Genomic DNA, 115,343 nt, shown 5'->3' on the forward strand with positions numbered 1-115,343 from the left:
GCGCATTTGTATAATGCATCGACCTCGGCATTTTGCCAGGCTTTTTCTTGTTCTTCTCGACCGTATTTAGAGCCTTTTTCCATGGCTCGACCACGACGACTGTTTTTGGTTTTTCGACCTTCTTGATATTGTGCTGCTTTTTTAAAGCTGCGTTTAGTGGCTTCCTTATACACTTTCGCGCAGCGGATCGCATCGCCACATCTGATCATATAGACCGTAGCTTCTTTGCCACTCATGAGTTGGCTTATCACTTCATCGACGAGACCATCGTCAACCAGTGGTTGTAATCGTATAGGCGTTTTCATAGCGTCGTTATACCTTACTTGCGCGCTGGATGATATATCTAAGGAAATAATTTTTACTTGCAGATGGATCACTGATTAAATGAGGCATATATTACTGAATTTGTCGTTTGTATACTCTTGTCTAATGAATCAAAATCCTGTAGCAACCCACCTAAATATAGCTGATGTTATACATTTCCCCCGAGTGAGTCCCATCGGCTGAGCTCGGAGTTATCATCAATATTAACCACTGAATATGCTATATTAGCAGGCATTATGAACACTAGTGGTTTCATTGACGTAAATGATGCCAAATAGAGTATGTCTTCAGTGATGCTTGAGGAAGAGATAATGGTTAAATTCTGACTCAAATAAGCGTTATATTCAGTAAGGCTTCAGTTTTTATTCAGTTAGTATTGAGTGATAGCGAGGATAATACTTGAAGATTTGATCGTTATTGAATTTGAAACCATTGTATCGACAACAGCTTTTACCACTCAGTATTACGGAGCCAACTAACACAAGCTTGATTCAATCATTGGCATGGAAGTCATCATGCAAGCCTAATTCTTTTTACATTTAATAGAGTTTTTATGAAACGGACCTTACTTTTAGCACTATTTATTTTTTCTAACGCCGCCAACGCAGTTGAACCTCTTTTTGAAACCCCCAAAGACATGCAACCCACATGGATTGATAATATTTTGTCTGTGTTTGGTGCCGATGGTGAGTTTGATGACACTAAAGCCATTGATATGAGCTATTTGCCTACGGCTTATTACACCCCAGAGAAGAAGTTTGGTGTAGGGCTATTAATGGTAGGGTTATATAAAACCGATAATGCATCGAGTGAAGAGCAGCCCTCATCATTAGTATTGAACTCGTTTGCATCTATGAATCAATCCTATGGCGTTACAGTCGAGAACATGACGTTTTTAAATCAAGGTAAGCAGCGATTGCTGCTTGATTTAGAGCTGCACAATGAAGCTGCAGTGTATTATGGTGTTGGGATTGAACAAGGCGATCAAGATCTTAATCATCACGAATTCAAAGAACAACTGTATAGTTTTAAACCGCGCTGGATGACCGAAGTCGCCGATAACTATTTTATTGGCGTAGGTGCTGATTTTATTTATACCACAGCAGACAGTCTAGAATTAGTTGCCACCCAAGCCCCTGTTGATGCAAATAGCCTTTTGCCAGATAATTTTAGCTCAGGTGTTGTGATCACCAGTATTTATGACTCAAGAGATTATCGTTTGAATGCGACAAAAGGTTGGTTGTTTCAGCTGGATGCTGGATTATATCAAAATGACCAATTCGATTCGTTTTCTACCTATAATATTGAATTAGCTAATTATATCGATTTAGGGTCAACACCTGGATTAATCGCTTGGCAAGTTCAAGGTCACCTTACTAGTGGTGACGTGCCGTGGAATCTTTTACCTGACCTTGGCGGTTCAGATGCGATGCGCGGTTACATTAGAGGCCGATATCGCGATGAGCAAATGATGATGGGACAGGTTGAATATCGATTACCAATATTTCAGCGCTATGGCATGGTATTTTGGGGCTCAGTCGGCAGTGTTGCGCCTAAAGTCAGTGAGTTAACGGATACTCTATTAACCGCCTACGGCACTGGATTCCGCTTTAAAATTAAAGACAATATTAATTTACGTTTTGACGTTGGGGTGGGTGAGAATGACACTAACTTCTACTTAAATGTAAATGAAGTTTTTTAAGTCGATATTTCCTAAGGTCTTATTATTGCTTATAAGGCCTTCATGCGATTCCTATTTTTAAAGGAAAAGAAAACCGAAATGCTTTTTCTAGTAACATCAATGGCACCAATAAGACCGATACTGACAAGGTATTGTCATATTAATGTATCAACCACAGCTTGTTTAGCGGCAACGAGAGTACTGATGATTCTCGGTTTTTCAAGTGGATTGCTGCACAGTAGCAGTGCCATGGCCGCTGAGGTTGAGCAAGAGTGTCAGCGAAACTTTAGTTACTCTATTTTTCTCAGTGGTCTGCACATGGGCAACATGACCCGCACCGAGAACTGGCAGGGTAAATCAGCCGTTATTACCTCAACAAGTAAAGCCAGTATTTTAGGTATTGGCACTCAATACCAGCAGCGCACTGAGTTATCCTGGTCAAATACCACTCATGAATGGCTAACGCATAAGTTTCATCAACAAGTGACCGGCTTTCGTGCCCGAGACATGCAAGTCACTCTAGAAAATCACGGTCTGGGCTCTCGTGTTGATGTTGATGGTGAAGTCAGCCATTACCAATCAAATAGCATACCGCTCAGAGATGTTGATACCTTAGCCATTCAAATTCGTGAGTATTTACTCAACGGGCGACAGCAATTTGCGCTGATAAGACAAGCCTCTGATGCGGTTGAATCCTATCAGTACTATGTTAAAGACTCACTCACCTCTAACATCGCACCCTGGGGAGAATTACAACTTATACCCGTTGAGCAAACTGGGGCGGAAGAGGTGACTTACTATTTTGCGCCGAGCATAGATTATCAACTGGTAAAAGCACATTACCATGGGATTATTTTACAAGGGAATATTGAGTTAGACAGTTACGAGTCATCTTGCGACGCTTTGAGCAATAGTTAATCGCTAACGTAAAGAGGTGATAAGCGATGTCCTCTGAATAGCTTGTTGTCACCGATAACAAGCTTAAATGCCGCTCATTGATCCCTTCATGCTCCATATTATGGCGATTCAGTTTCAGTTATCAGTGTTAGTCATAGGGTTAAGCTGACGTTAGGTATATCAGTCGCGCTACAATCCGCTTTTTTCCTGCCCTATTTAACATCACTCCTTCAGGTTTTTGTTGTCCAATGCTTATCCCGAGTTCAGGTTAAATAGACAGTGTTACTGCTAAAAATAACCAAGTTGATGAAGAGACATATGTGCTTAAGAGGATAGTGTTAGCGGCGTTAAAACATACCGCGATCTGCTGTTATGGAGATAACTGAGGTTAAGATTATATTAGCATTAGTGCTGGAAGGTTTAGATTCAGTTGGGTAAACAAATACCATTCATTTTCGCCCTGAATATCAGCGATTAGGTTAAACCTCAATAGTTAAATCCCAACAGTTAAGCCGTAATCCTAACCCTTGTATGTAAAGTTCAATACCGCCGCGGCAATCCATTTACTGCAAGATATTTGCTGAAGTCGCTTAACTGAACAGATCAACTGAAATACAAGAAACCGTACAGAATAATTTATCGATTAACCTTCGTGGGCTAATTTGGGGGTTATCTGTAACTGCTGGGTTAATGCTGTTGTCTGTTTATGGCTACTATTTTCCGCCGCATATTGACGTTTAGCCACAATTTGTACGCCTTCAGTGGATAATTTGAGGTTTAAATCGCTTTCAGGCACACAGCAGCAGGGCAGACATTCGTTAGACTTAAGCTCTGCCAGAGGTTTGGAGAGGTAGCTGACTTCTCCAGATATGATTGTGGTTTTACAGGCACCGCAAAAACCGTTTCGGCACTCTGAAAATACTTTTACTTTTTTCGCTTCAAGCGCTTCTAGTAAGCTTGAGTGTTGGCCGTCAAATAAAATAACCGGCTGTCCTTTCAAGCTTACAATAGGCGCTTTTTTGAAAAATGTTTTATAGGTCAAAATCTAAAAACTCATCGCCATCAACAGAAGAATCAATTTGTCCTACAAGGTATGAAGACACTTCAACTTCTTGTGGGGCAACCTGTACTGCATCACTTTCTAACCAGTTTTTCATCCACGGAAGAGGATTTGACGATTCTTCGTATGGCTGCGGTAAATGTACCGATTTCATCCGCTGATTAGTAATAAATTCAACATACTGGCACAAAATCTGCTCGTTAAGACCAATCATTGATCCATCTTTAAATAAATACTTGGCCCATGCTTTTTCTTGTTCTGCCGCTTTGACAAATAAGTCGTAGGCTTCTTGCTTACATTCAGCTGCAATCTCAGCCATTTCAGGATCGTCTTTGCCGCCTTGCATTAAGCTTAATATGTGTTGCGTACCGTTAAGGTGCAAGGCTTCATCACGGGCAATCAGGCGAATGATTTTAGCATTACCTTCCATGACGCGACGCTCAGCAAAAGCAAATGAACATGCAAAACTGACATAGAAACGAATCGCTTCTAAAGCATTAACCGACATCATGCACAAATATAATGACTTTTTCAGTATGCGTGAGTTAACGGTAATTTCTTTGCCGTCGATCACATGAGTGCCTTCACCTAACAGGTTATTTATCTGGGTAAGGTGAATTAAATCATCATAATAAGCCGCAATATCACCGGCACGCTTTAAAATTTCATCATTTTGCACAATATCGTCAAACACCACAGAAGGATTGTTAACAATATTACGAATAATATGAGTGTACGAACGCGAGTGAATCGTTTCAGAAAATGACCAAGTTTCAATCCAGGTTTCTAATTCAGGTAGCGATACTAACGGTAAAAACGCTACGTTAGGTGAACGCCCTTGAATAGAGTCGAGCAAGGTTTGGTATTTAAGGTTTGACAGAAAAATATGTTTTTCATGGTCAGGTAAATCACCGAAATCAATTTTGTCGCGACTGACATCAACTTCTTCTGGGCGCCAGAAGAAACTTAATTGCTTTTCAATCAGTTTTTCAAAAATTTCATATTTTTGCTGATCGTAGCGTGCCACATTCACGGATTGACCGAAAAACATAGGTTCTTTGGTCGAATCGTTAGGTATTTGACAAAATGTTGAGTAAGCCATTATTTAGGTGTCCTGAAAACGCATTTTACAAAAGCGGGGAAGACCCCCGCTAAATATACATAAAGTGAAGATTAAATTTTACACGCACCGCCACCGCAGCCATCGTCTTCTTCTTCGACAGCAATAATGTCGTCAAATTGATCAGAAGCACCGTCGCGAGTGTTATGATAATACAATGTTTTAATCCCTAGCTTGTAGACACTTAACAGGTCTTTAAGCAAGGTTTGCATTGGTACACGACCGCCTTCAAAACGGCTTGGGTCATAATTGGTATTGGCTGAAATCGCTTGATCGATAAACTTCTGCATTAAACCAACAAGCTGGATATAACCATCATTGTTTGGCATATTCCACAGCAGTTCATACTTGTCTTTAAGCAACTCAAAGTCTGGTACTACTTGCTTTAACTGCCCGTCTTTACTGGCCTTAACGCTGATCAATCCACGTGGAGGCTCAATACCATTAGTCGCATTTGAAATTTGCGATGAAGTCTCAGAAGGCATTAATGCAGACAAGGTCGAATTACGTAAGCCGTACTGCTTAATATCGCTACGTAAACCTTCCCAATCCATGTGCAATGGTTCGTCACAAATTTTATCTAAATCGCGCTTATAGGTGTCGATAGGTAAAATACCTTTCGAATAAGTTGTCTCGTGGAATAACGGACATGCACCTTGCTCTTTAGCTAAGTTCATTGACGCTTTGAGTAAATAGAACTGAATTGCTTCAAAGGTTTTATGAGTCAGGTTATTTGCTGAACCGTCAGAGTACTTTTTACCATTTTTAGCCAAATAGTTGGCAAAGTTAATCACACCAATACCTAAAGTACGGCGATTCATTGAGCTGGTTTGCGCGGCTTTGATTGGGTAATCTTGATAATCAAGTAAGTTATCTAATGCACGCACAGCTAAATCTGCTAAAGGCTCAAGTTCAGATAAATCCTTAATCGCACCTAAGTTAAGCGCTGATAAAGTACATAAGGCGATTTCACCGTCTGGATCGTCAATGTTAGTTAACGGTTTAGTCGGCAAGGCAATTTCTAAACATAAGTTAGATTGCTTAATCGGTGCTACTTTAGAGTCAAATGGACTGTGCGTATTGCAATGGTCGACGTTTTGAATATAGATACGGCCAGTAGAGGCACGTTCTTGCATCATCAGTGAAAACAATTCAACTGCTTTGATCTGCTTTTTACGTATGCTGCTGTCTTGCTCATACTGCAGGTATAAACGTTCAAATTCGACTTGGTCTTCAAAGAAAGCATCGTAAAGGCCAGGCACGTCAGATGGACTAAATAAGCTAATGTAGTCGCCTTTGATTAAACGTTGGTACATTAATTTGTTTAGCTGCACGCCGTAATCAAGATGACGCACACGGTTGTCTTCAACACCACGGTTATTTTTCAGTACTAGCAGTGATTCAACTTCTAGATGCCATAACGGGTAGAACAGTGTTGCTGCACCACCACGGACTCCGCCTTGGGAACAAGACTTAACCGCCGTTTGGAAATACTTGTAAAACGGTAAACAGCCGGTGTGGAATGCTTCACCGCCACGAATAGGGCTACCTAAAGCACGAATACGGCCTGCATTAATACCAATACCAGCACGTTGGCTCACGTATTTAACAATAGACGATGCCGTAGCATTGATTGAGTCTAGGCTGTCATCACACTCGATGAGTACACATGAGCTGAATTGACGTGTCGGTGTACGAACACCCGCCATGATTGGCGTTGGAAGTGAAATCTTAAATAAAGATGTCGCGTCATAGAAGTCTTTAATGTACTTCAAACGGATTTCTTTTGGATAACGAGCAAACAAACACGCTGCGACTAAGATGTATAAAAACTGTGCGCTTTCATATACTTCGTGAGTCACACGGTTTTGAACCAAGTATTTACCCTCTAGCTGCTTGACTGCGGCGTAAGAGAAATTCATGTCACGCCAGTGATCAATATAGCCATCAAGGATGTCTAATTCTTCACGGCTGTAATCCGCCATGATGTGCATGTCATATTTACCAATTTCAACTAACTTGGTGACATGATCGAATAGCTTAGGCGGTTCAAATTGGCCAAACGCTTTTTTACGTAAATGGAATACCGCTAAGCGGGCTGCCACAAATTGGTAATCAGGTGACTCAGGAGAGATCAAGTCAGCCGCGGCCTTAATGATCGTTTCATGAATGGCTTCAGTTGGAATGCCATCAAAAAACTGCAGATGAGATCGAAGTTCTACTTCAGATACTGAGACGTTTTTTAATCCCTTGGCTGCCCAAGTGATCACGCGATGAATTTTATCTAAATCGATCGATTCACGTTCGCCACTGCGTTTAGTGACTGTCATATTGCTATTCATTGAAGAGAGGCCTTGGTTCTATATCTAATCATGTGATCTGTTGTTGGATGCAGTGCTGCTGGGTTCGATCTGAACCCGTTACAAAACAATTCCATGTTAAAACAATCAACTTGAAGGTACTCACAACATGGCAGTAAACCACCAATACGTTCAGTTAACATCTATCTCCTTGTTATGCTGTGGAGTAGAGTTTTGATTGTCGGCCACACACAAGATATGGTGTTATTTAAAATCTAAGATACAAGATAGTGAGGTTTGAGTTTTTTTGCAAGCCACAATTATATTAACTTCTTGTGGATAACTTGAGGATAAACGGCAGGGTTAGTGACAGCTAACCCTAGAGCCCAAATTTATAACGTGTTTTTTATAAATGATATTTTTTCAACCATCAAATAAGAAAGTTTTGATCGCTAAAATAAACAGCGATCGAAAATTTACCCTCAATTTTAGATTGATCTTTTAGGGCTTTTGATCGGTAAGTGATTGTGAGCATAATCTTTAGCCAATGATGCATTCAGAGGTGTATTTTCGATGAATCGATCTCAAAAAGACGACGGAGTAAAAAAGTGTTTTAATGCTGCACCATGTTCAAATTGGCATGTTGCTGGCCATGTATTCGGTGTGTCGCTGGGTGATAAATAGCCCCATAAGGCAATGCCACCTATCATACTTGCGTTGCGAGCGGCGACTAAATCACGCTCAGCATCGCCTAGGTATAAAATACTTTGAGGTGCGATGGCTATTTGTTGAGCGGCTAATAACATCGGCGCAGTATGAGGTTTAGCGTGACAGGTACTATCGCCGCTGATCATGGTTTTCAGTTTGTCGGTTAAGCCCAGCTTTTGTATTAATGGCCGAGCAAATCGAGCAGGTTTATTGGTGACGACACCGTAGGGAATGGTTTGGGAATCTAATAGGGTTAAGAGTTCGGGTAAATCGTCGAACAAACGGCTGTGATCGCCATTAATGCGTGCATAATGGCGCAGTAGTGCTTGTTGAATATCAAGTTGGACGTGTTCATCTGCCTGTGGTATGGCGGTCTTGACCAAATATAAACTGCCATGTGAAGCCGCATGGCGCATGGTTTCAAGCGTTTGAACCTTAAAACCGGCTTCGTCTAAACTCAAATTTAATGCTTGGACTAAATCAGGTGCGGTGTCGGCTAAGGTGCCGTCTAAATCGAACAGTACCCCTTTAATGTCGTGCATATGCAAGAGTTAGCTCCTCACAGAGAAATGGCAGTAAATCCACGCAGCCTTTAATAGCGTTATCGGTATAACATAACGCTATTAGGCTTCATTTATGTTTTTCACTGTTGCAACAGTGAAAAACATAGGCTGGCTAGTCTATTTTTTGTGTGGCTATCATATAGTTAACATCGACACTCTTGGTGTACTTAAATACACCTGATAGAGGATTGTAGGTAATACCTAATGCATCTCTGCACAATAAATCGGTGTTATCGACTAATGCCATCAGTTCAGATGGGCGAATAAATTTACTGTGATCGTGGGTGCCAATTGGAAGCATTTTTAATAGATATTCAGCGCCGATTATGGTTTTAAGGTATGACATCATATTGCGGTTAATCGTCGAGATAAACACAAAACCATTGGGTTTTACCATGTCACAACATGCTTGAATTACCGATTGTGGATCCGGTACATGCTCAAGCATTTCCATACAGGTTACTACATCGTATTGCTCGCGGTGCGTATCGCGGTGTGCTTCGGCGGTAGTTTTAAGATAGTTAACCGCTACCCCAGAATCTAATGCATGCAGTTTTGCCACTTCAAGTGGTTCAGTTCCCATGTCAATACCATCAACGTGTGCACCCAGGCGAGCCATACTTTCTGACAAAATGCCACCGCCACAGCCGACATCAAGCACTTTCTTATCGAAAATACCGCCAGCGGTTTGATCAATGTAGTTTAAACGCAGTGGATTAAGTAAGTGCAATGGCTTGAACTCGCCATTGAGATCCCACCATGTTTGTGCCATGGCTTCAAATTTTGCGATCTCTTGCGGATCAACATTGGGTGTCGATTGTTCAGCGTGTGACATAACTTAACCTAAGTGTCTAATAAAGTATGAAGGCTATTATAACGATAACCTTTGTGAATAGTAGTCAACAATGGCTTGGCTTGTTCACACTTGCTCATAAAACATCCACTTAAGCCAGCTTAATTGTAAAATTGTGCTCTTAACTGCTTAAAGCATCAGCAAATTGGCTTTGATTATGACTTATTTATCAACCTATATTCATGTGCCAATAATATAAATTCGCTGAATATATTAGCTTTTTTATCATTTTTAAGAGTCATAGAGCATTTGACAGGTCTTTGTTCTGGCGACATTAATTATCTGTGTTAGAATGCCAAATCACGTTTTTAAGCTAGATAATAATATGGAAGTTTTATTGTCAGCTCACTTTAGAGGAACGCGCAGTTTATGACTGATCTGGCATCATCTATTTCGCCAATTAACATCGAAGACGAACTTAAGAATTCTTACCTTGATTATGCCATGAGCGTAATTGTAGGTCGTGCATTGCCTGACGTTCGTGATGGGTTAAAACCTGTTCACCGTCGGGTTTTGTTCGCAATGAGCGAATTAAAAAACGATTGGAACAAACCATATAAAAAATCCGCTCGTGTCGTTGGTGACGTAATTGGTAAGTATCACCCACATGGTGACACAGCTGTATACGATACTATTGTACGTATGGCGCAACCATTCTCGCTACGTTACACCTTAGTTGATGGACAAGGAAACTTTGGTTCTGTCGACGGTGACTCTGCAGCTGCGATGCGTTATACCGAAATCCGCATGCAAAAGTTGGCGCATTCATTATTAGCCGACCTTGAAAAAGAAACTGTGGATTTTGTGCCTAACTACGATGGCACTGAGATGATCCCTGCGGTGTTACCAACACGCGTACCGAACCTATTAATTAACGGTTCATCGGGTATTGCGGTTGGTATGGCCACCAATATTCCACCACACAATTTAACTGAAGTGGTCAAAGGCTGTTTGGCGTTAATCGAAGACCCAAGCTTATCGATTGAACAGTTAATGGAATACATTCCAGGTCCAGATTTTCCAACGGCAGCATCGATTAATGGCCGCAAAGGTATTATTGATGCGTACAACACCGGCCGCGGTCGCGCGATCATGCGTTCTAAAGCGGAAATCGAAACGGAAGAGAATGGTCGTGAACGTATTATTGTTCATGAAATTCCATATCAAGTTAACAAGGCGCGTTTGATTGAAAAAATCGCTGAACTTGTTAAAGATAAAAAATTAGAAGGTATCAGTGGCCTACGCGACGAGTCTGATAAAGACGGTATGCGTATTGTTATTGAAATCAAACGCGGTGAAGTGGGTGAGGTTGTATTAAACAACTTATATGCTCAAACACAAATGCAGTGTTCTTTTGGTATTAACATGGTGGCATTGACCAATGGTCAGCCTAAATTGTTTAACCTTAAAGAAATGCTTGAGTGTTTTATTCTTCACCGTCGTGAAGTAGTTACCCGTCGTACAGTATTTGAATTACGCAAAGCCCGCGAACGCGCCCACATCCTTGAAGCACTTGCTATTGCACTGGCTAACATCGATCCGATCATTGCACTGATTAAAGCCTCGCCTACACCGGCTGAAGCTAAAGCTAAATTAGTCGCACAAGGTTGGGAGTTAGGCCATGTACAAGGCATGCTTGAAAAAGCGGGTGACGATGCAGCTCGTCCAGAATGGTTAGAGCCAGAGTATGGTATTCGCGATGGTCAGTACTATTTAACTGAGCAACAAGCACAAGCTATTCTCGAGTTACGTTTACACCGTTTAACCGGTCTTGAGCACGATAAAATTTTAGCTGAGTATGAAGAGCTATTAGTACTTATCGCAGGCCTGTTATTCATTCTTCGTAATCCATCACGCTTGATGGAAGTGATTAAAGAAGAGCTAGAAGAAATTCTTGAGCAATACGGTGATGAGCGTCGTACGATTATCAACGCTAACGAAATTGATATGAGTCTTGAAGACTTAATCAATGAAGAAGACGTTGTAGTAACCTTGTCTCACTTAGGTTATGCAAAATACCAAGTATTGTCCGACTACCAAGCGCAGCGTCGTGGTGGTAAAGGCAAAGCGGCAACTAAAGTAAAAGATGAAGACTTTGTTGAGAAGTTATTGGTGGCGAACACCCATGACACCATCTTATGTTTCTCTGACTTTGGTAAAATGTATTGGTTAAAAGTGTATCAATTACCTTTGGCCAGTCGTACTGCCCGTGGTCGTCCAATTGTTAACTTATTACCACTTTCTGACGGTGAGCACATTACTGCCATTCTACCGGTACGTGAGTATGCTGATGATAAGTTTATCATTATGGCTACAGCACACGGTACCGTTAAGAAAACAGCATTAACGGCGTACAGTAACCCTCGTGCAAACGGCATTATTGCTGTGAACCTAAAAGACGGCGACCAATTAATTGGCGTTGATATTACTGAAGGTAGTGACGACATTATGTTGTTCTCTAACGAAGGTAAAGTGGTTCGCTTTAATGAGAAAGCGCGTGATTCTGAAACCGGTGAAGTGAAGATTGATGCTGAAACTGGCGAAGAAGTGATTGCATTGCGCCCTATGGGCCGTACTGCAACGGGTGTTCGTGGCATTAAGCTTGATGCTGGCCAAAAAGTGGTGTCGTTAATTGTGCCTAAAGGTGACGGCGCTATCTTAACCGTAACCGAAAATGGTTATGGTAAGCGTACTGAGCTGAGTGAATACCCAGCGAAGAGCCGTGGCACTAAAGGTGTGGTATCGATTAAAGTCAGTGAGCGTAATGGTGAAGTTGTTGGTGCCGTTCAAGTAGGTACTTTTGACGAAATTATGCTGATCAGTAATAAAGGCACCTTAGTGCGTACTCCTGCAGAAGGTGTATCTATTATTGGTCGTAACACTCAAGGTGTGACGATCATTCGTACCGCAGAAGACGAGAAAGTCGTTGGTTTGCAGCGTATTGAAGAGATTCAAACCGAAGAGTTGTTAGACGCAGAAGGCAATGTTATTCCACCTGCGGACATTATCGAAGGTGACGCTATTGACCTTGATGCGGCTGAGTCTACTGAGTCTGACGTAGAGAGTGACGGACAAAGTGATGTAGAGAGCGACGAACAGGACTAACCTGAACGTTTACTTTGTAACATCAATAACGAGCGCCTTATGGCGCTCGTTTTATTTTACGGAAAATAATTCATCAAAATAGGCTGATAAAAGTCTATTCAATTGATGCTAAAGTCCTTAGTATTAATAGTCTTATGTGTGTATTAAAAACTGATTCAAGGAGTTGTCTGTGAGCGCGATTTATAATTTCTGTGCGGGTCCTGCTATGTTACCTCAAGCTGTAATGCAAAAAGCACAACAGGAATTAATCGATTGGAATGGCCTTGGCGTCTCCGTGATGGAAATCAGTCATCGCAGTAAAGAGTTTATTGCCCTGACCGAACAAGCAGAAGTCACACTGCGTAAGTTAATGAACATACCTAAAAACTATCATGTGTTGTTTATGCATGGTGGCGGCCGGGCGCAATTTTCTAACGTAGTCAATAATTTCTTGGGTGATAATGGTCGGGCGCTGTATTTGGTCAGCGGTCAATGGTCATCTTCTGCGGTAACAGAAGCGCAGAAGCTAGCCGGTGAGCACAGTATCGACAGCATTAATATTGTTGAGCAAGTCAATGGCCTTAATCAGGTGACATTACCTGACTTACATGCAATCGATAAAGACTATCGTTATGTACATTATTGCTCAAACGAAACCGTTGACGGTATTGAAATTTTTGAAGAGTTTACTTGTCCGTGGCCGATAGTTGCTGACTTGTCATCCACTATCATGTCGCATGAAATTGATGTCAGTAAATACGGACTTATTTATGCCGGCGCGCAAAAGAATATCGGCCCATCGGGGTTGTCGATTGTTATTGTGCGTGACGATATGCTCAAATTACCAAGTTTACCGCAGTCTTCAATAATGGATTATCGTGTCGCGGTTGAATACGGTTCAATGTTTAACACCCCTCCAACGTTTGCCTGGTATTTAGCTTCTGAAGTATTTGCTTGGTTGCAGGCTAATGGCGGCGTGAGTGCCATGGCAGAGATAAACCAGCAAAAAGCGAAGTTACTGTATGAGTGTATCGACAATAATCCATTTTATAAAAATGGTGTTGCGCCACAAAATCGTTCACGTATGAACGTTACTTTTCAATTAGTGAACGATGCTTTAGACAGTGAGTTTTTAGCCCAAGCAGAGCAGGCCGGTTTAGTCGCGTTAAAAGGGCACCGTATTGTTGGTGGTATGCGTGCCAGTATTTATAACGCCATGCCGTTAGCGGGTGTGCAAGCGTTAGTTGATTTTATGAATAACTTTGCTGTAAAGCACAGTTAATTCGAACCGCTTATTTATCGTAAGTTCGGCTTAATAATGAAAAAAGCGAATGCCAAACAGCATTCGCTTTTTTTATGTCATCGATATAGGTGTATTTCAACGCTTCATTGCTGATCAAACAAACCTTGATAGCAAACATCATCGACGAAGTTTAGGTTCTTGAATGCCATATCATCATGAAGTAAAAATAGCCGGTTTTATCGAGTCGATAACGCTCATCCTTACACCCAAAAACGCTCATACTTAATCCCATATCGAGCAATACATGAATGGCATATTCAGACAATTTAAAATCTTGAGTAAATTGAATTAGCTTAATACCTTCGTTTCCGGTGTCATCAACTTTTGCGAGTAAGCCAAATTGACTTAAGTAACGGGCTACTTAAAAGCTTATTGGTGCCAAGGCTATTGTTTGTGCTTCAAACTGGGCATCAAATGCAGACATTTTTTGGGAATTGGTAAAAAAACATTAACAGCATTAACTCGAGGCAGGAGGTGATATGCCTTTAATCGTAGCCAGATCATGCTAGTAAGGGGTTGAGCGACTTCTCGTTTTTTTGATAAAGTTATAACAATATATGCTGAAGGATAACACTCGTTTTTTGGATTATTATTTCCGGCAATCACCTCTTTATGTTTACTGTTGCGTTAGCACGCGTTGAGCCGGCCGTGGAGAATTTGGCATTGAATAGCGTATTTACTATCAATGCTTGCTGACTTTCTATCGCGCCGTTCGCCTGAGTTTTTAGATATCACTCTGCCTCAATGAATAATTCGAGCGGGGCTGAGCCCGCTCGAATTATCTTATTTAACTCAGTAAACCAAATAGAATGGCCGTCATAGACAATAAACCAGTAATAACGACGAATATGTTGCTTACTCGACCACGGTAGGCTTTTAATGCTGGTACCTTGTGTATCGCATACATTGGCATGAGATACAGAATTGCTGCAATCACCGGGCCGCCAAGTGCTTCAATCATACCCAAAATACTTGGATTGATAATCGCTACGCCCCAAATAGTGAAAAACATAAATCCTAAAATACATTTGTCTAATGTTTTGCTATTGGCTGGCTTGCTGCTATTAGGCAGTTGCTTAGTGATAATGCCTTTCAAACCCTCAGTGGCACCCATATAGTGACCGAAGAAAGATGAAATAATAGCGATGAAAGCAATCACAGGAGCAAAATAGCTGATAAAGCCACTTTCGTGCACGTTGGCAAGATAAGACAAGATTGGCAGGTTATCAGCCTTTGCTTCTAACAACTGCGCCGGTGTTAACGACAGCACGCAAGAGAACACGAATAACATTACAAATCCCACTAGCATAATGGCTGTATTGCGTAGGATCGCGTCCGCCTTTTTCGAGGCATTGACACCGTGTTGTTTTTTTAGTGACACCGAAAACTGAGAGATAGCAGGTGAATGGTTAAAGGCAAACACCAATACTGGTATGGTTAACCAAACAGTGCCCAAGAAATTAGTGGGTGAAGGCACATCCATCAGTGCATCAAACTTCCAGTCTGGTATGAGATACAATGACATGAAGGCGAGGATCGCAACTAATGGATAGACTAAAAGTCGTGTCACCGAGAGCATAAATTTTTCACCCGCGACCATCACAGACATCATGCATAAGATTAGTGATCCTGAAAGTAACCAGCGCGGAATACCACTGATTTTATCAACAACTTGCACGCCTGCTTCAGTCAGCATAGGCGTTCCATCCAGCATGGATCTTGGTACGTCGGTAAACATGCCTAATTGATTAATAATAAAACTATCAACAGTATTGGTTATTCCCACACCGTAGATTAACACTATTGGGAAAATGGCTAAAAAATATAGCCAGGTTATGGCTTTACCTGCGCCAATACCAAAATGTTCTTCTACTACTTGGGTGATGTCACTACCAGGAATGGCTGAAGAACACAGGAAACGCGATAAACCACGATGAGCAAAATAGGTCATCGGGCCTATTATCACTGCCATAAACACGAGTGGCCAAAATCCGCCCATTCCGGCATTGATTGGTAAAAATAAAATACCTGCCCCGACGGCTGTGCCAAACAGGCTTAACATCCAGGTCGTATCTTGGCGCGACCACCTCGTACTTGAAACAACGGTCGACTCGGGGATATCTTGTACACTTACGGCTTCATTTTGCATAACTGACTTACCTTTAAGGTAGATTAATCTTAACTCGGGGTCATAAACGGATATCGAACAGTCCTTTGTTTCGCTAACTGTGCTGCATTGACTTGCAATAGATCCGCTATTGTCTGAGCCAGTAATAAAAGACTGTGTCGTGTTAGTAAACCAAATGACAAGTTCAATATGAAATAGGCTGACTCTTGTTATTGGCCTTACATTTCCCGAGTTGATGTTAGGTTAAATTCAGCGCCAGACTATATCTTTTTTCGAGGAATTAAATAGTTACCAAGTCGAAATGTTAATAAGGTTCATGAATTGGGAGCTGTATCCCGATGATGGTAAATCAAACATCACAAGCATTTTCAATTTATCTACAACCCTCATGTATAGATTTAACAGTGCAGTTACTAATCTTGCCGCAGCAAGCACTCATCACTCATTGATGGTATCGCGGGATGGCACTGTTGAGATTCAAAAATAAACACTAGTAATATGGCTTGCAGGAGAAAATGATAAAAGATGGGAGCAGATGCTATCAAACCAGTCGATGCTTATGGGTAAATATATTTAGGCTGGTTTAACAGGCTTAAAAAAGGTCGCAATATGCGACCTTTTTGATGAGGTAATGTGGCTTCAACGCACCTTGATGACAATAGGGTTTAGTTACAATACTGCTGCGATAGATTTAGCTAAATAATCCACATTAGTTTCACTGATACCGGCAATACTGATGCGGCTTGAACCTACCATGTAAACGCTGTATTGCTGTTTAAGTATGGCTACCTGCTCAGGATTAACCCCCAAGAATGAAAACATGCCTTTTTGACGAGCGATAAAACTAAAGTCGCGATCAACGCCATTGGCTTTAAGCTTGTCGACTAAAATGGCACGATTACCATTAATGCGATCACGCATGACCTTTAGTTCGTCCAACCATTGCTGCTTCAGGGCTGGGGTGCCTAAAATGGTTTCAACAATCGCCGCACCATGTGCTGGCGGCATAGAATAAAGACAGCGTACTACATATAACAATACCGATTGGGTAATATCTGCAGTGGCGCTGTTCTTAGCCACAATGGAGCAAGCGCCAATACGTTCGCGATACAAACCAAAGTTTTTCGAGCAAGAACTGCATAAAATCATGCTTTCAACGGCCGCAGCCATTTGGCGTACGCCGTAAGCATCTTCATCTACGCCGTCACCAAAACCTTGATAAGCCATATCAATTAATGGCGTAAAGCCTTGCTTAACAGTAACCTTAACCACTTCATCCCATTGCTCTGTGGTTAAATCCATGCCGCTTGGGTTATGACAACAAGCATGTAAAAGCACCACGTCATCTTTTCCAATGCTATTTAAGGTTGCCAGCATTTGATCAAATTTAAGGGTTTTGCTGTCGTAGTCATAGTACGGATAGGTTTTAACTGTAATGCCAGCCGCTTCAAATAATCCCGTATGATTTGCCCACGTTGGGTCGCTTACCCATAACACGGCGTTAGGATTACAACGTTTAATAAAGTCAGCTGCAACGCGCAGAGAACCGGTTCCGCCAGGCGTTGACACTGTTCGAACGCGGTTAGCGAGTAATGCGCTGTGACTGGCACCAAACGCTAATTCACCCATAAGTTGATTGAATGATGCTGAGCCTGTTGGGCCTATGTACACTTTGGTTGTTTCTGTGTCTAAACGAATTTTTTCAGCCGCTTTTACACAATCTAGAATAGGTGTATGACCAAGAGGATCTTTATATACGCCAACACCTAAATCGACTTTATTTGGGTGATTATCTTCGCGGTATTGAGTCAATAGGCCTAAAATGGGATCGGCAGGCAACGCGGTTAATGAATTGAACATGAATAGACCTTCTTATTTTAAATTTACAGGCATTAGGGCGAAATAAGCTAACAAGATACATATTATGGTCTTTAGCATAACGTGATTTACATCAATAAAGAACTGCTAAATATACTGTGATGGGATATTAGAAAAGCGTAATTAGTGAATTTTGGCAACAATGGCTGACAACTGAAACAAGCATTATTATGCTCGCAATGACCTCCTCAATACCGACTTAATAGTAAATAAATTCAACTTGAGTATAAAAGTCACCTAAAACACAAAATAACGGTTGAATCCTTGCTGACAATCAGTAACGTAGGGCTACGAAGAATTATTTAGTAAATTATTAGTAAACTGTACCGAAACATTGCCAGTGACATGTATTTGTAAAATGTGCACCGCTCCATATTACATTAACAATGTCACGTTTATTTCTCCGGCTAAGCCTTTTACTCATATATCGGTCTATCGACGTTTAATGAGTGCAACACTAAGAAGAGTATTAATGAAACAATTGCGTCTAGACCACATTACCCGCATGAATGGCGAAATTAACATTCCTGGCTCCAAGAGCATTTCTAACCGCGCGTTATTATTGGCAACTTTAGCACAGGGTAAAACCACTCTGACTAACTTGCTCGACTCTGATGACATTCGTTATATGTTGGCATCATTAAAGCAGTTAGGTGTGCATTACCAATTGTCTGACAATAATACTGTTTGTGAACTGACCGGTTTAGGGGGCGCAATTTCATCTGTAAATGCACAGAGTTTATTTCTTGGTAATGCTGGTACAGCAATGCGTCCATTATGTGCCGCACTGACATTAGGTCATGGCGAATTTACCTTAACCGGTGAGCCTCGTATGGAGGAGCGTCCAATTGGCGATTTGGTCGATGCGCTGCGTCAATTAGGCGCTGATGTCACCTATCTGAAAAATGATGGTTTCCCACCATTAACGATTAAGGCAACAGGCTTAAATGGCGGTGATGTTGACATTGCCGGTGATTTATCAAGTCAATTTTTAACCGCATTACTCATGGTCGCGCCACTGACCAAAGACAGCGTCAACATTAATATTAAGGGTGAGCTTGTTTCTAAACCTTATATTGATATCACCATTGCACTAATGAAGCAGTTTGGTGTCGAAGTGCTCAATCATCAATATCAACGTTTCGAAATTAAGGCCGGTCAGCAATATGTCTCACCAGGTAAAGTACTGGTAGAAGGTGATGCTTCATCGGCATCTTACTTCCTCGCTGCTGGCGCTATCCAAGGCGGTGAAGTGAAGGTCACTGGTGTTGGCCGCTTAAGTATTCAAGGCGATGTTAAGTTTGCTGATGCATTAGCCCAAATGGGTGCCGATATAGAGTGGGGCGATGATTTTATTATTGCTAGAAAATCCACTCTTAGCGCCATTGAAATGGACATGAACCACATACCTGATGCCGCCATGACCATAGCCACTGCGGCTTTATTTGCCACAGGCACCACAAAACTGACTAATATTTATAACTGGCGCATTAAAGAAACCGATCGTTTAGCGGCGATGGCGACTGAATTACGTAAAGTGGGTGCGATTGTTGATGAAGGTTATGATTACATTACTATCACGCCGCCAGCGATATTAAATACCGCAGCGATTGATACCTATAACGATCATCGGATGGCCATGTGCTTTTCAATGATGGCTTTTGCTGACAGCGGTATCACCATTAACGATCCAGACTGCACATCTAAGACATTTCCAGATTATTTTGCGCAATTTGCTCGTCTAGCAAAATAATCCACCTAACCAGATTGTCACTTGCTCTTTTATGTTGTCTTGCAATATAAAAGAGCGATCTTGGTTTTAATAACCGAAAATTCATCAGTAATTAACATTTTTTTGTTATACAATGCGCGCGCTTATTTTGATGAACCCTTTATCTTTTTCAGGGACGATAGATTATTTTCGGAGGAAACTATGTCAGAACGATCTCCAGTGATCACAGTAGATGGCCCTAGCGGTGCAGGGAAAGGCACAATATGCCAATTATTGGCACAACATTTAGGATGGCATTTATTAGATAGCGGGGCGATTTATCGTGTTTTAGCCTTAGCCGCTATTCATCATGACGTTGAGCTAGAAAACGAAGAAGCACTTACCTTATTAGCTGCTCACCTTGATGTCCAATTTTTAACTGGCACCGACATTGATGCCATTAAAGTGATTCTTGAAGGTGAAGACGTTACCACGACCATTCGTACTCAAGAATGCTCTAATGCAGCCTCTAAAGTCGCGGCGCTCCCACGGGTACGTGAGGCATTATTGCGTCGTCAACGGGCTTTTAGTGCCGCGCCAGGTCTGGTTGCTGATGGACGTGACATGGGCACCGTAGTTTTTTCAAAAGCCCCGGTAAAAATATTTTTAACAGCGTCTGCCGAAGAACGAGCGCAAAGACGCTATAATCAGTTGCAGGACAAGGGCTTCGATGTTAAAATCGACCGCCTTTTAGCTGAAATTATTGAACGAGACGACCGTGATATCAATCGCGCCGCTTCGCCGCTGGTCCCAGCTGAAGATGCACTTGTCATTGATACAAGCGGCATAGGCATTGAAGATGTATTGAAGCAAGTGCTTGAGTACGTTAGACAAAAAATTACTGTTGCGTAACCGAATTGTCGATTACTGTGCAGTAGGTATTCGTGTTAAGGATGACACGAATAATATTACTAGACTCCACATCTAGGATGGATGGTGGTTTATTTAATGAAAGTAACCTAAAACATGACTGAATCTTTTGCTGATCTATTTGAACAATCCCTTCAAACCCTAGAGTTCCGTCCAGGTTCTATCGTTCGTGGTACAGTTGTTGCCATCGAAAACGGTATGGTACTTGTTGACGCAGGCCTTAAGTCTGAAAGCCCAATCAATGCTGACGAATTCAAAAACGCACAAGGCGTTTTAGAAATCCAAGTAGGTGATGAAGTTGACGTAGCCCTTGACTCTGTTGAAGATGGCTTCGGTGAGACTCAATTGTCTCGCGAAAAAGCTAAGCGTCATGAAGCTTGGATCGTTCTAGAAAAAGCGTACGAAGATGCTGAAACTGTAATCGGTATCATCAATGGTAAAGTTAAAGGTGGTTTCACTGTTGAATTAAACGGTATCCGTGCCTTCTTACCAGGTTCTCTAGTTGACGTGCGCCCAGTTCGCGACACCGCTCACTTAGAGTTCAAAGAATTAGAATTCAAAGTTATCAAGCTTGACCAGAAGCGTAACAACGTTGTTGTTTCTCGTCGTGCTGTTATCGAATCTGAAAGCAGTGCAGAACGTGATACTCTTCTTGAGAATCTACAAGAAGGCCAAGCTGTTAAAGGTATCGTTAAAAACCTTACTGACTACGGTGCATTCGTAGACTTAGGTGGTGTTGACGGTCTTTTACATATCACTGATATGGCTTGGAAACGCGTTAAGCACCCATCTGAAATCGTTAATGTTGGTGACGAAATCAACGTTAAAGTACTTAAGTATGACCGTGAGCGTACTCGCGTATCACTAGGTCTTAAGCAACTTGGCGAAGATCCATGGTTAGAAATCAGCAAGCGCTACCCAGAAAGCACTAAGCTAACTGGTCGCGTAACAAACTTAACTGACTACGGTTGCTTCGTCGAAATCGAAGAAGGCGTTGAAGGTTTAGTACACGTTTCTGAAATGGATTGGACTAACAAGAACATTCACCCATCTAAAGTTGTTAACTTAGGTGATGAAGTTGAAGTGTTAGTACTAGACATCGATGAAGAGCGTCGTCGTATTTCTCTAGGCCTGAAACAGTGTAAAGTTAACCCATGGGATGACTTCGCAACTCGTTACAACAAAGGCGACAAAGTATCTGGTAAGATCAAGTCAATCACTGACTTCGGTATCTTTATCGGTCTTGACGGTGGAATCGATGGTCTTGTTCACTTATCTGACATTTCTTGGAACGGTACTGGCGAAGACGCAGTTTCTGAATACAAGAAAGGCGATGAAATCCACGCTGTAGTGCTTTCAGTAGACCCAGAGCGTGAGCGCATCAGTTTAGGTGTTAAGCAAACTGAAGACGATCCATTCAACGCATACTTAGCTGACAAGAAGAAAGGCACCGTAGTTCACGGTACTGTTTCTGCTGTTGACGCAAAAGGTGTTACAGTTGAACTAGCAGAAACTGTTGAAGGTTACATTCGTGTAGCTGATATTTCAGCAGACCGCATCGAAGATGCATCTACTGTATACTCAGTAGGTGATGCTATCGAAGCTAAGTTCATGGGCGTAGATCGTAAGAACCGTTCTATCAGCTTATCTATCAAAGCGAAAGATGAAGCTGAACAGAAAGAAGCGATCGCTACTTTGAACAAGCAAGACGAAGTTGTAATGAGCAGCGCAATGGCTGAAGCATTCAAAGCAGCTCGTAAGTAATCGAAAATCGTCTGTTGTATGGGGACGTGGTCCCCATTAGGCGACTGTGTTTGGCTTGATAATATGGGATAGCTAAGATGACAAAATCTGAACTTATCGAAAAACTCGCCACTAGGCAGTCGCAACTGTCGGCGAAAGAAGTGGAAAGTGCAATCAAAGAGATGTTGGAGCAAATGGCAACAACATTAGAAAGCGGTGATCGTATAGAAATCCGTGGATTTGGTAGTTTTTCACTTCACTATCGTGCGCCACGTACTGGCCGTAACCCAAAAACTGGTACCTCAGTTGATTTGGAAGGCAAGTATGTTCCACACTTTAAGCCGGGTAAAGAACTGCGCGAACGTGTCGATGCTGTTAATCCTTGATTAACGCTTTAATAAAAAGCCTCCTCTTGGAGGCTTTTTTGTATCTAATGGCAGTCAGTGCTGGTCAGCCCAGTAAATTTCTTGGATAATCATTATATTGATGCACCTTCATGGAGAATAGCGTGAGATCATTTATTGTCGTTGTACTAGTTGGGCTATTGTTTGTTTTAGCATTATTATTTGGTGCTAAAAATGAGCAAGTTGTCACCTTAAGCTACTTTATTGCTGAAGGGCAATATCGATTACCTATTGTGCTTGCCGTGGTATTTTTCAGCGGGTTTATTATCAGCTGGATATTTGCAAGTTACCATATCGTCAAGCTAAAGCTGGCGTTGCGTAAAAGCAATAAAGCCCTTAAAAAGCTCACTGCTGCAGATGCAACAAGTGTTGCTGTAATGCCTAAGGATCAAGCTGTCTAGTATGCTAGAAATCTTGTTCTTGTTATTACCTATCGCTGCCGGTTATGGATGGTATATGGGACGACGCAGTATTCGTCATAGCGATAGCCAGCAGAGTAAAAAATTAAGCCGAGATTATTTTACTGGGCTTAACTTTTTACTGTCTAACGAGTCTGATAAAGCGGTTGATTTATTCATCAGCATGCTAGATGTCGATGACGAAACCATCGACACTCATTTATCGTTAGGTTCGTTATTCCGTAAAAGAGGTGAAGTGGATCGTTCCATTCGTATCCATCAAAACTTGATTGCCAGACCGAGCTTAACCAATGAGCAGCGCGATATTGCGATGATGGAGTTAGGTAAAGATTATATGGCTGCTGGGTTTTATGACCGCGCCGAAGAAATTTTTATTAACTTGGTCAGCCAAGATGATCACAGTGAAGAAGCCGAAACTCAGCTGTTATTAATCTATCAAGTGACTAAAGAATGGCAAAGTGCCATCGATATCACTAAGCGTCTTCCTCGTAAACGTCAGCAAGTGCTTAAGCGCACCACAGCCCATTTTTATTGCCAGCTAGCTGATGAAGCTCATAATGAAACAGATAAAATCAAAAAGCTGCAACAAGCCATTAAGCAAGATGCTCAATGTGGTCGAGCTTGGTTAACTCTCGCCAAGATTTATCTTGATGCTGGCCAAGTTGACTTATGTAAGCACGCGTTACAAGAGCTGAAAGTGGCTGATATTGATTTATTTGCCGATGGCGTTTCAATAGCAAAACAAGTTTATCGCGACACACAAGATCCTAATGGTTTTCACGAACTACTCGCCAAAGCCATTGCCGATGGCGCCGGAGCAAGTGTAGTGGTGGCGTTAGCTGAGCACAAAATAAGCCTAGATCAACATCAAAGTGCTGAAACCATGATGCTGGATAATTTATATCGTCATCCAACTATGAAAGGTTTTCAGCATTTAATGAAGTTACACATTCAACAAGCTGAAGATGGTCAAGCTAAGCAAAGTTTATCTATGCTTGAGCAACTTGTTGAACAACAAATTAAATTCCGCCCAAGTTATCGCTGTACTGCTTGTGGTTTTCCTTCTCACGGTTTGTATTGGCATTGTCCATCATGCAAACAATGGGGCAGTATCAAGCGGATAAAAGGCCTAGATGGTGAATAACGTGGCCATCGTAAAATACCAACCCTATAATTAATGCAGTAACACCATATTACCGCTGGAGTTCCAATGACTGAGAAATCAATTGTAGTCGCCCTCGACTATGACAATAAACATGACGCATTGACCTTTATTGATAAACTCGACCCAGAGATATGTCGGTTAAAAATTGGCAAAGAAATGTTTACCTTATTTGGGCCTGAGTTAGTTAATGATATTCACAGCCGAAACTTTGATTTATTCCTTGATTTGAAATTTCATGATATTCCCAACACAGTTGCCAAAGCCGTTGCCGCTGCTGCTGATTTAGGCGTGTGGATGACTAATGTGCATGCCAGTGGTGGACTTGCTATGATGCAGGCCGCTAAAAAAGCACTAATACCATTTGGTAAAGAAGCACCACTACTGATTGCGGTTACCGTATTAACCTCAATGTCAGATGAAGACTTAGCCTTACTGGGTATCAATGTGCCAGCATTTGAACATGTACTGCGCTTAGCTAAGCTGACTCATCAAGCTGGTTTAGACGGGGTGGTATGCTCAGCTCAAGAAGCTAAATTACTAAAATCATCATTTGGCCAAGACTTTACCTTAGTGACCCCTGGGATAAGACCGGCTGGCAGTGATGCCGGTGATCAACATCGGGTGATGACGCCTCCACAAGCCATTGCTGCTGGGTCTGATTATTTGGTGATCGGTCGCCCAATCACTCAAGCTGCCGATCCCTTAGCGGCGCTCAAGGCTATTTATCAATCGCTACATGTTTGATGTAAAGGCATTATTGAAACAGAGATATTATCTAGCAATGATGCCAGCAAAGTACACTTATCAACATCAAGCAATCACACAGAAATAAAGGATGACTATGTCTGATAATACAAGGTTTGATTACACGGCTAAAAATGTTGTCGTGGTGGGTGGTACCTCTGGCATTAATCTTCAAGTTGCGATTCAATTTGCAAAAGCTGGCGCCAATGTTACCGTTGCCAGTCGCAGTGTTGATAAGGTCAATGCCGCCGTTGAATTACTCAATCAAGCTAATCCAAATGCTATTCATTTAGGGGTGAGTTTTGATGTGCGCGACAACGATGCGTTAACCCTTGGGTTTGATAAAATTGCTTCCACTTATGGGCACATTGATGTGTTGATCAGTGGTGCTGCAGGTAATTTCCCTGCCAGTGCGGCAAAATTGTCTCCTAATGGTTTTAAATCGGTTATCGATATTGATTTAATTGGCAGCTTTCAAGTATTGAAACATGCTTATCCATTGTTATCTCGTCCAAATGGCAGCATTATTCAAATTTCTGCGCCACAAGCTTATATCGCCATGCCATTGCAAGTGCATGTTTGCGCCGCTAAAGCCGGTGTCGATATGCTCACTCGCACATTAGCGTTAGAGTGGGGCGTTGAAGGCATTAGAATTAACTCTATTGTGCCAGGGCCTATAGCCGATACTGAAGGCTTTAACCGTTTAGCCCCCACTGATGAGTTACAGCAACGGGTGGCAAATAGCGTGCCGTTGAAACGTAATGGCCAGGGTCAGGACATTGCTAACGCTGCCTTATTCCTCGCATCAGATATGGCATCATATATTACCGGCGTAGTATTACCCGTTGATGGCGGTTGGTCATTAGGTGGCGCCAGTATTGCAATGACCGAATTAGGTGACATAGCTGCGAAGCACGGTTTATAAAAATCGATAAAATTAAAGGTATATAACATGGCCAATGCATTACAAGATCAATTGCTTAAAGCAGGTCTTGCCAGTAAACAAAAAGTGCGCGACGTTAAAACCCAAAAGCGTCGTGATAAAAAATCAAAGGTAGATGACGGCAGTTCAGCGCTCAAGCAACAGATTGCTGAGCAAAAATTAGCGCAAGCCAAAAAAGATAAAGCCTTAAATGAGCAGCGCTTTGCCGCAGCAACTGAAAAAGGACAAGTCCGTGGCTTAATCAGCGAGTTTGCTAAATTTGCCATTACCGTTTCTAGAGATGCAGAGCTGAAATTCAACTACACCTTAGAAAACAAAATTTATTCGGTTTACATCACCGACAAAATTCAAGCTGATTTATTAAATGGCACCTTAGGTATCATCCGTCATGAAGATAAAAGCTACATAGTGCCGCATAAGCTTGCTGAACGAGTGAAGTTACTTGTGCCGCAGTGGTGTGGTTATTTGTGGGATAAAGCGGCTAAAGATTCTGTGGCGCAGGTAAGCGGCGCTGATGATCCATATGCCGACTACGCAATTCCAGACGATTTAATGTGGTAATTATTAATCATTAACAAAAAACGCCTCTAAATAGAGGCGTTTTTTGTGTGGTATTTACTAGTCTGCATTAGCCTGCTTGGCCGTTAATGCTATGACTTGCTGACAATAAGCAAGGTGATGGCGGATAGTGTCTAAGTATTGTGATGCTTGATAATCAATTAGGTACCAATAACTGGCTTGGCTGTCTGGGTATTGATTATAAAACAACGACTCAGCCAAGATTAAGTCGCTTTGATTGGCGTAGGTTAACCATTGCACACTAGGTAAGTTACTTAATGCGGCGAGTAACGCATATTGCACCTCAAGATTATCTGGTGTATCCGAGCTGACTTGCAGGGCTAAGCGTTGCGCCACCTTAAATTGTGGGTCGGTATTGTCTGGACTTAATAGCTTATTTTGCCGGCGACGGACCGCATCACTCAGTAATACTTCAAATGGATTAATATCAACGGGTTCGTTATCCTGCGGCAAAAGGGGAGATGCATCATCGAGAAATAACGCTGGCCACTGAATATTATGGCTGGTGAGCTGTAATCCTAAGGCGATACGACGTTCGCCTAACCAATTATGCACCATGCAGGGTAAATACTCATTCGCCGGCATGTCATCAGGTCTGGCTAAAGAGGGTAATAAAGACATCCGCTGTACATTGACCTGTTGTGCCATTAGGGACATTAATAAAATAGTCACCAGTCCTGATGATGGCCAACAGGTTAACTGCACCTCGAGAGTTTCGCCTACTTCGGTAAGCAGTGACACTAATTGATCGTTATCCGGGCTATTACTGACCACAAAAGCATAATGTGAGCCAGCATAAGGCCCATTACAAATATTAATCACTTTATCGGCTTCATGTTGAGTGCCATTAAAGATGAAAGTATGTCCAATTTGAGCGGGTTGCCAATCACCACTTGCATTACCAATAACTGTTACTTGCTGAAAGTATTCAGATAAAATCGGTGATGAGGCCTGCGAGTCATTGCGAGTATGCATAAAGTGTCACTTGCTATTATCTAATGCTAAGGTCTGTTTATTGTGGTGAACAATGTGCTTTAAACACACCATAGTTGTTAATCAAATAAGTTGCTCACCCAATCAGCGTTCGACCAATTGTAACTCATTGAAACCCTATTGGGTTGAGAAACCTAAACAATCAACATAAAGGCAAGTGAGAAGCCAACATTCGTCAAAATATGGTTAGATAATTGCTAAAAAGCTTTTCCTTTTGTGACGCTTTAGTATAAATTAAAACAACTGTTTTAATTATTCGTTTAAGAGACTCTTATGAACCCATACCAAGCACCGTTAAAGGACATGCAATTCTTGTTGGCACAGGTATTTGATGCAAAAGCGACATGGGAACAGCTTCCTGCGATGGCAGATGTTGTTGACCTTGATACTGCATTCGCCATTCTAGAGGAAGCCAATAAGATCAGCCGTGATCTGCTTCACCCTTTAAATCGCAACGGTGACGAGCAAGGTGTGGTTCATAAAGGTAACGACATTATTACCCCTGATGGTTTTAAAGAAGTGTATCAGCAGTTTTCTGATGGCGGTTGGGTGGGATTATGCGGCGAGGCGGATTTTGGTGGCATGGGTATGCCCAAAATGCTCGGTGTACTGGTAGATGAAATGGGCTATAGCGCATGTAACTCATTTACGCTTTACAGTTCACTGACCGCAGGTGCTGCCTTGTGTATTAATGCTCATGCAAACGACGAGTTAAAACAAACCTATTTACCTAATTTGTATACTGGCCAATGGGCTGGTGCCATGGACATGACCGAGCCTCATGCTGGTTCTGATCTACGTGGTATTCGCACTAAAGCAGAACCACTTGATGATGGCAGCTACGCCATTACGGGTAACAAGATTTTTATTACTGGCGGCGATCAAGATTTAACTGAAAACGTTATCCACTTAGTATTAGCTAAACTACCCGGTTCAAAAGGTATTTCATTATTTTTAGTGCCTAAAATTCGCGTTAACAGCGACGGTAGCTTAGGCGAACCTAATGGTGTAACGGTAGGTTCTATTGAACACAAGATGGGGCTGAAAGCATCCGCGACGTGTGTGATGAACTACGATAATGCTAAAGGCTTTTTAATCGGTGAGCCGGATCGTGGTTTAGTGTGTATGTTTACCATGATGAACTATGAGCGTTTAGCCATTGGCTTACAAGGTTTAGGTAACGCGCAAGCGGCTTATCAAATGGCCAGTGAATATGCTAAAGATCGTTTACAAGGTATCGCTGCAGCGGGTTCTGCCACGGGTGCAACATCTGATCCGATTATTGTTCATGGCGACGTGCGTCGTATGCTATTAACGATTCGCGCAATGACCGAAGCGGGTAGAGCATTGTCGGTATATACCGGTAAGCAGCTAGATTTAGCAAAATATGCTAGTGGAGATGTACAAGTAAAGGCGGCCAGATATGTAGGTTTACTGACCCCAGTATCAAAAGCCTTTTTAACTGACCGCGGTTTAGATGCCACCATCATGGGCCAGCAAGTCTTTGGTGGTCATGGTTATATCCGTGAAACAGGTATTGAGCAGTTTGTGCGTGATACCCGTATTGCACAAATATACGAAGGCACTAACGGTATTCAGGCTATCGACTTTTTAGGCCGTAAAATTACCGGTGATGACGTTGCCACCTTGACTGAATTTGTCGCTGAAGTGAATGCGAGTCTTATTGAGTTAACTCAGGCAAATGGCGATCATAAAGCGATGGTAAGCCGAGTATTTGATGAGTTGCTGACAACCGCTAACTACATTAATGCTAACAAGAAAACTCAACCAGCATTAGTAAACTCTTGTGCGGTCGACTTTTTAGATGCCTTTGGTTACGCAGTATACGGTTACTTCTGGTTATTAATGGCCGATAAAGCATCAAGCCACGAAGATCAAAGCTTTGCGGCGCAAAAACAATTTGTGGCAGATTTCTACATGGATAAGCTACTATCAAAATCTCAATATCATTTATCACAAGTTAATCAAGGTGATAAATCGATTATGGCCATGCCAGCTGACATGTTCTAAGCCTAGTTATCGCTGAACTGAGTCCATTATGCGCTGCTGATAAGTTGCTGCCACACAATAAGCCTTCCTCTGGAAGGCTTTTTTATTGCAGCTATACACTCACTAACTTGAGTTCAGGTTAACTCTGTTAAGGCAATCAGTTTGTTCTTGCTTAGCAATTCAGAGCCTAAACTGGCGTTACCTATCGCTTAACCACGAGTCGCTTGATTACTTACTTCGCTTCCAATAGATAAAGGCCACAATAGCCACAAGTACGATGGCTGGAGTGAGTTGAGTGAAATGATGAAAAAGTCCTACCCCTCCATGTCCCTCATGTGCCATGGCAATAGATGGAATGGTGGCAAGAATAAAGGCAAGAGATAAATATTTCATGGTGGAGTCCTTCTGTTGGGTTTACTTTTGTTATCATCGTTTTGATTGAGTTAACGCGTCGTTCAATAATCTGTTAATTGTTATCTGTGTCAATGCTAGGTGTCGAGCACCAACTGCATCAGCATCATGTCTTCACCATCGATCACTAGAGTGTTATTGCCGCCACACTCAGGGCATATCACAGTGCGCTCATTGACTTCTGATTGCGTTTGGCAGTCGCGGCATTGCAACACTAACGGTTGAATATTCATTATCAATTTAGCGTTATGGCATACCGTTTCAAGCTTGAAGGTGTCAAATGCTTGGGATAATAAAGCGGGTTCGACGCCACTTAAAATACCAATCTTAAGCACCACTTGCTCTATGCCTGTGGCTTGATGCTCCAAAGCTAAGGCTTCGCACTGCTCCATTAACGCCATCACAATCGAGTATTCGTGCATTAGCAAATCCTTGGCAGCAATTCACCTTGTGGTAAATCTAAGTAGCGACTGCTGCCCCAAGGGGTTTGCAGCACCACTTTACCAGGATGCCCGTCAGTCACCTGGCCAATTATCGCCGCATGCTCACAATGACCATAACGCTGCATGACTTCAATTGCGCCTTCGGCTACATCCATTGGTAAGGCCATAATAAAGGTGCCTTCATTGGCTAAATCAAAAGGTTCAAAGCCAAATAATTCACATAAACCTTTGACTTCATCACAAATAGGAATACTGGCTTCGTCAACGTTAATGCCAATTTGCGACGCTTTAGCCCACTCGTTTAATACAGCGGATAAGCCGCCCCGAGTGGCGTCGCGCATAGCATGAATGTTAATGTTGGCCACAAGTAACTGCTCAATAATAGGCCATAAAGTATCGCAATCACTGTGCAATTCAGACTCAAGCGTTAAGCCATCGCGAGCCATTAAAATGGCCGCGCCGTGGCAGCCAATATCCCGAGAGACAATAATCGCATCTCCGACTTGTAAGTTACGCGCTGAAATATCAGGACGTAAAATACGCCCTACGCCAGACGTGTTTATAAACAAGCCATCTGCACAGCCTTTAGGCACCACTTTAGTATCACCGCAGACAATTCGAGCGCCAGATTTACGTAACTCAGTCGCCATGCTGTTAACAATGGTTTTTAAGTCATCAAGAGGAAATCCCTCTTCAATAATAAAGCTGCAGCTCAAATATTCAGGTTGCGCGGCCATCATAGCTAAATCATTTACTGTGCCAGCAATCGCTAACTTGCCGATATCGCCACCAGCAAAAAACAACGGTGAAACCGTGAATGAATCGGTAGTAAAGGCAATATGACCACACATGTTCAATGTGGCCGCATCTTCTTGCGCGGTCAAAATGGGATTATCAAAGGCTTTAAAAAACAGCTCATGGATCAATTGGTCCATCTCTTTACCGCCACCACCGTGGCTAAGCTGAATGGTTTTTTTAGTCGGCATGACTCACTTCTCCATAGCGATAATAAGCATTACAGGCGCCTTCAGAGCTCACCATACAGCTGCCAAGCGGGCTTTGTGGCGTACAACCTCGACCAAACACTTTACAGTCTTTAGGATTGGCCAAACCACGCAAAATATCGCCACACATGCAGGCTTTATGATCATCAATTTCCTCTGTGGGCAATATCTTGGCATAAATACGTTCAGCATCACGGTGATGATATTCAGGCCGCAGCGTCAGCGCAGAGTTAGCAATCGGCCCAAGTCCACGCCAACGGAAGCTGTCGCGAACCATAAAATATTTGTCGACCAGTTGCTGTGCGGCAATATTGCCCTCGTAGCTCACTGAGCGGCTGTATTGGTTATCAAGTTCCGCTTTGCCTGCTACTTTTTGACGCACAATGCGCAAAATAGATTCCATAACATCCACAGGTTCAAAGCCAGACACCACAACCGGTGTCTTGTATTTATCCACAGTAGATTGATAAATTTGGGCGCCGCTAATCACACTCACGTGTGCTGGTCCAATAAAGGCATTAACTTGACAGCGGCTATCAGACATCACAGCATCAATGGCTGGTGGCACTAGCACATGGTTAATATGAAACAATAAATTGTCGATCTTTAGCGCTTCAGCTTGCGCTAATAATGCCGCTGTCATTGGCGTTGATGTTTCAAAACCAATGGCGAAAAAAATCACCGTTTTATCGGGATTATCACGGGCAATCGCTAGGGTATCTAATGGATCGTATATTGGCCGAATGTCACAGCCTTTTGAGCGAAACAGCGCCAAACTGCCCACTGAACCGGGAACTCTGATCATATCGCCCAAGGTGACTAATATGGTATCGGCTTGGGAGGCAAGGGCGGCCGCATGGTCAATGCGTTCTTTGGGCATAACGCAGACCGGACAACCAGGACCATGAATAAAGTGAATGTTGGCGGGTAATAATTGTAATAAGCCGTATTTCATAATGGTGTGCGTATGACCACCGCACACTTCCATGATGTTTATTTGCTCGTTGGTTTTAGCTGCTTGTTGCGCAATTAATTGCGCCAAATGACGAATCGTCAGCGGATCTCGAAATCCTTGATAAAAGTCATTGAGGGTCATCATTGCGCTGACTCCAATTGCATCGCGGTGACTATTTGACGATACAAATCGAGGCTTTCTTGGGCATCTTTATGGTCAATTTTATTCATCACAAAACCAATGTGAATCAAGACAAAGTCACCGATGGCGAGCGGATCACTGATTAAATGACAACTCACGCGGCGTTTTACGCCAAGCGTATCAACCGTTACTGTTTCATCATTATGAATTTCAACAACTTTTGATGGTATTGATAAACACATAATTAATATTCCTGATGCTTATCAAACCAGCTCGCCAATGCTTTCATTGAATCAGAATTTTTCACTGATACCACTAATAATTCAACGTTGGGATTTAATTTACTTAACTGTGCTTTAGCCTCATCGATACTAAAATCAAAGTGAGGCAGCAGATCAGATTTAGTAATAACGACCAAATCGGCACGGCGAAACATCACTGGATACTTCTCAATTTTATCGTCACCTTCAGGCACTGATAACAACACAATATTTTTATGGGTGCCGACATCATAACTGGCTGGGCACACTAGATTGCCGACGTTCTCAACGAAACAAATCTCTACATCATCTAAATTAATGTGATGCAGTGCGCCGTGAACCATAAAAGCGTCGAGATGACAGGCTGAGCCGGTTTGAATTTGATAGGCATTGATGCCTTTGGCTATTAAGCGGTCGGCATCGCGTGAGGTTTCAAGATCGCCTTCAATTACCGCATAACGAGCATCGAGATATTCATGTAAACACTCTAACAGACTGGTTTTACCGCTACCGGGACTGCTCATTAAGTTAAATGCGCTTACCTGATGAGCGGCAAAATGATCACGATTATGTTGTGCTTCTACGTCATTTTTATCCAATATCTTATGGATAACCGCTAACGTCTTTTTGTCGTTAAGCTGAGGATTACTATGAAGAGTATGGTCATGAGTCATTGAGCAACCGCAATCTTTACACATATGATGTTCCCTAACCTTATTGTTATGATTATCAATAAGTGTCGGTTAATTGGTTGCTGCATTCTTTGATGCACATCAGATTTTGTAATAAAGACTGTGAACAAAAGTGCTATTGAGTAAATTATGTGATCAATAGCGCAATTATTAGCAGTTAAGCATTATCTAATTCACGGTAAGTCGATTGCAGAGGCAGGATAAAAAACCTCTAGCATTTAATACTAAGCCATGTGATGAATGGCATACCACAATTGTCCCAATGCAATACCACCGTCAATTAGCAGTTAAGCATTATCTAATTCACGGTAAGTCGATTGCAGAGGCAGGGTAAAAAACCTCTAGCATTTAATACTAAGCCATGTGATGAATGGCATACCACAATTGTCCCAATGCAATACCACCGTCATTGATAGGGATATGACCACTGGGTAAAAAGCGCCTGCCACCTTGATGACAATCATCAAGACATTGGCTAAGTAAGAGTTTATTTTGAAATACACCACCACAAAACACCTGTGGTAGCTGCGGATACTGTTGAGCGACTTGGTTAACTTGCTGGCTAATGGCATGAATAAAATGCCAACATATTTGCTGTTTAATTGAAGAGCTCTGTGAGTGAGTGAGCAAATGATTGATTAACTGAGCGATAAAGTCACTGCTGTGCCATTGCACTGGCTCAATTGCTTTATCCGCCTGATTACCCGTGCAGCTTAACCTGTTGAGTGTTACCGGTAAGCCCTCAATACCGACATTGTTAAGATAGTCATTTGCAGCGGCTTCAATCATCATACCGGCTTGGCCTTCATATTGTGAGCTGCCAATAAAGTCTAATGCCACCGCCAGTGCATCAAATAAGCGTCCAACAGAGCGACATTCAATACAATGGCTATTGTTACGCCATAACTGATACAAATTCATTACCTTATGTCGGCCTAAATTTTGTATCGCAGCAATGGGAAGTGTGAGCACATGTTGCAGTGACATCTGCTCAAATAATAATGCCAGTAAAATTCTCACTGGCTGCTTAATCGCTTGTTCACCGCCAATAAGCTTAAAGGAACTAAAGTGTGCCAAAGTGGTAAAACCGTGTATATCTGCCAGCATCACTTCGCTGCCCCATAGTACGCTGTCATCGCCTAAGCCGGTTCCGTCAAAGCTAAATCCTACAACTTGATCAGTATGTTGATGCATTGCCATCACCGACAGTACATGGGCGAAATGATGTTGTACGCCAATACAATGAGATGGCGGCAGTTGATGCTCACATTGATACTTCACCGCCCATTGAGTCGGTGCATATTGTGGATGATTATCATGCACAATATGGCTCGGGCTAAAATCATATAGGCGCCTGAACGTTGCTAAACTTTGGTTGAAATATTGCTGTGCTTCTAGATTGAATAAATCACCAATGTGTGGCGAAACAATCAGATTATCGTCAAAGCCAAATGCAACGGTGTTTTTCTGTTGCCCACCAACCGCTAATACGCTGTGTTGACTATTGGATAGCATGGGAGAGTGAAGGTTGATGGTCAGTGGCGCATAGCCACGGGCCAATCGAATCACTTGCACCTGCTCGTCGATCACTTGCACCACACTGTCATCACAGGCATTAATAATCGGCCTGTTATGGTCAAGTATCCCATCAATAACATGGGCTAGATGTTTTTCGATATCAGTCTTATTCGTGATAATCGGCTCGCCGCTGCGATTGGCACTGGTCGCCACAATGGGCTTGTTTAAACGCTGCATTAATAAATGGTGTAATGGGGTGTAGGGCAAAAAGATCCCAAGGCGATCAATACCTGGTGCTAGCAATGAGCTAAGTGCGATAGCGTTATTATGTTTACTTGCAGCATCATTGTTATCACTCTTTGCACGAGTATGACGTTTATTCATCAAGATGATGGGTTTCTCAGGGCTGGTTAATGCTTGCCATTCTGCTGGCGTGCCACTAACGCACTGTTGAGCTTGAGCTAAGTTGGTGACCATAATCGCCAAAGGTTTTGCTGGGCGCTGTTTACGTTGGCGCAGTGCTGCCACAGCGTCATTATTAGTGGCATCGCAGACTAAATGGAATCCGCCTAAGCCTTTAATGGCCACAATGCCGCCACGGTTAATCATTTCAACGGCTTGCTCTAATGCGATTAACATCGACGAGTCATAGAGAAATTCGGCGTTTGCATTGATGGTACTAAAGGTTAATTGTGGACCACAGTGGGGACAACTCACTGGCTGAGCATGATAGCGTCGATTGAGTGGATCGGTATAAGCCGCGCGGCAGCGATCGCACATCACAAAATCTGCCATCGCAGTGTTGCATCTGTCATAGGGGAGTGAATCAATAATGCTATAACGCGGGCCGCAATTTGTGCAATTGGTAAACGGGTACTGATAGTGACGGTTATGAGGATCGTTAATGTCATCGAGACAATCTAGGCAAATACTCATGTCGGCTGAAATAGCGACGTTGGCATGTTCGCCGTCTAGAATGTGGCTATCGATAATACTAAATCCGTCAAATTGACTTAATTGGCGGTGATTTATGACTTCAATGGCATCAATTCGCGCTAATGGCGGAGGTGATTGAGTCAAACTATCCATAAACTGCTCAATCAGTTGGTTACTGCCTTGCAAAATAATTGTCACCCCAAGATGATTATTGAGCACACTGCCCACTAAATTCAATTGGTGTGCCAGCCGAAACACAAAGGGACGAAATCCAACTCCTTGTACAATACCTTTAACAATAACGGTAACTTGTCGTAATGGCTTCATAAAAACTCAATCTCAAACGAGGATAAGCAAAAACTGATATACCTAAAGATACCCTTTATCCGCGGCGTTGTTTGAGATATAGACCACCTATTGCGATATTAACGCCATCAAAATCCAATAACGGATTAACCACTAGGGGAAAGTTTTTACCAATGCGTATTTGCACTCGTTCAGTTAACACCGGATTGGCAAAGTCACTGCCAGCAATCACTAATTGTTTTATGCCAATATTTTGATCTAAATGCTCTATCCAATGACTTAAATAATCTGCAAACGAATCATGAAATGCAAAGGCTAATTTGGCTAAGTTAGTTTCACCCGCTAGCTTGAAACTCATTAATGTGCCTAACGTTTTACACCAATTGAGACCTCGATGCGCGGCTCCCTTGGTGAGCGGAAAGTCAATTCGCGGAGCGTTGTTACCCTGATGCGCCATTGCCAGGGCGATAAATTTATCGGCAAGTTCAGTGACCGTGACTCGCTGAGCGGTCTCAACCGAATAACCGCCAATAATAAGCGTGGCAACTGCCATTAATTGTGACAATGCGCCATCATCTGCTTGAATGTGCAGATCCAACAGTTGGTTATACTCAGCAGGAAATAACTGCTTAAACTTATCCAACAGACTTTTTTGTGGCGACTCAGATAAGCGATGACAAATCTCATAACCAGATAAAGGCAGTTTGGGGATTTCAAAAAACAACTCAGGCTGACTTTGGCTGTCTAGGGTGACGATTTGGCTGGCATTATGTTGGCTGAAATATAGTACCGCAGCATGTTTTACAAATTGCGCTTTACGAATTTTTTTGGTCAGGTCACAACGTAATAGTGCGGCATTTAATGCACATAAACTGGTCGTTATTGAGGTGCTGACATCACTTGAATCGTCAGTTATGACATTCTCTAACACTGTCGCTGGTGGCTCAGCAGGGCTGACTTGCCAGTCTATGCTGGTGTTTGTGGTGTGAGCACGAAACGCAAAATGACCATCTTGATAGTTATTTTCATCATGTAAACAGGTGATAGTAGAGGGCAACGGCATAGTGCCATTACTCAGGCTGGTAATGGGCAACCACTGATGATTAATCATCGCTAAACGCAATGGCGCTTTCAGTACGCCATCGTGGCTGGTTTGTTGATCGCTATTCTTGCTCACGTATAACCAATGAATGCCTTTTTGGCGCAGCACTTCGGTGAGGATCACCAACAAACGGTTTTCAGCGAATTGGATCTCATACAAGGGCGCCAATAAGCTGGGATGATCGCTACTTGCTCGAACGCAAATTAACGGTTTTTCGATACTCGATAAAGCCAATACTTGGCTGTCATTGACGATAAAATGGCTATTCAGTGAATTGGGGTTACAAATTAATATGTGTGGTCTTTGGTATTGATTCGCTTGGCGTGTTTCAGTCTGCGTTGGTGTTTTGGCTTGCTCATCTGTTAATGAGGTGGGTGGCGTTAACCACAAGGTTAACCCGAGAATAGGTAAGGGCAGTGATTTATGGCTAATTAAGCGGTTGGCCATTAACACAATGTCGGCCTGAGTTAACGATTTTTCATCACGACTGAGTTTCTCATGCCCCATGCAGTGTTCACAGTGCAGGTTTATATTACCAAAAGAGGGCTGCTGATTATCGCCAAACAGTGGTTGGCAATGTTGGCAAAAATACAAAGGTAACCCTGAAGATTTGGCTGAGATCGCCAAAGGTTTTCGCTGGCCACTGTGCTGCTCAATACGTTCAATATGAGTGTTGAGTAACCAAACCGACAGTAAAAAATCACTGGCAATATCGTCTGCTAACGCTTCAAGTTGAGCTTGTGTGGCAAAGGCTTCAATAAAATAACGTGTGGTACTTGTTTGCGGGTCAGATTCTGCACCAATACTAATATTAAGTTCAGTCCGGTCCAGATATTGATTACACAAGTGCTCATATAATGGCACATGCCTCTGGCATACAAAGTCAAATCGAATGTTATGCATCGACATAGCAACCTCGCTTATAAGCGTCAGGAATCACCTGATCAATGGTTATATTATCCACAATTTCCAGGCTAAATCCTAAGCTGGCCAAATGGGTTAATAGTGTGTGTTCCATCACAGGAATGGCGGCATGTAAATCTGGCGTCAATCCTAATGTCATTGGTTCAATTACCGTTGGGGTAACGCCGAGAACAAATGTGAGCGGTCTGTCACCGACAATGTCCATCATGTTGAGTGTTTGCAGCATTTCTACTTCGTGGGCACTGCCTTGCCAATCAATTTCAGCAGGGGCGTGGTCAAAATCAAAAAAATACACTTCGCCAGGCTTCACACCAACACTGTTAACCGTATCAACCACTATTAAATGGTCATAACGACTGATCATTGGAATTAGCCCTTGGGCGAGGGTGCCACCATCGACAATATCCATACTGTCAGTTAGATGGCTAATTTGATATTTGTCTTTGATATAATTGACAAAATGCACGCCGACTCCTTCGTCGGCGTACAATACATTGCCTATACCTAACAGCAATATTTTTTTCACTATTATTGATTCATCCTATTTACGCACTTTGTGATAGTCGTAACCAGATACAATGGAATCGACTGAATTATGTTTAAAGCGAATACCAGACCACACCGCCATATACACATGGATCACCACAAAAATAATGAAGGCCCATGTTAGGTAATGATGATAAGTTCGCAGCGGTGCTAATCCGCCACAAAGACCAGTTATCCATGCTGATACATCACCTAGCATTCCGCCAACACCTAAGTGATACACATTGGCGTAAAGCACTAAGCCAGTGATGCACATAATCAAGGCCACAAACGAAATGGCCACATAAGTCATAAACTGTAATGGTCCGTAAACCCCAGCTTTGTCTAAACTGCCCATCCAAAAATAGGATTTTATTTGCGTTATCCAGCTTTTTACACTCAACACATCTTTAAACGAACGTCGTTCGATGCTATTGCGACTAAAGAAAAACAAGTAAAAACGCACTAAGGTGATGCTGGTTAACAAAAATCCAAAAATGATATGCGCAAAGCGGATCCAACCTTGCACCAAGACATCTGTGCTAGCCGGTGCCACTAAAAATGGCCAGGCGATATAAAATCCGCTGATCACTAATACTAAAATAGACAAGGCACGTAACCAGTGAAATATTCGAATCGCTGGAGTAAATATCAACTGCCGGTCGTGGGTTGCAATATGTTGCATACTTTTTCCCTCCTAGTCCATTACCTCTGATTAAAACCCATTTGGATCAATTTTAAATTGACCTAGAGTCTGTTTCTTGTAATCCATCACGTGAACTGAACACGCCATACAAGGATCAAAGGAATGAATGATGCGAATGACTTCTAAAGGCTTAGTTGGGTCTTCAAGTTTCAAACCAATCAAGGATGCTTCATAAGGGCCCATTTTTCCATTAGCATCTACAGGGCCAGCATTCCAGGTAGTGGGGACCACTGCTTGGTAGTTTTCAACTTTAGCATTTTTAATGCGGATCCAATGACTTAACATACCGCGAGGTGCTTCAATCATCGCAAAGCCCTCATAAACGCGGTCTGGATCAATTTCAGGCTTCACATAAGTTGATTCATCTGACTGCATATTGACCAGCAAGGCATCAAAGGTTTGTAAACTCGCTTGACCGACTAATACCGTTTGCAGCATACGTGCAGCTGTTCTACCTAAGGTGGTAAATAGCGCCTCAAGAGGTAAGCCGGTACGGGCTAACAAGCCGTTTACCGCATCGACAACAACCTGATTTCCGCGGGCATAGTTAACCAGTAAACAGGCTAATGGACCCACTTCTAACGGCTCATCTTGATAGCGTGGTGATTTAACCCAAGAGTATTTACCGTCGCCATTAATGGTTGGCAATTTGCCGTAGACAGTATCGCGCTCAATAAAGCCAGTGTAATCAGGAATTGTGGTGCCTACATATGGATGTTGCGGCCCATCAGCTTGATACCAAGCATGGGTGACGTCTTCCTTAATTAAGCTAGGGTCGATATCTGACACATTGGCTAAATCACCGTTTAAAATCACCCCTTGTTGGAATAAATACTCGCCATCGGAGGTAATAAAGTCTTCACCGCATAAGAAGCTGCTAACATTTACCCCGCCAAGTACACTGGGTTCAGAGCCAAATGCTTCTGCTGCCATCACAATATCGGCTTGATAAGCTCGCTCAATAAAATCTTGTACGATAGCGTGTTTTTGTTTCCATTCTTGTAAACGGGCAGGGCTTAACATGTCACGCACTGAGGTTACGCCGCCCACAACAATCGACTGTGGATGTGGCGATTTACCACCAAATATCGCTAACATTTCAGCGGCAACACGTTGCACTTCAAGGGCTTTTAAATAATGCGATAACGCAATGAGGTTTTGTTCAGGGCTAAAGCGATAAGTACTATTCCCCCAATAAGCATTGGCAAATGGCCCGAGTTTTCCGGTTTCAACCAAGCCTTTTACGCGGGCTTGTACGGCTTTTAATTCACCTTCACCGGCAGCAATGGGCGTATCAGAGTATTTCATCGCCACTTTAGCGGCTAAGGCTGGGTCGGCGCTCAATGCCGATACCACATCCACCCAATCTAACCCGTGTAGATGATAAAAATGCACAATATGATCATGCATATATAATGAGGACTGCATTAAGCTACGCAGGTATTTAGCATTGAGAGGGATGGTAACACCAAGGGCATTTTCAACCGCCTCAGTACCGCAACGATAGTGCGAATAAGTACATACGCCACAAATACGTTGCACAATTAAGCCCACATCCATTGGAGTTCGGCCTTTTAAAATCACCTCAATGCCGCGCCATAAGGTCGACGAAGACCAAGCTTTAGTAATGACATTATTGTCATCCACTTCAACTTCGACACGTAAATGGCCTTCGATGCGGGTGATAGGGTCGATAACGACACGTTTACTCATGATTATTCCTCCAAAGGCTTAGCAAATACGCTTGCTACTGCATGGGCGCCAATACCGACAACGGTTGCGCCTAAAATGACTGCACCTATGGTGTCAGCTGTAGCATCAACGCCGTGTAACAGTTGGCGTCCGAGTGGTTTTTCAAAATCGGCCATGTCATCCCAGAAATTAGGCTCAGAGCACCCCATACAGCCGTGACCGGCTAACACAGGCCAACTCGTGTGATGGTTAAAACGCTCCGTTGGGCAGTTGTTGTAGGTGTAAGGACCTTTACAACCGACTTTATAAAGGCAGTAACCTGCTTTTGCGCCTTCATCACCAAATTCTTCAACAAACTCGCCGGCATCAAAGCGACCACGACGTTCACAATTATCATGTACCCGTGCGCCATAGGCCCATTTAGGACGATTAAACATATCCAGGGCTGGCAACTTACCGAACATAATGAAATACATTATTGTGCCAACAATGTTCTTTTCACTCGGAGGGCAACCGCCTAAGTTAATCACCGGCTTATCGACCACTTCATAAACCCCTTTTGCCCCTGTCGGATTTGGCGCTGCGGCTTGTACACCACCAAAGGCGGCACAGGTGCCAACAGAGACAATTGCCGCAGCATTTTCAGCCGCTTCTTTGACAATGTGCAGACCCGTATGGCCTTTACAGCCGACAGTTAAAAAGGTGCCATTGTTAGCCGTCGGCACAGCGCCTTCAACCGCAAGTAAATAGCGACCTTTGTAGGTTTCAAGGGCATTTTCTAAGTTTTCTTCAGCTTGCCAACCAGAGGCCGCCATCAGCGTCTCATGATATTCAAGTGAGATATGATCGAAAATTAACGTGTCAAGGTTGGGGGAGTCAGTGCGAATTAATGACTCGGAGCAACCAGTACATTCGGCTAGGTGTAACCAAATGAGAGGGACTCGGTCGGCTAATTCAGCTGCTTCAGCGACCAAGTTACTAAAGGGTAGGGGCAAGGCAAACATTGCAGAGACCGATGCGGTCCACTTAATGAAGTCTCGACGAGATATCCCAAGGTTAGCCATTTTTTCTTGTAATGAGACAGGCTGACGTTGGGCAAATTGGCGTAAATAATCAAGGCGATCTTGACCCTGTTTATAAAGGGCTGCATGTGTGTCCATGTTGATACCTTCTGCTTAAGTTAGCTCAGTTGCTAATAATGAGTTGCAATCTATCGGTATCAATTTTAGAACTCGGCTAAAAATCCTCTTTGATGTAAATCAACTTGTAAGAAATTTCCTTATCAAAAATAAGCTTGTAGCTTCTAATTTATGAGGTTGATCAAGTTAACAAAACTCAATTTGGACAAATTGTCTCAGATCATATTTTAGCTCAGGACGTGATCGCGCAGTGAACGGCCCTGATTCAGTTGAGATAGTATGGCGTGACTGATTCATTTTGCTTATAAAGCAAAATGAATCAGTGAAAATGAAAAAAATTTTGCGGCCATTATCAGCTAGATGGGGATAACGGGTGAGGCTTGATGCTTATTTTGAATAGCAATAAGCTGATATAAAATAACTGACTACTGCCAGAGTAAACTGCCAGAGTATGATGTATTTAAGATTACCCATCAGTTTGGGTAAGCTCTGCTCATCGGCTTATGTTCGCCGCGCTAGACTTGAGTTAGTCCTGTGCTTTGAGCAAAATCAAGCAAGGCTATTGGCATAAGCTAACAGTATTATCGACGTCATCGAATGCGAGATCTAAATCAACCAGACTCTCACAGGCGGCATCAAGATGCCCTTGTAGATATTGATGCTTTATCCCATCAGCAATAAAATGAATCTTACTATGATGTTGTTCAAATAGTTGAATATATTGCGATTCAAATAACTGCCCTTGCTTTTCTCGACGGATCCAGTTGCCGCATTGACATGTCTGATCATCAAGAATGGGCCAAGGAATTCCTTCATCTGCAGAGGATAAAATCTTTTTGGCAAATTTCTCTCTCCACTGTGCAGTGATCAGTTTAAATATATCTAGGCTAGTTTGTTTGTTACTGTGATTTTGATTACCACCAATACGCCAACTTTTATTTGGAATATAGTTGCTTAGCCATGGTAAAAAATCTTTTGCAGGCATAGGTTTGGCTATTCCATAGCCTTGAGCTTGCTCACAGCCCATGAGTAACAGCAGTAGACCATGATTGGTTGTTTCAACGCCTTCGGCAATAACATTGCGGTCAAATGATTTCGTTAATGCAATGACTCCCTCAATGATGGAGTAGTCACTTGGGTCATCGAGTATGTCTCGCACAAAACTCTGATCTATCTTAATCGTATTCACCGGTAAACTTCTTAAATGAGTTAACGATGAATACCCGGTACCAAAATCATCCAGTGCAAAACTCACCCCCAGCCGGTTTTGGCATTCCTCAATAATATGATTAATGGTATTGATGTCGCCAAAAGCAGAACTTTCTAATATCTCTAGTTGCAAATATTGAGCATTATTATTGGGATACTGGCTTAAACTATCTTCAAGATGAGCAACAAACGTTGGCGTACGCAGATGATTTGACGAAATATTAACGCTAATTTCAAGTTTAATACCTTGTTTTTGCCAATCATCAAGTTGTTGTAAAGCCTGATTGATAACCCACTCGCCGATGTCGATTTCTAATACCGTACCATCGATAAATGGTAAGAAATCTCCCGGTGAAGTGAGCCCTTTCTGTGGGTGGTTCCAACGTATTAAAGCTTCTACGCCAAATACATGTCCACTGACCATATTCACTTTCGGCTGATAATAGAGCTGAAATTCATGGTTAGCAAATGCCTGTTGAATTTCTTCGAGGTGATGATTTTTTTGGATAATAAGCTGGTCAGAATCGGCACTGTATAATCGAGAACGATTTTTACCGGTTAATTTCGATTGGTACATAGCGTGATCAGCGTGACGCAATAAAGTATCTATATCACCATTATCAGCAGGATATAAGGTCAGCCCACTAGAGACGGTAATACGATGTTGTATATCATCAATGATATAAGGTTCTGCTAACGCTTTATGGATTCGGTCTATGGTTACTTCATATTGTGAAGCAGACTTAATATCATTGAGTAATATGGCAAATTCATCGCCGCCTTGCCGTGATACGGTATCTTCTTCTCTAATACAGGCACTAATGCGGTTTGCGACTTCAATTAATAAGCGATCTCCAACATCATGACCATAGTTATCATTTACGGGTTTAAAATCATCTAAATCTAGGAAACACACCGCAAGTTGATGTCCTGTGCGCATACTATGAGCAATGGATTGTTGAAAACGATCTACAAATAACGCGCGATTAGGCAGTTTCGTCAGAACATCATAGTGAGCCATTAAATTCAGTTGGTCTTGTTGTAGCTTACTGTTGGTGATATCAGAAAACATCCCAACATAATGAGTCACTTCATTTTGGCTATTGGTTAATGATGAAATAGTGAGTAATTCTGCATAGAGTTGCCCTTGCTTTGTCCTGTTCCATACTTCTCCTTGCCAGTATCCATTTTCTGAAACTGTGTGCCACATCAGTGCATAAAATTGCGGACTTTGTTTACCCGAACTCAATATGTTTGGTGTATTACCAATAATATCTCCTCGGCTATAACCGGTTATTTGGGTGAATGCTGGGTTAATATCAAGTATCTGTTGTTTGGCGTCGGTAATCATGATGCCTTCATGGGTATCACTAAACACTCTAGAGAATAATTGCAGTCTTTCTTGCGCTTTTTCTCGCTCTGCAAGTAACCTTGATTGTTTGATGGCACTGAAACTTGACGCGGAAATGATATCGGTGAGTTTGGTATAAAATCGCATTCCATGGGCGACCTCATCACGGGTAAAGCGCGGCACTTTATCGAGAGCGGCAAGGTACGCCTGTTCATCAAAACCATATTGGTGTGCTTGTTGGCGAAATATCTCAACGTCAGGGATTTTATCCTGATAAAAGAACTGACCAATGAACACATTGCCGAGATGCTTGCCACCAATAACAATAGGGGCAACCATTTCGTACATATTGTTTTTGCAGTTGTATTCCTTAAATGTATTGTGCTCCACATTGTGTGTGAGCACTGCATCGCTCTCTATACAATTTTTTCGTGTTTGAGGATGGCAGCGATGAAATTGGGTACAGATATCTTGCCAACCTACGCTGACGAGAATATTTCCTTCGATATCAAGTACGGCACCTAACATGCCGGTTAAATCATAAAAATCATCCATCAGAGATTGCAGCGCCTCTGCATCAATGATATCCGATAGCGATAAGGCACCAATATCTGCATCAGGTTCTAATATTGCTTTGAGCTTGTTTTGGATGGTTGCTTCACTTTTGCGTAAGGTATCTTCAGCTTTTTTGCGCTCAGTAATATCTTGGATAAAACCGGCTATCTTTTGCACTTCACCTGCGCTATTTGTGATCAATTGTCCTCGACATTCTATCCAGCGCTCTTCACCATCCTTGGGTCTAATGATCCGATATTCAACATGGTGTTCTCGGCCAGTCAAGAAGCATTCTTTAACTGATGCCATGAAAGTGTCAATGTCACTTTTATTCATCACGTTACAAAGGGTTTGCGGATCTGCTTTGGCGTTTTCAACCAGTCCAAATAACGCACACATTTGATCAGACCAAACGGCGGTTTTCTGGTCAGGCAGTAATTCCCAATAGCCAATTTTGGCATAAACTTGCGCTTCTTTTAGCCTGGTCTCACTTTGCTTAAGTTGTTCCAATGATTTCTTATAGTTAGTGACATCTCTGGCTACACCTAAAATACCCACTAAGTGACCATGATTGTCTTTCATCGGTGTTTTTATGGTTTCGACCTGTTCAACGTGACCGTCACTGGCAAATGTCAGCGATTCTTCATTGACGGTGGATTCACCGGCGTGTAGAGCTTTGGCATCATTGTGGCGAAAAAAAGTAGCAAGCTCATGGCTGACAAAATCAAAGTCAGTCTTACCGATGATTTCATGTTCCTTGGCGCCATACATTTCTTCAAATTTGGTGTTACAGGCTAAATAACTTCCTTGGGTATCTTTCAACCAAATCATATCAGGCACAGTGTTTAATAAAGCTTTTATCATTGCCTGACTCGATTCAAGCTCAGAAAATAATGTCCGCTCTTCGGTAATATCCCTGAACACAAGTACCACACCACTGATATCACCAGCAGGATTGCGCATTGGCGCAGCAGAGTCGGCAATGTGATATTCAGATCCATCTTTAGCGATAAGCTTAGTGTGATTATCCAGGCCGACGATTGAGCCAGTATCGAGGACTCTTTTTACCGGGTTATTGACCGATTCAAGTGTGTAAGCATCAACAATATTAAACACTTTTGTGAGCGGTTGTCCTAATGCCTGAAGAGATGTCCAGCCAGTAAGTTGAATTGCCACAGGGTTTATATAGGTCACCGTGCCATGGGTATCGGTAACTATTACTGCATCACCGATAGAGCTTAAGGTAATTCGCAGTCTTTCTTCTTGTTTAAATAACGTCAGCAGGTGTTTGTTTATTCTTGTGTTGTAACGCAACAACAAACTCACAATAACAATCCCTACCATCAAGATAAGAGCCGCAAGCAATAGTTGCATGAGTTTAAAGGTGTGTAGATCGTCATTGATAACTTGTTGCAGGGCGGTTTCCACATGATCAACCGCAAGGTTAAACGCGATAAAGGCTTGGTCAAATTGTTGGTCAATATCAGAACCAATAGCGGATGTGGATTGTGCATCCCAACGTTGTTGGGCCATGTGGCGAAATTTTTGCAGGTCGACTATGGTTTGGTCAATTTGCTGGCGTAAATCAGGATTATCAAGAGGCATGATGACGGTGTCGCCATTCTTACCGCCATCAAGCATGACATGCGCATACCATAGTGATTTATCAAAATGCGCCCATACAGTGTCAATATCGATGCTGCTATCACCACTAATCGCCTCTTCAAACCACAAGTGTCCTGTTGTCGCCTCAAGCTTAATTTTGATAGCGGCATCGATCAGCGGGGAGTAACGAAACGCGATATCACGACCGGAGTTGAAGGAGTAATAAACGATTGCCATGATGAGCAAAGTTAGGGGAACAGAGAAAAGTAGTATTCTACGAGAGCCAGCTTCCATAAGATGCATCCATGTCTGACATAATAAAAGCATATAATTAGCTAATTTAACAACAATGTAACTTTATGTAAAATATCATTGATTGAGCTTAATACTAATTTAACTCCTTGTCGCTAAACAAGCACCCTATATATGCGCCAACTGACAAAAATGCCTAGAGTAGAAAGATATTAAATTAATGCCCAAGCTTGTGATCATTAGCGATTTCATTAATGCGTTGATAACTATTTTGTAAATATGGCGTTTGCGACTCAACACAGTAGAGATATTTTTTCACGGATGATTTTCTGAAGGCTGAATACTTTCAAGTGACATCAACAATTAAAGCTGTCTAATCCTATTCTCAATGCAGAGTTATCTGCTCACTAACCTGAAATAGGGATGATATATGAGAATATGATGATAAAGATCATCACCTTAGACGTTAACCACAAACAAACTCATGATTGGTGTTACTCATAAGGCGAATGGACGCATTAATAGCGGGTCTATGACAGTTAATTCAACGCTATTAGCAACAAAAAGCACTGTTTGAGAGGTGTTTGTTATCCAATGTATAGGTTAATTACCTTGTTTTATGTTGGTATTCCCCATAAAGTACTGGGCTGAATAATATTGGTTCAGCATGATGAATACAAAATTGATATAGGTTGTAGGTTTGGTAGATAAAATAGCATTAGCAGTCGATTTTCTTCTCGAGCACAAATTATTGTTAACAGTGTTGATAATAATCCTCATCTCAGTGATTAAACGCTTTATCATTTCAAGTATACGTGGCGATGTGGCATTTCTTTCTGATGTGCAACGCAAATGGATGTCGCGTACTAAAAATGGCACATTTATCTTAATATTGGTGGTGTTATTTGTACTTTGGCAGACCGAAGTCAGCAAATTTGCATTGTCAGTAACAGCCATCGCAATTGCTTTAGTCATCGCCTCAAAAGAGATTATTCTGTGTTTTACCGGCTCGATACAACGCGCGAGTTCACGTTCATTTGTGATTGGTGATTGGATTGAAGTGGGTAAGATATACGGTGAAGTAATAGAACATAACTTAATGGCCACAGTGATCCAAGAGATTGATCTGGACCAAGGCCAATACCATTACACAGGTAAAACCGCCACACTGCCAAATAGTATGTTTTTTACCTATGCGGTTAAAAACCTTAATTTTATGAAACGTTACGTTTATCATAATATTACTATTACTCTGGTGCAGTTTGTTAACCTGTATCCGCTGTTTCCTGGACTCACTCGTCAAATAGAACAGCACTGTGAAGATTTTATTGAAGTGGCCAAGCGCTACAATAGCGTGATAGAAAAACACGCCGGTGTCGATTTACCGGGCAGTGAACCACACATTCATATTACCAGCGGCATAAATGGTGAGCAGAATGTACATATCATGATTTTTTGCCCCACTGAACGCGCGATACATTTAGAGCAGCTCATAAGAGAAGACTTTATGATTGCTTTTCAAGAACACTTTGGCTAATTCAGTTAACACTCTGTGGCGGTAATGATTCACACCGCAGAGCATGACGAGTCTCAGTGTCATACTGAGGCGAGTCATGCTACTTCATTAAGCTTTAATGCGGCTAACTCTTATGTAAGCAGTGTTCTTCACGACCACATTAATATTACGCGTCAATCCGGGGTATTCGCCTGCTGTTACAGACCATTATCGGTTAGATGTTGCTATGCGTTTACACTAACACTTGGCGGGTATTGGCAATATAGTGATGGATCTGGGCTTCTACTTTTGAGTCAATCATCTTTTCAGGACCACGACCTTCAGGGCAAGGCATACGCGGTGTCGTGCCAAATACTCGGCATATCAAAGGGCGTTCCTCATACACTTCACAGCCATTAGGGCCTAAATATACGCAGTTCCACTCATTTAGCGCGGCTTCATGTTCTGCGGCCGTTTTGACTGGCAGGCGCGACATTTCTTCAGACGAGGTCGTTACTGGGCCACAGCAATCGTGACAACCCGGCACACATTTAAATGAAGGAATACGTTCGCGGAGAAGATCGACTATCTCTATGTTACTGTTCATTAATGACTCATTGGTTTGCGATTACCCATCATTATAGTCTCATCGCCAATGAACTAAAAGCGGCAAGGTGTTTAAGTGGCTAGACTGGTAAATGTATTTGTTGTTGGTATTCGAATCTTTGCCGATAACAGGTGAGGCAAAGCGCAGCCCGATGAACATAAACCGAGCGCGCCCGCCTTTAATCAAAACTACTTTTTAGAAAATTTGATATAAATAAACAGTGACAGCAGAATCACTCCGCCACCGATAAGCTTTTGTACCTCAACCACTTCATTAAGAAAGCTAATAGACAAGATTAATGTCCAAATGGGCTCTAAAATCATGATCAATGAGGCCGTTTCTAGTTTAACGTTAAACTGGCCAAGGGTTTGTAACAAGTAGCGCACGCTGGTGGCAATCACAGTGGACACAGCAAACCAAAAGAACAGCTGGCCATTGAGTTCAAAATGCTCAGGTGACACCAGCGCCATAATCACACTACCAGCAACCCCCACCATGAATAATTGAACGCAGATGGATGTTAATGGCTTTATATTGGTCAGAACTCGCTTGTTAAGTACAAAATGTAATGACAGTAAGGCAGACGATAATAAGAAAAACCATTGACTGTTATCCACCTCCCAGCCCGTTGTGATGGTCAATAACATAATACCAATGCAGGCTATAGGCAGCGTTATCCAAAACATGCGGTTGGGTCTAACTTTGAATAATAGCCAAGAAATAAATGGCGCAATAATCATTGCTAAACTCATGATAAATGCGCCCTCAGACAGGGTATCTGAAATGGTAATCGCATGTACCCATACTTCAATCGATGCCGCTAATACAAGGCCAACGCCACACAGAGCGGCAATCTGTTTGCCTCGCAGGGCTAAAATCTGCTGATAGCAAAATGGCAATAAAATCAGACTGGCGATTAAAAAGCGAGCTGCAATAAACACCTCACCAGGCATGTGTAAAATAACAAGTTTAGAGGCTATCCAGCCTACACCAGCAAGCATAGTGGCCAGTAATAAGAATAGCTTGCCGCGTAAAGCGTCTGTTTTCATCGATGATATTTCCAGCATAGGGAGGGAAAGGGGCCAAGAGTTTGGCACCGCTCAATGATACAGGATTACGCAAAGACATAGGTAAATGAATTGGTTGAAATGGGCATAAAACGCTTATAAACGTCAGTCAAAACCTTAAGTTAGCCCGCTTAGATGTGTAGTCTTTTTTGTGGCTATCTCGAGTCGGTAATGGTTAAGCAAAATCGGCCTAAGGATGATGATTTAACCCCTTAAGCTGAGGTTTAAATACCTGCACCATCATGTAAACTTTGCTTGTGGGAATGTTTAGCTTTACTTTCATAGCGGGATATTTCATCAAAATCAACTTGCGGTAGGCTCTCAAAGCCAGGTTTTGCAAACAAATAGCCCTGCATCAGGTCAATACCAGAATCGCGCAACCAGAGCATTTCTTCGATGGTTTCTACGCCTTCGGCTAACGAGGTAATGTTAAGCTCAGCAAACAAGTTGACACAATTTTTAATAATAGCTTGTCGGGTACTATCCTGGTCGATATTACGAATAAGCTTCATATCAAATTTGATGATGTTGGTTTGAAAATCAGCCAATAATCCCAAACCGGCATAGCCAGAACCAAAATCGTCTAGTGCGGTGATAAATCCTGATTTCTTATAATACTCAACAATACCCTTAACAAATTCTGTATCGCTGATGTTCTCATTTTCAGTAAATTCAAACATGATTCTATTGGTTGGAAAACCATACTCTTTCGCGGCTTCTAAGGTGGTTCGAATACAGCGCTCAGGTTTATAAATGGCATTGGGAAGAAAGTTGATACTAAGCATGGAGTCTAGTTTGAGCTTAGCAGCCAGTGCGATGGCTTTCACTCGGCAAAGCTGGTCAAATAAATAACGATTATCATCATTGACTTGCTCGATAACGGAAAAAGCAGATTCATTTTGTAAACCGCGAACTAATGCTTCATAGCCAAATATAGTATTGGTTTTACAGTTAATAATTGGCTGAAAAGCCATGGTGAAATCAAAATCAAGGCTGCTTTTATCAAAACATTTATTACAAGAAAATCTGTCATAAATTATCGGCTTTGTTTCCATTATCGCAACCTCACTAAATATAACGCCCGCTTAAGCTATGCAGTAACGCAACCTAGGTTTTGCTTGACGTCGTACTGATTAAAGTACAAATGCAGCAGGTTACAAATTAACTTAAAGTGTTCGTTGAATTAAGCCGCTATGCGGCAAGAAGAAGATAAACACATCTTCATTGTGTCGTAGTCAATATTGTAACTATCGACTTAATTAATATTGTCTAACTGTGCCTATTAATACCAAAGTATCATAACGATATTAACGATACAGTCATCAAAACAACATCTTACCAACTTAAACCGGTAAGGCAAGCCAGCAGTAAATATCGCTGGATATTATTTTGTATTTAAGTGTAACCGGTTAAATTAGCCTCAATATCACGGTCAAAAAACATAATACGCCCACTATTATCGATCTAAAAACAGCCTCAAACTTATCCTAGACCATATTAAGCGGTAAATTGATTAATCGCACCCGCCCACAAAGCCAACAGCCTTGATAATACGGGTTCAATAATAAGCAAACATTAGGCAAAAAGTACGCTGAGTAGCCACACATTCAAGCTGCCAGATATTAGAATGGCAGTTGCTCACCGTTAAAATTGTAAAACTCACCCGTGTTAGCAATCGATAACTGGTTAATCACCTTTATAATCCCCAATGCAGAATCGTTAACTTTAACCCGTGCAGCGCTGCCGCCCATGTCAGTTTGAACCCAGCCAGGATGAACCGATACCACAGCAACATTATCATCAACAAGTTCTTGAGATAAATTCACCGCGAGCATATTGGCAGCGGCTTTAGACATTCGGTAACCATACCAATCAACGCCTTGTGGTTCTGTTAATGATCCTTTGGACGATGAGATAATAGCGATTTTACATAAACGTGTTTTGTTCAATAGGGATAATAAACAATGGATTAAAAATAATGGCCCGAGCGCATTCACTTTAAAGCACATTTCAGCATCAGCATAATCGATAGCATGAATACTGTGATTATCGCGATCCAAATAGCCCGCATTATTAATGATTAAATCAATACTAATATTTTGCTGGCAAAGATTATTGGCTAAACGGTGAATGGTATCTGGGCATGTGATATCCATTGATTCAATCAATAATTTATCAGCAAACTGCGCCTGTAACGACATTAGCTCAGTCGTTGTGGCATCATCGCGACAGGTCGCAATAACCCGACAGCCGTTAATAAGGTATTGCTCAGTTAAGGCCAAACCAATGCCTCTATTTGCACCTGTAATTAATACCACTTGGTTATTCATTTAACACCTCAAAATATATCCTTATACGCAGCACTGCTGATAAATATGCTATATAAGTTATTGATTAATATCATTCTAAATTATAGCGGTTTGGACGTTGCAGCAATGCTTAATGTATTGAGCGCGGCGGCTATTTTATTCATAACCTTATCGCAGCCTGTAATGTTATGACGCTGCTTAAGGTACTGCGGATTGTTATACGACAGCCAAACCTTATTATCGGCGTCTTCACTGATCAATGCCTTTTGGGGCAAGTCAATTGCCGCCAGTTGGTTACACTGCATTAATTGAGTGCCAATGTTCGGGTTGCCAAACACAATCACTTCAGTTGGTCTTAGCGTTAAATTAACCCCTGCCGCATTTTTCTGATGATCTATTCTGGCAAAAACCGTAAACCCTTTATCTTTTATGATCGACTCAAACCTATCAGCAGTTTCTTTGGCCGAGTAATGGCTTTCAACAGTAATGAGGTTTTCTAGCGCCAGGGCATGAGTTGAGGCTATCAAGGTGATAAGGGCTAAGGAAATATTTTTAATCATAAAGTTACCTATTAGTTATGTTTGATCACTCGTGAGATGGCAGCCTAAACTCGGACAAACAAACAGGTTAACAACATGGTGAGAAGTACTTATCTCAGCCTTCATTCTTCACGAGTGATATTAATATGAGCTAAATTTAGGTTAAGTAACTGAGCTATTTATCAGCGTGGCGCTAATTTTACTGCGGTACCAAAAGCCATTATTTCCGACGACCCATCCATAATGGCGCTTGTTGTAAAGCGGATACCCACAATCGCATCGGCATCTTTTTCAGCTGCACTGGCAACTAAGCGCTCAATGGCGACATCTCTGGCATCACTTAACATTTCGGTGTAACCGCGGATTTCACCGCCGACAATGCTTTTTAAACCAGCCATAATATCTCGGCCAATATGTTTAGATTGAACAACATTACCCGTTACAATGCCGACAATCTCGATAATATCCCGACCAGGAATGGTTTCTGTTGTGGTATAAATCATAAATCCTCCATAAACAATTGCGCTTAAACCACTGTACTGTGAACAGGGTTAAATAGACATTCAATGAGCGATACTTAAAAGGGCCCCCCAAATACACCGGCTTACTCTTTAGGTGCATATCGTCATAAACAGCCGTAACGTATACGATCCATTAAGTGCTGGTGGCCGTACTAAGCCACTTAATCGGTTCTTAATGGACCACTTAATAGAAGAGTAAAATAAACTCGGTGATTATGCAGTGCTTTTAATTTAATCTGTTTAGCCTTATTTTGATTAAATAAGCATTTAAATGAATAAAGGTTAAAAATTTACCGAGTGTAATACTTTTATTTTTGCATAAAGCTGAATAAAAATGCTTATCGCATACTGGTGGATGAGGTTGCGCCAAGGAGACTTTTACCACCATTAGCTTTTTTATTGCACGGTTGATGGCGTTAAACATGGCATAATTACCCACTGAGTTCAGCATTCATTTTTTGTAAATGTATTTATAATCGCTTTCGTGTAATAGAGGTTTGTTTGGCTTCACATCATTCATTATTAAATCATCAGCGTCATTTTGAGCGCATTGGTCCCGATTATCGCAATGGTGATTCGGTGAGCTTTTTAGATATCAAGCACACCTTTGGTTTACAGCACATAAGAGTGGGCAAATGGGTTAATCGCGAGGAGTCGGCATTAGCGGCTAACTTGATATTTGATTCATTAGCCGATCTGGCCAATATACTCTGCGTACCACCAGAGCTAATTGGTTTGCGCGGCAGTTTACGATTTGCCTTTGGTCATGGCGGCCAAAAGGGCGTGCAGGCACACTATTCACCAGCATATCGAGAACTGGCGTTAGCCAAAAATGCCGGCGCAGGGTCGTTAGCTCATGAGTTTTGGCATGCGTTCGATCATTACATAACCGACAAAATGTTTGTTGATGACACTCTACTGAGCCAAGATGGGTACATGAGTCCGGCTAACCGGTATGCATGTGCTACCGACCATTGGCTTGCAGACAAAGCATTAGTTGCTCATCCACTGAACCAACAATTATCTAAGCTATTTGAAATCACTTTTTTAAACACCAATGGCCAAGAGCCACACGAGTATGTGAGACGGTCAATCGCGTTAGATAAACTGCAAGCTTGTCATTACTTTGCCAAACCAACCGAATTGATGGCGCGCGCATTCGAAGCCAGTATTGAAATGTACTCACAGGCTAATGCCGAAATATCTAATCCATACCTAGTTAACAGCACGATTAACTCACCATTAGCCAAACATGGTGCTTACCCAGATACCCAACACCGCCGTGAAATCTATCAAGCACTATTGGCCTATTTTGAACCCTTAGGGTTAGCGTTTGATAAACACAGTCGGGACAGTCAGCCAGCGCTTAATGTATAGCCTTGTTATAGATAAAAAGACTTGAACCATAATGATTGAACGAATCAACATGTTTCTAAGATCTGACTGTCTATCTGTTAGATATAAAAAAGGCCTAGCGTTTAAGGTAGGCCTTGGTATTTGATTGCTAAAGCTATCCAAGCCAATAGGGCTGCGACATAACCAATAGCGGTTAGCTAATGCCTTAACGCTTTTTGTACACAACGCCATTTTTCATAACAAAAGTGACGTTTTCCATCAAGCTAATGTTATCTAGCGGATTGCCATCAACAGCGATAATGTCAGCCAAGAATCCGGCTTTAATTTGACCTAAGTTGTCTTGTTTTATCAAGGCGGCACTGTTAATGGTTGCAGCCTGAAGCGCTTGAACAGGCGTCATACCATAGGTGACCATGCGTGAAAATTGTTTACCATTGTCTCCATGGGGATAAATAGCTGCATCTGAACCAAACACCATCTTAGCGCCTGCCTTAACGGCTTTTCTAAAGCTGTCACGCTGGGCTTGCGACACCTGCTTTTCTTTATTGATATTGGCTTCTGGTACGCCGTTAGCAGCACCATAGGCGAGGGTGTATTCGGTGTTATAAATATCGCAAGACAAGTAAGTGCCTGCTTTTATTGCCATCTTAATGGCTTCATCGTCCATAAAACTACAATGCTCAATACTATCGATACCCGCGCGTATAGCATCTTTAATGCCACTAGTGCCATGTGCATGGGCGGCGATAACAAGACCGCGCATATGCGCTTCATCTGCGGCAGATTTAAGTTCTTCGTAAGTCATTTGTTGCGCACCGACTTGAGTACCTTTAGAAAAAACTCCGCCAGTGGCACAGACTTTAATCGCATTGGCACCGTATTTTATGTTTTCACGTACTTTGGTGCGCACTTCCAAAGGACCGTCGGCAACACCTTGAGCTTTAGCATGGGCTTCTGGAGCAGGAAAGTTATCATCGCAATGACCGCCGGTGATACCAATTGCATGGCCTACGGCCCAAATACGTGGACCAGGAATATCGCCAGCATCTATTCCATCTCGGGTAGCAATCACTGAATAGCCAGATGCACCTAAGTCTCGCACTGTGGTAAAGCCTGCGAGCAAGGTTTTCTGAGCATTTTTAACCGCTTTAACAGTTTGCCTTGGTACTGAATAATTCATCGACTCTAAAAAATTATCTTCAGCATCGCCAGATAAATGCACATGCATGTCCATCACACCAGGCACCAGCGTTTTACCTTTAAGATCAATCAAGCTGTAATCGGCTTTATTCGTAATGTTTGCCGCGGTGGTAACCTTAACGATGTGATTGTTAGAGATAATTATCGCTGCATTATCAACGCTTTTTCCTTTAGCTACATCGATATAGGCATCGGCCAAAATCAAGGTGTCTTGGGCAAACGCCGGAGTAATAAAAGTGGTACATAAGCTCAGGCTAAGTGTGAGTTGAATTGCACTAATCTTGTTTCTTTTTAGAGGAATGGCCATTGGTAAAATCCTTTGTTGTTATTATTATGCATTTCATTATTAATTGAACGAATAAGGGTCAGAACTGAGGTTAGCGGTGCAAAAAATCAATGGTGAGGGCTAAATTATATTAACCACTTGTTAAATTTAATCGTAGCTATTTTATGTATCAATTTGTATTAGCTGATAGTTATCGGGTGAGCGGTTTTAGCATAATGAAGCGAGTGTTAATGCTGAGATAAAACCCATAAAAAAGCCACTCGCGAGTGGCTTGATAAAGAGTAATTTATTACTAAAAATCTATTATTTATACCAAATCAGACTTATCCAGAACCTGCTTCAATCTCGCAAAGGTCTGCATTGAGTCATTTGCTAGTATTGGTGAGTACGCTGGATTATGGGCATTAAGTTGATACTGACCATTAGTGAGTTTATTCACTTTACGCAATAAATATTGGTTATTACCTGTATCATCTTGGATTTCAATCGCGATGATTTTACCGGTAATCGAACCAGCATTGAGTGCTGTTATGCGCTCTAATAACAATAAATCACCGTCTTCAATTGGATTTTTACCGCCATTCATTGAGTTACCACTGGCAGGGGCAATAAAGTAAATCGATGGATCGAGTTTACTAAAGGTCGAGTTTAGCGTCAGTGTGTCACTATTGTCGTCAGTACCCGTTTTGAAATGACCGCAGGCAATTTTGAGATCTGGGTAATAACTAAGAGATGTCTGTTCATCCTTTGTCACTCCAATGGGAAGCGTAACCACATTCGATTGTATTGTTTTGCTGGTTGGTGCTGGCGTAGAAGATGATTGGCGTTGGCTGTAACGCGCTAACAATAATTCGCTTAATTCTCTCATCGCGGAAGACATCACTGCAATATCATCAACTTTTACATCTATATTGGCTTGTAACCGATCATCTTTTACAACAAACCAAGATTGCGTATCTGATTTATCTTGTTTGCATAAAAAAGTAATTGGGTTGGCTAACCAATACTTGTGCCATTTTGGTGAGCGGGCATCAATTTGCTGCAGATCGGCTTTAACATCTTGAATCCACAATTTTGGATAACGTTTAAATATCTGCCAACTCTTAAGGCATACCGCTTCAATTGTGGGTGGATGACTTAATCCATTCAGCTCAACAAATGCTTCGAGTAATATTGCTTTAAAGCATTTGGTCATTGTTGCCTTTTCAACGCCAAGACTTAGAAATGACAAATAGGGCGTTAACGAATGTAATGCGTTGTCTTGCTTTTCTTGGCTTAATACCAATTCAAACCAACTACCATTTTGCTTGGTCATTTTACTCCAAACATAACCACTGTAATAAAATTCTGTGGCAGTAGGGCGGTGACCTAAATCATCTTTGAGTAATTGGTACTGTTGATCAGCTTTAGTGTAATCAAGTTTTAACTGTTGCCAAAAGTCGATTAATTCGGGGTCGATATTGATTAAGCACTTAGAATCGATTTGAGGTGTGTTAAGACGCTTAATCGCTTCATTGGCGTTCGCTGTTTGCAATAACGCCATTGGCCGATTTAAAAAGCTGATGTGATTACCGATGAAATCGATAACAGACACAGAGGTTTTATGAGTTTCGGGAGATGTACGTAATCCACGACCTAACTGTTGTAAAAAGAGAATTTTAGATTCAGTCGGTCGTAAGATTAAGATAGTGTCTATTGAGGGTAAATCTGTACCTTCATTAAACAAATCAACTGAAAATATTACCTCTATTTCACCAGCGTTTAATTGGCTAAGTGCTTCACCGCGTCTAACTTCTGAGCCGCTATGCACCGACACAGCTTTAATACCACGGGCAGAAAACCATTGAGCCATAAAGTCGGCATGAGCTTTAGAGACGCAAAATGCCAAGGTACGTTGCTGCTTATGTGTCTGCCAATGAGCAAACACATGTTTAGCGCGCTTTTGGGTAGCAAACAGATTGACTAATTGTTGCGGATCAAACTTACCATTACGCCATGGCAGCTCTCGGTAATCGACCGTTTCGTCTTTAATACCTTGGTAATGAAAGGGGACTAAAATACCCGATTCAATTCCGTCGATAATGTTTCTTTCAAACACCAAATTGTTATCACATAACGATAAAATATCAGCTTGATCCGTGCGCTCTGGCGTGGCGGTTAACCCGAGTAAAAACTGCGGGGTAAAGTGATTGAGTAATAACTGATAACTGACGGCGCCAGCATGATGAAATTCATCAACGATCACATAGTCGAAATGAGTTTTATCAAGTTTATTAAGGTATTCCGGTTTGCCTAAAGTTTGAATCGATGCAAATACAATGTCAGCATCAACGACCTTAGCGTTGGCATTAAAGTGACCTGTGGTACTTTGAGGTAATAAGGTCCTAAAAGTCCGTTCTGCTTGAATTAATATCTCTTCTCTATGAGCAACAAACAGCACTTTTTTAGCCTTGAATTGCAATACATCAAATGCAGCTAACCATGTTTTACCCATACCCGTGGCTAATACAACCAGTCCTTTGGATTGCTTGGCTAAACGTGTGTCAGCTAATGCAATTAAGGCTTCTGCTTGGGCTGAGTTAGGTACTGGTTCTTCTGGCTCTACTTCATTAACGATGGCTAAAGGCGGTTTACACAATTTACGCTGTTGGGCATAGTTGTTGATGAATACATCACTGAGCTCGATTGCCTGCGAATGATTGAAAATCTGCAAGAATTGTTGGCGGATATGGTTAAATTCTTTAGGATCTTGATTCGGCAATAAATCATGGCGTAAGCACCATTCAAATGCGTGGGTGAATGCCGCTTTACTGATGTTATTTGAGCCAATAAAAGCGCTACCTATATCTGCTAGTCCGCTTTGTTGTTGGACGAAAATATAGGTTTTCATATGAAAGCTTTGATTACGTTTACAGATAAAGATTTTGGTTTTTGCACCGCGAGATTGCAAAATCATTAAGTGTCGTAATGCAACCGGATCGGTAATCAAAAGATAGTCTGAGGTAACGATTGAAATGCTTGCATCGCGCTCTAGCGCATCAGATAAAGCATCAAAAATTAAATTTAGCCCAGATTGCTGAATAAATGACACCGATATTTCAATATGAGTCGCACGATTAATCGCTTGCCGCAATTTGGGTAAAAATGGATCATCCAAACCACCACTGATTAATACAGGTCCTTCTGCTAACTTCATTGTTACATCTCTATTGGGTGATTTTAATTAATATTGCATTGAGCCATTGCTCACTGTCACGGCCAGGGCGAACATCAGTAGTTATCCAAGTACGTTCAATGTCTAAAGAGGTTTGGCTGAGCCATTGATGTAATCGAACTTCGTTGGCATCGCTAAAGAATCGGCCATTATAATTGCGTTCTTGGTCGCCATACTTAAATGAGCAATAAAATACGCCACCTTTAACCAAAGTATTAGCCAAAATATTAAAGGTGTTGGGTAGGGCGTTAACCTCAACGTGTAGAAGAGATGCACAAGCCCAAATACCGTCAAACTCAAGCGCAGTGTCTATTTCATCGAAGGTACAAACCGCCACATTTTGACCTATATATTCAGATGCCGCTTTGGCTAATTCCGTACTGGCATCAATTGATGTGACATTGAAACCCAAATCGATAAAGGCTTTACTGTCTCGGCCAGAACCACAACCTGCATCTAACACACGTGCTTTTGCAGGCAAATGGCTGATAAAAGGTTGGTATAACCCACTGACGTCAGCATTTACGGTTGAGTCAAAAAAATCTTGTGAATTTGTGTCATAAAATTCTATGGTAGACATAACTAACCCTATGATTTACATGGCTTGATTCTAACTTATCACCGATAGCCTTCTCAAGTGTTTCATTCTATAGAAAACCCATTAAGCTAGATTAATAATCCACTTGCCTAATCACCGCAATCGCCGTTTCATTGCGGCCTTTTTTAGACGGGACACGATGGCCGGTGTCGGCATTGGTTTTCATGGTTTGTATGAATTGATTCATTTGTGGGCCAATGCTGATGTGTATCGGTCGATGTTTACCGTAATAGTACAGGCGGTCAAATTTCAGATTTTCGCACATCCACTGCGCCACCAGTTGCATATCAATCGGTTTATCATCCTTGTTGCTCACTAGGGTAAAGTCGCAGGCGGCTCCTAAGCGATCGCAGATGATTTTTTGATTTTGGTTGAGTTCGTGCGAGCAATGTTGATCAAGTTTTGGCGCAATATGCGGATTGCGATTTTTAGCAATCTTTCTGACAAGCTCAGGCGAACAAAAACCATAAGTCAGTGCTATGGGTCCAAATTGATCGACGATTGGATCAAGTATTTGAGTGGCTAACAAACTGAGTGCGCGCCAAGTGTCGGGTTGCAGTGGCAAATTTTCTATTTGATGTTCGATAGCCGTAGTCCCGCAGTTTATTAAATCTGCGTAGGTAAAAAAGCGACTCGCTTTGCCATTGATATTATAGGTAAACAATCAACATCCGTTATCTGGGTTCATTTGGGGTAACAATACCGCTTATTGATTACGCTGACCAGATTGAACTGCAATCGTGATGATAAATGGGTAAAATAGCCGTCATCGAATTAATGTATCGATAAATGTGTTGCTGGCATTGCCATGATGTATTGAAGGCAAAATGCTGGCGAAAAAATACATTGAATTGCTGTTTATCACTCAATTGAAGGTTCAGGCCCAAAAGCCTTGGTATGATGACTGGCGTAACAGATTTTTTATGTCTAATGTTTATAGTCTAAGGTTTATAGGTGCTAGCAAAGTGGCGTTTGACTAGACAGTGCTTCAATATCCCATCAAATCGACTTTTACCCTGCAAGAATTGATAAGTAATAAGGTGAGAAGTAAGCCTATGCGATTAAGAATTTTATTACTTTTACTTATTTATTTTCAAGCGTATTTTGCCTATGGGCAAAAAGCAACGTCATCATGTTATGAGCCGATTAACGTTGGTTTTAATAGTTGGGCGCCGTATTCTTGGTTGGATAGCGCCGGTAAACCCGTTGGGCTCGATGTTGATATGCTCACTATTGTGGCGGACAACTTAGGTTGTAAGTTAAATTTTATCGATATGCCCGTAAAGCGAGCCCACAGAATGTTACAAGAAGGCACCTTGGATATTATGATGGGCGCAAGTTATAGACCCGAGAGAGAAGCCTATGCTGATTTCTCAGTACCATACCGTGACGAAGAAATTAAGTTATTTGTAAAATCTGATTTAGCACCACAGATCAAGATTGACACATGGCAGGATATATTTAGTCAAAAGCTCGTCCTCCTTGCGCCCGTTTTTGGTTGGTACGGGGCTGATTTTTTAGCATCAGAACAAGCGTTAATCAAGCAAAAACTATTAATTTTCAGTCGTAATGCCACCCAATCAATTCGCATGCTGGGTTACGGTAGAGGCGATGTTGTCATTGGCGATTCTATTGCCGTACCTTATATAGCAACTCAGATTGAAAGGATTTCTGTTACAGAATTACCGCTGGTATTAGACCATAATCAAATTCACTTTCTGGTCAGTAAAAAAACCACTAACCCAGAGTTAATAACAGGCATTAACCAATCGATTAAACGTTTATCCAGTCGGGGAGAGCTAGCGCAAGTGATTGTTAAATGGCAGCAAATATCGATAGCTAAAACACAAGAAACGTCTGGTAAAGTGCCTTTGTGATGATACTTTTCAGCTGATTTATGCTTAGTGCTTTTATTGTCCTAAAAACAAATAAGGTTATCTAAAGAAGTGATTTTTATTAATCGCTTATTCATTGCGCGTATTCATTTCACTTATCTATAACGCTTAAGTTAGTGGAAGTGTCGTATGCGAGTTGTACGCGGGTTTTATCAGCCCAGAATAAGTACAACCTTGAGCTTATAACTTTTGCGACAGTGAGGCTAATGCGTCGAGTGCTTGCTCAAAATCGAGCATCTCAACGGTATCATGCAGACTAGCTAAGTCTTGTTGCAGTAACATCTTATCCGATAGCATATTTTGTAGGCGTAAAGTGACGTCGAGTGCGTTGAGATTACCGTCTATTAGATGCTGTTTAAGTTCTGCTAGGGTCGAGGTTAACTCTGCGCTTGAATAGTCTTCTGCAGGTGCCGGTGTATCTGTTACAGATGAATTTAGTAATAGGCTATGAATACTTGAAAGCTCAGCTTGCGCCACAGCACGAACATGCGCTACCAGTTCTTCGCATACAAGATCAAGGTTAGCAGCATTTTCATCATAAGCTTGTTTAAGCTTTTTTTCGCCGTCTAATAGGGCTAAATGCAGAGATGACAAGCCGGTGGATCCTGAACTACCTTTTAGGGTATGAATAATGACCAGAATGTCCTTGGTATTGTTATCTAAGATCATCTGATCAAGATTTTGCAGCTGTTGTTGTAAATTTGTTTCAAAAATATGTATTAAGCGCCGATAAAATAGTTCGTTGCCTGCAAAGGGGGCAAGTAAATTTTCGAGCGTTTTATTTGCTGATGTTGAACTTAAGTGATTAGCGCTATTTGAGGCAGTTTGTGCAACCGAGTGCGGATTACTAGGATTTTTGTTCGCTTTCATCTCTTTACTCTCGGTTTATGATGGCTTGGCTGATACGCTACCAAAAAGATAATAGCAGTTTAATTACAACAGTGATATTGGATGAACTATACCTATAGACACGAGTGCTTTATTGTAATCAATAGGGTTATTCAACAACTTAGTTTGCTACAACATCATTTATAAGATTATATTAGCAAATCAAATTAGCCAAATTTGGGTTTTACTCACCAAAACGGAGCCGGCATGCCGCTAGACAAAATTTTACACGTAGAAGATGATGAGTCGATTCGAGTTATCGTTGAAATGGCTCTGGTTGATATCTCAGGTCTTACCTTGGTGTCTTGTGAGGGTGGGCATGAGGCGATTAGTCAACTGGCGCACTTTACACCCGATTTAATATTGTTAGATGCCATGATGCCAGGTATGGATGGTTTGCAAACCCTGCACGAAATTCGTAAAAATGCACATTGCGTTAACATTCCGGTGGTATTTATGACCGCCAGAATTCAGCATACTGAAAAACAGGAATATTTAGATGCCGGCGCTGTTGACGTTATTGAGAAACCCTTTGATGCCATGAGTCTTGGCGATTCACTAGAGCGTATTTATCAAGCCCATCTTGCTTCAGCAAAAATCAACCATCCGGAGTAACTGATGCAAGCTCCCGTAACACCGATTTTCGAACAACTAAGACTCTTAGCGTTACACAATACTGGCCTGTTAGACACGGCTCCAGAGCAACGTTTTGATCGCCTAACTCATTTAGCTAAACTTTGCCTTGGCACCGAAATAGTGCTGATTTCATTGGTGGATGCTAAGCGGCAATGGTTTAAATCCAAACAAGGTCTAGCGGCCTGTGAGACGAGTAGAGATATTTCATTTTGTGGTCATACGATTTTAGCCGAATCTATTTTTGAAATCCACGACGCCCAGCTCGACAGCCGCTTTGCAGATAATCCATTGGTTACCGGCGCGCCATTTATTCGCTTTTATGCTGGTGTTCCGTTAGAGATTAACGGTGAGCGCATTGGCACACTTTGCTTTATTGACAGCCAACCTCGGCAGTTTACCGATAAAGAGCGCCAAATTGCTTTTGAGTTTGGCAAGAGCGTTGAGCAAGAAATTCAAGACCGATTACAAGAGCAGTCAAATGAGCTATTAGCGGCAAGTGAGCTAATGTATCGGTCGGTGCTTGAAGGGACCAGAATTGGTACTTGGCAATGGAATATACAAACCGGTGAAACTGTTTTTAACGAGCGTTGGGCAGAAATGATTGGTTATCAGCTTGCTGAGCTTGAGCCCATTTCTATCGACACCTGGTTAGCTGTGACTCATCCCGATGATTTAGACCACGCCAAGGCGGCATTAGAGGATCATTTTAATGGGTTAAGCCCATTTTATGATGTTAATTTCCGCATGCAACATAAACAGGGGCATTTTATATGGGTGCATGACAGAGGCCGAGTGATTTCATACTCAGACGATGGTAAGCCTCTGATGATGTACGGCACCCATGCAGATATCACCAAACAACATGATAACGAACTAGCATTACGACAAAGTCGAGATCAGTTTAAAACCTTAGTGACTAATATACCTGGGGTAACTTACCGATGTCATCATGATGAGCATTGGTCCATGCTGTATATGAGCGATCATATTTATGCTCTTTCAGGCTACCTCGCCAGCGATTTCATTGATAACTCTCAACGCAGTTTCGTGAGCATCATTCATCCCGAAGACAGAGATTTATTAATTCAAACAGTTGAAAAAGCAGTGCTTAACCATGCCAGTTGGGTACTCAATTTCCGTATTTTGCATCAAAATGGTTCGGTTCTATGGGCTGAAGGTCGCGGCGCTGCGGAATATGATAGTCGTGGGGCTATTAAATACCTAGATGGTTTTATTTTAGATATTAGCAAAGAGAAAAAACTTCAAGATCAATTACATAAACTCACACAGCAGTTGCCAGGGGTTTTGTATCAGTTTCAGTTATGGCCCGACGGTCACAGTGCATTTCCTTATGCCAGTTCTGCCATCGAAGACATTTATGGTGTAAAACCCGAAGACGTGCAAACGGATGCGTCCACCGCGTTTGCCAAAATTTACCCTGAAGATTTGCCGGCGGTAGCCAAGAGTATTGAAGATTCAGCGCAACAACTCACGCTGTGGGAACAGGAATATCGGGTTTACAGGGATAATAATACCTTAGTGTGGTTATCCGGCAGTGCTTCGCCAGAAACCATGCCCGATGGCAGTATTTTGTGGCATGGATACATTCAAGATATTACCCAAACGAAAGAACATTACCTCAAACTTGAAGATCTCAATTTGCAATTGAATGTTGCTCAGCAAAGCCTTGATTTAGCTAGCGAGCAAGCTCAAATTGGTTATTGGCATGCGTCATTAAAACAGGGCACCTTATGGTGGTCGCCTATCATTTACCAAATATTTGGTTTTGACACCCATGACATCGTTCCCAGTGTGACCTTGCTTAAAAGTGCCGTTCATCCAGATGATATTGATAAAGTGGATAAAAGCGAGCAGCAGGCTCGTTTAACAGGCATTCATAATGTGGTTCACCGAATTATTCGACCTAATGGTGAAGTTCGTTGGGTGCATCAGTTAGGGCAATTAGTTGCCGAGGATAAAAATCCTGATCAGATAATAATCGGCTCAGTACAAGACGTTACCGATAGGATGCAATTACAACAAGTTAAAGATGACTTTATCTCAACAGTAAGTCATGAGCTGCGTACGCCATTAACATCGATTTTTGGTGCCTTAAATTTATTGCAGTCTGGTAAGTTGGTTACCTTACCCGCAAAAGCGGACAAGCTGATTGAAATTGCCAGCAGCAACTGTAAGCAGCTTAGCCGTTTGATCAATGACTTATTGGATATTGAAAAACTCGCGGCTGGGAAGATGTTGTTTGAAATGAAACGCTTAAATGTTGTGCCTCTATTACAAAGAGCCATTGACGATCATCAACCCTATGCTGACTTACATCAAATCACCCTGGCATTGCAATTAAACCACGCAATGGATGAGATCCTTGTCTATGTCGATGAGCATCGTTTATTACAAATCTTGACTAACTTTCTGTCCAATGCGGTTAAGTTTTCACCGACAGCGGGAAGTGTCACTCTGTCTACCACACTGATTGGTAATCAGGTTGAGATTGCTGTGCAAGATCAAGGTGATGGTATTCCTGAAGATTTTCAGAGCAAAATTTTTGAACGTTTTTCTCAAGCAGACGCCAGTAGCTCTAAGGCCAAAGGCGGTACAGGTTTAGGTTTAGCGCTGTGTAAGGAGCTGACTGAAGCAATGAATGGCAGTATTGGCTACAGTTCAACACCCGGTTATGGTGCTAGGTTTTATATTCGCTTACCCATCTCTGTTTAAGGCTCAGGCTCAAGGATTCTTTGAGCTTGAACAGTCGATAACAAGTTCTATTCGCTGTGCCAGTTTCAGCTAAGCAAAAGGGTCAGAGTACTTTATAGCGTAATCTGACCCTTTGCTGTAGCTTCAAACTTGTTGCCAACTGGCTTCACACTGACATAATCAACTACAAGCCTTGCTGATACTGAGCATTGGTTGCAATGGTGACCAGCTGATTAAGCTCAATTTTGGCTTGTGTGACACCTTTAAGCACGTTTTCAAAGTGATTAACCAGTTGTACTTTATCAATTTCAGCTTTTGAACCAGAACCAATATTGGTTAAGTCGATAAAGAATTCATCAAACAAGTAGGATAAGTCTTCAACCGCTTCGATGTTTAAGAACTGCTCGTGGTTGTAAATACTTGGGTAGCCGCCTTTTTGCTTGTCTACCGCAAAGGATATGCCTTTTACGTTAGTGATCGTCGTGGCTTTTTCGCATTTCAACATACAGCCATCTTCAATGCTGGGCTTATTACAACCCACTGTTTGTTGGAAAAAACATTGTCTGCTGGTCATCATCAAAATCGGGTGATAAATGCTATACAGCAGTTTAAAGTTTTCTGGTCTGGCAATATTTTTAATTTGATTACGGTTAATCTCGTTAGAGATAAACGCGCCTGCGCAATTGAGCTGCTCTTGCAGGGTAAGTAAAGCATAAGAGTTGGTGGTGTTTAAAAATGGTCCTGCAATCCACTCAATGCCCATTTCATAAGCTTTAAACGCGACACCGGTATTGTTTGTGACAATACGCTTAGGCTTAACCACTTCTAACACTCTTACCGCTTCAAGATAATCTTTGCCAATAAGCACAGCTGGAAACCAAGGGATGAGTCTTGGGTTACGCAAAAATATGTCGATGTACTTGTTATCATTCTTCTTAAAGCTTTCTGGCAGCTTAAAGTAGATATCGGCCTGGGTAACATCACACAAGTTAACGTCTTTTTCATCGCTGATAAGCAAAGACAGGGTTGGCGTTTCAGTGACTTTTGGGTGTTTAGGTAACTTAGGCAAGGTTACAGCGCCTATGTATTCTCGTTGAGTTAGTTGTAACAGTAATTCATTTTTAAGCTGGGTTAATTGGCTAAACGGCAGGCTTAAGTCAGCATCTAAGCCGTCAAAATTGAATGCTTGTAACTGGTAGCCACTGCTTTTTAAGCTTTTAAAGCGCTTTTCGATTGCCGCTTCATCAACGCGAGATTCAGTGGCTTTAGTTAAGGTCAGTGTCGAGTTAATGACAAAGTGTTGCTCTGGAGTGCTAACCGCTATTGATAACGGCTGCGCCACTTTACCGGAAAATGCCAGTGACAGTGTTGGTTTTGCAATACTTAAGTGATTAATTTTTTCTGCAACTAGCTGCACAATCGCGTCTTTTTCAGACGACAATGTTTGTTGTGCTTCTTGAATTTGCACCACAGATATGGCATTACTTTTGTCGTTAGCATGCTTAAAACTGTTATCGCGCGGGTTATCGATAAACATGTCTTTAGTGAGATTACCCTTTAAAAATGAGTTGGTAAAATCACGATTAAATACCCGGTGTAAATTAGAGTCATCGGCTAGCAGTTTGCCGGTATCGATAAATTTATCAATTTGCTTGCGCCAGCTGTCCACTACAGTGTGGACATATTGAGCGCCTTTAATACGGCCTTCAATTTTAAGTGAATCAACACCCGCATCGACCAGTTCAGGTAAGTCAAAATAGGCTGAGTTGTCTTTTAAATTGAGCGGAAACTTATTGCCCGCGGCAGTAATTTCGTATTCGTCACGACAGGCCTGGCTACAACGGCCACGGTTACCCGAATTACCGACACTGACTGAGCTTGAATAGCACTGGCCAGAGAAAGCAATACACAGCGCACCGTGAACAAACACTTCGGTCAGCACGTCGTGATCGTGGGCTAGGGTGGTGAGGCTTTTTATTTCGCCAAGGTTTAACTCGCGCGATAAATTAACGCGTGTGGCGCCAATTTTAGCTAAAAAGCCTATTTGACCTTCATTGTGGGTTGTCAGCTGGGTTGAGGCATGAATGGCTAAGCTAGGGAAATGCTTGCTGACCAAATTAAACAGACCTAGGTCTTGCACGATAATGCCGTCGATGCCGGTATTAACCAACTGATTGAGCAACTTAACCAATGTTGGAATTTCGTTCTCAAGAATAACAATATTCATGGTGAGAAACACTTCACATTGGTATTGATGAGCAAGTGCGATAACACCAATTAAGTCATCGAAGGATAAGTTGGCTGCTCGGTTACGGGCGTTGAAGGTATCTAAGCCACAATAAACGGCGTTAGCACCGGCTATAATCGCAGCTTTAATCGCATCGACATCTCCACCTGGCGCCAATAATTCGATTTTTCTATTCATGATATTTTCGCTTTGTTAAGTCGTTAGTTATAAATTTTATAAGCCGATTTTACGTGTATCTGCAACGGATTACTATTAATTAGCGAATGCGAATGTATTCATTTTTTGGGGATAAATGAAACAAAAAAGGTCTTCATGATTGCAATGTAATGCAATAGGAAGACCTTAATGCTAACCATCTATCTATTCATGCGCATTGACTAATACGTATTCCATAAGGGGATTAGCCTCTGGCTTCTGCTTCCGCTTGGCTTGCAAGGTATTCGTCAAATGTACCTTGAAAGTTAATCAATTTTTTGTCTTTTACATCAATAATACGTGTTGCCAAAGATGACACAAATTCACGGTCATGGCTGACAAATATTAATGTGCCTTCAAATAATTTCAAGGCTTGATTTAACGCTTCGATGGCTTCCATATCCATGTGGTTGGTTGGCTCATCCATTACCAGTACGTTAATATCCATCATCATTAACTTACCGAATAATAGGCGGTTTTTCTCTCCACCTGAACAGTTTCGTACTTTTTTGTTGGCATCGTCATCTGAGAATAACAAACGGCCTAACATACCGCGAACCATCAAATCATTGTGTTTTGGTGTGCGCCATAGCGACATCCAATCAAATAAAGTCATGTCATTATCAAAGTCAGCGGTACTGTCTTGTGGGCAATAACCAATCGCGGCATTTTCAGACCATTTAATACGGCCATGATTATGCTGTAATTCATCAACTAAACAACGAAGTAGTGTGGTTTTACCCACACCGTTTTCACCAATAATCGCCAGTTTTGAACCCGCTTCAAGAATAAGGTCACCGTGTTCGAATAACACTTCATCAAATCCGTGTGACAATTCTTCTAGCACCAGTGCTTGGCGATGCAATTTCTTGCTTTCGGTAAAGCGAATTGATGGGGTAATACGGCTAGATGATTTGACGTCATCAAGCTTAATTTTATCCATTTTTTTAGCACGCGAGCTAGCTTGTTTCGCTTTAGATGCGTTGGCACCAAAGCGGTTAACGAAGTCTTGTAGTTCGTCAATCTCAGCACTTTTCTTAGCATTACCGGCTAATAGCTGTTCACGTATCAAGCCTGATTGTGCCAAGAAGTATTCGTAGTTACCTGGGTAAACTCGTAATTCGCCGTAATCGATGTCAGCCATGTGGGTACAAACAGAGTTCAAGAAATGTCTGTCATGCGAAATGATGATCATGGTGCATTTACGTTTGTTTAGCTCGGTGGCTAACCAACTAATGGTATGAATATCCAAGTTGTTGGTTGGCTCATCGAGTAACAAGATGTCTGGGTTAGCAAATAAAGCCTGTGCCAGTAGCACGCGCAATTTCCAGCCTGGAGCAACTTGTTGCATTAAGCCAAAGTGGAATGACTCTTCAATGCCTGCTTCTAACAGAATTTCACCGGCGCGACTTTCTGCAGTGTAGCCGTCCATTTCTGCAAACTGGCTTTCTAAATCGCCCACTCGCATGCCGTCTTCGTCGGTCATTTCAGCTTTAGCATAAATGCTGTCACGTTCTTGTTTCACTTTCCACAGGCCAACATCGCCCATGATCACAGCATCAACTACGCTGTATTGCTCAAAGGCAAACTGATCTTGGCTCAGGGTACCGACTTTAAAGCCAGGTGTAATTGACACGTTGCCTGAGGTTGGGGCTAGGGCGCCACTCAAGATTTTCATGAACGTAGACTTACCACAGCCATTTGCGCCGATTAAACCGTAACGGTTACCGTGACCAAATTGAGCCGAGATGTTTTCAAATAATGGCTCAGGGCCAAACTGCATGGTGATATTAGCGGTAGAAATCAAAGCAATGTTCCAACTGTGTACTAACTGAATATTTATCAACAAAGGGCGAGTAAACAGCCGTGTGAGAATAAGACAGACGCGAGTATATGTAAGTAAATAGGCCGCGGATTATACAGGTTAGGGTTAATTTGTCGATTTATAATCTGCTAATATTGTCTATCTGTGCCTTTATATGCAGATGCGCTTAACCCCGCGGGTTAAAAGTACGATTACGCTAAATGGGTTAATCTGTGTGCAATTGAATTGACCTGGGGATAAACGGCCTCAATCGCTTAGGTATCAGGGTTATGGTATCTGCAGGGGGAATGGCTTGCTGGCTTCAGAGTAGGGCATCAATAGGTGATTCAAACTGTCACAGTTGCTCCGTTAATCCTTATATACTGTTAAGGATAAAGCGCGGTGATATTTGCTCCGCGCTTTATCCTTTATGTTTACATCACAGTATCGATAAGTTAACTGCCGATTAGTTGGCTATCGATAAGTCTGATTCTGCCGCGGCTAACATGGCAAATTCTTCATCGGCACTTTTGGCGACCAAGCGTGATGAACTGTAGCCAAAGTAATAAGCAGCGCCAATCACAAATAAGCCTATTGTGAACAAGAATGCCCGTGGATCGAAGGCGTACACACCTGTTAATGCGATTAAAGACAAGACTAACGCAATACTTGAGGTGACAATGCCACCAGGCGTTTTGTATGGACGGATCAGCTCAGGCTGCTTTATACGTAATATAATATGACTGAGTGCCATTAACGCATAAGACACAGTAGCGCCAACAACCGCCATCGCCAGCAGTAAATCACCTTCGCCGCTTAATGAAGCCAAAAAGCCAAATATTGCAGGTACGATTAATGCGCGAGCGGGGACTTTACGTGAGGTGGTAATCGATAATGAACGGGGGATATAACCCGCACGTGATAACGCAAACACTAACCGGCTATAACCATAAATAATAGAGAAGAATGAGGCCACTAAACCTGCTAAACCTAAAATATTAACCATCGTTGCTAAGCCATTATTGCCGGTGAGATTGAGCGCATCAACTAATGGCACTGCGCTGGCTCCCATGGCCGTTGCACCGCCAGCACCTGGTACTAATACCACCACGAGTAAGGCCGTAAACAATAAAAATATCATCGCGCCAATAATGCCTTTTGGTACATCTTTGGCTGGATCTTTGGCTTCTTCAGCGGCTAACGGCACGCCTTCAACCGCTAAAAATAACCACATGGCAAACGGCAGTGCAGCCCAAACACCGTACCAACCTAAGGGTAAAAACTCACTGGCACCTGCAGCATCAGTAACCGCAATATCATAAAGTCGGGTTGCATCAAAGTGTCCAATAAGCACCACTGCAGTGGCAATAATAGCGATAACGGCTAGTCCACTGATCACCATCATCACTTTAAGTGCTTCACCCACACCAGCGAGATGAATGCCCACAAACACTAAATAGAAGAGTGCATAAACCCAAGGACCATTAAAGCCGATTAATTCTTGCACCGCAGAACCAATAAAAATCACGATTGCAGCAGGCGCGAGAGCATATTCAATTAATACGGCTAGTCCGGTTAAGTAACCACCAGCAGGGCCCATGGCTTGGCGAGCAAAACTGTAACCGCCACCCGCGGCAGGAATAGCCGCAGACATTTCAGCCAAAGATAACACTAATGCTAAATACATGATCGCCATTAATATCGCTGCTATGGCAAATCCGCCCCAGCCAGCTTCAGCGATGCCAAAGTTCCATCCAGCAAAATCACCAGAAATAACGTATGACACGCCCAAACCTGCTAGTAACACCCAGCCGGCGGTGCCGCCTTTTAGTTGCCTTTTGGCAAGGTACTCTTTGTTGTTCTCTGACATAATTAACTCTCCAGTAGTATTTAATTTTTATTTCTAATGAGTATTTAACATATTGAATTTATTCGCCGTTATTCAGCGATTAAAAAATTTTGCCTTGGCTGTTGGTGTTCAATCACATCGTCTTGAGTGCGATCTTTTAAATTGACTCCTGTTAGTTTGAGTTTTTTGGCCTCGGTTAATAAATACAGCGCACGTTTGGCTGCCTCTTTATAAGGCAACCCCGCAGGGCGAATGTTAGAAATACAATTTCGACAGGCATCATTAAGTCCTGTTTTAGGTGCCCAAGTCAGATATAACCCAAGGCTGTCTGGTGAGCTGAGTCCCGGGCGTTCGCCGATAAGCACCATCACCACTTGGGCATTTAACAGCTGGCCAATATCATCGCCTATGGCCACTCGGCCTTGTTCAACCAAGGTAATTGGCGCGATTTTCCACTGTGTGATTTGCGGCTTGAGTAGGGTGAGTAATTCGTTGATAAAAGTTTGAGCATTAAGCTGCACCGCCAGTGATGACAAACCATCAACCACCACGATGGCAAGATCGTATTGGCTGTGGGTCGTTGGTCCTTGGCTATTCATGTGGCTTAACAAGCTGTCACGACCACTTTGGGACAGTTTTCGGCCAAGATCAGGGCGTTGCAAATAGGTAATACGATCATCTGCCTGACTGTGAACCTTGATTGGGCTAACCTTATCCAGTAAAGGAATACTGGCCAGTTGCGCTGCGAGTGCATCAATGTCCAGAGGGAAATTTACCGCGTCGCGAGCTTGTGCATGCGATAATTGAAACGCTAACAATTCTGCTGTGGGTAAACTAATGCCTGCTCTACCAAGACCAATGCGGGCGTCAGTAAAGCGGCGCAGATCGCGCCAAGGATTGGCCACCACCTTGCCATTATCTTGATGTGATATGCCAGTATCGACAGCATTATTAGACTGCTTTACATCAGGCGTGCTCATTTTGCGCCTCCTTGCAAAGCATAAAGCGGTTTGGCAAATGCGCTGGGTAGCGTGCTCGATAAAACAAAGTCGGTGTTATTTTTCATGATGTTCATTTTGGTTAGCCAGTGTTCAAACTCGGGCGCGGGATGCGCGTCCAGTACTCGGCGGACATACAAGGCATCATGAAATGAGGTGGTTTGATAATTAAGCATAATGTCGTCTGACCCAGGAATACCCATCACAAACGAGCAACCGGCAACGCCTAATAAAGTGAGCAGATTGTCCATGTCGTTTTGGTCAGCTTCAGCGTGGTTGGTGTAGCAAACATCACAGCCCATTGGCACGCCTAACAACTTGCCGCAAAAATGATCCTCTAACCCTGCGCGGGTGATTTCTTTACCATCAAATAAATATTCAGGACCAATAAAGCCCACTACTGTGTTGACCAGTAATGGTGAAAACTTGCGCGCGACCGCATAGGCTCTAGCTTCACAGGTTTGTTGGTCTAACCCATGGTGAGCATTAGCAGACAACGAGCTGCCTTGGCCTGTTTCAAAATACATTACGTTATTGCCAACCGTACCCCTGTGTAGGCTTAATGCGGCATCTTGCGCTTCAGCTAAGGTATTGAGGTTAAATCCGAAACTGGAGTTGGTTGCTTCAGTTCCGCCAATCGATTGAAACACCAAATCGACCGGGGCACCCGCTTCAATGCATTCAATGGTGTTGGTGACATGGGTGAGCACGCAGCTTTGGGTTGGAATATCATATTTTTGGATCACATCATCCATTAACTTCATTAGCTTAATCGCTTGTGCAACGTTATCGGTTGCAGGATTAATGCCGATAACCGCATCACCATTGCCATATAGCAAACCATCAAGTATTGACGCCGCGATGCCGTTAACATCGTCGGTTGGGTGGTTAGGTTGTAAGCGGGTCGATAAGTGTCCGGGTAAGCCAATGGTATTTCTAAAAGCGCTAGTGACATGGCATTTTTTAGCCACAAGAATAAGATCTTGATTACGCATGATTTTACTTACCGCAGCAGCCATTTCTGGGGTAATACCCATTCTGACCGCGGCTAATACTTGCGGTGTGGCGTAGTCACTTAACAGCCAATTACGAAAATCACCAACGGTTAAATGGCTAATATAAGCAAATGCCTGGGTGTCATGTTCATCAATGATTAAGCGGGTCACTTCATCTTGTTCATAGGGAATGAGAGCGTCATTAAGAAACGTTTTTAAGGGCACATCAGCGAGTGTCATTTGGGCAACGGCTCGTTCTTTGGCTGATAAGGCAATTACGCCCGCTAAGCGATCGCCCGAGCGTTGCGGCGTTGCTTTGGCCATTAGCTGGGCCAAGTCTTTAAATTGATATGTTTGGCTACCTAGAGTGTAGCGATACGAATGGCTCATTTATTACCTCACCGTCAACGATCAAACCTTGGTACAGGTTTTGCTGCTGTAATCGTTAATCAACTCATTTAATTAATTCAATACCAGCTTAATTCGTACCAAGTGGCTATCAAGTTTCGGCAAAGTCATTTTTTATGTTTTATATCAGAAAGATAAAATGGATTTAATCAAGATAATAAGGTGGGGTTAATCAATCTTTAACGCTAGGAGATGACAGATGGAGCACCATTTTAATCAGCTCGCACCAAAAAAGAGCGTGGTGCAGACCAATGACATCGATGAGCAAGCGCATAATTTAACCCAATGGCAGCAAGTTTATGATCAGGTCAGTAACGGCAGTTTTTATGGTTGTATTGAGGGCCTGGATTATCCAGACATGCATTTATTCAAAGAATTTACTCAACGAGCATTAAGGCAGCAGTGCAACATTGCGCCTAATTCTATTTGGTTGGGCATTCCATGTCGTTCTGAGCAAAGTAAAATAAATGGTTTACAGCTTGATACTCATCAGTTGATGTGTCGAAGCAGTGATTATGATTTTGAGTTAATCACCCCTGAGCAATTTACTATTTATGGTGTGGTGCTTAATCAACACAGCTTATATTCCATGGCTGAAATACAAGGGCTGTCGTTGAAGAACTTATCAACGCGAGGAGCGGAACGGATTGATTGCAATCCAATTTTACTCAATCAAACTCGTTTGATGATTGAAAAGCTGATTAACCACAGTGAATTAGGCTTGCGCACCGATCTTCAGCAAGACATGTTAAGCACCTTAGCACTGAATTTATTAAGCCAACCAGCATCAACGCAAACGGTGGCCCCCAGTTATCAACATCGTTTAGCCGTCGTTGAAAAAGTTAAAGCTTTTATCGATGACCATCCGCAACAGGCCGTAACCATCACTCAACTTTGTGAGCTTACTTTTGTTAGCCGCCGCACCCTGCAGTATAGTTTTGAGAGTATTTTAGGCATTAATCCATTGCGTTTTTTACGATTAACCCGTTTGAATAATGTTAGGCGAGAGCTTAAACAGCCTGATCTACACCATCCTATTTCAGTGATTGCGGCAAACTGGGGTTTTTGGCATCCAGGCCAATTTACTAAAGATTACACCCAATTATTTGGCGAGAATCCATCTCTTACCCGTCAGCGATATCAGCCAGCTCAACCTTGACTCATTGCAATCGTTAGAGTGTCACATCGCGATAATTAGGCGCACCAAATCAATTGAACTTAAGCCAATGGTTAAGCGTATCAATTGCGCAGCCGGTGGTTAATTAATCATCTTCAGCTAACATTAACTGTTATCTACTAATATCAATAACCATCAATTACCGTAATGACACTTGATCAGAAGAGGGAACTTATGCAGCACAAATCCGTCGATAATATTCCGCAAGAAGCCTTTGATTGGTATGACGCCTATGCTCATGGTGGCATGGACCGGCGTACCTTTATGACTAAATTAGGCTCGTTAGTGGCGTTAGGTTATTCAATGAGTGTTCTGACCTCAGCGTTACTGCCTAATTATGCTTTAGCTGAGCAAGTGTCATTTAATGATGCCGACATTAAAGCCACTTATACCCAATTTGATTCGCCTTTAGGTTATGGTAAAGGCCAGGGCTACTTAGTTGAGCCCACCAATAAAACCGCTTTATTACCGGTGGTATTAGTGGTTCATGAAAATCGTGGTTTAAATCCATATATTGAAGATGTTGCTCGCCGTTTAGCGAAAGCGGGTTTTATTGCATTTGCGCCTGATGCGCTTTTTTCACTCGGCGGTTATCCTGGCAATGACGATGAAGGTCGGGCAATGCAGCAATCATTAGACCGAAGCAAAATTGAGCAAGACTTTGTTGCCGCGGCTAAGTTTTTGAAAGGCCATCAGCAAAGTAATGGCAAGCTGGGCGCGGTCGGCTTTTGTTTTGGTGGTTATATTGTGAATTATCTTGCCGCCGTGGAGGCTAATTTAATTCAAGCTGGGGTGCCTTTTTATGGCACCCCAGCGGCTAAAGCACTTAGAAAAAACATCAAAGCCCCTTTACTGATTCAGTTAGCTGAATTAGATGAAAGAGTGAACGCAACATGGCCAGAATATGAGGAGGATTTAAAAGCCGTTAATGTGCCATATCAAATGCACATGTATAACAAAGCCAACCACGGATTTCATAACGACTCTACCGGCCGTTATGATGAAGCCAATGCAGAGCTTGCGTGGCAGCGAACATTAGATTTTTTCAATAAACAAATTAGTTAACCATTTTATTTTAATGATAAATATCTACATGGATGTGGATATAGGAAAGTAAATTTGAATACTTGTGCCTTTATTTAATTCAGACTTTACGACAATCTTGGCGTCATGTTGCTCGAGTATTTGTAGCACTATTGACATACCGATACCCGTTCCAGTCCCGACGGGTTTTGTGGTGTAAAATGCATCAAATATTCTTTGCTGAACCTCTTCTGACATTCCACAACCATTATCGGTAACATTTAATAATATCTCATCATTAACTTGAGTCAGATCGACACCTATCTTTGAGGTATGATTTGTCATGTACTCGCATGCCTGTATGGCGTTAACCAGAATATTAATGAGCACTTGATTGAGTTCACCAGAGTTAAAGATGATCTTTGGCACTGGTTGTAGATTTTGTGTAACAAGGACATTTTTAAGTTTCGGTCCTAATAACTTTAACGCTATCTCAACAGCTAGCAGTAGATCGACTTCAGATAACTGATCAGCATCTGTTCTCGCAAAAAATAATAGGTTTTTAACAATATCTTTTATGCGTACCAACCCATGTTCGGTATCCGAAATCAGCTCAGGTAAGTCGCTCATTATAAAGTTGATATTTCGAGTGTCAGCCTCATTTAAGCTGTCTTTCGGTATCACGTTAAGCAAGTCAGAAACATAGGCATTTAAGGTTGTTACGTTACTGCTGACAAACGCGAGCGGGTTATTAATTTCGTGAGCTACGCCCGCCGCTAATGTGCCTAATAATGCCAATTTCTCTTGCTGTATAAGTGATTTTTGTTGATTTTTAATTTGCACTATTTGGCTTTCAAGTAATACGTTTCTTTCGTATAACTGACGTATCGAATCTTCGAGCAACTGCTCGACCTCAATACGTGCTTTTTTCTCTCGCTGATAGGCTGCTAAATATGGATCAGGTTTATCAGTCATTAATTAACTCAATATTTAAAATACATTTTTCATCACCATGGTGCATACAGACATCATGCTTAATGGTGATGGCTTGTTGATAATACTCTGCAGCGCCAAAGATAAGGCCTTCCGCACAAAAACATAATTTACGTGGTGAATGATAAGTTAGTTCAATATTGTGGTTATTTACTAATACACAACTAATGGTGGGTAAAGCGGGTTCATGGTAAAGCTTATTCACTTCAACATGAATAACATTATGAATACCCATCACCAAGGAAGTGAAACCTGAAAAACGTGTCATTACACCGGTATGTCTAGTGGCTAATCCTGAAAACAAATACTGTCCAAAGGCTTTTACTACTTGTTGCAGAGGAACATTGAGCAGCGCAGCAACATCGGTTGCAATGGCAAATAGCTCCGTTTCAGGGTAGTTTTTAGCAGACACATAAACCCGATTTTGTGGCGTATGTTTTTCAAGTAATGTGTTCCAAACCTCCATGCCAGCTTGTTCAACTATCATTTCTTCAAGCACATTAAAGATAATGCCTTTCATAGCGCCTCTCAATTTTAGTCTATGTGAAATAAAGTACAGAGTGTAACTTGTCTTATTTGTCCCCTGAGTATGGCAATGATTGCAGCGTAAAACCAGTGTTTAAAATAAATACTAATAGTTTTTGACATTCAAGGTTGTCGTCACCATAATGTTTAGAGGACAAATGAGACAATGTGGAGATTGTAATGCCGATACCTGTAACCATTGCCGACGATTCAATGATGTCAAGAAAAGTCGTTAGACGGGCTTTACCCGCGGATTGGGATATTGAAATAACCGAGGTCACTAACGGTAAAGAAGCTCTTGAGGCCGTTGAAGCTGGAAAAGCTGACGTTCTTTTCCTAGACTTAACTATGCCTGAACTCGATGGCTTTGGTGTACTCAGCTACTTAAATGAGCATAAAACGAAAACTATCGTCATTGTGATTAGTGCCGATATACAGCCAGAAGCGAAAAAGTTAGTCGACAAGCTTGGAGCGTTTCGGTTTTTGCACAAGCCATTGAACTCTGAGCAATTATCACAAGCATTAACAGATGTGGGGTTGATATGATTTATCAATTAAGTGAACTGCAGCGTGATGCATTACAGGAGTTGATGAATATTTCAATGGGCCAAGCAGCCAATTCGTTAGCGAGGTTAATTGGCGCTAAAATTACCCTTTCTATTCCACTCATTTCCTCTGTTACCCCCACTGAATTTGTCGATATGATCAGTTCAGATGTCATGTGGCATACTCGGCAATCTTTTTTGGGCACAGTAAAGGGTGAGGTCGTTTCGCTACAATCGCATGCGGGGTGTGAAGCCATTGCTGAGCTGATGGATTATGAGCTACCTTTGTCAGATATTACCCGTGAAGAGCTCTTGCTTGAACTGTCAAATATTCTAGCTGGAGCCTGTTTAAATGGTTTTGCCGAGCAGTTAGAACTGACCACTAAGCTGAGCATGCCGACAGTATTTGAACCGGAAAAACTGTCGCCAGAACACTATCGTTGGGCTCACACTTTACTCATGGAAGTTGAATTTAAAGTAGAGTCCAGTCATTTTGATTCAAAAATTGTTATTTGTTTAGAAGCAGAGTCAATTTCGACGTTATTAAGTCGATTAAATAGCTTGTTGGAGTAACGATGACGACCCTCGCAGTATTAGAGAATCTGACTGCAAAATTGCCTTTAGGGGTATGTGTTCTTAATGAACAATTAGAAATAGAGTACTGGAATGACTTTTTTGCTGATCGGCTGAACATCAGTTGTGACCAAGTAAAAGGGCAAAATTTGCTGACTCTTTTCCCAAATGAAGCAAAATATTTAAAGAAAAAGATCAACAGTGTATTTGTATTGAACAATGCTAGTTTTTCATATTGGGAACACAGACCACACGTATTTTTATTCAGTAGTAGCCGCCCAATCACAGGCGAAGAAACATTAATGTACCAAAACATTGAGTTTATACCGTTACATGTTAGTAATAATGTGGTTAAAACCGTATGCATGATAGTACAAGACGTCACTGAGTTGGCGAGTTATTACCAGGGTAAGAAACAACTTTCTGAAGAGTTAGCACAAGAACACTCAGCATTACTGGCGCTAAACACTAAACTAGAAGCCGCGCAGAATCAGTTATTACAAGCAGACAAAATGGCCGCCATTGGGCAGTTAGCTGCGGGCGTCGCTCATGAGATAAACAATCCTATTGGTTTTATTCATTCTAATTTACAAAGCCTACAAGATTATTCATCTAAGCTATTAAATTTGATCAGCTTTTATGAAAAGGTGGTGAATAAAACCCAAAACAAAACCTTTATGGCTTTGCAGCAAGAAATGCAAGAGCGCAGTCAATATTCGTTTTTACGTGAGGACATGCCTGAATTAATTAATGAGTCGATTACCGGAATAGATCGCGTCACTGATATTATCAAAAATCTTAAAGTGTTTTCACATGTCGACAGTAGTGAATGGCAGCATGCTAATATTATTGAAGGTATTGAAAATACGTTAAAAATTGCCAACAGCCAGCTTAAATATAATGTTGAAGTCCATCGCGAATTTCAGCAGCCATTACCGGCATTATTTTGCCAGCCAATGCAGTTAAACCAGGTGTTTTTGAATTTAATTGTCAATTCAGCACAGGCTATTGATGGTAAAGGGCACATTTACATTAAGGTATCGGCGAGCAGCACAGCATTGGTTATTGAAATAAAAGATACCGGTTGTGGCATAAGTGAATCGGCACAGCGTAAAATTTTTGAACCATTTTACACCACAAAACCTGTAGGTCAGGGAACTGGCTTGGGATTGTCATTGTCTTATAGTATCGTGCAAAAACACAAAGGTAGTATTGTGGTAAGCTCCGAGCTTGATGTGGGCACCACCTTTATAATAACCCTGCCATTATTAACGCCTAGTGACCTTGAAACACCTTCATAGTAAGCGATCTTAACAAGAGAACAATTGCGTTAAGCGCGCATTAAACTCATTACACACTTGATTAAGATTGCCCCCATCTCTTAGCGCGGCTTCCGCCTGTTGTGCTGTTGCACTCACGTCATGTAACCCTAAGCAGGCACTGGTTCCCTTAATTTTATGAAATAGCATGACAACTTGTTTATGCTCTGAGGTTGCCGCAAGCAAGTTTAACTCGTCAGGTATGGCGCGTAAACTTTCCAAGTAGTCCTGTCGTAACTCGTCGAATCCGTCCATCTCTTGCTGTGCACTCATACTAGTAATATCTTCATTAGGCAGTGTTATATCATGTTTTGATAAACAAAATTGTATGGTATTTAACAGTTGTGTTTTATCAATAGGCTTGCAAAGCGTTGCGTTAAAAGGCGATACGGTGTCGCTTACAGGGTGCTGTTCAAACACATCTGCACTCAGTGAAATAATCACCGATTCAAACCCATGACGTCTCATTGCTTGACCCGCGCTCAAGCCATCCATTATTGGCATTTGCTGATCCATAATAATGATATCTGGGCGATGTTTGAGGGCAATATCCAAGGCTTGTTGACCATTCTCCGCAAACAATAACTCCATATTAAGTGACTTAACGTAAGCAGCCACTAAGATGCGAATGTCTTCAACATCATCAACAATGAGCAATTTTCTACCATGACTTGCACTGGTAGGCAATTCAGTTGCTATTACAGTCGAGTCTTTTATTGGTTTTTGCAAAGCGCTGTGGGTGTTAAAACTCAGCATGAAAGTCGACCCTTGACCAATCTCGCTGGTTACCGTGAGTGATATGTCCATTGCATCAGCAAGTTGTTTGCTAATATACAAGCCAAGTCCTGTACCGCCATAATCTCGACTCGTGCTGGAATTGGCTTGGGTAAATGCCTCAAACAGGGTGGACTGTTGCTGTTTGCTAATGCCAATACCTTGGTCTATTACTTTGATGCTACAGCTTTGCGCTGTTGTTTTTTCAGCTTTAAGGGTAATCGATCCTGTGGCGGTAAACTTTACCGCGTTACTGAGTAAATTAAGTAATATTTGTTGTAATCGGAAAGGGTCGGCCATGATATGAACGTCAGCAATGTCACTGACATCATAGTCAATAGACAAGCCCTTTTTGTGCGCCATTTGTGCCGTGCTATCGATAAAGTTAGTCATAAAATGGGCAAGATTAATCGATTCTAATGCGATGCGCATTTTGCCTTGCTCAATTTTAGCTGTATCGAGAATATCATCAATTACATTTTGTAAGTGCAGAGTATTTTGATTTATACGATTAAGCGTGCGGTAGGTATCGCCCGTCGCTTCACTAAGCAGTTCTTCAGTAAAACCCTTAATAATAGTAATCGGTGTGCGGATCTCATGACTCATATTTGCTAGAAACCGGGTTTTAATTTCTGCGAGCAGTTTTGCTTTATCACGTTCTTGTTCCAGTTGCTGAGTTCTGTCTTTGACTCTTGCTTCTAATTCATTATTGAGAGTGCTCACTTCTGCCATTGATTTGTGCATAGCTTTGCGAGAATCGATTACTCGCTTTTGCAAACCATTAATGCTTTCAGACAATACTTCAAACTCAAGTGCTGTGGTGGTAAATGTCAGAGGCTGTGTATTAGGTTTATCAGATCGCCAGCGATGAGTGTGGCGGGTAATTTGTTCTAATGTATTGGTGTACTGATGAATTAATCGACCAGACAACACTGTGATGTATTGCAGCAATAACAACGCTGATATCATCGCAATCGATAGATAAATAAAATAGCGAATCACGAATGAGCGGGTGTCTAAATAGTACAGCGCTGTCCAATTCAATTCGTCTAGGTGTTTTCGTATAACGATATAACGACCGTCAGATGTGAAGGCAATTGGTTCAACTTTATTAAATATATGCTGTCCAAATACAGAGCTTGTGAAAGGTGTCATTAATGGCCGTTCTGTCCAGACACGACCTAACTGTCCTAAGGTATCGCTACCCCAAATTTTCTTCGAGTCTCTGTCGAGTAAAATACGGTTAGAATCCATATCATCTGAAGATTTGAAGGTATTGGTTAACGTTTTAAGATTGACAGAAATCTCGACTACCCCATCAAATGTGCCATTTTGGAAAAGCGGTGCGCTGACCGCAAATAATCGATCTTCACCCAGTCCTCTTCCCTGAAAGGTCTCACTGACATAGCTTTTGCTCAGTTCCTTAGGTTTACTGAAATAACTCCGGTCGGCAACCGATGTCTTTTGCATTTTACTGTTAGGTAAGTCGGCTTTATAAAATAGTGAAATAAGGCCATTCTTATCGGTGACCAGTGCAGATATCAGTTCTGCTTGTTGTTCAGTTAACTTACGTAATGTGTTTTGGTCAATATTGTCATGTCCTAAACTGGCGATAAGTTCTGTATTGCCGATATACCGTTCGATATGACGTTGAATTTCATTAATAAATTTACTTTGTTCATTATCGTAATACTGCAGAACGGATGATATGTGGAGACTGATAGCACCTTGTAAAATAAATGCGATTAAAATCGTGCAGGGTACGGCGCTATACAAACCAATTCGATGGCTTAACTGCAGCTTTAAGCTTTGATTTTTTTGATTTTTTGGGGTGATTGTAATGACATTTAGCATTAACGCCGTTTTGGTACATAAAATAAAAATACAACCGTTTAACAGTGTGGCACTGACTAATAACGCTGGCGATTCAGTAAAAATGGGATACGCAAATTGATGGTAGATAAAGCCTATGGCGACAGTATAAACCCCCATTATACGCCAAAGAGGTTGTTTCAAATTTAATGTTAATAACATCAAGCAAAACAGCTGCAAGATACTGTTAAATAATTCAATGTTACTTGCTATTGGAACGCTGACGATAGCAAGAGCCAACAGAGACCAGATAAAACCTAAGCGAATGAGGATAATTGAAAAGGCAATGTTACCGATGAGAAAAGGTACGACAATAGGCAGTTCGATCGCCATAGCATTGGCGATAAATCCCAACAGCGTTGTGGTGCAAAAAAACCATAATCGTCTTAATGAAAACGACTTTGAGTAAAATAGTCTGGTAACAATATCCATCATATCGGCACGATTACCTGTAAAAAGTGCGGGTAAATATTATTGTTAATTCGGTTGTTGAGTTGATCATATATTTTATTCTTCCTGGGTATCCGTTTGTTCAACTCGCTCAGCTTTGATGAGCAATTTTTCGTTATTTTTTGTCTGATAGCGGTATAAGTTCTGCAGTGTTTTCTCGCAAAACACATGGCCTTTAGGCAATAACAACATGTGTTTACGATTGTATAAATTTTGAGTTAAGCGCATACCTTCGGTGATTTGTTCAATAAGCAGACCATCATCTAATTGCGCATCTGAATGGTTAATCGTTTCTTGGTCCTGGTAAGCGGTAATGATTTGCCCTAGCACATTGACGACTTTGGGGTCATACACGTTGCCTTGCTGTAGTTTTATGTGTTTATATATTTCTTCTTTGGTGAGGTCTTTAGTATGATCTTTTGCATTTTGTTGTTCAAATAACGCTAACCAAAAGTCTCTTGCGACGGCTAATATACGAGCCCCAATATGAATGTTTTGTGCCACTTTTTGTAACGGTTCACCCGTACCGTTATAGTGCTCATATTGACTGCCAATGATCTCACTCATCGTCGATAGGTGAACCGCTGGTGCCAGCATTTCTTCTGCCAATTGCGGGTGTTGAAAAAAGCGTTTTTGGGCTGCACTACTGAGTTGGTCGTATGGGCCAGTAAGGCAATGTGCAGGCAAGCCTAGTTTACCCAGTTCACAGTATAGACCTGCTTTACTGATTAACTCGACATGAGCTTTGTTCATCTTTAATGCAGTGGCTATGTGACCACATGTTTCACTCACTTGCAGTGCAAACTTGCCATTTAATGCAGGGTTAATACTGATCAAATTATAAAGAACTTCAAGTGTGGCTTTTTGCTCATTACCACGTGTACTGGCCAACAGTTTGTATTGATATAATGTCTTTTTCAATTGAGTGGTTCGTTGCTGAACCATCTCTTCTAAGTTATTGTTTAATTGCTTTAGTTGCTTGTTCTGCAGAGTAATTTTTTTTGTCAGCAACTTGTTCGCTTCTACGAGACGATAGATTTCTAAGCCTTCATGAACTTGAGCAAGTAGCTCTGCGTTATCCCAAGGTTTTTGAATATAACGATGAATTTTACCCACATTAATCGCACTAACGGTTGATTGAATATCAGAATATCCAGTCATTAAAATACGATAAGCATCCGGTTGAAGCACTGCCGCTTGTGCAAGGAATTCAGCACCTGTCATATTAGGCATACGCATATCTGAAATAATGATATTAACTTTTTCTGTTTGCATAAGTTCAAGCGCTTGTTGGCCACTTGATGACAGTAATAGCTTCACTTTTGAAGACATAAATAAACGTTGCAGCGACTTCAAGATGCTGGTCTCGTCGTCGACACACAAAATAATAGGCATTGATGTTTCTAATGAGCTCATAATGTCCTTAATTTCTCGCTTGTCTTATTTGTCTCTTAGATTAAGTTATGCTATAACGGTTAATTAATCAAGATATATGATGGATAACATTCTATGAAGACATTACGACCCAGTGACATTGCGCAATATTGCGATGTACACCAGCGCACCGTAAGTCGATGGATTGCTCAAGGGCGATTAAAAGGACATAAACTCCCAGGTCGAGGTAATTATCGTGTATTACTAGACGATTTTATTATGTTTTTGCAAACCCAAAAAATGCCTATGCCTGAGGAGTTATTAAGTCACTCTAACCAAATTGATTCAGTGAAAGAATTGCCCAAGCGCATTTTAATTATTGACGATGAAATTGAAATTAGAAATGCGATCCGCCGCGTATTGATACCCAGCGGCTATGAATTTTCATTTGCATCTGATGGATTTCAGGCTGGGGTTAAAGTGCTTAGCGATAAACCTGACCTTGTTACACTCGATTTATCTATGCCTGGATTAGACGGTTTTGAAGTACTGCAGTTTATCCGCCAACAACCAGAGCTAAACCATCTAAAAATTTTAGTGGTGTCAGGGTTATCTGAAATTGAATTGCAAAAAGCATTAGATCTAGGCGCAGATGCCGTATTACCAAAACCATTCGATAATGAGCAATTGCGTTCAGCGGTAGATAAATTTTTTAATTAACTGGTAGAAATATGACGAATAAGCTGTTGATTGTTGATGATGAAGAGGCCATTTTACGGGCATTAAAACGATTGTTTGCTCGTGCAGGCTATCGGGTATTTACTGCAACCAGTGGTTATGACGCGCTCAACATCATGGCTCAAGAACATTGTCAGGTGATTATTTCTGATTTTAGAATGCCAGTCATGAACGGCTCGCAATTATTGGCGGCCATAAAAGCGCAATATCCTACAAGTCTGTGCATGATCCTCAGTGGTTTTACTGATTTTAGTTCAGTATTAGCGTTACTTAATTCTGGTACTGTGTTTCGTTTTTTACAAAAACCCTGGGATGAAACGCTTCTTTATTCCGAGGTTGAAGCCGCTTTTATTGCTTACAACAAACACTTTGACGAAAATGAAGTCAATCAATTAATGGCCAATAGCGCAGAGGCCCTGATTGAACTTTATCCTAACGGCCAGATCGGCAGAGTTAATGGTGTTGCCAAGCAAATATTTAATCTAGATTCCAGCAGTATTTTAATCGCCGATGTGTTTCCATTTTGCTCCTATGAATGTCTGTTAACGCTATTTAGTAGCAATATTGATAACGTGGTGCTAAAGGCAACCACTGGCAAAAATGTCGAATTCGTGTTGAAGAAAACGACAGATAAATCGCGCTTTTTTGAACTGCAATTTATGAATAAAAATGATGGTGCATTGCCATATAGAAAACAATTAGCCTCATTTTTAGATCAAAACGAAATCGTTAATTTAGCTGATTCACTGCTCGAGACCGTCAAGCCATTTGCGATGGTGGCCATCCACCTTAAAAATTACAGTTATTGGACTGAGATAATTGGCCCGGTGGCGACTGAAAAGTTATTTGATGATATTGCGTTAACCTTATTTACTCAGTCTAAAATATCTTCCTCAGCGTTAGCTTTTTTGACTAATGAGCATTTTGTGTTGCTCATGGATAATTTTACCAACGAGCATGATTTACACAAACAACTCACTGATTTTATCGCCCCCTTTAGTCATACTAGTTATTCAGATAAATCAGTCAGAGTTGAACTGGTCGTCACGTATTGTATCGCCAGAGAAGATGGTGATAATGCAGCCCAGTTACTCAGCAATGCATTAATCTCTAATCGCTTACACAGAACGGGTCATTCGCATTTCTTTATGCGCTATGATGCGGCAATTATTGAGCAAAAACGCAAGCAACTGTTTATCAGCAAAGCCTTATTCCACGCGGTCGACAATCAACAACTCTATTTGCATTTTCAGCCTAAGTTTGATTTAAATCAGCGCAAAATTACCAGCTGTGAAGTGTTACTTCGCTGGGAACATCCACAATTAGGCAATATTTCCCCTGTGGTGTTTATTCCGATAGCAGAGCGAGAAGGGCAAATTATAGAGCTAGGTTATTGGGTCATTCATGCTGCGTGCATGGCAATATCAAATTGGACCCAAAAAGGTATCAGACTCGATAAAGTCGCAATAAATATATCGGGGAAACAGCTATCCCATGCCGATTTTATTCCCAGAGTGGAAGCATTATTAGCAGGATTTGATATCGATATGTCGACTCTGGAATTTGAACTCACTGAGTCATGGTTAGTTGATAATATTGAAGAAAGTGCAGAAAAGTTAACCCGATTAAAAAATGCCGGTATCAGTATTGCTATTGATGATTTTGGTACTGGTTACTCATCCTTATCTTATCTTTCAAAACTGCCTATTGATGTGTTAAAAATTGATCGGTCGCTAATTATTGATATCTCAGACAATTTAAATACTCAAAGCATGGTCGGTAATATCACTCGAATGGCCCACGACTTAGGCATGAAAGTTGTTGTGGAGGGGGTAGAGCACATTGAGCAAATGTTGATCCTTGAAAAACTTAACTGTGATGTCATTCAAGGCTACTTTATTGCTCGTCCTCAAGATGAAGACAGTTTTACTCGGTTGATTGCCAATGCCGACGCATCAATTGCTGCGGTAATGGGGGGAATATGAAAAAATTATCTGTGCTGTTCATCGATGATGATATGTTTATGCTTAAAGCACTGCAACGCACCGCTCGACGAGCTAAGCCAAACTGGGACTTTTATATTTGTGAAGATGCCCTAAGTTGGCAAGATGCATTGCCTCATGGGGTGTTGCCCGATGCAATATTTTGCGATTACCTTATGCCTGAAAAAAATGGCGATGAGCTTCTTGAAGAAATAGCTGCGATTATTCCCTCATCAGTAAGGGTATTACTCACTGGCGATACCGCCGAAGATGTGGTCTCAAAAGTTAGTGAAGTGTCGCATTTTGTACTAAAAAAACCCTTTGCAGCAGCTGATTTAGAAGATGTGTTCTTTTGTTTGGAACGCCTCGATTCGCTTAATTTTAGTTTAGAAATGCGTAACAAATTAGGTCGAATTGGCTATTTTTTTCCGTTACCCGAAATCGCTGCGCAGTTAAGAACATTATTTGCCATTGATGATGTTGATATTGGACAAACTGCAGATCTTATTAAGCAAGAAGCGTTTATTGCGGCAAAAATTATTCAAATCGCCAATTCGGCTTTTTTAGGCTACCACAGTAAAACAGTTTCGTTAGAAGAGGCCATCAAAAGATTAGGTCTTAAAATGACAGAAACCATTGTAATATCTATGCTTGTCAATAATTGTATTGCGCCAAAATTACCCATAGAAATTCACAAAAAGGTTAATGAGTGGGCTTTTAATTATTCAAAACTTAGTCGCCAGTTAAGCCAGTCATTGGGCTTTAAAGCCGTTCAACTTGATAATGTGTTTATTGCTTCTTTACTCAGTGGTATTGGTCGTTTAGTGTTTATTGCTGAAGCAAATGAATTTATTAATATCGATGCCGATGATAATAAAATGATACTCGATGAAGCAACCTCGCTAACTGTGTATATATTGACGCTATGGGGCTACCCGCTGGAATTATGTCAAATCATTTTAATGCAAGACAAGCCTGACTTTGCCGCAAAAGGCTTAACAGACCAAAAGTTGGGGCTCATTATGTATGTAGTGAAAGTATTTTTGTCTGGTCAACTCGATGAATTTGCAAAAACCAACCTAAAAACCTTGATAGAAGATGTCGATATTATTGACTGGATAGATAATTGTTAATAGTAAAATGTAATCAAGGATGATTACATTAATCTCACTCTTCGCTGGCTAATTTGTATCATAATTATTTTGCTGTTATTTATTAATACTTAACGATCCCACGTCTAGATAATATAGGCTAATTGTCTTTAGCTAAAGCCACTGAAACTTCGCATTTACATAACCAGCTTTCGGATGCTCAGAAGCACGTTACACCGACAAAAGTGATGGCCTAAGCGCGTAAAATTCGACTCATTATTCTCATAATGTTTGACGTTAGTTGCCCAAGGGGCATGCCTGTGTAGCGATTAAGCTGCTCGACATAGTGGATAATATTATCGGTTTACTATGTTGAGCAGGATATGTCAGTCGGCTTATAGTTGCAGCTGTTTGTTTACCCATTATGGATTTCGATTAAGGTGTGATTCTTGTATTTGTTGCCGCAATAATCATTTTGTTTCTGAGCCATTTATTCGCTGGCTCTTTGTCGACATTAATATGCCAGTATAAATGCACCCCAATATCGGGTAATTCAACTGGCATGGGGTAAATGGCGATATCAAGCATTTGACCGTACATGGCTGCGGCCGTTTTCGGTAATGTCAGTAACATGTCGTTATTTAAGATCACTCTACACGCCGATAACGCATGCTGACACCGTAGGGATATTTTACGATGTAAACCGATACGTGACAGTTCAAAATCTTCCAAACTAGGCCCGGTTGAGCGAGATGACACCAATACATGCTCTAGGCGCAAATAAGTCTCTAAATCGAGTGCGTCTGTAATAGCAGTGTGATTTTTACGTGCAATAACAACCAGTTGATCTAACTCTAATTGCGTATGCATAATATTGTTGCTGACAGGGATTAAGGTATCAATGGCCAAATCGATGTCGCCACTGGCCAGTTTGTTTTCAAGTTCTGTGCGTCTGACTCGCTTATTACTGCTTAAATTGATTGCTGGCGACTCTAACGATAAGCTTTGTTGCAATATTGGCAAATAGTAAGGTTCTAAAGAACCGTGTAAGGATAATGAAAAGCTTTTGCGTGAGGTTAATGGCTCAAACTGTCTAGATTGCACTAAACATACTTGTAATTGGTGCAAGGCTTCGCGCACATCATCAATTACATTCTTTGCCACCGGAGTCGGGCGCATTTCATTACCTTGCCTGATAAATAAAGCATCATCAAAATGAGTGCGTAATTTACCCAGCGAGTGACTCACCGCTGGCTGGGATAGATTCAATACCGATGCCGCTTTAGTGATATTACCTTCGCAATAGATTGCATCAAACACCACAAACAAATTCAAATCAATTTTCATATTTACTCCAGTGATCCCTTACTGTGCATTAACACCACCTAAGATGGATATACTATTTAAATTATAAATAGTAGGGTATTAGAACTATTCATTTGTTCAATTTAGATGTTGGCATTAGCATAGTCAAGTAGATTCGATATAGCGTAAAACGCATGCAAAATGATCGTTATGACAATCAAATATACGATGTGATATAGCAGATTAAACGGCTGCTATTACATTCAAGTTAGCAACGATTCATTGTTTACCTATTGAGTCATCATTCTTTTACTCAGTCAGAGACACGACATGGCAGCAATTTATTTGATTCGACACGGGCAAGCCTCATTTGGCAGCACTGATTACGATCAATTATCAAACAAAGGTAGCCAGCAGGCGAGATTGTTGGGCGAGTATTGGCGTTCAAGAGGGGCCCCGAGTCAGTTTTATTGCGGCGACTTGCTGCGTCACGGCCAAACGCTAACTCACTTTGTCAATGGATACCAAGGTGAGACCACGCCTATGGTTATCCACTCGGGTTTTAATGAGTTTGATCATGTCGAGATTTTGCAGCAATACAATCCCCAGTGGAATAACTTTGCCAAAATGAATGACGCGCTAAACCAACTGGATGAGCCCAATAAGGCACTGCAGCAAGAATTTTATCAAGCACTTAAACGCTGGATTTCAGGCGATAACCATCATGAGTATAAAGAGAGTTGGCCGCAGTTTCAGGCGCGCTGTATTCGTGCATTGCAAGATATTATTCAACAGCAATTGAGTCATAAACGCCAGTTACGTGCGGTGAACCATGAACCCAAACCGTCTAAAGACATTTTAGTGTTCACCTCAGGCGGTACCATTTCAGTGATCATCCAGCACATATTAAAATTAAACGATCAACAAACATTAGCAATTAATCAACAAACCAGAAATACAAGCGTGACCAAATTGCTGTTTTCGGAAAATATGCTGAGCGTGGATTATTTTAATAACTATAGCCATCTAGAGCAGGCTGGTGATGAGTGGATCACCTATAAGTAAACTTAAGTGCCGTTACACGTTTAAAAATAAGCTTCAAATGGAGTAACGTAAACATTGACTGACGCTATCAACAGCCGGTGTTTACTCGCTGAGTTAAGCGAGCAAAACCAATATAACAATTTAACCCGAATACAATTCATTCGAAGCTATTAACTCGAAAACGATTAACCCAAAATAATAAGGAAATAACATGAACAAGGGCGATTTATTTGATTTAACAGGGAAAGTTGCTTTAGTCACCGGAGCCAGTCGTGGTATTGGCGAAAGTGTTGCTAAAGTATTAGCCCAGTATGGTGCTCATGTGATTGTATCAAGCCGAAAACTGGAAGCCTGCCAAACCGTGGTAGATGAAATTGTTGCCGCAGGCGGCAGTGCACAAGCCATTGCTTGTCATATTGGCGAGTTAGATCAAATTGACTCAATCTTTGCTGCAATCAAACAGCAACATGGCAAGCTGGATATTTTAGTCAATAATGCGGCGGCAAATCCTTATTTTGGTCACATTATCGATACCGATTTAATTGCCTTTCAAAAGACGGTTGATGTGAATATTCGGGGGTATTTCTTTATGTCGACTAAGGGCGCGCAATTAATGAAAGACAGTGGCGGTGGCGCTATTGTCAATGTCGCGTCAGTTAATGGCGTGATCCCGGGCGATTACCAAGGTATCTACTCTATTACCAAAGCTGCAGTGATTTCAATGACACAAGCTTTTGCTAAAGAGTGCGCCCAATTTAATATTCGCGTAAATGCATTATTACCCGGTGGTACCGACACTAAATTCGCTTCTGCTTTAGTTGATAACCCAGCCATTCTTAAACAAATGATGCATCACGTACCGATGAAGCGCGTGGCACAACCTGATGAAATGGCCGGCACTGTATTATATTTAGTCTCTAATGCATCAAGCTACACCACAGGTACAGCGATTAATGTTGACGGCGGTTATTTGATTGGTTAACGGCTTAACACTCAAGTTGACTCCAATGCCAAACGCTTAAGCCAACTGAATAAGACAAACAACATAAAAATAAAGCATCAATTAACGCTAGGAAGCAAATATGAATAGCGACAAAAACACCAATGTAAATAGATTATTTGAACCCTTTGTCACAGCATCATTGTCACTCAAAAATAAGACCGTGATGGCGCCAATGACTCGAGCATTTTCGCCTAATTATATCCCTAATGATGAAGTAGCAGCCTATTACCGTAGACGCGCCGAAGGCGATGTAGGCCTGATTATCACTGAAGGGACATTTATCTCCCATGAAGGGGCGAATGGATACGAGAATGTGCCAGCGATTTATGGTGACCAAGCCTTAGCAGGTTGGAAGCATGTTGTTGATGAAGTGCATGCTGTTGGCGGCAAAATTGCGCCTCAACTTTGGCATGTGGGTTCGGTAAGAAAGTCAGGTATAGGTCCACATAAAGAGGCACCAGCCTATAGCCCTTCAGGTTTGTATAAGCCTGGTGCTGCTAACGGCGTTGCCATGACCCAAGACGATATCGACACCGTTGTAGCGTCATTTGCTCAAGCCGCGCTCGATGCTAAAAACATCGGTTTTGATGCCATCGAGGTGCATGGCGCTCATGGCTACTTAGTCGATCAGTTTTTCTGGGAAGGGACCAATCAACGCACCGATAAATACGGTGGTTCATTAGAAAATCGCACCCGTTTTGGTGTTGAAATCGTGAATGCCATCCGCGCCGCTGTGGGGAATGACTTTACCATTATCTTCCGTTTTTCGCAGTGGAAACAACAAGATTACAACGCCAAGTTGTGCCAAACACCTGAAGAACTTGATACATTTTTAGGTTTATTAAGTGATGCTGGCGTTGATATTTTCCATGCCAGTACTCGTCGTTTTTGGGTTGCAGAATTTGCGGGTTCAGATCTTGGGCTTGCAGGTTGGACTAAAAAATTGACTAACAAGCCGGTGATCACTGTGGGTAATGTCGGCCTAGATGCTGATTTTATCGGTGAGGGCAATGCTGATTTGTCGGGTACATCAAATCCAACTGGTATTGATGAGTTATTAGTGCGCTTAAACAATGATGAATTTGATTTAGTTGCCATTGGGCGGGCGTTATTAGTTGATCCTCAGTGGGTTAAAAAAATCCAGCACAACGCCATTGATGAAATTAAACCGTTTAATAAGAAGTCATTAATGTCGTTGAGTTAATCGCTTCAGTCAGTGGGTCTAGGCTCATTACCACAGCGATTAGCGCCGTTATTACCGGGTAAAAGGATACAGTAATGAATTTTGAATACAGCGAAAAAGTTCAAGGATTAATCAAGCGAATCAACGACTTTATGGATTTGCATGTGTTTCCTGTCGAAGAAGAAATGCATAAGCAAGTTGAGCTCGAACCATGGTCAACGCCGCCGTTAATGGAACAACTTAAAGCCAAAGCTAAAGCTGAAGGTTTATGGAATTTGTTTCTACCGGTTGCCTACGGTAAATACAGTGCTGGATTAACCAATTTAGAATATGCCCCGTTAGCTGAAATTATGGGCAAGGTTATGTGGGCGCCAGAAGTGTTTAACTGCGCGGCACCCGACACCGGCAACATGGAAGTACTGGCCAAATACGGTAATGAAGCACAAAAGAAACAATGGTTAGAGCCTTTACTGGACGGAAAAATACGCTCTGCTTTTGCAATGACAGAACCTGAAGTAGCCTCAAGCGATGCCACTAATATTGAACTGAGCATAGTGCGTGATGGCAATGAATACGTGATTAATGGCCGCAAATTTTACATTAGCGGCGCATGTCGCAAACAGTGTGAAATCATGATTGTGATGGGTAAAACAGATGCTGAAAATAGCAACCGTTATATTCAGCAATCTCAAGTACTTGTACCGATGAATACCCCTGGTGTCACCATGGTAAGACCGATGAAAGTGTTCGGCTATGATGATTCACCTGAAGGCCATGCTGAGGTAACGTTTACTAATGTGCGCGTGCCGCTGGATAACATTATTGCTGGCGAAGGCAAAGGTTTTGAAATTGCCCAAGGACGTCTTGGCCCTGGGCGTATTCATCACTGCATGCGTTCAATCGGTATTGCTCAGCGCGCGCTCGATTTAATGTGTAAACGCGTTGGCGAGCGTATTGTATTTGGTCAACCTATGATCAAACAGCAGTCGGTTCGCGAAGATATAGCCAAATCAGCCTGCCAAATTGAACAAGCACGTTTGATGACCTTAAAAGCAGCCCAGAAAATGGACACAGAAGGCAATAAAGCGGCTAAAGAATTGATCGCTATGATTAAAATTGTTGCCCCAAGTATGTCTCTTGATGTGATCGACCGCGCGATTCAATGCCATGGCGCTGTGGGTGTCAGCCAAGATACTTTCTTAGCGCATGCCTGGGCTGGCCAGAGAACGTTGCGTTTAGCGGATGGCCCAGATCAAGTGCATATGATGCAGTTGGGTCGTGATTTAGTAAAAAAGATAGTTGGGTAAATAAATGCTTAGGGTGAAATGCAGTAAGCGTTTCACCCCGTAATCGTACTTTTTCTCAGCCAAGCTAAATCCATCAAACAACGAGAGTATTGCTAAATGTCACAAGTATTCCCCATTGATAATGAACAACTTAGCGCTTATTTAGAGCAGCATGTCGCCGACTTTACAGGGCCGATCACCTTAGAAAAATTTTCAGGTGGTCAATCCAATCCCACTTACAAAGTGACCTCGCCAACGGGTGTGTATGTGTTGCGTCGTCAACCGCCGGGCAAATTATTAAAATCAGCCCATGCAGTAGATCGTGAATATCGGGTATTAGATGCACTAAAAGACAGTGATGTACCAGTGGCAAAAGTATTTCACCTGTGTGAAGACTGCAGCGTTATTGGTTCAATGTTTTATCTGATGGAGTTTTGCGATGGCACTGTGTATTGGAGTGCATCATTAGCCGAAATAGACAGTAATGATCGACGCTCAGCTATGTATGACGCGATGAATAAAGTCTTGGTCGCTCTGCACAGTGTCGATGTTGATGGCGTCGGTTTAGCTGATTATGGTAAAGCGGGCAATTACTTTGAACGTCAACTCGGTCGCTGGACATCACAATATCGCGCCACAGAATTACACAACATTGCTGCCATGGATGCCTTAATTAACTGGCTTGAAGATAATTTACCCAGTGATGATGGTCGTGTTTGCTTAGTACATGGTGACTTTCGCTTAGACAACATGATGTTTGCCAAAGATTCACCAGAGGTTATTGCTTTACTGGATTGGGAATTATCGACCTTAGGCCATCCCTTTGCTGATTTAGCATACCAATGTATGCAACTGCGGATGCCAGCAGGCATGGGCAGCATTGATGGTTTAAAAGATATCGACCGCGCCAGCTTAGGGATTCCGTCTGAAGAAGAATATGTCGCTCGATATTGCCAACGCATGGGTATTGAGCAGATTGAGCACTGGGGCTTTTATTTGGCATTCAGTTTCTTCCGCTTAGCAGCGATTGCACAAGGTGTCGCCAAACGAGCAACAGAAGGTAATGCCTCCAATGAACACGCTAATAAAGTGGGATCATTTGTTGAGCCTCTGGCCAAAATGGCCTTAGACGTCATTGCTTGCGAAGCTAAAAAATAACATCAGATCAGCCGTATGATAAAACAACATCAAAAAGACCATCAATTACAGGAGTAACTCGCATGGATCCATTATTAGACTTTACCGGTAAGGTTGCTGTTATCACTGGCGCCGCTCAAGGCTTTGGTCAGTTACTGGCACAAGAATTAGCCAAACGCGGTGCTAAGTTAGTAATTAGTGACATTAATGAAGCAGGTGTTCGTAAGGTGGCGGATGATATTGCCTCTCGCGGCGCTGAGGTTATCGCGATGAAATGTGATGTGTCAAAAGATGCCTCGTGTAAAGCTATGGTTGATACTGCGATTGAACATTTTGGCCGAGTGGATATTGGGGTAAACAATGCCGGTGTTGCCCATGAATTTATGCCGCTTCATCAAATTGATGAAGCGATTATGGACAGTCAATTTGCGATCAATGTTAAAGGCGTGCAGTTTGGTATGCGTTATCAAATACAGCAAATGCTCAAACAAGGCGAGGGCGCGATCCTCAACGTGAGTTCTATGGCTGGGTTAGTCGGCGCCGCCAGAGGCAGTGCTTATTCTATGGCGAAACATGCGGTAATTGGCTTAACCAAAACCGGCGCGGTTGAGTACGGCCGTAATAATATTCGCATCAATGCGATATGCCCATTTTTTACTCTGACACCTATGGTGACCAATTTTGCTGATGCAGAAAAGCAAAAGAAAATGGCCGTTGGCGCGCCAATGAATCGCTTAGGTGAGCCTAAAGAAATTGTCGCGGTGATGCTGATGATGTTATCTCCTGCCAATACCTATATGACAGGCCAATGTATTGCGGTCGACGGTGGCGTATCAGCCTATTAAGTTGCGCTTTGCAGTCAGTGTTATTGACACGCCAGCTCGTGCCGTTAGCGTAAACACTTGCTGAGTCGTTCGCTACCTCATTTCCACGTTATAGAAGAAAACACAATAAGAAGAGAATATTATGCCTGCGACGTTAATGAATCAACGTGACCTAGAATTTATGCTGTATGAACTGTTTGATAGTGAAGCATTAACCAGCAGAGATCGCTATCAAGATCACGATCGCCAAACGTTTAATGAGGTGGTCAATACTGCCAAAATAATTGCAGAAAAATATTTTCTTCCTATTCGTCAAAAGCTCGATACCCATCAGCCAACTTTTGACGGCAAAAAAGTACACATTATCCCAGAACTTAAAACCGCTATCGACGCAGTAAACGAGTCGGGTATTGGCGCTGCAACAGCAGATTATGAGTTAGGTGGCATGCAACTGCCGCCAATTATTGCTAGTGCAGCAGGGGCGTATCTCAGTGTTGCCGGTGGTGTTGGCATGGGGTACAACATGTTGACCACGGCAAATGCCAATTTACTGCAAGCCCATGGCAATGCTGAGTTGATTGAAACCTGGGTAAAACCTATGCGTGAAGGCCGATTTATGGGCACTATGGCCATGACAGAGCCCGGTAGCGGATCTGCTTTAGGTGATTTAATTACCAAAGCGGTAAAAGCCGATGATGGTACATATCGGATTACGGGCAATAAAATCTATATTTCCGGTGGCGATCACGATTTAAGCGACAACATCGTTCATTTAGTATTGGCTCGAATTCAAGGTGCACCTAAAGGTGTTAAAGGCATTTCGTTATTTGTGGTACCTAAGTTTTTACTTAATGACGATGGCAGCATTGGCGCAGACAATGACGTCGCTCTGGCTGGTTTGTTTCATAAAATGGGTGGTCGCGCGCAAACGTCAACAGCACTGAGTTTCGGTGAAAAACAGGGCTCCATTGGCTATTTAGTCGGTGAAGAACATTGTGGCTTGAAGTATATGTTTCACATGATGAACGAAGCCCGCATTATGGTCGGCACTAGTGGCGCAGTTTTGGCGGTGGCCGGATATCAATATTCAGTCGATTACGCCAAAAATCGCCCCCAAGGTCGGTTACCCTCGTGTAAAGATCCACAATCACCTATGGTGAATATCATTGAGCATGCTGATGTAAAACGCATGCTGTTAGCCCAAAAAGCCTATGCGGAAGGGGCAATGGCGTTAGTACTATATGGTACTCAATTAAGTGATGATGAACGTACTGCCGTCACAGTCGAGCAACGCCAACATGCCCATATACTGTTGGATTTCTTAACCCCCATTATTAAAACGTGGCCGTCAGAATATGGCCCTAAAGCCAATTCACTGGCAATTCAAGTGATGGGCGGTCACGGTTATATTAACGAGCATCCGGTTGAAATGTTCTATCGTGATAATCGCTTAAACCCGATCCATGAAGGTACTACTGGGATTCAATCATTAGATTTGCTCACCCGCAAAGTACCGATGAATAACTTACAAGGTTATAAAGCGACCTTAGCTGAAATGGTCATCACCATTGATGAGGCAAAGCACTATCCCAGTTTACATGAGTTTTCTAGCCAATTAACCCAAGCAGTTGATACCTTAAGTACCACAACCGAGGCCGTGTTAGCGGCAATGTCGACTAAGAATATTGATCTCGCTTTGGCCAATTCGGTTAAATATTTAGAGTTGTTTGGTCATGTGATTATTGCCTGGTTGTGGCTCAAGCAAAGTATTGTCGCCACTAAAGCGATAGCTGAACAACCGCATCAAGCTGATATGGATTTTTATCAAGGTAAATTACTGGCGTGTCAGTATTTTTATCGTTTTGAATTACCTGAAATTAACGTTTGGTCAAACCTACTCGTTACCACTGACAGCACCAGCTTTGATATGCAGCCTGATTGGTTCTAATGTGAATTAAACCGACTTAAGGCGCTGTTAGGCTGATTGGTTTTGCCTAGCTTTAGGTGAGCATTATAAAATCCAATCTAATGAAAACATTACCGCCCAGTGCAGTAATGTTCTTTGTTGTTAAAGCTCTCAAGATATTTGTTTCTGTTAGCTGCCTTCCAAACGCCAAGCTATTCATATTGTGAATAACTTGGTATCAAAACTATTCATTTGTTTAATTTACTTAGCGCAACTAGCATGAGATATCGCTTAAATTTCATTCATGGATAGTACCGCGAAAGTATCAGAGGAAAGGGAATAATGCCGACAAAAATTAATCGCAATGATATTGCCAACTATATTGGCTACCAAGCAGCCGCTACAAACTGGTTCCAAATCACCCAAGATCAAATTAATCAATTTGCCGATTGCACTCTCGACCATCAATTTATTCACGTCGATGAAGAAAAGGCGAAAGCCACTCCTTTTGGTTCCACCATTGCCCACGGTTTTTTATCGTTATCTATGTTGTCTCATTTTGCTGAAGAATTTAGCCTGCTTATTGATGGCTTCTATATGGGACTCAATGCCGGTTTCGATAAAGTCAGGTTTTTGCAACCCGTTACCGTCAATAGCCGCATTAGGGCACATGCGAAAATCCTTTCTATTGAAGAAAAAAAGCCGGGGCAATTTCGCTTATCGACCGAAGTGACCATTGAGATTGAAGGCGTTGATACACCGGCATTAGTTGCTGAGTGGATATCTGTACAAATGGTTAACTAATATTGGTTAAGTGATGATCGTTAATTCATCATGCTGGCACAGACAATATAATAACAAATAAAAATAAACAGTTAAGGTAATAACATGACTATCAGTTTTGCAGGAAAAGTGGCTATTGTTACTGGGGCAGGTAACGGATTAGGCCGTTCACACGCGTTGGAATTAGCCAGACGTGGCGCCAAAGTCGTTGTTAATGATTTAGGCGGCGCACGTGATGGCAGCGGTGCATCTTCTGCAGCGTCACAAGAGGTGGTGCAGTTGATTGAAGCAATGGGCGGTGAAGCGATTAGCCATGGCGCTAACGTTGCCCATTTTGATCAAGTACAAGACATGGTGCAACAAACCATGGATAAATGGGGGCGTGTCGATATTTTAATCAATAACGCCGGTATTTTACGTGATAAGTCGTTTTCAAAGATGACCTTAGATGACTTTAAACTAGTCATGGACGTGCATGTGATGGGCTCGGTTAACTGCACTAAAGCTGTATGGGACATCATGAAGCAGCAAAATTACGGTCGAATCGTGATGACGACATCATCGAGTGGTATGTACGGTAACTTTGGTCAAGCCAATTATGGCGCTGCTAAAATGGCGCTGATTGGCCTAATGAATACCTTAGTACTGGAAGGTGCGAAAAATAATATCCATATTAATGCGCTAGCACCTACGGCTGGCACACGTATGACTGAAGATTTAATGCCTGAAGAAATCATTAAAGCCTTTGCACCAGAAGCGGTCACCGCAGGCATGTTGACTTTGTGTGACGATGACGCGCCTAATCGATTCATTTTATGTGCTGGCGCAGGCGGTTATTCAAGCGCGAGTATCTTCGAAACCGATGGCTGCTTTATTCCTAGCGCGAAACAAAGCCCAGAAACTGTGCGTGAACATTGGGATCAACTCACCGATCAACACAATCAAAAAGCCTTAGTGTCGGGTTCGCAACAAGGCGAGAAGTTTGTGATGAAAGCCATTGCGTTTATGAAATCTCAGGCTCTAGGGCGAATTGATTAGCAGCACACATCATTAAAAAAAGGATTTGTCATGAGAGAAGCCGTCATTGTTTCAGCCGCCAGAACACCAATTGGTAAAGCCTATCGCGGCGCCTTTAACGATTTATCTGCCCCCACGTTAGCCGCTATTGCGGTTAATGCCGCAGTAGAAAGAGCCGGAATAGATCCAAATGAAATTGAAGACTGTATTTTTGGCGCCGCCTTAACTCAAGGTAACCAAGGCATGAATTTTGGTCGTCAAGTGGCCATGGCGGCGCAATTACCTGTGTCGGTGCCGGGCATGACGGTTGATCGCCAATGTTCATCAGGTCTCATGTCTATTGCTATAGCTGCCAATCATATTGTTTGTGATGGTGCCCAAGCTGTGGTTGCCGGAGGTTGTGACTCTATCAGCTTGGTTCAAAACGATAAGATGAACATGCATCGCGCGGTAGACCCTAGCGTAAAAGCCTATCGACCAGCGATTTATATGCCGATGCTCGATACGGCTGAAGTGGTGGCTAAGCGATATAATATTTCACGCGAGGCACAAGATGCCTATGCATTATCCTCTCAGCAACGCACCGCAATCGCACAGTCACAAGGCCGATTTGATGCTGAAATAGTCCCGGTCAGTTGCACTATGCTGATAATGGATAAAGTCAGCGGTGAAATCAGTAAGCAGCAAGTGACCTTAACTCAAGATGAAGGCAATCGCCCATCGACAAATTTAGAAGGTCTAGCTGGCTTAAAAGCGGTTAAAGAAAATGGATCGATTACCGGTGGTAATGCATCACAACTATCAGACGGTGCAGCAGCGGTTGTGGTAATGGAACGTGAACTCGCCGAGCAACGAGGTTTAACACCATTAGGCGCGTATCGAGGCATGGTGGTGAGTGGATGTGAGCCAGATGAAATGGGCATAGGACCTATTTATGCAATTCCGAAACTGCTTGAGCGAAATGGCCTTAGCATTGACGACATAGGTTTATGGGAAATCAATGAAGCGTTTGCGGTTCAGGTAATTTATTGTGCTGAATATCTCGGCATTCCCGCCGATCGTTTAAATGTCGACGGCGGCGCAATCTCAATCGGTCACCCTTATGGTATGAGCGGCACACGTATGGTGATGCACGCCTTAATTGAAGGTAAACGCCGCGGCATTAAATATGTGGTTGTCAGTATGTGTATTGGCGGTGGTCAAGGCGCGGCTGGATTATTTGAAGTGTTATAAAATGACGCTTAAAAGATCAACAGCCATTGTTAATGGTTCGTTAAGTTTAAATTTAAGATTGGTGTGTAGATTTAAGGTTAGTGCTCAGTTTAATGACGCTGATGACATGATGCAAAATAATAATAAACATAGATAGCGGCTCGGGTATTAGGTTCTGTTGCGTATTTGAGATGGACTTTGCAGCTGCTAATAACATTACATTTTGGGGACAATATTATGGAAAAAATTTGGCTTGAAAAGAGTTATCCGCCCGGGGTTGAGTTTGAAATCGATCCTGATAAATATAATTCTTTGGCAGATTTATTTTTAAAATATACCAAGTTATACGCCGATAATACTGCATTTATTAATATGGATGTCAGTATTACTTATCAGCAACTGGCTCAGCAAGCGACTGATTTTGCTGCCTACTTACAGCAAGATTTGCGGTTAGTCAAAGGCGACAAATTTGCCATCATGATCCCTAATACACTGCAATATCCTATCGCGCTTTTTGGTGCGCTGATTGCCGGACTGACCATTGTAAACGTTAACCCTTTGTATACCGCCCGCGAATTAGAACATCAATTAAAAGACTCTGGTGCCAAAGGGATCCTTATCCTCGAAAATTTTGCTCATGTATTGCAAGCCGTGATCGATAAAACTGATATTAAGCATGTGATCACCACAGGTGTCGGTGACCGATTAGGGCTCATAAAAGGTGCATTAATTAACGGCGCCATCAAGCATGTTAAAAAACTGATCCCTGCGTTTGATTTGCCCAATGCGGTTAAATTTAATGATGCTATGTCTAAAGGCAGCAAACTGAATTTTGTCGCCGTTCCCGTTGTCGGTTCAGATTTGGCCTTTTTACAATATACAGGTGGTACTACAGGTCCATCAAAAGGGGCAATGCTGACTCATCGAAACATGGTTGCTAATCTTGAACAGTCCAATGCTGTGACTAAAAATATCTTTGAAGTGGGTAAAGAGATCATTGTCACCGCATTACCGCTTTATCATATTTATGCGCTGACCTCTAATTGCTTAGCTTTTTTGCCATTTGGTGGCATCAATCTATTAATTACCAATCCACGTGACATGGCGGGATTTGTTAAAGAGTTGGCTAAATATCGCTTTACCATTATTACTGGCGTCAACACGCTATTTAACGGATTGTTACATACTCCTGGCTTTGACAAGCTTGATTTCAGCGCTTTAAAAATGGGCTTTGGTGGCGGCATGTCAGTGCAACGTCCTGTGGCTGAACATTGGGAAAAAGTCACTAAAAGTCGTCTTTTAGAAGGCTACGGCTTAACTGAATGTGCGCCTTTAGTGACTATGAGCCCTTATAATCAACAAAGTTACAATGGATCGATTGGTTTGCCTGCTTCATCAACTGATATTCGCCTTGTTGGGGCAGATGGTGAAGAAGTGGCATTAGGTGAGCCAGGGGAAATGTGGGTTAAAGGCCCTCAAGTGATGAAAGGTTACTACAATCGCCAAAAAGCAACGGATGAGGTGCTCATTGATGGCTGGTTAGCCACAGGTGATATTGCCACCATGGATGAAAATGGTTTCTTTAAAATTGTTGATCGTAAAAAAGACATGATCAATGTGTCTGGCTTCAATGTGTTTCCAAATGAGATTGAAGAAGTACTCGTGATGCATGACGGCATACTTGAAGCCGCTGCGGTAGGAACCTCATGTGATATTACCGGCGAGCGAGTCAAAGTGTACATAGTGCGTAAAGATCCTAACCTTACCGAGCAAGATGTGTTTGATCATTGTAATAAAATGCTGACCAACTATAAGCGCCCTAAGGTAATTGAATTTATGAATGAATTACCGAAAAGTAACGTCGGTAAAGTGTTACGTAAAGACCTTCGTAACATGGCATAAGCTTGGTCGAAACGGATCACTCGTGGCTATAGCGTTAAGCTTATAGCCTTCATCAAGCGCTAAGTCTTTTCAATCCAGCATTAGTGCGAAGTGATATGCAGCAATAATTGATCACTGTGTATTAGTCACTAAAATCACTGTCGGTATTGATTGCCGACAGGTTAACCATAAGAATGTTATGTTAGAAATTTATGCCGGTGAAACGGCTTTAACAACAATCCATCAAGATGGATTTTCTCCAGAGTTATTTAGCTCTTTTCTTGGTGCAAGTGGTGGGCCGAAATGGTTTACTTTACTGGGACTAGACAAGTATATCTTTGGTGAATTTTTTAATGGCAGACAACAGCCGTTAAATGTCATTGGCTCAAGTGCAGGAGCATTTCGCGCCGCATGTTTTGCGCAAAGAGATCCCGTCGCAGCAATAGAGCGATTAGCTAAACATTACAGTGAAACCGTGTATTCAAATGACACTAAGCCACAAGCTGACGAAATAACTGCTAAAGCGATAACGTTACTTGATGAGTTATTTGGCGATACGGGCGCAAGTGAGATCATTAATAATAGTGTTTTTAAAGCCCATTTTATTGTGGCTAAATGTCATGGATTGGTGGCGTCTGAAAACAAACTAAAACAAGGTGCCGGGTTACTCAATAGCTTTCTGAGAAACGCGTTAAGTCGGCCATTACTCAAAAGCCAGTACGAGCGGTACATTTTTCAGCATCATCAAAGTGATTTAACCATTTTTGATCCTGACCATATCCCCACCACGTCAGTGCCATTAAGCCTACACAATATCAAAACGGCATTGTTGGCATCTGGCTCAATTCCGCTGGTGATGCAAGGGATAAACAACATTGCAGATTGTCCTCCTGGCATGTATCGTGATGGCGGTATCATTGATTATCATTTTGATTTTCAAATTAAAAATGAGGGGCTAACTCTTTATCCTCATTTCAGTTCCACCTTAAAAGCGGGCTGGTTTGACAAAAACTTATCTCGAAAAGTCAGGCTAGAACATTACGACAACACAGTATTATTGTGTCCATCAGCAGAATTTATTGATTCGTTGCCTTATCATAAAATTCCTGATCGCAAAGACTTTGTTGAAATGAAACCTGCTCAACGGATCCAATACTGGCGACAGGTTTTTGTTGAAAGTGAAAAACTTGCCCAGCACTTTAAACACTTTTATCAAACGCAAAATATCAACAGTATAAAAAGCATCAAGCAACTCATCAGGTGACAAGGTTAATCCATCATTTGCCATCATTTTTATAGATCGATTATTGATATTCACTCACATATAAAGGGAATCAAATATGAGTACCTATACCGCCATTAACTTAGTCGCCCGTCCTCAAGGTGGCCCAATTGGCCCAGAATTATTTGAAATTGTCGAAAAGCCAATGCCGGCAGTGGCGCAAGGGCAGTTTTTAGTTAAGCAACATCATATGTCACTTGATCCGGCCATGTTTGGTTGGATGAGCCCAGATACCGAAAGTTATATTCCTCCTGTCACCTTGGGCGAGGTTATGCGCAGCTCTGGCATAGGTGAAGTTGTCGAAAGTCAACATCCTGACTTTACGGTTGGCGACCGAGTGATGGGGATGATGGGTTGGCAGGAATATTTTCTAAGTAATGGTGCCGGTTTGCATAAAGTGACGGCGCCATTACCCGATGAAGCTATTTTATCGGTATTTGCTTTGCCTGGGTTAACGGCGACACAAGGACTGTTCAACGTAGGAAAGCCACAAAAAGGTGAAACCATTGTAGTCTCTGGTGCCGCGGGTTCTGTAGGATCGATTGTGGGTCAACTGGCTAAAGCTGATGGTTTAAGAGTCATTGGCGTAGTCGGCAGTGATGAAAAAGCGGATTGGATAATTAACGAGCTAGGTTTCGATGGTGCGATTAATTACAAGACCGATGATTTAGCAGCAAAACTGGCTGAATTAACCCCTGATGGTGTTGATGTGTATTTTGAAAACACTGGTGGTCCTATCCAGCATCATGTGTTTGCCAAAATGAATCCCCATGGGCGTATTGTGGTGTGTGGCATGATTGCTGATTATCCCAAAGCGGTACCTGATTTAGGCCCAAGCTGGGTGCAGGTAATTAAAAAAAGGCTCATTATCCAAGGCTTTACTATGCCAGATCATTTTGGTGATGTACCGGCATTACTCGAAAAATTAACCCCTTATGTCATGAAAGGGCAGATTAAACATCGCGCCCATGTATTAATTGGACTTGAGTCGGCCATCACTGGCTTAAACTTGTTTTTCACTGGTCAAAACAAAGGCAAGCTCATCGTTAAATTATAAAATCATCCTTCAATTAATTAACCTTCACTCAACATGCATGGTGGCGGGAGCTATTACCACCATGCTGTCAAAGGGATTGACTATGAACAAGCGTAATAAACGTATTGTTATTAGCATTAGTTCGGTGCTGTTAACGGCTACAGCGTTTTCGATTAACGCGGCAAACCAAGTCAGCAATATTGATGATAATAGCTTTAATTGCATCAGAGATATGACACCTGTTCGCCATTTTTATGTCGATAACCTGCTTGGTAATACTCAAGGTACTTTAGCTGTTGCTAATAATCCTGAAGGTGCAGTTTATCCTGAAGGATCTGTGGTGCAGTTAGTGCCCACTGAAGTGATGGTTAAACGCGAAGCGGGCACTTTTCCTGCCACAGGTGACTGGGAGTTTTTTGAATTAGAAGTCGATGAACAAGGCTCAACTATCACTAAACGTGGATTCACTGATGTGAATAACCGTTTTGGCGGTAACTGTTTTACTTGCCATTTACCTGCAGCTGAAAAGTGGGATTTTGTTTGTGAATCAGGTCATGGTTGCGAGCCTATCCCGATAGATCGCAGTATGACAGGTGCATTGCAGCGTTCGGACCCGCGTTGCGGTGAACCAGAACTGCAAGATGGCGATACATTTGCCTTGTTTAAACTTAACTCTATGGTTGTGCTTGGCAGTGCCAAGAAATGGCTTGAAGATTTATTTTAATCTTTAAATAACCTTGTGTTCACCCATCCAAGTCAGGCGATATATATGAGCGAAATGAATACCCATTATAGAAATTGCAATATTTGTGAAGCCATGTGTGGCTTGGAAATTGTCCATCAAGATAAACAAATCATCTCGATTAAAGGTGACCAACTTGATCCCTTTAGCCAAGGTTATAATTGCCCTAAAGCACTTGCTCTAGAAGATTTCTATACTGATAAAGATCGCTTAAAAACGCCGATAAAACGAACCGCTTCTGGTTGGCAAGCTATTAGTTGGGATGACGCTTTTAACGAGATAGTCGCTAAGTTTAAAAGCATTCAACAGCAACACGGGAAAAATTCCTTAGCCGTTTATCTCGGCAATCCCAATGCCCATAGTCTGGGGAATGCGCTATTCCTCAAGCCTTTTTTGAAGTCACTTGGCACAATAAATCGCTTTAGTTCAGCCTCTGCTGACCAATTGCCGCATCATGTTGCGGCTAACTTTATGTTCGGCGCTGGTATGTTAATCCCGGTCCCCGACATTGATAGAACTGACTTTATGTTGATCATAGGGGCTAATCCTGTGGTGTCCAATGGCAGTATGATGACAGCGCCCAATGTTATTGGCCGTATGAAGGCTATTCAACAGCGTGGCGGCAAAATTGTCGTGGTTGACCCTCGTAGAACCCGTACCGCTAAAATTGCCGACCAACATTTGTTTATTCGCCCAGAAAAAGATGCCTTATTACTGCTCGCCTTGATCCATTGTGTGTTTGAGCGTAATAAGGTGAATTTAGGCCATTTAGAACACTTAGTAGAGGGGCTTGATGATGTTGCTAAACTTGCCAAAACCTATTCACCCGATGTGGTTGCAAGCATAGTCGGCATTGATGCGAGTACTATTTACACCTTGGCCGATGATATGTTGTTGGCAGATTCCGCTGTGTGTTACAGCCGCATGGGAGCATCTACGCAAACATTTGGTGGCTTATGTTTATGGCTTACCAATGTACTCAATATAATCACAGGCAATTTTGATCGCGCCGGTGGTGCCATGTTTCCGCAACCGGCCTTTGATTTACTGCGTAACCATCAAGTCGGCCATAAAAGTTCGTTTGGCCAGCATCAAACCCGAGTGCGTAAGTTACCATTTTTTAATGGTGAGTTTCCGGTTGCTTCTTTGGCTGAAGAAATACAAACACCGGGAGAAGGGCAGATTAAAAGCTTGATAACCGTTGCTGGAAATCCGGTATTGTCGGCCCCCAGTGGTCATCAATTAGCCCAAGCCTTCGCAGGTTTAGATTATATGGTTTCGGTTGATATTTACCTCAATGAAACCACTAAATATGCCGACATTATTCTGCCGGGCACCACGGGCGTTGAGAATTCGCACTTTGATATTTTCTTTAACTCATTCTCGGTTAGAAACACAGTTAAATACTCAGCGCCATTGTTTGAAAAACAAGTCGATCAACGTAGTGACTGGCAAATACTCAAAGAAATTTCTGCGCGAATGCTTAATATTGCAGCAGATGATCCAATGCAAAAAATCACTCCCGAAATCATTTTGGATATGGAACTCAAACAAGGCCCCTATGGTGAGCAAGGCATGAGTTTACAAAGGTTAATCGATAACCCTCACGGTATCGATATCGGCCCATTAATGCCGTGTTTAGCAGAACGAATTAAAACCGCTAACGGCAAAATCGATCTGTTTCCGCAAGTATTTAGTGATGATTTGCCCCGATTGCAAGCTGTGATGACAGCAGTTTCTCGCGATCTGGCTTATCCATTTGAGTTAATTGGGCGTCGACTGGTTAAAAGCCATAATACCTGGACCCAAAATTCAGCACGGCTCATCAAAGGTAAAAATCCTTGTACTTTAGAAATGAATTCACAAGATGCGCACCAGTTGGGTATTGAACAAGGCCAGCTGGTGACGGTCAGTTCGGCAGTGGGCCAAATTGATATTGAAGTGGTTCTCACTGATGATATTCAAGCGGGTGTGGTGACCATACCCCAAGGTTGGGGCCATAATCAGCAGGGCACAAAGATGTCGGTTGCCGCCAGTCAGCCAGGCGTGAGCATTAATGATTTAACAGATGCCAGTCGAGTTGATATGCTCACGGGGAATGCAGCATTTAATGGTACGCCAGTTGCTATCACTTTAGTGTTAAAAGAAGGGCGCTAAGTACAAAGTGTCCTAACCAAGCCAGCGGGCTTTTGTTACAATCGATAAAACTGATATCAATTAAAATTTTGCTGCTGGTAAATGCTATTAGCGACAAACGAAATCAATGAAAAGGTAGAGCATGTTTAAAAGTACACAGAATTATATTGCATCCAGCGACCTCACCATGGCGGTAAATGCGGCCATTTCATTAGAGAAACCATTATTAATCAAAGGCGAGCCTGGAACCGGTAAAACCCAGTTAGCCGAAGAGTTAGCTAAATCACTCAATTGCAAACTGTACCAATGGCACATTAAATCGACCACTAAAGCGCAACAAGGGCTTTACGAATACGATGCTGTATCGCGCTTACGCGACAGTCAGTTAGGTGATGTTCGCGTGCATGATATTGGCAACTATATCGTAAAAGGTAAGTTGTGGCAGGCGTTTGAGGAAGAGCAAAGACCGATATTGTTGATTGATGAAATCGATAAAGCCGATATTGAGTTTCCAAATGATTTACTGCAAGAACTCGATAAAATGGAGTTTTATGTCTATGAAACTCAACAAGTGATTAAGGCCAAACAAAGGCCCATCATTATCATCACCTCAAATAACGAAAAAGAGTTACCTGATGCTTTTTTAAGGCGCTGTTTTTTCCATTACATTAAGTTTCCTACTAAAGCTGAAATGGAAAAAATTATCGATGTGCATCATCCTGATGTTAAACAAGCTTTATTAACACAAGCACTAGAGGTGTTTTTTGATTTACGTGAGGTCAATGGCATTAAGAAAAAACCCTCAACATCAGAATTAATTGATTGGCTCAAGCTACTGATTTCCGACGACATCTCACAAGACATCTTGCTCGATAATAAATCAGATATTATTCCCTTGTTTGGCGCGCTGTTAAAAAATGAGCAAGACGTTTCACTGATTGAAAAATTGGCCTTTATGAGTCGTAGAAACAGGTGATTTAACAGTGTTTATTGATTTTTTTCTTACCCTAAAAAAACACAAGGTGCCTTGTAGCTTACGCGAGCTATTAGATCTTATTGCCTTGCTTAAAAAAGGGCTGATTTTTGCCAACGTAGACGATTTTTATAACCTTGCCAAAATCGTCATGGTTAAAGATGAGATACACTACGACAGATATGACAAGGCTTTTGCTGAGTACTTTAACGGCATCGAGAGTATTGATATTTTCGATAAGATCTTGCCGGAAGACTGGCTCAGAAAAGAATTCGAAAAACACCTTAGCCAAGAAGAAAAGGATCAACTCAAATCACTTGGAGGCCTTGAAGCGTTAATGAAGGCGTTAAAAGAGCGTTTGGAAGAACAAAAAAAGCGTCATGCTGGCGGTAATAAATGGGTCGGAACGGGTGGCACATCACCCTTTGGGGCTTATGGTTATCATCCCGAAGGGATCAGAGTCGGCCAAGATAAAAATCGTAATAACAGTGCCGTGAAAGTATGGGATAAGCGCGAGTTTAAAAATTTCGACCAAGATCGCGAATTAGGCACCCGTAATATCAAGTTAGCCCTTAAAAAGCTAAGAAAGTTTGCTCGTACCGGCGCCAGTGAAAAGCTCGACATCAATACTACGATTAGCTCAACCGCTAAAAATGGTGGCATGTTAGATGTGCATATGGAGCCAGAACGCCATAATGCCGTTAAAGTGCTGATGTTTTTCGATATTGGCGGCTCGATGGATGATTATATCCATACTTGCGAAGAGCTGTTCTCCGCGGCCCACAGCGAATTTAAACATTTAAAGTTTTTCTATTTTCATAACTGTGTTTACGATCAACTGTGGCAAGACAACAACCGCCGCTTTGATAAAACCATCGATCTTGAAGAAATTATCAGAACATTTTCATCTGACTATAAAGTGATTTTCGTCGGCGATGCCACCATGGGACCTTATGAGATTATTGCTAAAGGTGGCAGTGTTGAACACTGGAATGAAAAACCAGGTATTGAATACATGAATCGATTGCTAGGCCATTTCAATAAGGTCGCATGGTTAAACCCGCAACCTGAAAATCACTGGCAGATCCATCATTCTATTGCCATTATCCAGCAGCTTGTTGGCAATAAAATGTACCCACTCACTGTGGATGGTATTGGGCGGGCAATTAAAGACATTAGCTAACAATAAAAACAGCAGCCAATTAGGCTGCTGTTTTTATTAACGGATATGAATCACATGATGCTATGAGTCGATAGGCTCGATATACAGTTAAAGCACAGACTCGCTTAACTGTTCTTCATTGCTTTTATCATGTCTAAAGCAACGGCTTCGGCAATACTAATGCCATCGATACCCGCCGATAAAATCCCACCAGCGTAACCCGCACCTTCACCCGCTGGGTATAAGCCTTTGGTATTGATACTTTGGAAATCTGCGCCGCGTTTAATTTGCACTGGTGAAGAGGTGCGAGTTTCAACGCCCGTTAACATGGCATCTTTACTGTCAAAACCACGGATCTTTTTACCAAAGGCAGGAATGGCTTCACGGATAGCATCGATGGCAAATTTCGGTAATGCATCACTTAAATCAGTCATTTTGACATTAGGTTTGTAAGACGGCTCGACATTTTCGAACGGTAATCCTGATCCTGCTGCCAAAAAGTCGCCAACCATTTGTGCCGGAGCATCATAATTACTGCCGCCCATAACATATGCATGACGCTCTAGTTTACGTTGTAGTGCAATACCTTGTAGTGGATCGTTATCAAAATCACTAGGATCTATGCCCACTACAATGGCACTGTTGGCATTACGCTCACTGCGCGAGTATTGACTCATACCGTTGGTTACCACTGCGTGTTCTTCAGACGTTGCCGCCACAACAACACCACCTGGACACATACAGAAACTGTAAACACTGCGGCCGCTTTTACAATGATGGACTAATTTATAATCAGCCGCGCCCAAAATAGGGTTGCCGGCATTGATGCCAAAGCGATCTTTATCGATCATCTCTTGCTTGTGTTCAATACGAAACCCAATTGAAAATGACTGCGCCTGCATAAACACGCCTTGGTCATGTAACATTTGGAAGGTATCACGGGCGCTGTGGCCTACTGCCGCAATCACATGCTTAGAATGCAGTACTTCGCCATTATTAAGGGTGACACCAGTAACTTGGCGATCGCTAATATTGATTTTATCGACGCGGGTTTCAAAGCGAATTTCACCGCCTAAGCGAATGATCTCACGGCGCATTTTTTCTACCATGGTGACCAATTTAAAGGTACCAATGTGGGGTTTACTCACATAAATGATTTCAGCAGGTGCACCGGCGGCAACAAATTCTTGTTTTACTTTTAAGCCTTTAAAACCTGGGTCTTTCACTTGGCTGTACAACTTACCATCCGAAAACGTGCCAGCACCACCTTCACCAAATTGCACATTTGATTCGGTATTGAGCTCGCTGGTACGCCAAAAGCGGAAGGTATCTTTAGCGCGTTCATGCACTGATTTACCGCGTTCTAAAATAATAGGATTAAAGCCCATTTGCGCTAACATCAGCCCAACAAATAAACCACAAGGTCCCATGCCAATCACGATTGGACGTTCGGTTAACCCTTCAGGTGCACAAGCGACATATTTATAATCGGTATCAGGCGATACGCGAATGTTATGATCATCAGCAACTGATGCTAATAATTGTGCTTCGTCTACATTGGTTAAGGTCACATCCAAGGTATAAATTAAGAAAATTAAGTTCTTTTTGCGTGCATCGTAGCCACGCTTAAATATATGGATGTCAACCAGCTGATCCGCTGAAATAGAGAGCCTTTGCAACACCACTTCTTGGAGTGCATCTTCATTATGGTCGAGAGGCAATTTTACTTGGTTTAAACGGATCATGATTTACCTAAAAAAGAGACTTAAAAAACAGCGCGTAGTTTACGTGATCTAACCTTAAAATGAAATTATCTATTGATGTCATATGCCATACAGGCAGGTTCTATTAATGATATAGAGTAAATCATGGCCTTAGCTGAGTTTGTTTGCCTTTGTAATGTTCCGTCTAGAGCCTTTAATTAGTGTTAATCTATAAACCATTTGATGATTTTTACAATTTGTCATTAAATCTTTAGGTGTTGGTCAGCTATCTAAAATTTAATCAAACTAGTTACGGTATTCCATTAGCAAAATGAATGGTTTAGTTTACTGCGGTATCTGTCGTTGGTTAAGTAAAAGGGAGACGTAATGTTACATCAAGGAATTTCTATCATGCTGGCCCCAGTATTAGTGTTTCAGGGACTTAAGGTTCGCCGTACTACGCCAAGGTTGCCTGAACCCGAGGGTGAACGAGTTGGACAAACTGGATCGAATCCTGCGTTAAGCTTGCTTATTTTAGGTGACTCAGCTGCTGCAGGCGTTGGAGTGACCAATCAACAACACGCTTTATTGGGACAGATTATTGAGCAATTAAGCCCTCAACTCGAATTTAGTTATGCATTGTTTGCTAAGACAGGGTCGACGATAGCCACCACGTTACAAGCCTTACATGAACGCATTGATACACCCCATCCAATCCTCAGCCAAAAGCACTATGATGTTATTGTTACATCACTGGGTGTCAACGACATTACTTCATCAATCAGTTGCGATAAGTGGCTGCAGCAACAAAAACAGTTGTTAGAGCTGATTACTCAGCGGTACAAACCCAAACTGATACTAGTGACGGCGTTACCGCCACTGGGGTTATTTCCTGTTTTGCCTAATCCACTTCGGTGGAGCTTAGGCCAGCGCGCCAATCAATTTAATCGTAAATTACAGCAATTATTAATTAAACTTGATCAGCAAGGCGCTCTGCCTATAAATCAACATATCGATCCCACTACAGCCTTTAGAGTAATTAAACTGCCGTTAGACAACCCACAACCCGATATCACCATGCTTGAATTTATGCGCCAAGTCATGGCCACAGATGGGTTTCACCCAGGAGCACCGATTTATAATGCATGGGCAAATTTAGTGGTGCAGCAGATAGTTGGTGGCATTAAATCTGCAGCTATTTAATGAAATAGATGTATGACATGCGTTTCTGCCTACTATGAGTCGGATATATGGCCGTAGGCCATAATTATAAAGTACAAAATATAAGACAAACACCTGGATCCCGGCTAAAAAGCATTACCGGGACGACGTGAGAGTTGGGACGACGAAAAGGCTGTTAGCAATCATCTGTCCATAAATGAGTAGATGCCTTCGCTTATAAATATCCAAGAGGGAGTTTGATAGTGATCAAACTGTATTCCAGTCGTACAGCTAAAGCATAACGCATAGCTTTTACTACTTGGTATAACTAATTCGATACACGGCATTGGCAAAGTCATCTGATACCAAGATCGAGCCATCTGCCAGAGTCATCACATCTACTGGGCGTCCCCAGCTTTGTTCAACATTGAGCCAGCCTGTAGCAAAAGGCGAATAGTCGCTCACCGTATTACCATTTAGCACCACTTTCATGATCCGGTAGCCGACTTTATTGCTGCGATTCCACGACCCGTGCTGCGCGATTAAGATGGTATTTTTATATTCAGCAGGAAATTGCTGGCCCTGATAAAACTCCATACCTAAGGCTGCGACATGAGCGCCAAGGGTTAATGCTGGCGGTGTATTCAGTTTGGCAATCTCTGGATTGGTAAATTCGGGATCCGCGATATTGTTATTGTGAACATAAGGAAAACCAAAGTGTTGGCCGGTTTGGCTGACACGATTTAGCTCATCATCGGGTAGGTCATCGCCCATCATGTCACGGCCATTATCGGTAAACCATAATTCGCCAGTGACAGGGTGAAAATCAAAGCCAACACTGTTACGTACGCCTTGCGCGACTATGGTGGTTTGCATAGAGTCTTGTGGTGTAGAGCCTGCTTTCTGGGTCTGTGTTTGTTGACTACCTGTTAGTTGGTTATCTGTAAGTTGAGAGTCTGGGTCCAATTTTAGAATACTGGCAAAAGGCAATTCACTTTCGCACACATTGCATGGCGCACCTACAGGAACGTACAATTTACCGTCG

General features: G+C 42.0%; 90 protein-coding genes and 1 pseudogene (2 of these 91 cut by a window edge). 45 read left to right on the top strand and 46 right to left on the bottom strand.

Annotation, left to right across the window (positions count from 1 at the left end; genetic code table 11):
• Positions 1–305, bottom strand: partial view of a PA4780 family RIO1-like protein kinase gene (locus H5123_RS05525; protein WP_124014752.1) — the 5' end (the start) only. 559 nt of this gene lie to the left of the window's left edge; 305 of the gene's 864 nt are visible here — the first part of the coding sequence; it begins with the start codon at positions 303–305; the stop codon falls past the left edge of the window.
• Positions 306–877: 572 nt separating this feature from the next.
• Between H5123_RS05525 and H5123_RS05530 the strand changes: the two genes are divergently transcribed.
• Together H5123_RS05530 and H5123_RS05535 are read left to right on the top strand one after the other, a co-directional pair.
• On the top strand, positions 878–2,026 hold the full coding sequence (locus tag H5123_RS05530; protein ID WP_182697281.1) for a BamA/TamA family outer membrane protein: 1,149 nt from the start codon (positions 878–880) through the stop codon (positions 2,024–2,026).
• 228 nt (positions 2,027–2,254) lie between these two features.
• Positions 2,255–2,923: a hypothetical protein gene (locus H5123_RS05535; RefSeq protein ID WP_182697434.1), complete on the top strand. Its 669-nt coding sequence runs from the start codon at positions 2,255–2,257 to the stop codon at positions 2,921–2,923.
• Between the two features lie 622 nt (positions 2,924–3,545).
• Here the strand turns inward: H5123_RS05535 and yfaE are convergent.
• The 5 genes from yfaE to ubiG form a co-directional block, all read right to left on the bottom strand.
• Positions 3,546–3,944: a class I ribonucleotide reductase maintenance protein YfaE gene (gene yfaE, locus H5123_RS05540; RefSeq protein ID WP_124014754.1), complete on the bottom strand. Its 399-nt coding sequence runs from the start codon at positions 3,942–3,944 to the stop codon at positions 3,546–3,548.
• Positions 3,934–5,064, bottom strand: coding sequence for a class Ia ribonucleoside-diphosphate reductase subunit beta (nrdB, locus tag H5123_RS05545; RefSeq protein WP_182697282.1), 1,131 nt, complete (start codon positions 5,062–5,064; stop codon positions 3,934–3,936). Before nrdB ends, yfaE begins: the two co-directional genes overlap by 11 nt.
• 71 nt (positions 5,065–5,135) lie before the next feature.
• Positions 5,136–7,424, bottom strand: a complete 2,289-nt coding sequence (gene nrdA, locus H5123_RS05550; RefSeq protein ID WP_124014756.1) for a class 1a ribonucleoside-diphosphate reductase subunit alpha — start codon at positions 7,422–7,424, stop codon at positions 5,136–5,138.
• A gap of 542 nt (positions 7,425–7,966) precedes the next feature.
• Complete coding sequence (locus H5123_RS05555) at positions 7,967–8,638, bottom strand: HAD family hydrolase (RefSeq protein WP_182697283.1); 672 nt, start codon at positions 8,636–8,638, stop codon at positions 7,967–7,969.
• Between the two features lie 127 nt (positions 8,639–8,765).
• On the bottom strand, positions 8,766–9,488 hold the full coding sequence (ubiG, locus tag H5123_RS05560; RefSeq protein WP_182697284.1) for a bifunctional 2-polyprenyl-6-hydroxyphenol methylase/3-demethylubiquinol 3-O-methyltransferase UbiG: 723 nt from the start codon (positions 9,486–9,488) through the stop codon (positions 8,766–8,768).
• Positions 9,489–9,875: 387 nt separating this feature from the next.
• On the opposite strand from ubiG, the gene gyrA reads away from it, so the two are divergent.
• Together gyrA and serC are read left to right on the top strand one after the other, a co-directional pair.
• Entirely contained in the window at positions 9,876–12,611 is a 2,736-nt protein-coding gene (gene gyrA / locus H5123_RS05565; RefSeq protein ID WP_182697285.1) for a DNA gyrase subunit A, read from the top strand.
• 169 nt (positions 12,612–12,780) lie between these two features.
• Positions 12,781–13,872: a 3-phosphoserine/phosphohydroxythreonine transaminase gene (serC, locus tag H5123_RS05570; RefSeq protein WP_182697286.1), complete on the top strand. Its 1,092-nt coding sequence runs from the start codon at positions 12,781–12,783 to the stop codon at positions 13,870–13,872.
• A 151-nt stretch (positions 13,873–14,023) separates the two neighbouring features.
• On the opposite strand, the pseudogene H5123_RS20835 reads toward serC, so the two are convergent.
• The 3 genes and pseudogenes from H5123_RS20835 to H5123_RS05580 form a co-directional block, all read right to left on the bottom strand.
• Positions 14,024–14,194 (bottom strand): annotated as a pseudogene (locus H5123_RS20835) (hypothetical protein); the annotation flags it as partial.
• 486 nt (positions 14,195–14,680) lie between these two features.
• A complete protein-coding gene (locus H5123_RS05575; protein ID WP_182697287.1) occupies positions 14,681–16,042 on the bottom strand; it encodes an aromatic amino acid transport family protein in 1,362 nt (453 codons plus the stop codon).
• Positions 16,043–16,690: 648 nt separating this feature from the next.
• A complete protein-coding gene (locus H5123_RS05580) occupies positions 16,691–17,881 on the bottom strand; it encodes an amino acid aminotransferase (RefSeq protein WP_182697288.1) in 1,191 nt (396 codons plus the stop codon).
• Positions 17,882–18,371: 490 nt separating this feature from the next.
• Here H5123_RS05580 and aroA point away from each other — a divergent pair, with 490 nt between their 5' ends.
• The 9 genes from aroA to H5123_RS05625 all read left to right on the top strand — a co-directional run bounded on the left by aroA (position 18,372) and on the right by H5123_RS05625 (position 26,519).
• Positions 18,372–19,652 (top strand): 3-phosphoshikimate 1-carboxyvinyltransferase, encoded by a 1,281-nt coding sequence (gene aroA, locus H5123_RS05585; RefSeq protein WP_182697289.1) that lies wholly within the window; start codon positions 18,372–18,374, stop codon positions 19,650–19,652.
• Positions 19,653–19,832: 180 nt separating this feature from the next.
• Positions 19,833–20,522 (top strand): (d)CMP kinase, encoded by a 690-nt coding sequence (gene cmk / locus H5123_RS05590; RefSeq protein ID WP_124014764.1) that lies wholly within the window; start codon positions 19,833–19,835, stop codon positions 20,520–20,522.
• 114 nt (positions 20,523–20,636) lie between these two features.
• Positions 20,637–22,304, top strand: a complete 1,668-nt coding sequence (gene rpsA / locus H5123_RS05595) for a 30S ribosomal protein S1 (protein ID WP_124014765.1) — start codon at positions 20,637–20,639, stop codon at positions 22,302–22,304.
• 77 nt (positions 22,305–22,381) lie between these two features.
• Positions 22,382–22,669, top strand: a complete 288-nt coding sequence (ihfB, locus tag H5123_RS05600) for an integration host factor subunit beta (RefSeq protein WP_124014766.1) — start codon at positions 22,382–22,384, stop codon at positions 22,667–22,669.
• Between the two features lie 122 nt (positions 22,670–22,791).
• Positions 22,792–23,088 (top strand): LapA family protein, encoded by a 297-nt coding sequence (locus H5123_RS05605; protein ID WP_273058137.1) that lies wholly within the window; start codon positions 22,792–22,794, stop codon positions 23,086–23,088.
• 1 nt (position 23,089) lies between these two features.
• Positions 23,090–24,250, top strand: a complete 1,161-nt coding sequence (gene lapB / locus H5123_RS05610; protein ID WP_124014768.1) for a lipopolysaccharide assembly protein LapB — start codon at positions 23,090–23,092, stop codon at positions 24,248–24,250.
• A gap of 66 nt (positions 24,251–24,316) precedes the next feature.
• Positions 24,317–25,015 carry an orotidine-5'-phosphate decarboxylase gene (pyrF, locus tag H5123_RS05615; protein ID WP_124014769.1) on the top strand — a complete coding sequence of 233 codons (699 nt, stop codon included), beginning with the start codon at positions 24,317–24,319 and terminating at the stop codon, positions 25,013–25,015.
• A gap of 97 nt (positions 25,016–25,112) precedes the next feature.
• Positions 25,113–25,940 (top strand): SDR family oxidoreductase, encoded by an 828-nt coding sequence (locus tag H5123_RS05620; RefSeq protein WP_124014770.1) that lies wholly within the window; start codon positions 25,113–25,115, stop codon positions 25,938–25,940.
• Between the two features lie 27 nt (positions 25,941–25,967).
• Positions 25,968–26,519 (top strand): DUF2058 domain-containing protein, encoded by a 552-nt coding sequence (locus H5123_RS05625; RefSeq protein WP_124014771.1) that lies wholly within the window; start codon positions 25,968–25,970, stop codon positions 26,517–26,519.
• 57 nt (positions 26,520–26,576) lie between these two features.
• Here the strand turns inward: H5123_RS05625 and H5123_RS05630 are convergent, their stop codons facing one another.
• Positions 26,577–27,512: a hypothetical protein gene (locus H5123_RS05630; RefSeq protein ID WP_259395594.1), complete on the bottom strand. Its 936-nt coding sequence runs from the start codon at positions 27,510–27,512 to the stop codon at positions 26,577–26,579.
• Between the two features lie 291 nt (positions 27,513–27,803).
• Here H5123_RS05630 and H5123_RS05635 point away from each other — a divergent pair, with 291 nt between their 5' ends.
• Complete coding sequence (locus H5123_RS05635) at positions 27,804–29,561, top strand: acyl-CoA dehydrogenase C-terminal domain-containing protein (RefSeq protein WP_124014773.1); 1,758 nt, start codon at positions 27,804–27,806, stop codon at positions 29,559–29,561.
• Between the two features lie 207 nt (positions 29,562–29,768).
• Here H5123_RS05635 and H5123_RS05640 read toward each other — a convergent pair whose 3' ends face one another.
• The 13 genes from H5123_RS05640 to H5123_RS05700 form a co-directional block, all read right to left on the bottom strand.
• Positions 29,769–29,933, bottom strand: coding sequence for a hypothetical protein (locus H5123_RS05640; RefSeq protein ID WP_165870019.1), 165 nt, complete (start codon positions 29,931–29,933; stop codon positions 29,769–29,771).
• A gap of 95 nt (positions 29,934–30,028) precedes the next feature.
• Positions 30,029–30,373, bottom strand: a complete 345-nt coding sequence (locus H5123_RS05645; RefSeq protein ID WP_124014774.1) for a hydrogenase maturation nickel metallochaperone HypA — start codon at positions 30,371–30,373, stop codon at positions 30,029–30,031.
• Complete coding sequence (hypE, locus tag H5123_RS05650) at positions 30,373–31,380, bottom strand: hydrogenase expression/formation protein HypE (protein ID WP_124014775.1); 1,008 nt, start codon at positions 31,378–31,380, stop codon at positions 30,373–30,375. The genes H5123_RS05645 and hypE overlap by 1 nt, the downstream gene beginning before the upstream one ends.
• Positions 31,370–32,497, bottom strand: a complete 1,128-nt coding sequence (hypD, locus tag H5123_RS05655) for a hydrogenase formation protein HypD (protein ID WP_124014776.1) — start codon at positions 32,495–32,497, stop codon at positions 31,370–31,372. Before hypD ends, hypE begins: the two co-directional genes overlap by 11 nt.
• On the bottom strand, positions 32,494–32,736 hold the full coding sequence (locus H5123_RS05660; RefSeq protein WP_182697291.1) for a HypC/HybG/HupF family hydrogenase formation chaperone: 243 nt from the start codon (positions 32,734–32,736) through the stop codon (positions 32,494–32,496). The genes hypD and H5123_RS05660 overlap by 4 nt, the downstream gene beginning before the upstream one ends.
• A 2-nt stretch (positions 32,737–32,738) precedes the next feature.
• The gene (gene hypB / locus H5123_RS05665) at positions 32,739–33,452 is read right to left on the bottom strand and encodes a hydrogenase nickel incorporation protein HypB (RefSeq protein WP_124014778.1); all 714 of its coding nucleotides are present in this window, start codon (positions 33,450–33,452) and stop codon (positions 32,739–32,741) included.
• A 348-nt stretch (positions 33,453–33,800) separates the two neighbouring features.
• Complete coding sequence (gene hypF, locus H5123_RS05670) at positions 33,801–36,227, bottom strand: carbamoyltransferase HypF (protein WP_182697292.1); 2,427 nt, start codon at positions 36,225–36,227, stop codon at positions 33,801–33,803.
• A gap of 55 nt (positions 36,228–36,282) precedes the next feature.
• On the bottom strand, positions 36,283–38,211 hold the full coding sequence (locus H5123_RS05675; RefSeq protein ID WP_182697293.1) for a NiFe hydrogenase: 1,929 nt from the start codon (positions 38,209–38,211) through the stop codon (positions 36,283–36,285).
• The gene (locus H5123_RS05680; protein WP_124014781.1) at positions 38,204–38,758 is read right to left on the bottom strand and encodes a HyaD/HybD family hydrogenase maturation endopeptidase; all 555 of its coding nucleotides are present in this window, start codon (positions 38,756–38,758) and stop codon (positions 38,204–38,206) included. Before H5123_RS05680 ends, H5123_RS05675 begins: the two co-directional genes overlap by 8 nt.
• Positions 38,759–38,773: 15 nt before the next feature.
• Complete coding sequence (gene cybH, locus H5123_RS05685) at positions 38,774–39,442, bottom strand: Ni/Fe-hydrogenase, b-type cytochrome subunit (protein WP_182697294.1); 669 nt, start codon at positions 39,440–39,442, stop codon at positions 38,774–38,776.
• Positions 39,443–39,472: 30 nt separating this feature from the next.
• Entirely contained in the window at positions 39,473–41,176 is a 1,704-nt protein-coding gene (gene hyaB, locus H5123_RS05690) for a nickel-dependent hydrogenase large subunit (RefSeq protein WP_182697295.1), read from the bottom strand.
• A 2-nt stretch (positions 41,177–41,178) separates the two neighbouring features.
• A complete protein-coding gene (hyaA, locus tag H5123_RS05695; protein WP_124014784.1) occupies positions 41,179–42,315 on the bottom strand; it encodes a nickel-dependent hydrogenase small subunit in 1,137 nt (378 codons plus the stop codon).
• A 538-nt stretch (positions 42,316–42,853) separates the two neighbouring features.
• Entirely contained in the window at positions 42,854–47,308 is a 4,455-nt protein-coding gene (locus H5123_RS05700) for a PAS domain S-box protein (RefSeq protein WP_182697296.1), read from the bottom strand.
• 658 nt (positions 47,309–47,966) lie between these two features.
• On the opposite strand from H5123_RS05700, the gene H5123_RS05705 reads away from it, so the two are divergent.
• Positions 47,967–48,803: a mechanosensitive ion channel family protein gene (locus H5123_RS05705; RefSeq protein WP_124014786.1), complete on the top strand. Its 837-nt coding sequence runs from the start codon at positions 47,967–47,969 to the stop codon at positions 48,801–48,803.
• 211 nt (positions 48,804–49,014) lie between these two features.
• On the opposite strand, the gene H5123_RS05710 is transcribed toward H5123_RS05705, so the two are convergent.
• The 6 genes from H5123_RS05710 to H5123_RS05735 form a co-directional block, all read right to left on the bottom strand.
• Positions 49,015–49,368 carry a YkgJ family cysteine cluster protein gene (locus tag H5123_RS05710; protein ID WP_124014788.1) on the bottom strand — a complete coding sequence of 118 codons (354 nt, stop codon included), beginning with the start codon at positions 49,366–49,368 and terminating at the stop codon, positions 49,015–49,017.
• A gap of 188 nt (positions 49,369–49,556) precedes the next feature.
• Complete coding sequence (locus tag H5123_RS05715; RefSeq protein ID WP_124014789.1) at positions 49,557–50,417, bottom strand: DMT family transporter; 861 nt, start codon at positions 50,415–50,417, stop codon at positions 49,557–49,559.
• 242 nt (positions 50,418–50,659) lie between these two features.
• Positions 50,660–51,490 carry an EAL domain-containing protein gene (locus H5123_RS05720; RefSeq protein ID WP_182697297.1) on the bottom strand — a complete coding sequence of 277 codons (831 nt, stop codon included), beginning with the start codon at positions 51,488–51,490 and terminating at the stop codon, positions 50,660–50,662.
• A 567-nt stretch (positions 51,491–52,057) separates the two neighbouring features.
• Positions 52,058–52,765, bottom strand: a complete 708-nt coding sequence (locus tag H5123_RS05725) for an SDR family oxidoreductase (RefSeq protein ID WP_182697298.1) — start codon at positions 52,763–52,765, stop codon at positions 52,058–52,060.
• Positions 52,766–52,845: 80 nt separating this feature from the next.
• The gene (locus tag H5123_RS05730) at positions 52,846–53,304 is read right to left on the bottom strand and encodes a DUF302 domain-containing protein (RefSeq protein WP_182697299.1); all 459 of its coding nucleotides are present in this window, start codon (positions 53,302–53,304) and stop codon (positions 52,846–52,848) included.
• Positions 53,305–53,465: 161 nt separating this feature from the next.
• A complete protein-coding gene (locus H5123_RS05735) occupies positions 53,466–53,786 on the bottom strand; it encodes a heavy metal-binding domain-containing protein (protein WP_124014792.1) in 321 nt (106 codons plus the stop codon).
• A gap of 519 nt (positions 53,787–54,305) precedes the next feature.
• On the opposite strand from H5123_RS05735, the gene H5123_RS05740 reads away from it, so the two are divergent.
• Entirely contained in the window at positions 54,306–55,181 is an 876-nt protein-coding gene (locus H5123_RS05740; protein ID WP_182697300.1) for a CLCA_X family protein, read from the top strand.
• A gap of 184 nt (positions 55,182–55,365) precedes the next feature.
• On the opposite strand, the gene H5123_RS05745 is transcribed toward H5123_RS05740, so the two are convergent.
• The 4 genes from H5123_RS05745 to H5123_RS05760 all read right to left on the bottom strand — a co-directional run bounded on the left by H5123_RS05745 (position 55,366) and on the right by H5123_RS05760 (position 61,122).
• Entirely contained in the window at positions 55,366–56,667 is a 1,302-nt protein-coding gene (locus H5123_RS05745) for an amidohydrolase family protein (RefSeq protein ID WP_182697301.1), read from the bottom strand.
• A 286-nt stretch (positions 56,668–56,953) separates the two neighbouring features.
• Positions 56,954–59,842, bottom strand: coding sequence for a DEAD/DEAH box helicase family protein (locus H5123_RS05750; protein WP_182697302.1), 2,889 nt, complete (start codon positions 59,840–59,842; stop codon positions 56,954–56,956).
• A gap of 10 nt (positions 59,843–59,852) precedes the next feature.
• Positions 59,853–60,440 carry a bifunctional 2-polyprenyl-6-hydroxyphenol methylase/3-demethylubiquinol 3-O-methyltransferase UbiG gene (locus H5123_RS05755; protein WP_182697303.1) on the bottom strand — a complete coding sequence of 196 codons (588 nt, stop codon included), beginning with the start codon at positions 60,438–60,440 and terminating at the stop codon, positions 59,853–59,855.
• A 91-nt stretch (positions 60,441–60,531) separates the two neighbouring features.
• Complete coding sequence (locus H5123_RS05760) at positions 60,532–61,122, bottom strand: hypothetical protein (RefSeq protein ID WP_182697304.1); 591 nt, start codon at positions 61,120–61,122, stop codon at positions 60,532–60,534.
• 391 nt (positions 61,123–61,513) lie between these two features.
• On the opposite strand from H5123_RS05760, the gene H5123_RS05765 reads away from it, so the two are divergent.
• Positions 61,514–62,335, top strand: a complete 822-nt coding sequence (locus H5123_RS05765) for an ABC transporter substrate-binding protein (RefSeq protein WP_182697305.1) — start codon at positions 61,514–61,516, stop codon at positions 62,333–62,335.
• 198 nt (positions 62,336–62,533) lie between these two features.
• Here the strand turns inward: H5123_RS05765 and H5123_RS05770 are convergent, their stop codons facing one another.
• Positions 62,534–63,223 carry an Hpt domain-containing protein gene (locus H5123_RS05770; protein ID WP_182697306.1) on the bottom strand — a complete coding sequence of 230 codons (690 nt, stop codon included), beginning with the start codon at positions 63,221–63,223 and terminating at the stop codon, positions 62,534–62,536.
• 225 nt (positions 63,224–63,448) lie between these two features.
• Between H5123_RS05770 and H5123_RS05775 the strand changes: the two genes are divergently transcribed.
• Positions 63,449–63,856, top strand: a complete 408-nt coding sequence (locus H5123_RS05775; RefSeq protein ID WP_182697307.1) for a response regulator — start codon at positions 63,449–63,451, stop codon at positions 63,854–63,856.
• Positions 63,857–63,859: 3 nt separating this feature from the next.
• A complete protein-coding gene (locus H5123_RS05780; protein WP_182697308.1) occupies positions 63,860–66,610 on the top strand; it encodes a PAS domain-containing protein in 2,751 nt (916 codons plus the stop codon).
• A 163-nt stretch (positions 66,611–66,773) separates the two neighbouring features.
• On the opposite strand, the gene H5123_RS05785 is transcribed toward H5123_RS05780, so the two are convergent.
• The 5 genes from H5123_RS05785 to H5123_RS05805 all read right to left on the bottom strand — a co-directional run bounded on the left by H5123_RS05785 (position 66,774) and on the right by H5123_RS05805 (position 75,068).
• Positions 66,774–69,014, bottom strand: a complete 2,241-nt coding sequence (locus tag H5123_RS05785) for a peptidase U32 family protein (RefSeq protein WP_182697309.1) — start codon at positions 69,012–69,014, stop codon at positions 66,774–66,776.
• A 223-nt stretch (positions 69,015–69,237) separates the two neighbouring features.
• Positions 69,238–70,839 (bottom strand): ABC-F family ATPase, encoded by a 1,602-nt coding sequence (locus H5123_RS05790; protein ID WP_124014803.1) that lies wholly within the window; start codon positions 70,837–70,839, stop codon positions 69,238–69,240.
• 463 nt (positions 70,840–71,302) lie between these two features.
• Entirely contained in the window at positions 71,303–72,706 is a 1,404-nt protein-coding gene (eat, locus tag H5123_RS05795; RefSeq protein ID WP_182697310.1) for an ethanolamine permease, read from the bottom strand.
• Between the two features lie 68 nt (positions 72,707–72,774).
• Complete coding sequence (eutC, locus tag H5123_RS05800; RefSeq protein ID WP_182697311.1) at positions 72,775–73,665, bottom strand: ethanolamine ammonia-lyase subunit EutC; 891 nt, start codon at positions 73,663–73,665, stop codon at positions 72,775–72,777.
• Positions 73,662–75,068, bottom strand: coding sequence for an ethanolamine ammonia-lyase subunit EutB (locus H5123_RS05805; RefSeq protein WP_182697312.1), 1,407 nt, complete (start codon positions 75,066–75,068; stop codon positions 73,662–73,664). The genes eutC and H5123_RS05805 overlap by 4 nt, the downstream gene beginning before the upstream one ends.
• A 217-nt stretch (positions 75,069–75,285) precedes the next feature.
• Here H5123_RS05805 and H5123_RS05810 point away from each other — a divergent pair, with 217 nt between their 5' ends.
• Together H5123_RS05810 and H5123_RS05815 are read left to right on the top strand one after the other, a co-directional pair.
• Entirely contained in the window at positions 75,286–76,245 is a 960-nt protein-coding gene (locus tag H5123_RS05810; RefSeq protein ID WP_182697313.1) for a helix-turn-helix domain-containing protein, read from the top strand.
• 192 nt (positions 76,246–76,437) lie between these two features.
• Positions 76,438–77,328: a dienelactone hydrolase family protein gene (locus tag H5123_RS05815; RefSeq protein ID WP_124014808.1), complete on the top strand. Its 891-nt coding sequence runs from the start codon at positions 76,438–76,440 to the stop codon at positions 77,326–77,328.
• A 24-nt stretch (positions 77,329–77,352) separates the two neighbouring features.
• On the opposite strand, the gene H5123_RS05820 is transcribed toward H5123_RS05815, so the two are convergent.
• A complete protein-coding gene (locus H5123_RS05820) occupies positions 77,353–78,261 on the bottom strand; it encodes a sensor histidine kinase (protein ID WP_124014809.1) in 909 nt (302 codons plus the stop codon).
• Positions 78,254–78,799, bottom strand: coding sequence for a heme NO-binding domain-containing protein (locus H5123_RS05825; protein ID WP_124014810.1), 546 nt, complete (start codon positions 78,797–78,799; stop codon positions 78,254–78,256). The genes H5123_RS05820 and H5123_RS05825 overlap by 8 nt, the downstream gene beginning before the upstream one ends.
• A 185-nt stretch (positions 78,800–78,984) precedes the next feature.
• On the opposite strand from H5123_RS05825, the gene H5123_RS05830 reads away from it, so the two are divergent.
• From H5123_RS05830 to H5123_RS05840, 3 genes are read left to right on the top strand one after another with little or no spacing between them, the layout of a single operon-like run.
• The gene (locus H5123_RS05830; protein WP_124014811.1) at positions 78,985–79,350 is read left to right on the top strand and encodes a response regulator; all 366 of its coding nucleotides are present in this window, start codon (positions 78,985–78,987) and stop codon (positions 79,348–79,350) included.
• Positions 79,347–79,922, top strand: a complete 576-nt coding sequence (locus H5123_RS05835; RefSeq protein WP_124014812.1) for a chemotaxis protein CheC — start codon at positions 79,347–79,349, stop codon at positions 79,920–79,922. Before H5123_RS05830 ends, H5123_RS05835 begins: the two co-directional genes overlap by 4 nt.
• Before the next feature lie 2 nt (positions 79,923–79,924).
• The gene (locus H5123_RS05840) at positions 79,925–81,223 is read left to right on the top strand and encodes an ATP-binding protein (protein WP_182697314.1); all 1,299 of its coding nucleotides are present in this window, start codon (positions 79,925–79,927) and stop codon (positions 81,221–81,223) included.
• 9 nt (positions 81,224–81,232) lie between these two features.
• Here H5123_RS05840 and H5123_RS05845 read toward each other — a convergent pair whose 3' ends face one another.
• On the bottom strand, positions 81,233–84,220 hold the full coding sequence (locus H5123_RS05845; protein WP_182697315.1) for an ATP-binding protein: 2,988 nt from the start codon (positions 84,218–84,220) through the stop codon (positions 81,233–81,235).
• A 174-nt stretch (positions 84,221–84,394) separates the two neighbouring features.
• Positions 84,395–85,753, bottom strand: a complete 1,359-nt coding sequence (locus tag H5123_RS05850) for an HD domain-containing phosphohydrolase (RefSeq protein ID WP_165870023.1) — start codon at positions 85,751–85,753, stop codon at positions 84,395–84,397.
• 93 nt (positions 85,754–85,846) lie between these two features.
• Here H5123_RS05850 and H5123_RS05855 point away from each other — a divergent pair, with 93 nt between their 5' ends.
• The 3 genes from H5123_RS05855 to H5123_RS05865 are packed head-to-tail and all read left to right on the top strand — an operon-like array spanning position 85,847 to position 89,564.
• Positions 85,847–86,431 carry a response regulator gene (locus H5123_RS05855; RefSeq protein ID WP_182697316.1) on the top strand — a complete coding sequence of 195 codons (585 nt, stop codon included), beginning with the start codon at positions 85,847–85,849 and terminating at the stop codon, positions 86,429–86,431.
• Between the two features lie 11 nt (positions 86,432–86,442).
• Positions 86,443–88,434, top strand: coding sequence for an EAL domain-containing protein (locus H5123_RS05860; protein ID WP_182697317.1), 1,992 nt, complete (start codon positions 86,443–86,445; stop codon positions 88,432–88,434).
• On the top strand, positions 88,431–89,564 hold the full coding sequence (locus tag H5123_RS05865) for an HDOD domain-containing protein (RefSeq protein ID WP_182697318.1): 1,134 nt from the start codon (positions 88,431–88,433) through the stop codon (positions 89,562–89,564). Before H5123_RS05860 ends, H5123_RS05865 begins: the two co-directional genes overlap by 4 nt.
• A gap of 393 nt (positions 89,565–89,957) precedes the next feature.
• Here H5123_RS05865 and H5123_RS05870 read toward each other — a convergent pair whose 3' ends face one another.
• The gene (locus tag H5123_RS05870; protein WP_182697319.1) at positions 89,958–90,869 is read right to left on the bottom strand and encodes a LysR family transcriptional regulator; all 912 of its coding nucleotides are present in this window, start codon (positions 90,867–90,869) and stop codon (positions 89,958–89,960) included.
• Between the two features lie 288 nt (positions 90,870–91,157).
• On the opposite strand from H5123_RS05870, the gene H5123_RS05875 reads away from it, so the two are divergent.
• From H5123_RS05875 to H5123_RS05955, 17 genes are all read left to right on the top strand, one after another.
• Positions 91,158–91,892 carry a histidine phosphatase family protein gene (locus H5123_RS05875; protein WP_124014820.1) on the top strand — a complete coding sequence of 245 codons (735 nt, stop codon included), beginning with the start codon at positions 91,158–91,160 and terminating at the stop codon, positions 91,890–91,892.
• Positions 91,893–92,082: 190 nt separating this feature from the next.
• Positions 92,083–92,853, top strand: coding sequence for an SDR family oxidoreductase (locus tag H5123_RS05880; RefSeq protein ID WP_124014821.1), 771 nt, complete (start codon positions 92,083–92,085; stop codon positions 92,851–92,853).
• A 100-nt stretch (positions 92,854–92,953) separates the two neighbouring features.
• The gene (locus H5123_RS05885; RefSeq protein ID WP_182697320.1) at positions 92,954–94,078 is read left to right on the top strand and encodes an NADH:flavin oxidoreductase; all 1,125 of its coding nucleotides are present in this window, start codon (positions 92,954–92,956) and stop codon (positions 94,076–94,078) included.
• A 74-nt stretch (positions 94,079–94,152) separates the two neighbouring features.
• A complete protein-coding gene (locus H5123_RS05890; RefSeq protein ID WP_182697321.1) occupies positions 94,153–95,364 on the top strand; it encodes an acyl-CoA dehydrogenase family protein in 1,212 nt (403 codons plus the stop codon).
• Positions 95,365–95,460: 96 nt separating this feature from the next.
• Positions 95,461–96,501: a phosphotransferase family protein gene (locus tag H5123_RS05895; RefSeq protein WP_182697322.1), complete on the top strand. Its 1,041-nt coding sequence runs from the start codon at positions 95,461–95,463 to the stop codon at positions 96,499–96,501.
• A 62-nt stretch (positions 96,502–96,563) separates the two neighbouring features.
• A complete protein-coding gene (locus H5123_RS05900) occupies positions 96,564–97,325 on the top strand; it encodes an SDR family NAD(P)-dependent oxidoreductase (RefSeq protein ID WP_182697323.1) in 762 nt (253 codons plus the stop codon).
• 121 nt (positions 97,326–97,446) lie between these two features.
• Positions 97,447–99,252 carry an acyl-CoA dehydrogenase gene (locus H5123_RS05905; protein ID WP_182697324.1) on the top strand — a complete coding sequence of 602 codons (1,806 nt, stop codon included), beginning with the start codon at positions 97,447–97,449 and terminating at the stop codon, positions 99,250–99,252.
• Positions 99,253–99,552: 300 nt separating this feature from the next.
• Positions 99,553–100,014: a MaoC family dehydratase gene (locus H5123_RS05910; RefSeq protein WP_182697325.1), complete on the top strand. Its 462-nt coding sequence runs from the start codon at positions 99,553–99,555 to the stop codon at positions 100,012–100,014.
• 84 nt (positions 100,015–100,098) lie between these two features.
• Positions 100,099–101,031 carry an SDR family NAD(P)-dependent oxidoreductase gene (locus H5123_RS05915; RefSeq protein WP_182697326.1) on the top strand — a complete coding sequence of 311 codons (933 nt, stop codon included), beginning with the start codon at positions 100,099–100,101 and terminating at the stop codon, positions 101,029–101,031.
• Positions 101,032–101,061: 30 nt separating this feature from the next.
• Positions 101,062–102,243, top strand: coding sequence for an acetyl-CoA C-acyltransferase (locus tag H5123_RS05920; protein WP_182697327.1), 1,182 nt, complete (start codon positions 101,062–101,064; stop codon positions 102,241–102,243).
• 216 nt (positions 102,244–102,459) lie between these two features.
• Positions 102,460–104,124 (top strand): AMP-binding protein, encoded by a 1,665-nt coding sequence (locus H5123_RS05925; protein ID WP_182697328.1) that lies wholly within the window; start codon positions 102,460–102,462, stop codon positions 104,122–104,124.
• A gap of 178 nt (positions 104,125–104,302) precedes the next feature.
• Entirely contained in the window at positions 104,303–105,367 is a 1,065-nt protein-coding gene (locus H5123_RS05930) for a patatin-like phospholipase family protein (protein WP_182697329.1), read from the top strand.
• A gap of 76 nt (positions 105,368–105,443) precedes the next feature.
• A complete protein-coding gene (locus H5123_RS05935; RefSeq protein ID WP_182697330.1) occupies positions 105,444–106,442 on the top strand; it encodes an NADP-dependent oxidoreductase in 999 nt (332 codons plus the stop codon).
• Between the two features lie 82 nt (positions 106,443–106,524).
• Positions 106,525–107,145, top strand: coding sequence for a cytochrome P460 family protein (locus H5123_RS05940; protein ID WP_182697331.1), 621 nt, complete (start codon positions 106,525–106,527; stop codon positions 107,143–107,145).
• Positions 107,146–107,190: 45 nt separating this feature from the next.
• Positions 107,191–109,320 carry a molybdopterin-dependent oxidoreductase gene (locus tag H5123_RS05945; RefSeq protein ID WP_182697332.1) on the top strand — a complete coding sequence of 710 codons (2,130 nt, stop codon included), beginning with the start codon at positions 107,191–107,193 and terminating at the stop codon, positions 109,318–109,320.
• Between the two features lie 121 nt (positions 109,321–109,441).
• A complete protein-coding gene (locus tag H5123_RS05950) occupies positions 109,442–110,275 on the top strand; it encodes a MoxR family ATPase (RefSeq protein WP_124014835.1) in 834 nt (277 codons plus the stop codon).
• 7 nt (positions 110,276–110,282) lie between these two features.
• Positions 110,283–111,455: a VWA domain-containing protein gene (locus H5123_RS05955; protein WP_182697333.1), complete on the top strand. Its 1,173-nt coding sequence runs from the start codon at positions 110,283–110,285 to the stop codon at positions 111,453–111,455.
• Positions 111,456–111,559: 104 nt separating this feature from the next.
• Here the strand turns inward: H5123_RS05955 and H5123_RS05960 are convergent, their stop codons facing one another.
• Complete coding sequence (locus tag H5123_RS05960; RefSeq protein ID WP_182697334.1) at positions 111,560–113,179, bottom strand: NAD(P)/FAD-dependent oxidoreductase; 1,620 nt, start codon at positions 113,177–113,179, stop codon at positions 111,560–111,562.
• 345 nt (positions 113,180–113,524) lie between these two features.
• Between H5123_RS05960 and H5123_RS05965 the strand changes: the two genes are divergently transcribed.
• Positions 113,525–114,340, top strand: coding sequence for an SGNH/GDSL hydrolase family protein (locus tag H5123_RS05965; protein WP_182697335.1), 816 nt, complete (start codon positions 113,525–113,527; stop codon positions 114,338–114,340).
• Positions 114,341–114,613: 273 nt separating this feature from the next.
• Here the strand turns inward: H5123_RS05965 and H5123_RS05970 are convergent, their stop codons facing one another.
• Positions 114,614–115,343, bottom strand: partial view of a sorbosone dehydrogenase family protein gene (locus H5123_RS05970; protein ID WP_182697336.1) — the 3' portion only. Its footprint extends 446 nt past the window's final position; only the last 730 of its 1,176 coding nucleotides appear in the window; its start codon lies beyond the right edge, outside the window; it ends in the stop codon at positions 114,614–114,616.

This window comes from Shewanella sp. SR43-4 (genome assembly GCF_014163845.1).
In the GTDB taxonomy this organism is placed as follows: domain Bacteria; phylum Pseudomonadota; class Gammaproteobacteria; order Enterobacterales; family Shewanellaceae; genus Shewanella; species Shewanella vesiculosa.

Excerpts from the sequence above, each read along its gene's own strand:
- eutC (WP_182697311.1), bottom strand. The coding sequence starts at position 73,665 with ATGAGCACGCCTGATGTAAAGCAGTCTAATAATGCTGTCGATACTGGC.
- hypB (WP_124014778.1), bottom strand. The coding sequence starts at position 33,452 with ATGTGTAAAGATTGCGGTTGCTCAATGACTCATGACCATACTCTTCAT.
- H5123_RS05900 (WP_182697323.1), top strand. The coding sequence starts at position 96,564 with ATGGATCCATTATTAGACTTTACCGGTAAGGTTGCTGTTATCACTGGC.
- H5123_RS05890 (WP_182697321.1), top strand. The coding sequence starts at position 94,153 with ATGAATTTTGAATACAGCGAAAAAGTTCAAGGATTAATCAAGCGAATC.
- H5123_RS05720 (WP_182697297.1), bottom strand. The coding sequence starts at position 51,490 with ATGGAAACAAAGCCGATAATTTATGACAGATTTTCTTGTAATAAATGT.
- pyrF (WP_124014769.1), top strand. The coding sequence starts at position 24,317 with ATGACTGAGAAATCAATTGTAGTCGCCCTCGACTATGACAATAAACAT.
- H5123_RS05925 (WP_182697328.1), top strand. The coding sequence starts at position 102,460 with ATGGAAAAAATTTGGCTTGAAAAGAGTTATCCGCCCGGGGTTGAGTTT.
- hyaB (WP_182697295.1), bottom strand. The coding sequence starts at position 41,176 with ATGAGTAAACGTGTCGTTATCGACCCTATCACCCGCATCGAAGGCCAT.
- H5123_RS05850 (WP_165870023.1), bottom strand. The coding sequence starts at position 85,753 with ATGAGCTCATTAGAAACATCAATGCCTATTATTTTGTGTGTCGACGAC.
- hyaA (WP_124014784.1), bottom strand. The coding sequence starts at position 42,315 with ATGGACACACATGCAGCCCTTTATAAACAGGGTCAAGATCGCCTTGAT.
- H5123_RS05745 (WP_182697301.1), bottom strand. The coding sequence starts at position 56,667 with ATGGCCATTCCTCTAAAAAGAAACAAGATTAGTGCAATTCAACTCACA.
- H5123_RS05860 (WP_182697317.1), top strand. The coding sequence starts at position 86,443 with ATGACGAATAAGCTGTTGATTGTTGATGATGAAGAGGCCATTTTACGG.
- H5123_RS05530 (WP_182697281.1), top strand. The coding sequence starts at position 878 with ATGAAACGGACCTTACTTTTAGCACTATTTATTTTTTCTAACGCCGCC.
- H5123_RS05635 (WP_124014773.1), top strand. The coding sequence starts at position 27,804 with ATGAACCCATACCAAGCACCGTTAAAGGACATGCAATTCTTGTTGGCA.
- H5123_RS05825 (WP_124014810.1), bottom strand. The coding sequence starts at position 78,799 with ATGAAAGGCATTATCTTTAATGTGCTTGAAGAAATGATAGTTGAACAA.
- H5123_RS05810 (WP_182697313.1), top strand. The coding sequence starts at position 75,286 with ATGGAGCACCATTTTAATCAGCTCGCACCAAAAAAGAGCGTGGTGCAG.
- H5123_RS05950 (WP_124014835.1), top strand. The coding sequence starts at position 109,442 with ATGTTTAAAAGTACACAGAATTATATTGCATCCAGCGACCTCACCATG.
- H5123_RS05645 (WP_124014774.1), bottom strand. The coding sequence starts at position 30,373 with ATGCACGAATACTCGATTGTGATGGCGTTAATGGAGCAGTGCGAAGCC.
- gyrA (WP_182697285.1), top strand. The coding sequence starts at position 9,876 with ATGACTGATCTGGCATCATCTATTTCGCCAATTAACATCGAAGACGAA.
- H5123_RS05575 (WP_182697287.1), bottom strand. The coding sequence starts at position 16,042 with ATGCAAAATGAAGCCGTAAGTGTACAAGATATCCCCGAGTCGACCGTT.
- H5123_RS05865 (WP_182697318.1), top strand. The coding sequence starts at position 88,431 with ATGAAAAAATTATCTGTGCTGTTCATCGATGATGATATGTTTATGCTT.
- H5123_RS05840 (WP_182697314.1), top strand. The coding sequence starts at position 79,925 with ATGACGACCCTCGCAGTATTAGAGAATCTGACTGCAAAATTGCCTTTA.
- H5123_RS05930 (WP_182697329.1), top strand. The coding sequence starts at position 104,303 with ATGTTAGAAATTTATGCCGGTGAAACGGCTTTAACAACAATCCATCAA.
- eat (WP_182697310.1), bottom strand. The coding sequence starts at position 72,706 with ATGTCAGAGAACAACAAAGAGTACCTTGCCAAAAGGCAACTAAAAGGC.
- H5123_RS05700 (WP_182697296.1), bottom strand. The coding sequence starts at position 47,308 with ATGGAAGCTGGCTCTCGTAGAATACTACTTTTCTCTGTTCCCCTAACT.
- H5123_RS05830 (WP_124014811.1), top strand. The coding sequence starts at position 78,985 with ATGCCGATACCTGTAACCATTGCCGACGATTCAATGATGTCAAGAAAA.
- H5123_RS05780 (WP_182697308.1), top strand. The coding sequence starts at position 63,860 with ATGCAAGCTCCCGTAACACCGATTTTCGAACAACTAAGACTCTTAGCG.
- ubiG (WP_182697284.1), bottom strand. The coding sequence starts at position 9,488 with ATGTCACACGCTGAACAATCGACACCCAATGTTGATCCGCAAGAGATC.
- H5123_RS05875 (WP_124014820.1), top strand. The coding sequence starts at position 91,158 with ATGGCAGCAATTTATTTGATTCGACACGGGCAAGCCTCATTTGGCAGC.
- H5123_RS05715 (WP_124014789.1), bottom strand. The coding sequence starts at position 50,417 with ATGAAAACAGACGCTTTACGCGGCAAGCTATTCTTATTACTGGCCACT.
- H5123_RS05945 (WP_182697332.1), top strand. The coding sequence starts at position 107,191 with ATGAGCGAAATGAATACCCATTATAGAAATTGCAATATTTGTGAAGCC.
- cmk (WP_124014764.1), top strand. The coding sequence starts at position 19,833 with ATGTCAGAACGATCTCCAGTGATCACAGTAGATGGCCCTAGCGGTGCA.
- H5123_RS05905 (WP_182697324.1), top strand. The coding sequence starts at position 97,447 with ATGCCTGCGACGTTAATGAATCAACGTGACCTAGAATTTATGCTGTAT.
- lapB (WP_124014768.1), top strand. The coding sequence starts at position 23,090 with ATGCTAGAAATCTTGTTCTTGTTATTACCTATCGCTGCCGGTTATGGA.
- H5123_RS05920 (WP_182697327.1), top strand. The coding sequence starts at position 101,062 with ATGAGAGAAGCCGTCATTGTTTCAGCCGCCAGAACACCAATTGGTAAA.
- H5123_RS05620 (WP_124014770.1), top strand. The coding sequence starts at position 25,113 with ATGTCTGATAATACAAGGTTTGATTACACGGCTAAAAATGTTGTCGTG.
- H5123_RS05710 (WP_124014788.1), bottom strand. The coding sequence starts at position 49,368 with ATGAACAGTAACATAGAGATAGTCGATCTTCTCCGCGAACGTATTCCT.
- H5123_RS05775 (WP_182697307.1), top strand. The coding sequence starts at position 63,449 with ATGCCGCTAGACAAAATTTTACACGTAGAAGATGATGAGTCGATTCGA.
- H5123_RS05675 (WP_182697293.1), bottom strand. The coding sequence starts at position 38,211 with ATGCATAACATTCGATTTGACTTTGTATGCCAGAGGCATGTGCCATTA.
- H5123_RS05965 (WP_182697335.1), top strand. The coding sequence starts at position 113,525 with ATGTTACATCAAGGAATTTCTATCATGCTGGCCCCAGTATTAGTGTTT.
- cybH (WP_182697294.1), bottom strand. The coding sequence starts at position 39,442 with ATGCAACATATTGCAACCCACGACCGGCAGTTGATATTTACTCCAGCG.
- rpsA (WP_124014765.1), top strand. The coding sequence starts at position 20,637 with ATGACTGAATCTTTTGCTGATCTATTTGAACAATCCCTTCAAACCCTA.
- aroA (WP_182697289.1), top strand. The coding sequence starts at position 18,372 with ATGAAACAATTGCGTCTAGACCACATTACCCGCATGAATGGCGAAATT.
- H5123_RS05845 (WP_182697315.1), bottom strand. The coding sequence starts at position 84,220 with ATGGCGATCGAACTGCCTATTGTCGTACCTTTTCTCATCGGTAACATT.
- H5123_RS05785 (WP_182697309.1), bottom strand. The coding sequence starts at position 69,014 with ATGAATAGAAAAATCGAATTATTGGCGCCAGGTGGAGATGTCGATGCG.
- H5123_RS05815 (WP_124014808.1), top strand. The coding sequence starts at position 76,438 with ATGCAGCACAAATCCGTCGATAATATTCCGCAAGAAGCCTTTGATTGG.
- H5123_RS05660 (WP_182697291.1), bottom strand. The coding sequence starts at position 32,736 with ATGTGTTTATCAATACCATCAAAAGTTGTTGAAATTCATAATGATGAA.
- H5123_RS05880 (WP_124014821.1), top strand. The coding sequence starts at position 92,083 with ATGAACAAGGGCGATTTATTTGATTTAACAGGGAAAGTTGCTTTAGTC.
- H5123_RS05910 (WP_182697325.1), top strand. The coding sequence starts at position 99,553 with ATGCCGACAAAAATTAATCGCAATGATATTGCCAACTATATTGGCTAC.
- nrdA (WP_124014756.1), bottom strand. The coding sequence starts at position 7,424 with ATGAATAGCAATATGACAGTCACTAAACGCAGTGGCGAACGTGAATCG.
- H5123_RS05820 (WP_124014809.1), bottom strand. The coding sequence starts at position 78,261 with ATGACTGATAAACCTGATCCATATTTAGCAGCCTATCAGCGAGAGAAA.
- H5123_RS05885 (WP_182697320.1), top strand. The coding sequence starts at position 92,954 with ATGAATAGCGACAAAAACACCAATGTAAATAGATTATTTGAACCCTTT.
- H5123_RS05805 (WP_182697312.1), bottom strand. The coding sequence starts at position 75,068 with ATGAGCCATTCGTATCGCTACACTCTAGGTAGCCAAACATATCAATTT.
- H5123_RS05735 (WP_124014792.1), bottom strand. The coding sequence starts at position 53,786 with ATGATTTATACCACAACAGAAACCATTCCTGGTCGGGATATTATCGAG.
- H5123_RS05770 (WP_182697306.1), bottom strand. The coding sequence starts at position 63,223 with ATGAAAGCGAACAAAAATCCTAGTAATCCGCACTCGGTTGCACAAACT.
- H5123_RS05725 (WP_182697298.1), bottom strand. The coding sequence starts at position 52,765 with ATGAATAACCAAGTGGTATTAATTACAGGTGCAAATAGAGGCATTGGT.
- H5123_RS05855 (WP_182697316.1), top strand. The coding sequence starts at position 85,847 with ATGAAGACATTACGACCCAGTGACATTGCGCAATATTGCGATGTACAC.
- H5123_RS05580 (WP_182697288.1), bottom strand. The coding sequence starts at position 17,881 with ATGTTCAATTCATTAACCGCGTTGCCTGCCGATCCCATTTTAGGCCTA.
- H5123_RS05915 (WP_182697326.1), top strand. The coding sequence starts at position 100,099 with ATGACTATCAGTTTTGCAGGAAAAGTGGCTATTGTTACTGGGGCAGGT.
- H5123_RS05730 (WP_182697299.1), bottom strand. The coding sequence starts at position 53,304 with ATGATTAAAAATATTTCCTTAGCCCTTATCACCTTGATAGCCTCAACT.
- hypD (WP_124014776.1), bottom strand. The coding sequence starts at position 32,497 with ATGATGACCCTCAATGACTTTTATCAAGGATTTCGAGATCCGCTGACG.
- H5123_RS05625 (WP_124014771.1), top strand. The coding sequence starts at position 25,968 with ATGGCCAATGCATTACAAGATCAATTGCTTAAAGCAGGTCTTGCCAGT.
- H5123_RS05630 (WP_259395594.1), bottom strand. The coding sequence starts at position 27,512 with ATGCATACTCGCAATGACTCGCAGGCCTCATCACCGATTTTATCTGAA.
- H5123_RS05755 (WP_182697303.1), bottom strand. The coding sequence starts at position 60,440 with ATGTCTACCATAGAATTTTATGACACAAATTCACAAGATTTTTTTGAC.
- H5123_RS05960 (WP_182697334.1), bottom strand. The coding sequence starts at position 113,179 with ATGATCCGTTTAAACCAAGTAAAATTGCCTCTCGACCATAATGAAGAT.
- H5123_RS05870 (WP_182697319.1), bottom strand. The coding sequence starts at position 90,869 with ATGAAAATTGATTTGAATTTGTTTGTGGTGTTTGATGCAATCTATTGC.
- hypF (WP_182697292.1), bottom strand. The coding sequence starts at position 36,227 with ATGAAGCCATTACGACAAGTTACCGTTATTGTTAAAGGTATTGTACAA.
- ihfB (WP_124014766.1), top strand. The coding sequence starts at position 22,382 with ATGACAAAATCTGAACTTATCGAAAAACTCGCCACTAGGCAGTCGCAA.
- H5123_RS05535 (WP_182697434.1), top strand. The coding sequence starts at position 2,255 with ATGGCCGCTGAGGTTGAGCAAGAGTGTCAGCGAAACTTTAGTTACTCT.
- H5123_RS05895 (WP_182697322.1), top strand. The coding sequence starts at position 95,461 with ATGTCACAAGTATTCCCCATTGATAATGAACAACTTAGCGCTTATTTA.
- H5123_RS05940 (WP_182697331.1), top strand. The coding sequence starts at position 106,525 with ATGAACAAGCGTAATAAACGTATTGTTATTAGCATTAGTTCGGTGCTG.
- H5123_RS05750 (WP_182697302.1), bottom strand. The coding sequence starts at position 59,842 with ATGAAGTTAGCAGAAGGACCTGTATTAATCAGTGGTGGTTTGGATGAT.
- H5123_RS05765 (WP_182697305.1), top strand. The coding sequence starts at position 61,514 with ATGCGATTAAGAATTTTATTACTTTTACTTATTTATTTTCAAGCGTAT.
- H5123_RS05935 (WP_182697330.1), top strand. The coding sequence starts at position 105,444 with ATGAGTACCTATACCGCCATTAACTTAGTCGCCCGTCCTCAAGGTGGC.
- H5123_RS05640 (WP_165870019.1), bottom strand. The coding sequence starts at position 29,933 with ATGAAATATTTATCTCTTGCCTTTATTCTTGCCACCATTCCATCTATT.
- hypE (WP_124014775.1), bottom strand. The coding sequence starts at position 31,380 with ATGCCGACTAAAAAAACCATTCAGCTTAGCCACGGTGGTGGCGGTAAA.
- nrdB (WP_182697282.1), bottom strand. The coding sequence starts at position 5,064 with ATGGCTTACTCAACATTTTGTCAAATACCTAACGATTCGACCAAAGAA.
- H5123_RS05835 (WP_124014812.1), top strand. The coding sequence starts at position 79,347 with ATGATTTATCAATTAAGTGAACTGCAGCGTGATGCATTACAGGAGTTG.